103 protein-coding genes and 3 pseudogenes are annotated in these 115,343 nt (G+C 47.2%); 51 read left to right on the top strand and 55 right to left on the bottom strand.

All coding sequences use genetic code 11. The features are described 5' to 3' along the window. Window positions 1-108: 108 nt before the first annotated feature. The 11 genes from rplM to AAKU61_RS02960 all read left to right on the top strand — a co-directional run bounded on the left by rplM (window position 109) and on the right by AAKU61_RS02960 (window position 9,003). Window positions 109-537 (top strand): 50S ribosomal protein L13, encoded by a 429-nt coding sequence (rplM, locus tag AAKU61_RS03010; RefSeq protein WP_322119863.1) that lies wholly within the window; start codon window positions 109-111, stop codon window positions 535-537. 9 nt (window positions 538-546) lie between these two features. After that, window positions 547-939 carry a 30S ribosomal protein S9 gene (gene rpsI, locus AAKU61_RS03005; protein WP_322119862.1) on the top strand — a complete coding sequence of 131 codons (393 nt, stop codon included), beginning with the start codon at window positions 547-549 and terminating at the stop codon, window positions 937-939. Between the two features lie 160 nt (window positions 940-1,099). Further along, a complete protein-coding gene (argC, locus tag AAKU61_RS03000; protein ID WP_354329539.1) occupies window positions 1,100-2,137 on the top strand; it encodes an N-acetyl-gamma-glutamyl-phosphate reductase in 1,038 nt (345 codons plus the stop codon). Window positions 2,138-2,185: 48 nt separating this feature from the next. Then, window positions 2,186-2,866, top strand: coding sequence for a DUF6776 family protein (locus tag AAKU61_RS02995; protein ID WP_322119860.1), 681 nt, complete (start codon window positions 2,186-2,188; stop codon window positions 2,864-2,866). An 11-nt stretch (window positions 2,867-2,877) separates the two neighbouring features. Beyond that, window positions 2,878-3,267, top strand: coding sequence for a bactofilin family protein (locus AAKU61_RS02990; protein WP_322119859.1), 390 nt, complete (start codon window positions 2,878-2,880; stop codon window positions 3,265-3,267). A gap of 86 nt (window positions 3,268-3,353) precedes the next feature. Next, on the top strand, window positions 3,354-3,704 hold the full coding sequence (gene erpA, locus AAKU61_RS02985) for an iron-sulfur cluster insertion protein ErpA (RefSeq protein WP_322119858.1): 351 nt from the start codon (window positions 3,354-3,356) through the stop codon (window positions 3,702-3,704). 179 nt (window positions 3,705-3,883) lie between these two features. Next, a complete protein-coding gene (locus AAKU61_RS02980; protein ID WP_354329536.1) occupies window positions 3,884-5,431 on the top strand; it encodes an FAD-linked oxidase C-terminal domain-containing protein in 1,548 nt (515 codons plus the stop codon). A gap of 156 nt (window positions 5,432-5,587) precedes the next feature. Further along, window positions 5,588-6,652 carry a glycolate oxidase subunit GlcE gene (glcE, locus tag AAKU61_RS02975; RefSeq protein ID WP_354329534.1) on the top strand — a complete coding sequence of 355 codons (1,065 nt, stop codon included), beginning with the start codon at window positions 5,588-5,590 and terminating at the stop codon, window positions 6,650-6,652. 11 nt (window positions 6,653-6,663) lie between these two features. Further along, the gene (glcF, locus tag AAKU61_RS02970; RefSeq protein ID WP_354329532.1) at window positions 6,664-7,920 is read left to right on the top strand and encodes a glycolate oxidase subunit GlcF; all 1,257 of its coding nucleotides are present in this window, start codon (window positions 6,664-6,666) and stop codon (window positions 7,918-7,920) included. 10 nt (window positions 7,921-7,930) lie between these two features. Next, complete coding sequence (locus AAKU61_RS02965) at window positions 7,931-8,263, top strand: CidA/LrgA family protein (RefSeq protein WP_354329530.1); 333 nt, start codon at window positions 7,931-7,933, stop codon at window positions 8,261-8,263. Then, complete coding sequence (locus AAKU61_RS02960) at window positions 8,260-9,003, top strand: LrgB family protein (RefSeq protein WP_354329528.1); 744 nt, start codon at window positions 8,260-8,262, stop codon at window positions 9,001-9,003. Before AAKU61_RS02965 ends, AAKU61_RS02960 begins: the two co-directional genes overlap by 4 nt. 49 nt (window positions 9,004-9,052) lie before the next feature. Here AAKU61_RS02960 and AAKU61_RS02955 read toward each other — a convergent pair whose 3' ends face one another. From AAKU61_RS02955 to AAKU61_RS02945, 3 genes are read right to left on the bottom strand one after another with little or no spacing between them, the layout of a single operon-like run. Next, window positions 9,053-9,535, bottom strand: a complete 483-nt coding sequence (locus AAKU61_RS02955) for a glutathione peroxidase (protein WP_354329527.1) — start codon at window positions 9,533-9,535, stop codon at window positions 9,053-9,055. Beyond that, window positions 9,532-10,668 carry a PilT/PilU family type 4a pilus ATPase gene (locus AAKU61_RS02950; RefSeq protein WP_354329525.1) on the bottom strand — a complete coding sequence of 379 codons (1,137 nt, stop codon included), beginning with the start codon at window positions 10,666-10,668 and terminating at the stop codon, window positions 9,532-9,534. The genes AAKU61_RS02955 and AAKU61_RS02950 overlap by 4 nt, the downstream gene beginning before the upstream one ends. Before the next feature lie 34 nt (window positions 10,669-10,702). Next, entirely contained in the window at window positions 10,703-11,746 is a 1,044-nt protein-coding gene (locus AAKU61_RS02945; protein ID WP_354329523.1) for a type IV pilus twitching motility protein PilT, read from the bottom strand. A gap of 237 nt (window positions 11,747-11,983) precedes the next feature. Between AAKU61_RS02945 and AAKU61_RS02940 the strand changes: the two genes are divergently transcribed. Both AAKU61_RS02940 and proC read left to right on the top strand, forming a co-directional pair. Further along, complete coding sequence (locus AAKU61_RS02940; RefSeq protein WP_354329521.1) at window positions 11,984-12,688, top strand: YggS family pyridoxal phosphate-dependent enzyme; 705 nt, start codon at window positions 11,984-11,986, stop codon at window positions 12,686-12,688. Beyond that, window positions 12,678-13,538: a pyrroline-5-carboxylate reductase gene (gene proC / locus AAKU61_RS02935; protein ID WP_354329519.1), complete on the top strand. Its 861-nt coding sequence runs from the start codon at window positions 12,678-12,680 to the stop codon at window positions 13,536-13,538. Before AAKU61_RS02940 ends, proC begins: the two co-directional genes overlap by 11 nt. 89 nt (window positions 13,539-13,627) lie before the next feature. On the opposite strand, the gene AAKU61_RS02930 is transcribed toward proC, so the two are convergent. The 4 genes from AAKU61_RS02930 to ubiA form a co-directional block, all read right to left on the bottom strand. Next, entirely contained in the window at window positions 13,628-13,957 is a 330-nt protein-coding gene (locus AAKU61_RS02930) for a YqjK family protein (RefSeq protein ID WP_354329517.1), read from the bottom strand. A gap of 2 nt (window positions 13,958-13,959) precedes the next feature. Continuing rightward, the gene (locus AAKU61_RS02925) at window positions 13,960-14,361 is read right to left on the bottom strand and encodes a phage holin family protein (protein WP_354329515.1); all 402 of its coding nucleotides are present in this window, start codon (window positions 14,359-14,361) and stop codon (window positions 13,960-13,962) included. Window positions 14,362-14,365: 4 nt separating this feature from the next. Then, window positions 14,366-14,674, bottom strand: a complete 309-nt coding sequence (locus AAKU61_RS02920) for an ElaB/YgaM/YqjD family protein (protein WP_322119845.1) — start codon at window positions 14,672-14,674, stop codon at window positions 14,366-14,368. A 69-nt stretch (window positions 14,675-14,743) separates the two neighbouring features. After that, window positions 14,744-15,610, bottom strand: a complete 867-nt coding sequence (ubiA, locus tag AAKU61_RS02915) for a 4-hydroxybenzoate octaprenyltransferase (RefSeq protein ID WP_354329513.1) — start codon at window positions 15,608-15,610, stop codon at window positions 14,744-14,746. Between the two features lie 259 nt (window positions 15,611-15,869). On the opposite strand from ubiA, the gene ugpB reads away from it, so the two are divergent. The 4 genes from ugpB (at window position 15,870) to AAKU61_RS02895 (ending at window position 20,418) form a co-directional block, all read left to right on the top strand. Continuing rightward, entirely contained in the window at window positions 15,870-17,183 is a 1,314-nt protein-coding gene (gene ugpB, locus AAKU61_RS02910) for a sn-glycerol-3-phosphate ABC transporter substrate-binding protein UgpB (protein ID WP_322119843.1), read from the top strand. A gap of 80 nt (window positions 17,184-17,263) precedes the next feature. Beyond that, window positions 17,264-18,148, top strand: a complete 885-nt coding sequence (gene ugpA, locus AAKU61_RS02905) for a sn-glycerol-3-phosphate ABC transporter permease UgpA (protein ID WP_354329511.1) — start codon at window positions 17,264-17,266, stop codon at window positions 18,146-18,148. 220 nt (window positions 18,149-18,368) lie between these two features. After that, entirely contained in the window at window positions 18,369-19,220 is an 852-nt protein-coding gene (gene ugpE, locus AAKU61_RS02900; protein ID WP_322119841.1) for a sn-glycerol-3-phosphate ABC transporter permease UgpE, read from the top strand. Between the two features lie 118 nt (window positions 19,221-19,338). Beyond that, window positions 19,339-20,418: a sn-glycerol-3-phosphate import ATP-binding protein UgpC gene (locus AAKU61_RS02895; protein ID WP_354329509.1), complete on the top strand. Its 1,080-nt coding sequence runs from the start codon at window positions 19,339-19,341 to the stop codon at window positions 20,416-20,418. Between the two features lie 112 nt (window positions 20,419-20,530). On the opposite strand, the gene AAKU61_RS02890 is transcribed toward AAKU61_RS02895, so the two are convergent. Further along, window positions 20,531-20,761, bottom strand: coding sequence for a hypothetical protein (locus AAKU61_RS02890; RefSeq protein ID WP_354329508.1), 231 nt, complete (start codon window positions 20,759-20,761; stop codon window positions 20,531-20,533). Window positions 20,762-20,858: 97 nt separating this feature from the next. Next, window positions 20,859-21,479 carry an outer membrane beta-barrel protein gene (locus AAKU61_RS02885; RefSeq protein WP_354329506.1) on the bottom strand — a complete coding sequence of 207 codons (621 nt, stop codon included), beginning with the start codon at window positions 21,477-21,479 and terminating at the stop codon, window positions 20,859-20,861. Between the two features lie 349 nt (window positions 21,480-21,828). On the opposite strand from AAKU61_RS02885, the gene AAKU61_RS02880 reads away from it, so the two are divergent. After that, the gene (locus tag AAKU61_RS02880; protein WP_354329504.1) at window positions 21,829-22,620 is read left to right on the top strand and encodes a helix-turn-helix domain-containing protein; all 792 of its coding nucleotides are present in this window, start codon (window positions 21,829-21,831) and stop codon (window positions 22,618-22,620) included. On the opposite strand, the gene AAKU61_RS02875 is transcribed toward AAKU61_RS02880, so the two are convergent. The 6 genes from AAKU61_RS02875 to AAKU61_RS02850 all read right to left on the bottom strand — a co-directional run bounded on the left by AAKU61_RS02875 (window position 22,586) and on the right by AAKU61_RS02850 (window position 29,448). Then, window positions 22,586-24,901: a patatin-like phospholipase family protein gene (locus tag AAKU61_RS02875; protein ID WP_354329502.1), complete on the bottom strand. Its 2,316-nt coding sequence runs from the start codon at window positions 24,899-24,901 to the stop codon at window positions 22,586-22,588. The genes AAKU61_RS02880 and AAKU61_RS02875 overlap by 35 nt on opposite strands. A gap of 436 nt (window positions 24,902-25,337) precedes the next feature. Continuing rightward, entirely contained in the window at window positions 25,338-25,766 is a 429-nt protein-coding gene (locus AAKU61_RS02870; RefSeq protein WP_354329500.1) for a hypothetical protein, read from the bottom strand. Then, window positions 25,763-27,274 carry a S41 family peptidase gene (locus AAKU61_RS02865; protein ID WP_354329498.1) on the bottom strand — a complete coding sequence of 504 codons (1,512 nt, stop codon included), beginning with the start codon at window positions 27,272-27,274 and terminating at the stop codon, window positions 25,763-25,765. Before AAKU61_RS02865 ends, AAKU61_RS02870 begins: the two co-directional genes overlap by 4 nt. Before the next feature lie 192 nt (window positions 27,275-27,466). Beyond that, window positions 27,467-28,018, bottom strand: a complete 552-nt coding sequence (locus tag AAKU61_RS02860; RefSeq protein WP_354329496.1) for a GNAT family N-acetyltransferase — start codon at window positions 28,016-28,018, stop codon at window positions 27,467-27,469. Between the two features lie 15 nt (window positions 28,019-28,033). Continuing rightward, complete coding sequence (gene sugE, locus AAKU61_RS02855) at window positions 28,034-28,345, bottom strand: quaternary ammonium compound efflux SMR transporter SugE (RefSeq protein ID WP_354329494.1); 312 nt, start codon at window positions 28,343-28,345, stop codon at window positions 28,034-28,036. Window positions 28,346-28,503: 158 nt separating this feature from the next. Next, on the bottom strand, window positions 28,504-29,448 hold the full coding sequence (locus AAKU61_RS02850; RefSeq protein WP_354329492.1) for a hydrogen peroxide-inducible genes activator: 945 nt from the start codon (window positions 29,446-29,448) through the stop codon (window positions 28,504-28,506). Window positions 29,449-29,655: 207 nt separating this feature from the next. Here AAKU61_RS02850 and AAKU61_RS02845 point away from each other — a divergent pair, with 207 nt between their 5' ends. After that, window positions 29,656-29,862: a hypothetical protein gene (locus AAKU61_RS02845; RefSeq protein ID WP_354329490.1), complete on the top strand. Its 207-nt coding sequence runs from the start codon at window positions 29,656-29,658 to the stop codon at window positions 29,860-29,862. A gap of 146 nt (window positions 29,863-30,008) precedes the next feature. On the opposite strand, the gene AAKU61_RS02840 is transcribed toward AAKU61_RS02845, so the two are convergent. The 3 genes from AAKU61_RS02840 to recG all read right to left on the bottom strand — a co-directional run bounded on the left by AAKU61_RS02840 (window position 30,009) and on the right by recG (window position 33,729). After that, entirely contained in the window at window positions 30,009-30,917 is a 909-nt protein-coding gene (locus AAKU61_RS02840) for an SDR family NAD(P)-dependent oxidoreductase (protein WP_354329488.1), read from the bottom strand. 135 nt (window positions 30,918-31,052) lie between these two features. Then, the gene (locus AAKU61_RS02835; RefSeq protein ID WP_354329486.1) at window positions 31,053-31,538 is read right to left on the bottom strand and encodes a GNAT family N-acetyltransferase; all 486 of its coding nucleotides are present in this window, start codon (window positions 31,536-31,538) and stop codon (window positions 31,053-31,055) included. Window positions 31,539-31,632: 94 nt separating this feature from the next. Then, window positions 31,633-33,729 carry an ATP-dependent DNA helicase RecG gene (gene recG / locus AAKU61_RS02830; RefSeq protein WP_354329484.1) on the bottom strand — a complete coding sequence of 699 codons (2,097 nt, stop codon included), beginning with the start codon at window positions 33,727-33,729 and terminating at the stop codon, window positions 31,633-31,635. Window positions 33,730-34,095: 366 nt separating this feature from the next. Between recG and queA the strand changes: the two genes are divergently transcribed. From queA to AAKU61_RS02815, 3 genes are all read left to right on the top strand, one after another. Then, window positions 34,096-35,133 (top strand): tRNA preQ1(34) S-adenosylmethionine ribosyltransferase-isomerase QueA, encoded by a 1,038-nt coding sequence (queA, locus tag AAKU61_RS02825; RefSeq protein ID WP_354329482.1) that lies wholly within the window; start codon window positions 34,096-34,098, stop codon window positions 35,131-35,133. A 98-nt stretch (window positions 35,134-35,231) separates the two neighbouring features. Next, the gene (gene tgt / locus AAKU61_RS02820) at window positions 35,232-36,365 is read left to right on the top strand and encodes a tRNA guanosine(34) transglycosylase Tgt (RefSeq protein WP_354329480.1); all 1,134 of its coding nucleotides are present in this window, start codon (window positions 35,232-35,234) and stop codon (window positions 36,363-36,365) included. 69 nt (window positions 36,366-36,434) lie between these two features. Next, complete coding sequence (locus tag AAKU61_RS02815; protein ID WP_354329479.1) at window positions 36,435-37,340, top strand: TraB/GumN family protein; 906 nt, start codon at window positions 36,435-36,437, stop codon at window positions 37,338-37,340. A 117-nt stretch (window positions 37,341-37,457) separates the two neighbouring features. Here AAKU61_RS02815 and AAKU61_RS02810 read toward each other — a convergent pair whose 3' ends face one another. Then, entirely contained in the window at window positions 37,458-38,846 is a 1,389-nt protein-coding gene (locus AAKU61_RS02810; protein WP_354329477.1) for a DUF2867 domain-containing protein, read from the bottom strand. A 399-nt stretch (window positions 38,847-39,245) separates the two neighbouring features. On the opposite strand from AAKU61_RS02810, the gene yajC reads away from it, so the two are divergent. From yajC to AAKU61_RS02785, 5 genes are all read left to right on the top strand, one after another. Further along, window positions 39,246-39,569 carry a preprotein translocase subunit YajC gene (gene yajC / locus AAKU61_RS02805; RefSeq protein ID WP_322119823.1) on the top strand — a complete coding sequence of 108 codons (324 nt, stop codon included), beginning with the start codon at window positions 39,246-39,248 and terminating at the stop codon, window positions 39,567-39,569. 184 nt (window positions 39,570-39,753) lie between these two features. Next, on the top strand, window positions 39,754-41,619 hold the full coding sequence (gene secD / locus AAKU61_RS02800) for a protein translocase subunit SecD (protein WP_354329475.1): 1,866 nt from the start codon (window positions 39,754-39,756) through the stop codon (window positions 41,617-41,619). 38 nt (window positions 41,620-41,657) lie between these two features. Further along, window positions 41,658-42,596, top strand: a complete 939-nt coding sequence (secF, locus tag AAKU61_RS02795; RefSeq protein WP_354329473.1) for a protein translocase subunit SecF — start codon at window positions 41,658-41,660, stop codon at window positions 42,594-42,596. Between the two features lie 275 nt (window positions 42,597-42,871). Further along, a complete protein-coding gene (locus AAKU61_RS02790) occupies window positions 42,872-44,140 on the top strand; it encodes an efflux RND transporter periplasmic adaptor subunit (RefSeq protein WP_354329471.1) in 1,269 nt (422 codons plus the stop codon). After that, on the top strand, window positions 44,137-47,223 hold the full coding sequence (locus tag AAKU61_RS02785; RefSeq protein WP_354329469.1) for an efflux RND transporter permease subunit: 3,087 nt from the start codon (window positions 44,137-44,139) through the stop codon (window positions 47,221-47,223). The genes AAKU61_RS02790 and AAKU61_RS02785 overlap by 4 nt, the downstream gene beginning before the upstream one ends. 193 nt (window positions 47,224-47,416) lie before the next feature. Here AAKU61_RS02785 and AAKU61_RS02780 read toward each other — a convergent pair whose 3' ends face one another. From AAKU61_RS02780 to AAKU61_RS02765, 4 genes are all read right to left on the bottom strand, one after another. After that, window positions 47,417-47,896 (bottom strand): MarR family winged helix-turn-helix transcriptional regulator, encoded by a 480-nt coding sequence (locus AAKU61_RS02780; protein ID WP_354329467.1) that lies wholly within the window; start codon window positions 47,894-47,896, stop codon window positions 47,417-47,419. 109 nt (window positions 47,897-48,005) lie between these two features. Beyond that, complete coding sequence (locus AAKU61_RS02775) at window positions 48,006-48,575, bottom strand: YceI family protein (protein ID WP_354329465.1); 570 nt, start codon at window positions 48,573-48,575, stop codon at window positions 48,006-48,008. A 152-nt stretch (window positions 48,576-48,727) separates the two neighbouring features. Continuing rightward, a complete protein-coding gene (locus tag AAKU61_RS02770; protein WP_354329463.1) occupies window positions 48,728-49,294 on the bottom strand; it encodes a YceI family protein in 567 nt (188 codons plus the stop codon). Window positions 49,295-49,346: 52 nt separating this feature from the next. After that, complete coding sequence (locus tag AAKU61_RS02765; protein WP_354329461.1) at window positions 49,347-49,874, bottom strand: cytochrome b; 528 nt, start codon at window positions 49,872-49,874, stop codon at window positions 49,347-49,349. A 230-nt stretch (window positions 49,875-50,104) separates the two neighbouring features. Between AAKU61_RS02765 and AAKU61_RS02760 the strand changes: the two are divergent. Continuing rightward, window positions 50,105-51,297, top strand: a pseudogene (locus tag AAKU61_RS02760) (sterol desaturase family protein). A 74-nt stretch (window positions 51,298-51,371) separates the two neighbouring features. Here AAKU61_RS02760 and purB read toward each other — a convergent pair. After that, window positions 51,372-52,799 carry an adenylosuccinate lyase gene (gene purB / locus AAKU61_RS02755; protein WP_354329459.1) on the bottom strand — a complete coding sequence of 476 codons (1,428 nt, stop codon included), beginning with the start codon at window positions 52,797-52,799 and terminating at the stop codon, window positions 51,372-51,374. Window positions 52,800-53,108: 309 nt separating this feature from the next. Between purB and AAKU61_RS02750 the strand changes: the two genes are divergently transcribed. Further along, window positions 53,109-53,717: a glutathione S-transferase family protein gene (locus AAKU61_RS02750; protein ID WP_354329457.1), complete on the top strand. Its 609-nt coding sequence runs from the start codon at window positions 53,109-53,111 to the stop codon at window positions 53,715-53,717. A 147-nt stretch (window positions 53,718-53,864) separates the two neighbouring features. Here the strand turns inward: AAKU61_RS02750 and bfr are convergent, their stop codons facing one another. Together bfr and AAKU61_RS02740 are read right to left on the bottom strand one after the other, a co-directional pair. Then, the gene (gene bfr / locus AAKU61_RS02745) at window positions 53,865-54,341 is read right to left on the bottom strand and encodes a bacterioferritin (protein ID WP_322119811.1); all 477 of its coding nucleotides are present in this window, start codon (window positions 54,339-54,341) and stop codon (window positions 53,865-53,867) included. A gap of 365 nt (window positions 54,342-54,706) precedes the next feature. Continuing rightward, window positions 54,707-55,318 carry an energy transducer TonB gene (locus tag AAKU61_RS02740; RefSeq protein WP_354329585.1) on the bottom strand — a complete coding sequence of 204 codons (612 nt, stop codon included), beginning with the start codon at window positions 55,316-55,318 and terminating at the stop codon, window positions 54,707-54,709. A gap of 37 nt (window positions 55,319-55,355) precedes the next feature. Here AAKU61_RS02740 and AAKU61_RS22655 point away from each other — a divergent pair, with 37 nt between their 5' ends. Beyond that, complete coding sequence (locus AAKU61_RS22655) at window positions 55,356-55,577, top strand: hypothetical protein (RefSeq protein ID WP_503012572.1); 222 nt, start codon at window positions 55,356-55,358, stop codon at window positions 55,575-55,577. Here AAKU61_RS22655 and AAKU61_RS22650 read toward each other — a convergent pair. From AAKU61_RS22650 to hemP, 3 genes and pseudogenes are all read right to left on the bottom strand, one after another. Beyond that, window positions 55,578-55,670 (bottom strand): annotated as a pseudogene (locus AAKU61_RS22650) ((2Fe-2S)-binding protein); the annotation flags it as partial. Between the two features lie 104 nt (window positions 55,671-55,774). Beyond that, window positions 55,775-56,092 (bottom strand): hypothetical protein, encoded by a 318-nt coding sequence (locus AAKU61_RS02730; protein ID WP_354329453.1) that lies wholly within the window; start codon window positions 56,090-56,092, stop codon window positions 55,775-55,777. Window positions 56,093-56,209: 117 nt separating this feature from the next. Next, complete coding sequence (hemP, locus tag AAKU61_RS02725; protein ID WP_354329451.1) at window positions 56,210-56,419, bottom strand: hemin uptake protein HemP; 210 nt, start codon at window positions 56,417-56,419, stop codon at window positions 56,210-56,212. 373 nt (window positions 56,420-56,792) lie between these two features. On the opposite strand from hemP, the gene AAKU61_RS02720 reads away from it, so the two are divergent. Continuing rightward, window positions 56,793-57,446 (top strand): hypothetical protein, encoded by a 654-nt coding sequence (locus AAKU61_RS02720; RefSeq protein ID WP_354329449.1) that lies wholly within the window; start codon window positions 56,793-56,795, stop codon window positions 57,444-57,446. A gap of 283 nt (window positions 57,447-57,729) precedes the next feature. On the opposite strand, the gene asd is transcribed toward AAKU61_RS02720, so the two are convergent. Next, window positions 57,730-58,596: an archaetidylserine decarboxylase gene (asd, locus tag AAKU61_RS02715; RefSeq protein WP_354329447.1), complete on the bottom strand. Its 867-nt coding sequence runs from the start codon at window positions 58,594-58,596 to the stop codon at window positions 57,730-57,732. 332 nt (window positions 58,597-58,928) lie between these two features. On the opposite strand from asd, the gene AAKU61_RS02710 reads away from it, so the two are divergent. The 3 genes from AAKU61_RS02710 to dacB all read left to right on the top strand — a co-directional run bounded on the left by AAKU61_RS02710 (window position 58,929) and on the right by dacB (window position 61,941). Further along, window positions 58,929-59,477 carry a peroxiredoxin gene (locus AAKU61_RS02710; RefSeq protein WP_322119802.1) on the top strand — a complete coding sequence of 183 codons (549 nt, stop codon included), beginning with the start codon at window positions 58,929-58,931 and terminating at the stop codon, window positions 59,475-59,477. Between the two features lie 86 nt (window positions 59,478-59,563). Further along, on the top strand, window positions 59,564-60,082 hold the full coding sequence (locus AAKU61_RS02705) for a carboxymuconolactone decarboxylase family protein (protein ID WP_354329445.1): 519 nt from the start codon (window positions 59,564-59,566) through the stop codon (window positions 60,080-60,082). Window positions 60,083-60,447: 365 nt separating this feature from the next. After that, the gene (gene dacB, locus AAKU61_RS02700) at window positions 60,448-61,941 is read left to right on the top strand and encodes a D-alanyl-D-alanine carboxypeptidase/D-alanyl-D-alanine endopeptidase (protein ID WP_354329443.1); all 1,494 of its coding nucleotides are present in this window, start codon (window positions 60,448-60,450) and stop codon (window positions 61,939-61,941) included. Window positions 61,942-61,981: 40 nt separating this feature from the next. Here the strand turns inward: dacB and AAKU61_RS02695 are convergent, their stop codons facing one another. The 3 genes from AAKU61_RS02695 to AAKU61_RS02685 form a co-directional block, all read right to left on the bottom strand. After that, entirely contained in the window at window positions 61,982-62,563 is a 582-nt protein-coding gene (locus AAKU61_RS02695; RefSeq protein ID WP_354329441.1) for an FMN-binding protein, read from the bottom strand. Between the two features lie 107 nt (window positions 62,564-62,670). Further along, entirely contained in the window at window positions 62,671-63,651 is a 981-nt protein-coding gene (locus AAKU61_RS02690) for a DUF6662 family protein (protein WP_354329439.1), read from the bottom strand. Between the two features lie 25 nt (window positions 63,652-63,676). After that, entirely contained in the window at window positions 63,677-64,882 is a 1,206-nt protein-coding gene (locus tag AAKU61_RS02685; RefSeq protein WP_354329438.1) for a TIGR03118 family protein, read from the bottom strand. Window positions 64,883-65,011: 129 nt separating this feature from the next. On the opposite strand from AAKU61_RS02685, the gene AAKU61_RS02680 reads away from it, so the two are divergent. After that, on the top strand, window positions 65,012-67,198 hold the full coding sequence (locus AAKU61_RS02680) for a TonB-dependent siderophore receptor (RefSeq protein ID WP_354329436.1): 2,187 nt from the start codon (window positions 65,012-65,014) through the stop codon (window positions 67,196-67,198). A gap of 68 nt (window positions 67,199-67,266) precedes the next feature. Further along, entirely contained in the window at window positions 67,267-68,457 is a 1,191-nt protein-coding gene (locus tag AAKU61_RS02675) for a PepSY-associated TM helix domain-containing protein (RefSeq protein ID WP_354329434.1), read from the top strand. 44 nt (window positions 68,458-68,501) lie between these two features. On the opposite strand, the gene AAKU61_RS02670 is transcribed toward AAKU61_RS02675, so the two are convergent. Beyond that, a complete protein-coding gene (locus AAKU61_RS02670; RefSeq protein ID WP_354329432.1) occupies window positions 68,502-69,452 on the bottom strand; it encodes a MurR/RpiR family transcriptional regulator in 951 nt (316 codons plus the stop codon). A 365-nt stretch (window positions 69,453-69,817) separates the two neighbouring features. After that, on the bottom strand, window positions 69,818-71,437 hold the full coding sequence (locus AAKU61_RS02665; RefSeq protein WP_354329430.1) for an FMN-binding glutamate synthase family protein: 1,620 nt from the start codon (window positions 71,435-71,437) through the stop codon (window positions 69,818-69,820). A 355-nt stretch (window positions 71,438-71,792) separates the two neighbouring features. Here AAKU61_RS02665 and AAKU61_RS02660 point away from each other — a divergent pair, with 355 nt between their 5' ends. Continuing rightward, window positions 71,793-73,517, top strand: coding sequence for a methyl-accepting chemotaxis protein (locus AAKU61_RS02660; protein WP_354329428.1), 1,725 nt, complete (start codon window positions 71,793-71,795; stop codon window positions 73,515-73,517). Between the two features lie 259 nt (window positions 73,518-73,776). Here the strand turns inward: AAKU61_RS02660 and AAKU61_RS02655 are convergent, their stop codons facing one another. Then, window positions 73,777-76,017 carry a TonB-dependent receptor plug domain-containing protein gene (locus AAKU61_RS02655; RefSeq protein WP_354329426.1) on the bottom strand — a complete coding sequence of 747 codons (2,241 nt, stop codon included), beginning with the start codon at window positions 76,015-76,017 and terminating at the stop codon, window positions 73,777-73,779. A gap of 202 nt (window positions 76,018-76,219) precedes the next feature. On the opposite strand from AAKU61_RS02655, the gene AAKU61_RS02650 reads away from it, so the two are divergent. Together AAKU61_RS02650 and AAKU61_RS02645 are read left to right on the top strand one after the other, a co-directional pair. Continuing rightward, on the top strand, window positions 76,220-77,029 hold the full coding sequence (locus AAKU61_RS02650) for a substrate-binding periplasmic protein (protein ID WP_354329424.1): 810 nt from the start codon (window positions 76,220-76,222) through the stop codon (window positions 77,027-77,029). 717 nt (window positions 77,030-77,746) lie between these two features. Further along, window positions 77,747-81,001 carry an alpha-1,6-glucosidase domain-containing protein gene (locus tag AAKU61_RS02645; protein ID WP_354329422.1) on the top strand — a complete coding sequence of 1,085 codons (3,255 nt, stop codon included), beginning with the start codon at window positions 77,747-77,749 and terminating at the stop codon, window positions 80,999-81,001. 264 nt (window positions 81,002-81,265) lie between these two features. Here the strand turns inward: AAKU61_RS02645 and mnmA are convergent, their stop codons facing one another. Then, window positions 81,266-82,366 (bottom strand): tRNA 2-thiouridine(34) synthase MnmA, encoded by a 1,101-nt coding sequence (mnmA, locus tag AAKU61_RS02640; protein WP_354329420.1) that lies wholly within the window; start codon window positions 82,364-82,366, stop codon window positions 81,266-81,268. Window positions 82,367-82,422: 56 nt separating this feature from the next. Beyond that, a complete protein-coding gene (locus tag AAKU61_RS02635) occupies window positions 82,423-82,923 on the bottom strand; it encodes an NUDIX hydrolase (RefSeq protein ID WP_354329419.1) in 501 nt (166 codons plus the stop codon). 467 nt (window positions 82,924-83,390) lie between these two features. Here AAKU61_RS02635 and AAKU61_RS02630 point away from each other — a divergent pair, with 467 nt between their 5' ends. The 4 genes from AAKU61_RS02630 (at window position 83,391) to AAKU61_RS02615 (ending at window position 86,795) form a co-directional block, all read left to right on the top strand. After that, window positions 83,391-84,506 carry a Re/Si-specific NAD(P)(+) transhydrogenase subunit alpha gene (locus AAKU61_RS02630; RefSeq protein WP_354329417.1) on the top strand — a complete coding sequence of 372 codons (1,116 nt, stop codon included), beginning with the start codon at window positions 83,391-83,393 and terminating at the stop codon, window positions 84,504-84,506. Between the two features lie 63 nt (window positions 84,507-84,569). Beyond that, window positions 84,570-84,932, top strand: coding sequence for an aspartate 1-decarboxylase (gene panD / locus AAKU61_RS02625; RefSeq protein ID WP_354329415.1), 363 nt, complete (start codon window positions 84,570-84,572; stop codon window positions 84,930-84,932). A gap of 94 nt (window positions 84,933-85,026) precedes the next feature. Then, window positions 85,027-85,350 (top strand): NAD(P) transhydrogenase subunit alpha part 2, encoded by a 324-nt coding sequence (locus tag AAKU61_RS02620; protein WP_354329413.1) that lies wholly within the window; start codon window positions 85,027-85,029, stop codon window positions 85,348-85,350. After that, a complete protein-coding gene (locus tag AAKU61_RS02615) occupies window positions 85,350-86,795 on the top strand; it encodes an NAD(P)(+) transhydrogenase (Re/Si-specific) subunit beta (protein ID WP_354329411.1) in 1,446 nt (481 codons plus the stop codon). The genes AAKU61_RS02620 and AAKU61_RS02615 overlap by 1 nt, the downstream gene beginning before the upstream one ends. 101 nt (window positions 86,796-86,896) lie before the next feature. Here AAKU61_RS02615 and AAKU61_RS02610 read toward each other — a convergent pair whose 3' ends face one another. The 5 genes from AAKU61_RS02610 to ocd form a co-directional block, all read right to left on the bottom strand. Next, window positions 86,897-87,568 (bottom strand): hypothetical protein, encoded by a 672-nt coding sequence (locus AAKU61_RS02610; protein ID WP_354329409.1) that lies wholly within the window; start codon window positions 87,566-87,568, stop codon window positions 86,897-86,899. Window positions 87,569-87,736: 168 nt separating this feature from the next. After that, entirely contained in the window at window positions 87,737-88,198 is a 462-nt protein-coding gene (locus tag AAKU61_RS02605; protein ID WP_354329407.1) for a TssQ family T6SS-associated lipoprotein, read from the bottom strand. Continuing rightward, a complete protein-coding gene (locus tag AAKU61_RS02600; protein WP_354329405.1) occupies window positions 88,182-89,783 on the bottom strand; it encodes a serine/threonine protein kinase in 1,602 nt (533 codons plus the stop codon). The genes AAKU61_RS02605 and AAKU61_RS02600 overlap by 17 nt, the downstream gene beginning before the upstream one ends. A gap of 596 nt (window positions 89,784-90,379) precedes the next feature. Further along, the gene (rocF, locus tag AAKU61_RS02595) at window positions 90,380-91,291 is read right to left on the bottom strand and encodes an arginase (RefSeq protein WP_322119778.1); all 912 of its coding nucleotides are present in this window, start codon (window positions 91,289-91,291) and stop codon (window positions 90,380-90,382) included. A gap of 108 nt (window positions 91,292-91,399) precedes the next feature. Further along, window positions 91,400-92,464, bottom strand: coding sequence for an ornithine cyclodeaminase (ocd, locus tag AAKU61_RS02590; protein WP_354329403.1), 1,065 nt, complete (start codon window positions 92,462-92,464; stop codon window positions 91,400-91,402). A 245-nt stretch (window positions 92,465-92,709) separates the two neighbouring features. On the opposite strand from ocd, the gene AAKU61_RS02585 reads away from it, so the two are divergent. After that, window positions 92,710-93,165, top strand: coding sequence for an Lrp/AsnC family transcriptional regulator (locus AAKU61_RS02585; RefSeq protein WP_322119776.1), 456 nt, complete (start codon window positions 92,710-92,712; stop codon window positions 93,163-93,165). Window positions 93,166-93,358: 193 nt separating this feature from the next. Here AAKU61_RS02585 and AAKU61_RS02580 read toward each other — a convergent pair whose 3' ends face one another. Genes AAKU61_RS02580 through AAKU61_RS02565 form a run of 4 tightly spaced genes read right to left on the bottom strand, consistent with a single transcriptional unit; the run spans window position 93,359 to window position 97,691 of the window. After that, window positions 93,359-94,537, bottom strand: a complete 1,179-nt coding sequence (locus AAKU61_RS02580) for an FAD-dependent monooxygenase (RefSeq protein WP_354329401.1) — start codon at window positions 94,535-94,537, stop codon at window positions 93,359-93,361. Continuing rightward, a complete protein-coding gene (locus AAKU61_RS02575; protein ID WP_503012571.1) occupies window positions 94,534-95,868 on the bottom strand; it encodes an aminopeptidase P N-terminal domain-containing protein in 1,335 nt (444 codons plus the stop codon). Before AAKU61_RS02575 ends, AAKU61_RS02580 begins: the two co-directional genes overlap by 4 nt. Window positions 95,869-95,884: 16 nt before the next feature. Next, on the bottom strand, window positions 95,885-96,631 hold the full coding sequence (gene murU / locus AAKU61_RS02570) for an N-acetylmuramate alpha-1-phosphate uridylyltransferase MurU (RefSeq protein WP_354329397.1): 747 nt from the start codon (window positions 96,629-96,631) through the stop codon (window positions 95,885-95,887). A gap of 19 nt (window positions 96,632-96,650) precedes the next feature. Continuing rightward, window positions 96,651-97,691 carry an aminoglycoside phosphotransferase family protein gene (locus AAKU61_RS02565; RefSeq protein ID WP_354329395.1) on the bottom strand — a complete coding sequence of 347 codons (1,041 nt, stop codon included), beginning with the start codon at window positions 97,689-97,691 and terminating at the stop codon, window positions 96,651-96,653. A 292-nt stretch (window positions 97,692-97,983) separates the two neighbouring features. Between AAKU61_RS02565 and AAKU61_RS02560 the strand changes: the two genes are divergently transcribed. The 5 genes from AAKU61_RS02560 to pgi all read left to right on the top strand — a co-directional run bounded on the left by AAKU61_RS02560 (window position 97,984) and on the right by pgi (window position 105,465). Next, window positions 97,984-100,218 carry an LPS-assembly protein LptD gene (locus tag AAKU61_RS02560; protein ID WP_354329393.1) on the top strand — a complete coding sequence of 745 codons (2,235 nt, stop codon included), beginning with the start codon at window positions 97,984-97,986 and terminating at the stop codon, window positions 100,216-100,218. Between the two features lie 91 nt (window positions 100,219-100,309). Next, window positions 100,310-101,722 (top strand): peptidylprolyl isomerase, encoded by a 1,413-nt coding sequence (locus AAKU61_RS02555; RefSeq protein ID WP_503012569.1) that lies wholly within the window; start codon window positions 100,310-100,312, stop codon window positions 101,720-101,722. After that, window positions 101,722-102,750, top strand: coding sequence for a 4-hydroxythreonine-4-phosphate dehydrogenase PdxA (gene pdxA, locus AAKU61_RS02550; RefSeq protein WP_354329392.1), 1,029 nt, complete (start codon window positions 101,722-101,724; stop codon window positions 102,748-102,750). Before AAKU61_RS02555 ends, pdxA begins: the two co-directional genes overlap by 1 nt. 145 nt (window positions 102,751-102,895) lie before the next feature. Beyond that, on the top strand, window positions 102,896-103,693 hold the full coding sequence (rsmA, locus tag AAKU61_RS02545) for a 16S rRNA (adenine(1518)-N(6)/adenine(1519)-N(6))-dimethyltransferase RsmA (protein ID WP_354329390.1): 798 nt from the start codon (window positions 102,896-102,898) through the stop codon (window positions 103,691-103,693). 125 nt (window positions 103,694-103,818) lie between these two features. Next, window positions 103,819-105,465 (top strand): glucose-6-phosphate isomerase, encoded by a 1,647-nt coding sequence (gene pgi, locus AAKU61_RS02540; RefSeq protein WP_354329388.1) that lies wholly within the window; start codon window positions 103,819-103,821, stop codon window positions 105,463-105,465. 471 nt (window positions 105,466-105,936) lie between these two features. On the opposite strand, the gene gloA is transcribed toward pgi, so the two are convergent. The 8 genes from gloA to AAKU61_RS02500 form a co-directional block, all read right to left on the bottom strand. Beyond that, the gene (gene gloA / locus AAKU61_RS02535; RefSeq protein WP_354329386.1) at window positions 105,937-106,344 is read right to left on the bottom strand and encodes a lactoylglutathione lyase; all 408 of its coding nucleotides are present in this window, start codon (window positions 106,342-106,344) and stop codon (window positions 105,937-105,939) included. 101 nt (window positions 106,345-106,445) lie between these two features. Beyond that, window positions 106,446-107,279, bottom strand: coding sequence for a M48 family metallopeptidase (locus AAKU61_RS02530; RefSeq protein WP_503012570.1), 834 nt, complete (start codon window positions 107,277-107,279; stop codon window positions 106,446-106,448). A gap of 129 nt (window positions 107,280-107,408) precedes the next feature. Further along, window positions 107,409-108,149 (bottom strand): lysophospholipid acyltransferase family protein, encoded by a 741-nt coding sequence (locus AAKU61_RS02525; protein WP_354329383.1) that lies wholly within the window; start codon window positions 108,147-108,149, stop codon window positions 107,409-107,411. 127 nt (window positions 108,150-108,276) lie between these two features. Continuing rightward, a complete protein-coding gene (gene gmhB / locus AAKU61_RS02520; RefSeq protein WP_354329381.1) occupies window positions 108,277-108,840 on the bottom strand; it encodes a D-glycero-beta-D-manno-heptose 1,7-bisphosphate 7-phosphatase in 564 nt (187 codons plus the stop codon). A 68-nt stretch (window positions 108,841-108,908) separates the two neighbouring features. After that, window positions 108,909-110,993, bottom strand: coding sequence for a glycine--tRNA ligase subunit beta (gene glyS / locus AAKU61_RS02515; RefSeq protein ID WP_354329379.1), 2,085 nt, complete (start codon window positions 110,991-110,993; stop codon window positions 108,909-108,911). Window positions 110,994-111,069: 76 nt separating this feature from the next. Continuing rightward, window positions 111,070-112,035 (bottom strand): glycine--tRNA ligase subunit alpha, encoded by a 966-nt coding sequence (gene glyQ / locus AAKU61_RS02510; protein WP_354329378.1) that lies wholly within the window; start codon window positions 112,033-112,035, stop codon window positions 111,070-111,072. A gap of 200 nt (window positions 112,036-112,235) precedes the next feature. Then, window positions 112,236-112,739 carry a DUF805 domain-containing protein gene (locus tag AAKU61_RS02505; protein ID WP_354329376.1) on the bottom strand — a complete coding sequence of 168 codons (504 nt, stop codon included), beginning with the start codon at window positions 112,737-112,739 and terminating at the stop codon, window positions 112,236-112,238. A 115-nt stretch (window positions 112,740-112,854) separates the two neighbouring features. Continuing rightward, window positions 112,855-113,169 (bottom strand): TM2 domain-containing protein, encoded by a 315-nt coding sequence (locus AAKU61_RS02500; protein WP_354329374.1) that lies wholly within the window; start codon window positions 113,167-113,169, stop codon window positions 112,855-112,857. 395 nt (window positions 113,170-113,564) lie between these two features. Between AAKU61_RS02500 and AAKU61_RS02495 the strand changes: the two genes are divergently transcribed. Together AAKU61_RS02495 and AAKU61_RS02490 are read left to right on the top strand one after the other, a co-directional pair. Further along, the gene (locus AAKU61_RS02495) at window positions 113,565-114,350 is read left to right on the top strand and encodes a hypothetical protein (protein ID WP_354329372.1); all 786 of its coding nucleotides are present in this window, start codon (window positions 113,565-113,567) and stop codon (window positions 114,348-114,350) included. A 522-nt stretch (window positions 114,351-114,872) separates the two neighbouring features. Beyond that, a pseudogene (locus tag AAKU61_RS02490) lies at window positions 114,873-115,343 on the top strand (transposase); the annotation flags it as partial.

Here is a 115,343-nt window from a genome sequence, read left to right as displayed (position 1 = left end):
TGTTAGCCCAAGAGGGAAGTTACAAGGGAGAGTCTGCCAATTAATTGTCGGCAGAACCACCAAAGTACCAAGAACACAGGGCGTTTTTAACTCTTACTAGGATTCATCATGAAAACCTTTTCCGCAAAAGCACACGAAGTGCAGCGCGACTGGTTCGTGATTGACGCGACGGACAAAATACTCGGACGTGTTGCCAGCGAAGTGGCACTCCGTTTGCGCGGCAAACACAAACCTGAATTTACTCCCCACGTTGACACGGGCGATTTCATCGTCGTAATCAATGCAGGTAAACTGCGTGTTACAGGTACTAAAGCTCTGAATAAGACTTACTACCGTCACACTGGCTACCCAGGCGGTATCTACGAAACTAATTTCCAGAAAATGCAAGCGCGTTTTCCAGGCCGTGCACTCGAGAAGGCAGTTAAAGGCATGTTGCCTAAAGGCCCACTCGGTTACGCGATGATCAAGAAGCTGAAAGTGTACGCTGAGGCAACTCATCCGCACACTGCGCAGCAACCTCAAGTACTCGACATCTAAGGATTAGCCATGATCGGTAATTACAACTACGGTACTGGCCGTCGCAAGAGCGCAGTTGCTCGCGTCTTCCTGAAAACCGGCAGCGGCAAGATCGTTGTGAACGGCAAGCCAGCGAACGAATACTTCTCTCGTGAAACAGGTTTGATGGTTATTCGTCAGCCTTTGGAATTGACTAACCATCTCGAAACTTTCGATATCATGGTCAACGTTCACGGCGGCGGCGAGTCCGGCCAAGCTGGTGCGGTTCGTCACGGTATTACTCGTGCATTGATCGACTACGAAGCAACATTGAAGCCAGAGCTGTCAAAAGCTGGTTTCGTTACTCGTGATGCTCGTGAAGTTGAACGTAAAAAAGTCGGCTTGCGTAAAGCACGTCGCGCTAAGCAGTTCTCCAAGCGTTAATCTCGCGGACTCTGTTTCAAAAAGCCGTCAGGTTATCTACCTGGCGGCTTTTTTCATTTGGAACTGTATTAAGAGTCTAATTTATGTCAGAGTCTTATTTACAATTTTTTGTCAGTTCTACTGCTAAAATACGAACAAAATTTCTGTCGAGGAATATACGATGATCAAAATAGGTACAGTTGGCGGCACTGGTTACACAGGCGTGGAGCTGTTACGTTTGTTAGCTACTCACCCGCAGGCGCAAATCGTTGCAATCACTTCACGTAAGGAAGATGGATTGCCAGTGGCGGACATGTATCCGTCTCTGCGTGGACATCTTGATATCGCATTTTCTTCCCCTGATAAAGCAAAATTAACTGAATGCGATGTGGTGTTTTTCGCGACGCCACACGGTGTCGCCATGGCGCAAGCGCCTGAGTTGCTGGCTGCGGGTGTCAAAGTAATCGATCTGGCAGCGGATTTTCGTTTAAAAGATGTTAGTCAGTTTGAAAAATGGTACGGCATTCCCCATAGCTGCACAGACGTGTTGGCTGAGGCCGTGTATGGTTTGCCTGAGCTGAATCGTGCCGCGATCAAAACAGCACGTGTTATTGGTAATCCCGGCTGCTATCCAACAACCATGCAGCTCGGCTTTTATCCGCTGCTAAAGGCTGGTGTAATTGATGCAGGCAATCTGATTGCCGATTGCAAGTCCGGTGTCTCTGGAGCGGGTCGCAAAGCAGAAATCAGTTTGTTGTTTACTGAAGCGGGCGATAATTTCAAAGCGTATAGCGTGTCGGGTCATCGTCATCATCCAGAGACTGTCGAGCAACTGCAATATGTGACAGACGACAAAATTGGATTGCTATTTACGCCTCATCTGGTGCCAATGATACGTGGCATGCATTCGACTTTATATGGTCGCCTGAATAGGGAAATAAGTAATGAGGACTTACAGGCATTATTTGTTGACGCCTATAAAGATGAGCCTTTTGTGGATGTGATGCCATTTGCTAGCCATCCAGAGACCCGGTCTACTCGTGCATCAAATATGCTACGTTTGGCTTTGCATAGACCAAATAACGGGGACACAGTGATCGTTTTGGTGGTGCAAGATAATCTGGTCAAGGGCTCAGCTGGTCAAGCTGTGCAATGTATGAATATTATGTTTGATCTGGATGAACGCACGGGCTTACAGCACGTCGCTGTTCTGCCTTAAGGCATGGCTAAGTCACGTTCTTCGTTACGACGTCTTAGCGCGTCGAAAATGACGATACGCCAAGACCAGCCTTGGACGATCAAAGCGGCGCTGATCGTTTTGATTCTTGGTTTAGGCGGTGCCGTTGCGCTGTGGACTTACGATTTAGGTCGCAGTTTTGCGTTTGGGCCGAAAATTAAACCAGAGCAGGTTGAGCAACTACATGTACAGATAGAACAGATCACCGCCGAACGCGACAAACTGGCTGCACAAGTAAACACGGTAGATAGTCAGCAAAATATTGAGAAATCTACGCAAAAGCAATTAACCGATCAGGTCAAAAATCTGACGGCAGAAAATCTGAAGCTAAAAGATGATTTGGCTTTTTTTGAAAGTCTGATGCCATCAGCTACTGGCGCAGAAGGCATTACTGTGCAGCGAGTTAAAGCAGAAATGGTTGCGCCAAATCAAATGCGTTATCGTATTTTGATTATGCAAGGCGGTAAAGGCGGGCGCGATTTTGTTGGTGACGTGCAGTTATCGCTATCTTTAGTACAGGCTGGCAAACCTGTTATGATGCAATTCCCCGATCCTAAAATGGGCGATGCTGGCAAACTAAAATTATCGTTTAGATACTATCAGCGTTTAGAGGGTGTAGTTACTTTGCCAGAAGGCGCAACGGTAAAATCGCTACAAGCCAAAGTAATGGACAAAGGTCAAATACGCGCTCAGCAGTCGATTAATTTGTAAGGAATTTATTCATGTTTAATCGCAAAAATAAAAATACGATTGATAGCCTGATTGGCGTTTCCACGAGCATCCAAGGCGATTTGCATTTCAAAGGCGGCCTGCGGATTGATGGTCATGTTACCGGTAACGTCATCGCTAATCCTGAAGAATCCAGCATGCTGGTCATTTCTGAGCAAGCTAAAATTGATGGCGAAGTCCGCGCCGGTCATGTCGTTGTGAATGGCGAAATCAACGGGCCTGTTTTTTCTTCAGAATTGATTGAGTTGCAACCTAAAGCCAGAATTTCAGGCGATGTGCATTATAAGGCGCTAGAAATGATGAATGGCGCTTTAGTCACTGGTAAATTGACACATGAACAAGCTAGCGAGCCCGTATTGAAATTAGCTTCCTCGCACAGCTAAGCTTTATTACAAGCAACCGCGTCACTGAAACATCTAACACCATATAGGTCTATAATAAAGATCTGTCAGAACAGTAGGAGCACGAAATGAATGCAGTAGCCGAAATGCCAGCACCAATTATTTTTAGTGAGAGTGCCGCCGCTAAAGTAGCACAATTGATTGAAGAAGAAGGTAATCCTGATCTGAAACTACGCGTCTTTGTCCAAGGTGGCGGATGCTCGGGTTTTCAGTACGGTTTTACTTTTGATGAAATCATCAATGAAGACGACACCGCAATGACTAAAAATGGCGTGCAGTTGTTGATCGACTCAATGAGCTACCAGTATCTGGTTGGTGCAGAGATTGATTACAAAGATGATTTAGAGGGCGCGCAATTTGTGATTAAAAACCCAAATGCGACAACAACCTGTGGTTGTGGATCTTCTTTCTCTGCATAATATTTGCGAGAGTTGGGATAAAAAAGGATGCTGCGGCGTCCTTTTTTTACGCCTGAAAATTATTCAGCGTAGCGCTTTGCAACAATTCATCACAACGAAGACGACTTTGATTACACTGAATTAAAAACGGAATCACAAAAAGGCCATCGCTAAAAGCGAGTCGTTAAAAGGGAGCCACTATGACGCAGACAGCAATTGATGACGTGCAGCCAGAACAAATACTGCCACAAACACTGCCGCAAGTAGCATCGCAATCGACCCAGGCGCATCAGCAGCGCCAGCGTGCTGTGGTCGCTGCATTGCGAAAGGTATTGCCAGAGCGTAGCGTGCTGTATCAGGAAGAAGATACCCGACCGTATGAGTGCGATGGCTTGGCGGCTTATCGTCAATTACCTATGGTCGTCAGCTTGCCTGAAAATGAGCAGCAAGTGATTGCGGTCTTAAATATTTGCCGCGAACTCAACGTCCCTATCGTGCCGCGCGGTGCCGGTACTGGCTTATCCGGTGGCGCGATGCCTATCGTTGATGGTGTTGTGTTATCTACCGCCAGACTAAACAAAATTATCAAGGTGGATGCGTATTCTCGCACGGCGGTAGTCCAGCCTGGCGTACGCAATCTTGCCATCTCAGAAGCCGTATCTACTTTAGGCTTGTATTACGCACCTGATCCATCTTCCCAAATCGCCTGTACGATAGGTGGTAACGTTGCCGAAAATTCTGGCGGTGTGCACTGCCTCAAGTACGGCTTAACCGTTCACAACGTTTTACGGGTTCGTGCAATCACCATCGATGGCGAGGTAATTGAGCTGGGTGGCGAGTCATTAGATGCTTCAGGGCTTGATCTCCTCGCCGTATTCATAGGATCAGAAGGTATGCTCGGAGTTGTCACTGAGGTGACCGTTAAATTAGTGCCTAAACCACAAGCCGCGCGCGTAATCATGGCCTCGTTTGATGACGTGGTTAAAGGCGGTAACGCAGTAGCGAATGTGATTGCTGCCGGCATTATTCCTGCCGGATTAGAGATGATGGATAAGACCTCATCACGCATGGTAGAGCCGTTTGTAAAAGCAGGTTATGACGTCGATGCCGAGGCGATTTTATTATGCGAATCCGATGGCACCGATGATGAAGTAGAAGAAGAAATCCAGCGCATGTGCGAAGTGCTGGAAAACGCAGGTGCTACCGCCATCGCGGTCTCCCAAAGCGAAGCAGAGCGGCTTAAGTTCTGGTCGGGGCGTAAAAATGCCTTCCCTGCTGCTGGCCGGATTTCCCCTGATTATTACTGTATGGATGGCACGATTCCACGCAAAAATCTGTCCCAGGTATTACTCGGCATTGCTGCTATGGAACAAAAATATGGTTTGCGTTGCGCTAATGTATTCCATGCGGGTGATGGTAATTTGCATCCTTTGATTTTGTTCGATGCGAATAAGGAAGGGGAATTTCATCAGGCTGAATTATTCGGTGCGGAAATACTGGAATTATGCGTAGAAGTTGGCGGCACGATTACTGGTGAGCATGGTGTAGGCATAGAAAAAATCAACTCGATGTGCGTGCAGTTTTCCGCTGCAGAGTTAGATGCATTCCGTGCGGTAAAGCGCTCGTTTGATACTGCGTTTTTACTTAATCCGGACAAGGCCATTCCGACTTTGCGTCGCTGCGCTGAGTACGGGCGTATGCATGTCAAACGTGGACAATTGAAGTTCCCAGATTTGCCTCGATTTTAGATGTCCATATATTCTGAGCCTTCTGGCACGAAAATGGCTGGAGAGCCGCAGAACGTATGGACGACTGATTTTGGAAATTATTCTCTAAAAAAATCCGGTATTCATATAAGCAACAAAAATAAAACATGAAAAACACGACGAACCAATATCGCTGATATGGAAAAAATTTTACAAGACTTTCGTGAACGAATTCAGGCGGCATCTGCGCACAAGACCGCGCTACGCATTCAGGGCGGTGCGAGTAAAAGCTGGTATGGGCAGCAAAGCGTCGGCGAGTTGCTTGATACCCGCGCTTACGCTGGCATCGTAGCCTATGAACCAACTGAGCTGGTCATCACGGCGCGTTGCGGTACTCCGCTGGCGCAGATCGAAGCAGCTTTGGATCAGCATCATCAAATGCTGGCATTCGAGCCGCCACGCTTCAATCAGCATGCGACCTTAGGTGGTATGCTGGCCGCGGGTTTATCCGGTCCGCGGCGGGCGACGGTCGGTGCGGTAAGGGATTTTGTGTTGGGTGCCAGCCTGATGGATGGTCGTGGCGAATTACTGCATTTTGGTGGCCAGGTGATGAAGAATGTCGCTGGCTATGACGTCTCGCGGTTGCTGGCGGGGTCGATGGGAACCTTGGGTTTGATTACCGATATCTCGATTAAGGTATTACCTAAACCGTTTGCCGAGACCACGCTGGTATTTGCTTTATCAGAAGCCGAGGCACTGACTAGACTAAATCAATGGGGAGGACAGGCCTTGCCAATTTCCGCCAGCGCATGGCATGTTGGTCGTCTGATGTTACGTTTGTCTGGTGCTGAAGCGGCAATACGTTCCGCTAAAAAACAGCTTGGTGGTGAAGAGGTTAAGGACGCGGCAAGCTACTGGCATTCTTTACGAGAGCAGACACATGAATTTTTTGCACAGGATGATGAACATGGATTATGGCGCTTGTCTTTGCCAAGCAGTGCAGTACCTTCGCAGTTGACTGGCAAATCCATGATCGAATGGGGCGGCGCGCAACGCTGGTTATTCACTGATGAAAACCCGCAGCACATACGCGATGCTGCCAGTCGCGCTGGTGGTCATGCGAGCTTATTCCGCGCTGGCGACAAGTCGGTTGGCGTATTCGCACCACTAACACCTGCGGTTGCCAAAATTCATCGCAATTTAAAAGCGGCGTTTGATCCGGCGGGGATATTTAATCCCGGACGCATGTACCCTGATCTGTAATTAGAAAAACTATGCAAACTAATCTCGCTGATTTTATCAAGAACACTCGCGAAGGCCAGGAAGCCGAAGAGATTTTGCGCAAGTGCGTTCACTGCGGTTTTTGTACCGCTACTTGCCCCACTTATCAATTGCTGGGAGACGAATTAGATGGCCCACGTGGACGCATTTATCTAATTAAGCAAGTATTGGAAGGTAAGCCCGCTACGGTAAAAACCCAGCAGCATCTGGATCGTTGTTTAACCTGTCGCAATTGTGAATCGACTTGTCCATCTGGTGTGCAATACGGCCGGCTGATCGACATTGGTCGCAAGGTGGTTGAAGACCAAGTCCCGCGACCAGTGGCGCAACGCTTAATGCGTGCTGCACTCAAGCAGATACTGCCGCGACAATCTATTTTTAATCCAGCGATGAAGTTGGGGCAGGCGGTACGTCCCTTATTGCCAAAAGTCTTACAGAATAAAGTGCCGGTCGCGCAAGCTTCAGGCAACTGGCCGCAAACGCAACATGTGCGCAAGATGCTGCTGCTGGATGGTTGCGTACAACCTGCGATGTCGCCTAACATCAATGCCGCTACTGCGCGCGTACTGGATGCTTTAGGCGTACAACTGATCGTCGCAGCTAAGGCTGGCTGCTGCGGTGCCATTCGTTTTCACCTCAACGATCAGGATGGTGGTTTGGACGATATGCGTCGCAATATTGATGCATGGTGGACTTATGTAGAGCAGGGTGCAGAAGCTATTGTGATGACGGCATCGGGTTGTGGCGTCACCGTAAAGGACTACGGACATTTACTTGCACATGACAAGGCCTATGCAGAAAAAGCACGACGTATTTCAGCAATGACGCGAGACTTAAGCGAAATTCTGCCAGAATTTGAAATTGAACTAGCGCGCAAACTTCAAGGCAAAATCACTCAACGTATTGTCTGGCATCCGCCTTGTACTTTGCAACATGGCCAGCAAATTCGCGGCAAGGTAGAGGGCTTGTTACGCAGCGCCGGAGTGGATGTAAAGCTATGTGCAGATAGCCACTTATGCTGTGGCTCCGCCGGGACTTATTCTGTATTGCAGCCAGAATTGTCGTATCAGTTGCGTGACAATAAATTACGCAATTTACAGGCGACGGGTGCTGAGATCATTTTGTCGGCCAATATCGGCTGCCTCACGCATTTGCAATCCGGTACCAGTACACCCGTGCGGCATTGGGTCGAATTGCTGGACAGCGCTTTAAGCGATACTTTAAGCGACACTTTAAGCGAAATTAAGTAAGCGAATAATCATGATACAGACCTTCACTATTTTGCTGATTTTTCAGTGCTTAGGCGAAGGCTTGGTATATGTAACTGCGCTACCAATACCGGGGCCGGTGGTCGGTATGTTGTTGCTATTCTTTTTCCTGTTATTAAAAAAAGATTTGGCGCAAAAACTCGCACCTACGATTCAGGAATTCTTACGTCATCTTTCTCTATTATTTATCCCTGCCGGGGTTGGCATTATGGTGTACGGTCAGAGGGTGTTAGATGAATGGATGCCGCTGGTTTTGGCTCTGCTGATTAGTACGGCGCTCTCAATTATTGTGACGGCAGTTGTCGTGCGCTGGTTGCAAAAATGAGTACCCACTTTAGTGATTTTAGTGACTTCAGCAATCTGTGGGTATATCTCGCAGCGTCTCCGTTATTAGGGTTGACTGCCACGCTATTGGCGTACCAAGTTGCTTATAAATTGTATGAAAAAGCAAAGTTCAATCCGCTGGCTAATCCCGTTGCGATTGCGGTTATTTTATTGGTGTTTTTGCTGACGTTGACTCATACACCCTATAAGACGTATTTTAACGGCGCGCAATTTGTTCATTTTTTGCTGGGGCCAGCGACTGTCGCGTTAGCAATTCCTTTGTATCAGCAGTTGGGTAAACTCAAGCGTGACTGGTTTGCTTTCCTCGCGGGTGCTTTGCTGGGGAGTGCGGCTGCGATTGTCAGCGCGATGTGCATAGCCTGGTTATTTGGTGCGTCAGTAGTAACGATACTGTCTATCGCACCCAAATCGGTGACGATGGCAATCGCGATAGAGATTGCAGAAAAAGTCGGTGGTTTGCCCTCGCTAACTGCCGTATTAGTGATGATTACCGGCATTCTGGGAGCAACGATGGCGCGTGGTTTACTTAACCTACTAAAGATCAAGGACGAGAGCATTAGAGGATTCGCACTCGGCGTGAGTGCCCATGGCATCGGTACTGCCAGAGCGTTTCAGGTGAGTGAGCAAATGGGCGCATTTGCTGGTTTGGCGATGGGCATTTCCGGGCTACTTACTGCATTGATTTTGCCTTTTGCATTGCATCTCGCCAAACTCACCTGATCTGCTGTTTTACCTGCGCGGTTAGCGCTATTGGCGTCACTTGCGTCGCTTATTCCGCTAGCAGTTTTTCTATATCCGCCACCAGTTCGGCAGGCGTTGTCAGCGGCGCATATCGGTTGAATACTGTGCCGTCTTTTTTGATCAGAAATTTAGTGAAATTCCATTTGATCGCCTCACTACCCAGTAAGCCTGGTGCTTTCGATTTCAGGTATTGATATAGCGGATGAGCATCTTTGCCATTTACATCAATTTTGGCAAAAAGCGGAAAAGTCACGCCATAATTTTTTTCACAAAATGAACCAATCTCATCCGCTGTGCCAGGCTCCTGATGACCAAACTGGTTACATGGAAAACCTAATACTTCTACGCCTTTATCTCTAAATTGCTGGTATACCGCTTCCAAGCCTTGGTACTGCGGAGTAAAGCTGCAATTGCTGGCGGTATTTACAATAAGAAGAACTTTGCCTGCATATTGTTTTAGATCAACGGGTTGGCCTTGCAGATTATCTGCATTGAAGTCGAGTACGCTCATACGATTCCTAAATGTGAGGTTCCTGCAGTTAAATCGCGGTCTTTTGATTCTTTACCTCTCAACATAATCGCGAGACGTAGTTCATTGACCGAGTCAGCATTGCGCAAAGCATCTTCATACGTAATCAAATCTGCCTCATGTAAATCAAACAGAGATTGATCAAAGGTTTGCATGCCAAGCTCACGAGATTTTTTCATGATTTCTTTAATTTCATGCACGTTACCCTTGAAGATTAAGTCAGAAACCAGCGGTGAGTTCAGCATGATTTCGATCGCAGCAACACGGCCTTTTTTTCCGCGTAAAGGGATAAGTCGCTGAGAAATTACTGCTTTTAAGTTTAAGGACAAATCCATCAGCAATTGTGCACGACGTTCCTCCGGGAAGAAGTTGATGATACGGTCTAGCGCCTGATTCGAGCTATTGGCATGCAGAGTCGCAAGGCAAAGATGTCCAGTTTCTGCAAAAGCAATCGCAAAATCCATGGTCTCGCGATCACGGATCTCACCGATCTGTATCACGTCTGGTGCTTGACGCAATGAATTCTTCAGAGCAGCACCCCAGTCCTCGGTATCGATACCAATTTCACGCTGCGTAATAATGCAATTACCATGCGGGTGTACATATTCAATCGGATCTTCAATGGTAATGATATGGCCGTAGCTATTCGCATTGCGGTGCCCGAGCATAGCCGCCAGCGAAGTTGATTTACCTGAGCCAGTCGCACCAACCATGATGACCAAACCACGTTTGGTCATCGCCACATCTTTAAGATGTTCCGGCAAACCTAAGTCTTCTAACTTCGGAATTGCTGTCGTGATCGTACGTAAAACCAAGCCAACACGACCTTGTTGCATAAAAGCAGAAACGCGAAAACGACCCATGCCGGCAGGATTAATCGCGAAATTACATTCTTTGGTGGATTCAAATTCGGCAGCTTGCTTATCGTTCATGATCGAGCGTGCTAAATCAACCGTGTGGGCTGAAGTTAGTGGCTGATTTGATACCGGCGTCACTTTGCCATCGATTTTAAAGGCAGGTGGAAATTCTGCTGTGATAAATAAATCCGAGCCGTTCTTGCTTAGCATTAGCCTTAGCAAGTCGTGCATGAATTTGGTGGCCTGATCGCGTTCCATCTTGAGCGTCCTTATAGATACTTATTTGCTGCAATTAACCTGGGAAATTATCCGGCGTTTTAGCTGCCGCTCGCGCAGTTCCTACAGAGATGACATTCCGTCTGACTAAATCTGTCAGATTTTGATCCAGCGTTTGCATGCCTAAATTACTGCCAGTTTGGATCGATGAATACATCTGTGCAATTTTCGCTTCGCGTATTAAATTACGGATCGCGGGTGTACCCAACATGATTTCGTGTGCTGCTACGCGACCGGAGCCATCCTTCGTTTTAAGCAGAGTTTGCGAGATAACGGCTTGCAGAGACTCCGACAACATAGAACGCACCATCTCTTTTTCTTCTGCCGGAAAAACGTCAACAATACGATCAATGGTTTTGGCCGCAGAGGACGTATGCAGGGTTCCAAATACCAAGTGGCCGGTTTCAGCGGCGGTCAGTGCCAAACGGATAGTTTCCAAATCGCGCAACTCACCGACCAGAATCACGTCAGGATCTTCCCGCAAAGCAGAGCGCAAGGCGTTGGTAAATGATTTTGTGTGCGGTCCGACCTCACGTTGATTAATCAGACATTTTTTTGATTCATGCACAAATTCAATAGGATCTTCTACTGTCAGAATATGACCGTACTCATTTTCGTTGACATGATTCACCATTGCCGCCAGCGTCGTCGATTTGCCAGACCCGGTTGGGCCGGTGACTAAGACTAAACCACGCGGTTTTAAAGATAATTCTGTAAAAATACGCGGTGTATTTAACTGTTCCAGACTTAGAATTTTTGATGGAATAGTGCGCATTACTGCTGCTGCACCGCGTTCTTGATTAAACGCATTAACCCGGAAGCGTGCCAGACCTGGGATGGAAAAAGAGAAATCGCATTCCAGGGTCTCTTCATATATCTTACGCTGTGAGTCATTCATGATGTCATAGATCAAACCATGTACATCTTTATGATCAAGTGGTGGCAAATTAATACGCCTGACATCACCATGCACACGTATCATAGGTGGCAAGCCTGAAGAAAGGTGTAAATCGGATGCGTTATTCTTGACCGAGAATGCCAGTAGTTCTGAAATGTCCATTTATAATTCCGATAATTAAATGTGCGGTGAGACTTTGCTTGGGAGTGTACTAAGAATAATCTACTGAGAATAAATTAACCCTGAGTTGACAGAAAAACGCGTTCTAGTCTTGTCGGGGTTCCATTCAGAGTTCGAACGTTCAGAGTTTCAATTCAACGAGCCTAAACAATCGCAATAACGATAGCACTGAACAATCAGGAAAGTGCTATTTTCGTTGCAAAATCATGTATCCCGATTATGTCCTTAATATCTGACAACTTGCAAGCCGTGCGTGCTGATTTGGCGGCGGTGGCAACTGCCGCTGGTCGCGATCCACAACAGATCACACTATTAGCGGTATCTAAAACTTTTGGTGCCGATGCGGTGATTGAAGCAGCGCATGCCGATCAGCATGCATTTGGTGAGAATTACGTACAAGAAGCGATAGATAAAATTGAAACGGTACGCAAACTTGCGCCAGATTTATTGCTTGAATGGCATTTTATTGGGCCTATCCAAAGTAATAAAACCCGTCAGATCGCAGAGTCGTTTGCTTGGGTTCATTCTGTAGATAGAGAAAAAATTGCCACACGACTGTCCGAGCAGCGTCCTGTCGGTATGCCGGATTTAAATATTTGTCTGCAAGTGAATATCAGCGGGGAGGCGAGTAAAAGTGGCGTGTTGCCAGAACAGGCTCTGGCGCTGGCTTTACATATCGCTCAATTGCCTAGACTACGGTTGCGTGGCCTGATGGCGGTCCCAGAGCCGGCGACCACTGTAGAACAGCAAAGACAGCCTTTTTTGCAATTGCGCATGCTGCAAGACCAACTGAACACACATGGTCTGATGTTAGATACCCTCTCCATCGGGATGAGTGCAGATATGCATGCCGCAATCGCCGAAGGTAGCACCATGGTGCGGATAGGATCAGCTATTTTTGGGAATAGAAATTATGCAAAATAAATTAAAAATGATCTTTATTGGCGGCGGCAATATGGCAACCGCTTTAATTGGCGGCTTGTTACCTGATTTGACTACTCCCGCAAATGTGCATGTGATTGATACTCATCAGGCGTCCTTAGACAAATTGTCAGCGAGGTTCGGTGTAACGACAGGATTATCTCTTGAGGCTGGCAGTGCTATTGGTGCCATTGGTGATGCCAGTGCGCTGATTGAGCAAACGGATGTCATCATTTTGTCGGTTAAGCCACAACAATTACGTGAGGTCGCAGCTGCTCTCGCGCCGCATTTGTCGGGACAATTAGTCTTGTCAATCGCGGCTGGAATCCGTTCTAGCGATTTGTCACGCTGGCTTAACGATTATCCAAAAATCGTGCGCAGTATGCCCAATACCCCTGCACTGATTGGCAAAGGAATTACCGGTTTATTTGCAACTGCTGGCGTGTCTGACGAGCAAAAACAGGCGGCAGAAGACATTATGAGTGCAGTCGGCTCTACTATTTGGCTGGATCAGGAACCCTTAATTGATGCCGTCACTGCGATGTCTGGTAGTGGCCCTGCTTACGTATTTTATTTTATTGAGGCGATGCAACAAGCGGGTGTCGATCTGGGACTGACTAGTGTGCAAGCAACGCAATTGGCAATCTCCACCTTTGAGGGGGCGGCACTATTAGCGCTTAATTCCGATGAGCCAGTCTCGGTATTGCGCGAACGCGTGACCTCCAAAGGCGGTACAACGTACGCTGCTTTATCCAGCATGGAAAACAGTGGTGTGAAGGCGGCAATTATAGATGCGGTAAAAGCAGCCGCAACGCGTGGTAAAGAGTTAGGAGATGAGCTGGGGGCGGAGTGAACTGCAGTGAACCGCATTGAATTGTAGTGAATTTTCAATCAGTAAACAAATTCAAGCATTCATCAATTCAATACAAACGAGCTCATAGATTATTGCCTGTCAGCGGTTTGTGACGCAGAGTTTGGCTTAAGTCTTGACATCACCGTCGGTGCAATGCCTTGCCAGATTTCCCAAGCCATAAGCCCAGTTTTTAATAGCGACCAGATGCGCTTAGGCTTAATCAATAACGTCGTAGCAGTTAAACCTAAACTTATCAATGGATGTCGCTTGATTGTTTGACCAGCCTGAAATCCCAACTCAAGAAATTGCAGCGATTGTTTAAATTGGCGACTGTCCGCAATCAAAAGCTCGCGCTGGACTTGAGTTTTAGCCAGCAAAGCTAATCGTCGTTGAGTTAAAAGTTTGGCTGCGGATGCCATGATTATTGATCACCTGTCTTGTTTGCATCCCTATTGTCCGCCTGGTGTCCTTGCAGCGCAGACACATCCTTACGCAGCTCGGCTAAGGTATCTGCCAGCAAGCGGGGTCTATTACTCAGTGTGGTTTTTAACCACCAGCCAAGTCCAATCGCCGTGCCTGAAAATATGCCCAATAAAGATAGTAAAACGGTTAGGCGATAGCTGTCCCAGAACGACGCAATCAGCAATAAAATCAGCAATAAAACAGCGATCCCTGCACAAAATAATGCAACCAGTGACCACAGCAAATAGGAAGAAAAGCGCGTTAGCTCTTCTTCCACTTCTACTGAAATCAATTCTAGCCGTGTGTATAGAATGCCGATGACATTGGCTGATAGCCGCGCGATGGAATCAGTGATCGCCATAGCCTTACTTACGCGAGATCAATAGACCAATTAATAAACCAACGCCGGCGGCAATACCTGCTGACTGCCAGGGATTATCTTTGACATAGACGTCTGTCGCGTATGCCGCGTCTTTTGCTTTGGTGACGACCAGATCTTCGATACGCTCAATTTCTGCTTTCGCGTTTTTGATTGTATGTTCAATTTTGGCTTTAGCAGACTGGAAACCAGCGCTTCCTTGCTGCTCAGAATTTTTTAATAATTCTTCCGCGTCTTTAATAACTTGGGTCAGGTCATGCATCAATTTTTCTTTATGCTGTTCAGCTGAGCTCATGATATTTCCTCTCAAAAATAGTGAAATTGAAAAACAAGTAAAGCCTGCATAAACTATTTAATACAGCTTTCACTGTAGTGCATAGTCCAGTGCGACACCAGCAAAAATAGCAGCGCCTAACCAGTTATTGTGACGAAACGCCTTAAAACAAGCCAGTCTTTCTCGTCGGCGTATCAGAGTGTAATGGTACAGGGCACATGCCACTGCCAGCGCTATACCCGCGACAAACCAGGTACCCAAACCTTGCTGCCAGCCTACCCATAATATGAGTAAAAAACTCAAGCAATAGCATAGCATCACCGCCAGCACGTCAAACTGGCCAAAGGTAATGGCAGAAGTGCGTATGCCTATTCTCAGATCATCATCTCTATCGACCATCGCATATTCTGTATCGTAAGCGACAGCCCAAAAAATATTCGCCAATAACAAAATCCAGGCAGTCACAGGTACGGTATTTTGTATCGCTGCAAATGCCATCGGTATTCCAAACCCAAAGGCGATTCCTAAATATGCTTGAGGTATGGCAAAGAAGCGCTTGAAATAAGGATAACTGCCAGCGATTAATACCGCTATTACAGACAATTGTTTAGTCAGCGTGTTTAACGGCAATATCAATAAAAATGAGATTAATGCCAGTATCACTGCAATCACTATCGCCTCCCATGAGGCAATTTTCCCGCTAGTGATTGGCCGTTCGGCCGTACGTTTGACATGCTTATCAAAGTCCCTGTCTGCAAAGTCATTGATCGCGCAGCCAGCAGAACGCATCAGAGCGGTACCTAGACTAAATATCAATACCAGTTGCCAATTGGGTTTGCCATTGGAGGCGATCCACAAGGCGATTAAGGTTGGCCAAAGCAATAGCAAAATACCGATAGGTTTATCCAGGCGAACTAATTGGATGTACAGTAAAACTCGATTTGAAAGCAGGCGCATAAAATTGGATTTGGGGTAACCAACAAAAAAATTGGCATTTGATGGATAGATGATTTATTTCGTTTGATGGCAGAATTATAAGTGCTATCTGCGCACGCGATGGATGATAATGCTATCGTAGTACGGCTGTCACATTCCGGTCATAGAATGAGGGCATCTGACTAAAGAAAAGATTTGAGACAATCTGAGACAAATCCGGAGTTCACTTGCTTACAAAGCTGGCTCCAGATTTTTAAAAAAATTAAAAAGAAAGACAATGATGAAAATTAAATTCACATCCATTGTTCTCGCCATGCTCGCTATGGGGACAATATCCAATTCTGCTCACGCGCTGACTGAAATTAGCTGGTGGCATTCGATGACCGGCGCTCTGGGTGATCGGGTTAATGCGCTTTCGGAGCAATTCAATAAAAGCCAGTCAGATTATAAAGTCGTACCAGTCTACAAAGGTAGCTACGATGAGGCGATGGCTGCTGCTATTGCTGCATATCGCGCTGGCAACGCACCGAATATTTTGCAAGTATTTGAAGTCGGCACCGCTACCATGATGTATTCCAAAGGTGCGATCAAGCCGGTGACTGAGGTCATGAAATTAGCTGGCGAGCAATTTGACTCTTCTGTGTATATACCTGCGGTTGCCGGTTACTACACCACGCCAAAAGGTGAAATGGTGTCGTTCCCTTTCAATAGTTCGACGACAGTTTTTTACTACAACAAAGACATGTTCGCCAAAGCAGGGATGGATCCTAATAAAGCCCCGGCGACCTGGCAAGAAGTGGTTGCTGCTGCCGCCCGTTTAAAAGCAAATGGCGAAAAATGTGGGTTCACTACTGGCTGGCAAACTTGGGTACATCTGGAAAGTTTTTCTGCCTGGCACAACGTTGAGTTTGCTTCCAAGGGTAATGGTTTCGGTGGACTGGATGCCAGGCTGAAATTTAATGGTCCGTTACAGGTCAAGCATATTGAGAATATGGCGAACTGGGCCAAGCAAGGCTACTTTACTTACGCTGGTCGTAAGAACGAACCGGAGGCGAAGTTCTATTCAGGTGAGTGCGGCATGCTGACCTCATCTAGCTCGGCGTATGGCAATGTAGTCAAAAACGCTAAATTCAAATTTGCGGTTGCGCCACTTCCTTACTATTCTGATGCTGCGGGTGCGCCGCAAAATACCATTATTGGTGGCGCGTCCTTATGGACGATGAGCGGTAAAAAAATTGATGAATACAAAGCGGTTGCTAAGTTCTATAAATTTTTATCGCAGCCAGAAGTGCAAGCCAAATGGCATCAGGAAACGGGTTACTTACCGATTACTAATGCCGCTTATGAGCTGACGAAGAAGTCTGGTTTCTACGATAAAAATCCCGGCCCGAATATCGCCGTGCAACAGATGATCGTAAAAACCACAGACAAGTCACGCGGAATTCGCTTAGGTAACTTTGTGCAGATACGCACCATCATGGACGAGGAATTGGAATCCGTCTGGAGTGGGAAAAAGACGGCAAAAGAAGCCTTAGATAATGCCGTCGCGCGCGGCAATGAGTTGTTAGAGCGGTTTGAGAAGGCCAATAAATAAATGAGTGATCTATGGTCATAGATCGTAGATCACTAGCAATTTGATGCATTCTAGAAATTGATTTTACTTATAGGTTGATCTTGGAAAAACGCGCCCGATTCCGCTCTGCATGGCTGCCTTACGCATTGGTAGCGCCACAAATTATTGTGACGCTACTGTTTTTTTTCTGGCCTGCGGTACAAGCTTTATATCAATCGGTCTTGCTGCAAGATGCATTCGGCATGTCTACTCAATTTGTTTGGCTAGACAATTTTAAGACGCTGTTTGCTGATCCTAGTTATTTAGAGTCTTTCAAAACTACCGCACTGTTCTCGATTCTGGTCGCCGTTTCCGGTTTAAGCATCTCCTTAGTCTTCGCGGTATTCGCAGACCGGGTTGTCAAAGGTGCTGCGATTTACAAAACTTTTTTGATCTGGCCGTATGCCGTGTCACCGGTAGTCGTCGGCGTGTTATGGATGTTTTTACTGAACCCGACTTTAGGTATTGTTGCCCATGCTTTGCGGCATATTGGTATTGAGTGGAATAGTTTGCTGAACGGGCAACACGCGATGATTTTGATTGTGTTAGCCGCAGTCTGGAAGCAGATTAGTTATAACTTTTTATTTTTTCTGGCGGGTCTGCAATCGATCCCCAAATCTTTGATTGAAGCAGCGGCAATTGACGGTGCAGGACCGGTAAAACGTTTTACTACGATTGTCTTTCCTTTGCTATCACCAACCTCATTTTTTCTACTGGTGGTGAATATTGTCTACGCGTTTTTTGATACCTTTGCGATTGTCGAAGCGACTACGCAGGGCGGCCCGAGTAAGGAGACAGAAATCTTGGTCTACCGCGTTTTTAACGATGGTTTTAAAGGCGGCGATCTTGGCAGCGCGGCGGCACAATCGGTGATTTTGATGACAATTGTGATTGTGTTGACGATCGTCCAGTTTAAATATGTAGAGAAAAAAGTACAGTATTCATAAGCTTTGTACTTTTCAGGATAAATAGCATACTGTCAGTGAGTATATTTAGTCGTCCATATAGTCATTGGGCAATCAGTCATATTTCATAAAATAGTGGGGGAGTATATGAAAAATTCCTCTGCAATGCTTGAATTGAACCTTAATTACAACTGAAGTAAATCTGATTTGCCTCAACTATGTAGCGCGACCTGATTGCAGTCCCTTAAGTGAAAGTCAGTCCATGATAGAGCGTCGTCCAATATTGGATTTCATCAGTCACCTAGTTTTAATCATCGGTGTGCTGATTGTGGCTTTTCCCATCTATATTGCCGTAGTTGCCAGTACCCAGACCGCAGAACAAAGTGCGCTGGCACCGATGTCTTTGTTACCCGGTAATCAGTTCGTCCAGAATTTTTCTACGGTATTAAGTAGCGGCGCGTCCGGCAATGTTTCTACTAGTCCGGTGGCCAGAATGTTGTGGGTGAGCCTGGTATCTGCATTGATGATTGCCATCGGAAAAATAGCTATCTCTATGCTGTCAGCATTTGCGCTGGTGTATTTTCGTTTTCCTGGGAGAACCTGGTTTTTCTGGATGATTTTTGTAACCTTGATGTTGCCGGTAGAAGTAAGGATTTCTCCTACCTATAAAGTCGTCTCCGATTTATCCATGCTCAATTCTTACGCTGGTTTGACGATCCCTTTAATCGCTTCTGCTACGGCGACTTTTTTGTTTAGGCAATTCTTTCTGACGGTACCTGAAGAGTTGGCAGAGGCGGCGCGAATAGACGGCGCCGGGCCATTACGTTTCTTTAAAGATGTGCTCTGGCCCTTATCGCGGACCAATGTGATTGCACTTTTTGTCATCATGTTTATTTATGGCTGGAACCAATATTTATGGCCTTTGTTAATCTCAACCGAACAAGGTATGTATCCGATCGGTATTGGTATTAAACAGATGATCGCTGGTGGTGACGCTGCGGTGGAATGGAATCTGGTCATGGCGACTTTATTGCTGGCGATGTTGCCTCCGGGATTGCTGATCGTGATCATGCAAAAATGGTTTGTCAAAGGCCTGGTTGATTCTGAGAAGTAAGCGCAACTTAGCTACAACTGAGCTACAACTCCGCTAAAGACTGCGCCGCCGACTGTATGTACGCAAAGCAAAGATTGCTATTCACCACACTCTCTCAAAACGGGATAAAAGAATCATCATGGCTCAAGTCCATTTAAAGAATGTCAAAAAAACGTATGGCAAGGCTGATAAGGCCGTTGATGTGATTCATGGTGCGTCGATGGATATTGCTGATGGCGAATTCATTGTCATTGTCGGCCCATCAGGCTGCGGTAAATCGACTTTATTGCGCATGGTTGCCGGCTTAGAAGAGATTACTTCTGGCGAGGTAGTGATTGGGGATCGCGTCGTTAATCAGCTAGAACCCAAAGATAGAGATATCGCGATGGTGTTCCAAAACTATGCCTTGTATCCGCATATGACGGTGTACCAAAACATGGCGTATGGCTTGAAGATACGTCGGTTTTCTAAAGACGATATTGAGCTGCGGGTACAAAAGGCAGCAAAGATTTTGGAGTTGGGTGAGCTATTGCAGCGCACGCCGCGCCAGCTCTCTGGCGGCCAGCGTCAGCGCGTCGCTATGGGACGTGCAATTGTGCGTGAGCCAGCTGTTTTTTTGTTTGACGAGCCTTTATCCAATCTGGACGCCAAGCTACGGGTACAGATGCGCTTAGAAATCCAAAAGCTGCATCGCACGCTCGGTACGACCAGTTTGTATGTCACACATGATCAGGTCGAAGCAATGACTTTGGGGCAGCGCATGATAGTGATGAATGCTGGCAAGGCAGAGCAGATCGGCACGCCAGCCGAGGTCTATAGCAAACCGGCAACGACCTTTGTCGCCAGTTTTATCGGCTCGCCACCGATGAATTTATTGCGCGGCAAAGTTAGTGCGGATGGGCGGCAAATACAATTTGGCCAAGCCATTGTCAATTTGCCAGTCTTGAAGTCAGTTGCCGATCAGATCGCCAATCACGATCTGATCATGGGTGTACGTCCAGAGCATTTATTGATAGGCATGCCCGGTTTGCCGTTAGAAGTAGAACTGGTGGAATCCTTAGGCGCGGATTTGCTGGTACATGGCAATTGCGCCGGACAAGCGGTGGTGATTCGTACACCGACGGGGACGCCGGTGGAGGCGGGGCAGCGCACGACGGCAGGTTTTACCGCCGATGTACTGCATTGGTTTGATCCATTAACGAATCAACGCCTGAGTTAGTCTTAACTTATTAGGCTTAACTGAGTTGGCATAACTGATTAAACTTATTCGGTGAGTCTTAATGATTTAAGCGTAAATTGATAGCTTCAATATTTGGTACTTGTTTGAGAACTTAAGTCAAAACTACGAATTTACGCTTCGGCTTTTCATCGATATTTTTGTCTTTGATGATCGCAGCAGCGGCAGCGTCCACACCGGGTATTTGATGGATGCCAATCTGGCTAGTTTGTCGCTTCGCTCCTATTACCATCCCAGAAAAAAAGGCGATTGTGATCAACACACCGATGGCAATAACAGTGGCAACAGCGCTGGTAGCGAGAGAATATTTGGGCAGGGTATTCATCTGAGGATTCCTCCATTTTTACTCGTTAGATGAGAGGCTGCCGATGTCGCCCACCTCTCATCTATGACATCTTTAATGACTCATGAAGACTGCAGATTTAGAACTTGTAACCTACGCCGAGTGAGAACATATGAATAGGTCCCTTGGCGGCATTGTTTGCGTCGCTGACTAAGCGATCGTAATCGGCATTGAGGCTGATATTTTTCGTGAGTGAGTAACGTGCGCCTAAACCTATTACTGGAACAACGGAATGATTGGTGTTGCTGGTACCAAGAAATGACGAGCCATATTTGTCAGTAGTGTATGCAGCACCAGCCCGTCCGTTGAGCGAGAAGTTATTGAAATTTGCTTGTAAAACGTAAGAAGCTGCTAGTCCCTTCGTGTTGAATGAGTCACTAGAACCAATGAAAGTTCTAGTTGCGCTGCCTACTTTGTAGTACATCAACTCAATGCCCTGTGAAACATTAATGCCTTCGAATAGGCTTGGCGCCCCCATATAGCCAGCGTAAATTTTGCCGCTGGAATTTGCCTTGCGATTACAGCCAGTCTGACCATTAGAGCTGCAGTCGAGGTCGTATTTGGCTTGAGCTGCAATGTTGAGACCTGCATAAGCACCTGCTTCTGTTGTGGTCGTGTCAGCAGCCATTGCGCTGGTGGCGGCTGTACCTAACAGTAAGCTGGCGATGCTGGCGAAAAAAATGGATTTTGCTTTGAACATGATTGCCTCGATAAATGAGTTTTTAGAAGTTTCCTATTGAGTTGCTATCGGTATATTCGCTATCGCATCTCAGTCGGTCTTACTCCAAGCAGGTCTCGCGATGTTTGTCTTAAAACTCTCTTAAAACAGTGATGCTTGACCTCGGAGCGCAGTGTTGCAAACATTTCCCTGACGTACTAGCTAATTGTGCGAAGATGCAAAGTGCGATATCTTAGGTACTGTTTTGCGGTACTTTTTTAGTATTTTTGTTACCCTTTGAACTTTATAAGACTTACGCAAAATTGACCTGGCAAGGCCTAGCGATGCAGCCGGGCGGTTTTGCGTAAGTCCTACTTTAAAGAAGACATTTATGAGTTCTCCTGAATTGGTGTTGCAGGTTTTACGCCATGAACTGCGTGCAGCCGGCGTCACCTACAAAGTATTGGCTGAGCGTATAGGCATGAGCGAATCCAGTATGAAGCGGATGTTTGCGCAAAAAGATATGGCCTTGTCGCGTCTTGCCGCGATCTGTAAAGCGGCGGGGATTGCGCTGGAGGATGTGTTGCGTCAGGCCGCTGATGTGACGCCGCATTCTGATAATTTGACTCTCGCACAAGAGAAGTCCTTGATGTCTGATCCCAAGTTATTACTGGTAGCGATCTGTTGTCTGGGTCATTGGACGCTGGAGCAGATTGTGGAAACCTACAATCTGTCTGAATCGGAATGCATCTTGCAACTGGTGGCTTTGGATCGTCTGGAATTGATAGAACTACGACCGCATAACCGCTATCGCTTAAATGTCTCTAGCGCGTTTCACTGGCGGCCTGATGGCCCGGTACAGCAATATTTTCGGGAACATATTGTCAGCGATTTTTTTAATGGTCGCTTTGACGGACATGGTGAAACAGTGCTCTGTGTACCTGCCAGATTGTCTGTCGCCAGCGCGCAAGAAGTAGTACAAAAAATCCATCAGTTGGTGGCGGAAATGGCGCAATCGCATCAAGATGATCGTCGTTTGCCAGCAGCGGCACGTGATGGTTTTACGCTGCTGTTAGGGTTCCGCTCATGGGAATTTTCGGCATTGACAGTGCTGCGACGTCAGGAAACTACCGAGCATGTACCCAATATCACCAAACCGGCCCGAGGAAAAGATACAAACTAGAGCTGTCACCATGAGTTGCACCCGCACCAAAATACAAGGGACCAAAGCGGGTGTCCATTGCGATAAAAGCGCTACCTGCTCGTTTTAAATTACCAAAACGTAGTGGTTGTTCTGCCCCAAAACCGCCGCCTAATTCTGCCGAGAAGCCCAGTCGTATTGCACCACCCAACGTCGTTGGCATATTGCCTATGCGGCGTGCGATGACGGCGCGGCCTAGTAAAATCGTATTGCCGTCTAACGAATCAGCCGTGGTACCAGACAAGCGTAAAAATCCCCCCAATGAACTAGAGGCAAAGCCGCGTTGCGCATGCGACCATTCACCATACAGATGCCCCGCCCAATCACCGGTTTGGAACGCCGTCAGGCCTGTCAGTGATGATCGCGCCAAAGAGGATTCGCCTATATCCTTGCTTGGCGAGCGCTCCCACAGTGCTGTTAATAAATTCCCCTGTGTCGGAAATGCCAGCGAGTCTAACGTATCAATCCGTAGCTGAGCAAATTGGGTGGTGTCGTAACTACGTGCACCAGGCGCATTCACATCTTCCGGCAAAATTACATTGTATTTGCCAAAGCGACGACTCAGTCCAATTTGAATATCACCCCAATTATCTAATTCGCGGCCCAGCACCAGACTACTGCTGGTAGTGCGTGCGCTCACACGATAAATTTTGCGACCTTGCTGGAATAAATCGATGCCAGATGCGCCAAACTCCAGCGACGGTGCCACATACCATGGGGAGCCTGATGCCAGCGGTTGCCATAACTGTGTGCCGAACTGTCGCTGGCTACCGATTTTTGCCACGGTACGCAGTTCAGCACCGTAGCTATTGAGTGAGGAGGCAATGTGCATAAAGCTCAGCGCAAATTGATTATCGTCAGAAAAATCACTCGATAGTTCCAGCCCGACGCGCAGACGGTTGCGGCTAGAATTGGATTCAGTCGGCTTAATCACTACACTACGCTGCCCGTTATCGTCGGTGATTTCGGTCTCCACATTGTCGAGGTCGCCGCGACCATATAAGCGCGATGTTGCCTGACGAATCTGATCCGGAGTAAGCGATTGCCCCTCGCGCAGACCGGATTGCGTGACCAGAGCTTTGGGGTTGATATAGCCGTGACTTTCTACCTCAATTTTAGCGATAGGTAGGGCTTGGGTGACATCGTCTGGCGTGGCGGTGGCAGCCAGACGTTGTTGATCAAGCAGGGAATATTGTTCGGCGCTCACACTCAGATGTTGCAGCCGCGGCGCCATTTTGTTGGCAGCATCTTCCCCCACTTTGATGGTTTTTTCGAACTGAGCGAAATCTAAAAAACTAATCCCCGATAAATCCGGTGCGATCAATACATCCTTGCTGCCCAATTCTTTAATCGAACGTTGCACGTTTTGCTCGGTCAGAATTTGCAGCATCTGTTGCGCCACGCCGAAGGCACTACTGAGTTCGCTCTCTTTTGCCAGCGGAGTCCCGACATTGACTGCAATCACAATATCCGCACCCATGGCGCGAGCCAGTTCTACCGGAAGATTACGCACCAAACCGCCATCAACGACCAGCCTTTGGTTCAGTCGTACCGGTGCGAAAACACCAGGTAACGCCAGCGATGCCCGCATGCTTAAAAATAGCGGCGTATCGCTAAGCTCGACTAAATCCCCCGTCAATAAATCGGAGGCAACCGTGCGGAACGGCAAGCCCAACTGGTTGATCGGACGGTCGCGCATACCTTGCGGTAACAAGCGGGTCAACGCTTGTTCCAGCGCAGCATTGCCTGCGGCGGCTGGCGGTAAAGATACGCCAGCTTTAGTGATGGCAAGCTCGATACGGGATGGCAGTAACTGATCTTCTTCTTTGCGCCTGAAATCCAGATCGTAGCGCGCTGGCCGATCTGCCAGTACGCGGTCCCAGGCGGTTTCACGTACTAATTGTTCCAGCTCGCTGACCGATCGTCCCGCCGCATAGGCACCACCGACTACCGCACCCATGCTGGTACCTACCACAATATCCACCGGCACCCGTTGCGCCCGCAATGCGCGCAACACGCCAATATGCGCAAAGCCACGCGCGCCGCCACCGGATAAAACCAAGGCAACTTTGGGACGTGCAGGTATAGCGGGAATGCTGAGGGATAAATTTGTAGTTGCGCTCGTGTTCGTAGTTGCAGACACCGCAGTGGTTTGTGCCAAGACTACATGCGAGCCGGATGCCAGCGCAAAAGCAGTGCACAGCCAAAGCACAGTCGTCGAGGAACGATGGATGAAAGTAGCGACTACACGGGAGGGTGACATCATCAGTTTTACCTTTAGCAAATAACCTGGCGCAAGAATGCTGGGAGTATAGCTTCAGACCTGAGCTAAAACGAAGAACTGGCGGCGATCGGGTGTCAGTTTCGCTAGAAGCAAACGCAGTTCATTGGATTTTAGTCAGCTTGGGAATTAGAAAATGGATGACTTACGAACTAGAGAAAATGTCTCTGTTCAGATTGAATGTTGATGTTCAAACGAGATGGGGCGTCAGTCAGGCTAAACCCACGCCGGAATGACATGCAAAAGCAATACGCTACCAATACAACTCCATCAAAACCCAATCTGAACATAGTCCAAATAATATACTCATGGTGAGTATATTTAATCGTCCAGAGAATCATTGGACAATAAGGCTAAAAACTGAAAAATGGTGGGGAGTATATGACGGTGCCCTCTATTTTATAGCTTATCGTTGCCTTTACTCTGGCTTGCATTGCGCTTCGGCCAGACGCATTTTTTTTGCTGGATGTTGTGCCGTTCCCTGATAGTCCAGCCAGCATTGCTGGTCACGCAATACCAGCTTAAATACATTGACGGGTTCGACCACGCGGCCTTGCATCAGTTGGCCTGACGAGTCATAACGCGGAGTGCGCGCGAAAACAAACTGGCTGCTGTTGATCAAGGTATCGTCTGCTAAATTGACTACAGAGATATCCACGTTTAAGGAGCTTGCTACCATTTGTCGCAACTGCTGCTGCACGCTAGTTTGTGCTGCGGACGCTGATGTTAGATGAGCCGGTATCTCGGCAGAGGCGTTGATGGCCTGGCACGCCACCAACGATACGCCTGCCAGCAAGCCACAACTGAATTTGTTTAACAAACGGAAATTGTGGCGGTTGCTTTTCATTTTTTGCCTGCGGTGTAGATCGCGATTTCTTTCGATATCGGACGGACTAATAGCATTGGACTAGATAGAGCTTGTCCCGGCAATTGAACGCCGCTGCTGGCGGCAGGGCAGACACGGTTGTTGCGGTAGCTTAAGGCGGCTGCTAGTTGCCCTTCTGCTGGATCGCCGATGGCATGGGTGAAATCATCGGCAACGCTGCAAGTCGGCGGGATGCCGTCAGCATAGTCACCAAAGCCTTTGTTATTTACCCCTTTAAATTGAATCGCAAAATAAGTTGTGCCGCAATTCGGTGTCGGGTAAAAACCGTAAGGTTTGCCGCAAGTTTGCGCACCGATGACATCTACTTCAATATCAATCCCTTGCAGACTGTTGATTACCGATTCACTGGCGGAACAGGTCCCGGCTGTGGTCAATACGCTGACTTTTTTCAGACCCAGATACGGCAAAGCTTGTCCCGATGTGGCCGAAAATCCCTGGGTAGTGGAATAAAACGGTGTCGGTGTCCCTGGTAAGTATTTATCGTTAAATTGAGTTTGCTCAAAGGTTTTACCTGCGGTGGCGGTCGGGCCTGCAATCATATAAGCCAGTTCGCTGGCGATGTTTAAGTAGCCGCCGCCGTTATAGCGCAAGTCCAGCACCAGGTCGGTGATACCCGCAGACTTAAGTTGATTGATTGCATTGATCAACTGCAATTCTGATACGGCATTATGGCTGTTGAAGGTCAGATAGCCAACATTGCCAGTCGCGGTGGCGATGGTTTTAACATTCTGAACGGGCGTGGTCGTAACATTGCTTGCCGCGAGGGTGACACTGATATTGCTGGCGGCGCGGGTGACCACGAATTGATGTGTTTCACCCGCGGTTGCCGGGAATAAGCCAGCGTTTAATGCGGCCACGCTGGCACTGTCTGAGCTGTTCAAAAAGTCGACATTGTCGACAGAGAATAATTGATCGCCGCGGCGTAAGCCCGCATTGGCCGATGGTGAGCCTGACTCTACATAAGTAATAACCCATTTGCGTGGCTTAGTACCGCTAGGGCTGGTTGCCCAATTGATGCCATAACCCAGTTCTACGCTCTGCTGGGATAGCGCATCCCATTCCGCGGACGTATAGGTAAAATGGAACTGATCTTTGGGTTTGCCGGAAGCAGTAATTGCATTGGTTTTAAGATCATTAAAATAAGCAATCGCTGAACTGTAATTGTCTGGATTGAGCGTCGTTGGTACTTCTTTATACCAAAGATAAGTTTCATCAATCCAGGAACGCAACCAGGTTTTTTCGTTGGCGAGCGTTCCTTGTTTGTCGGGGTAGGGCGTGTTGCCGTTGAGTGGATCTAAACCGGTCCGCGGCGATTGGCACAGATTCTGAACAGTGCTCGATGCGACCAGCGTTGTCGTACCCGTTGTGGCAACTGCCGCAGTCGTAGCTGAGCCACCACCACCGTCACCGCAGGCGGATAACATTGAAGTTACAGCGATAGTGAGTGCAAATAAATAGCGTGATTTCATCAGCATAAAATATCAGGTCAAGATAAAAGGATGGACGGGGACAATATCAGATTAACGCTGATGACAAAAGCTCACCAGACAATTCAGATAATATCTTGCCCGATTCTACGGTAGAAAAACATCCCGGTTACAAATATTTATACTTCGCTGATAGCTATCCTGATTTGCGGCCATTTCGTATACTGAGGTGTCTCAGTCAGCCAGATTGACCAGAGAGTTGAGCACATGATCGCGCCAGACACCATTGATTTTTAGGTAGGATTTGGCCACGCCTTCCTGCTCAAAACCGAGTCTCTTCAGGAGGCTGGCACTGCGGATGTTTTCCGGCACATGATTTGCCATAATCCGGTGTAAGCCTTGCTGCTGAAACATGTGCTGAATACCTGCTTGCACGGCTTCCATCATGTAGCCTTGCCCTTCTGACTCTGCATCGACGGCATAGCCCAGATGACATGCCTGAAAAATGCCACGGACGATATTACTGAAGTTACAGGTGCCGATGATTTGTGATGAGTTTTTTAGAAAAACGGCCAGCGCCAATGACTGACCTGTTTCGATATTTAAGCAACTACTGAATAAGCGTTGCTGACATTGTTCCAGTTCAAAAAAACTGTCGTCACGTGCCGGCTCCCAAGGGGCCAGATGTATTCTATTTTTGAGCAGGTAGGTTTGTAACAGCGGCGCATCTTCGGGATTCAGAACGCGCAGTTGCAGCCGGGTTGTTGTGATAGCGGTGGTGAGCATGATCAGAGCCAAGACTTATAAAAATTTGAGTCCGGCGATTCCCGCTACGATCAACCCCATGCACATTAGTCGGGTTACCGTCGCAGCGTCGCCAAATAAAATAATGCCCATGATGACGGTACCGACTGCACCGATGCCAGTCCAGACCGCATAAGCAGTGCCTACTGGCAGCGTTTTCATTGCCAGAGAAAGCAGCCAGACGCTGGCAGCCATGGCGGTTACGGTGCCGACCGAAGGCCACAGCCGAGAAAAATTATCAGTGTATTTGAGGCCGATAGCCCATACAACTTCGAGTAAACCAGCGACGAATAAAATGAACCATGCCATAGGTAGTGTGTGATTAATGTATTGGGATTTTAATGGTGCTGCTGTACTGGTGGCGACGTTGTGAACGTCAGAATTACAACGTCAGACTTATAAAATCGCAGTTAATCAAGGGAAGACGACAAAACAATCAACGAAAAATCAGGCAAATACGCCAGATTTTATTGCGCGCTGGCGGCTTCGTCCAGCATCTTGACACCAGGCAAGTCGCAAGCCAATACCGCTTGGCGAATCGCTTCAATTGCCGCTTGACGGGTAAAGCTTTTGCGCCATGCAATCACGACGCGTCGTTCGGGGACCGGGTCACTAAATGGCAGATAGCGCAGCATGCCATCTTTGGTTTCCAGATCCGGTACCGATGCCATCGGCAAGACAGTGATGCCAATGCCAGAGGCGACCATATGGCGTATGGTTTCCAGCGACGAGCCTTCAAAACTACGGGCGATACCATCGCCAGCGGTAGAGAAGCGTGACATTTCAGGACAGACTTCCAGCACTTGATCGCGGAAGCAATGACCGTTGCCTAGCAACAGCATGGTTTCGGGTTTAAGTTCTGCAGTGGAGACTTCAGTGCGATCCGCCCAGATATGATCACGCGGTGTTGCGACTACAAATGGCTCGTCATATAGGGCTTGCACCATCATGCCTTGATCGGGCAAGGGCAATGCCATGATGGCGGCATCCAGTTCTCCCTGACGTAACAGCTCCATCAATTTAACAGTGAAATTTTCTTGCAGCACCAAGGGCATTTGCGGTACTTGCTTGATCATCGTTTTGACCAGCGTTGGCAACAAGTAAGGACCTACTGTGTAAATCACACCAAGGCGGAATGGGCCAGCTAGCGGATCTTTGTTCTGTTTGGCAATTTCTTTAATAGCGGCGGTTTGTTCTAACACCCGTTCAGCTTGCGCCACGATTTGTGCGCCCAGTGGTGTGGTCGACACTTCGGTGCCACCACGCTCAAAAATGGTAACGCCTAATTCTTCTTCGAGTTTTTTGATGGCAACTGACAAGGTCGGCTGCGCGACAAAACAGGCTTCAGCCGCGTGACCAAAGTGCTTTTGGCGGGCGACTGCGACGATGTATTTTAATTCTGTGAGTGTCATGGCGCGGGGTCTATTAGCAATTAAATCGGGAGTGCGAATGAGTCTAAACGGGTACAGGGCTAGGCGCAAAGAGAGCAATAGTGCAAGCACTATAAGCGATTTGCAACAACGCCATGTACCCGTTTAGGCCATTCCCGAAGGGTTCAGTCCAAAGCGCACGATGAACCGCGTTGCATATCTTGCTGAGGCTCCAGCCTCAGCAGCGACATGCGCCTTGCCATCCTGCGCTTTGGGCTGAACGCATCTCCCAATTTAATTGCTAGTAGACCCCAGTGTGGCACAGACTTTTGCCAGCGTCAGCAAGTGCTTATCTTTGTTGTCGATGAAAAGATAGAAATGAGGGGAGTATTTTTAATTGTCTATATTTTTATTGGACAATTAGGCATTATTCTGCCATACAGATGGGGAGTATAAATTTTTTTCGACTTGTGTAAAAGGCAAAAAAACTGTGGTTTTGGTGTGTATTTGCAAGCGATACGGCGGTATCGACAGAAAAGTGTTGCCTCGAGTCTTGCATCATTCACGCAGCACTTTTCCATCGTTAGACATTTATAGATCTGCTACGCCATTTTACTCATGGCTCGCGTTAGTTCATGGTGTCCTTGCGCGGTACCACTTTCCGGCACGATTTCGCCATCACGATTTTTGATATCGGCTAATTGTGCCGCCAGACGTTCTGGTGCATCGTCGCCGCGACCGATCCATGCACCTTGTGTCATGGTGATATGGGCTGCTTCAAAGCTGCCAGCACCGGCACATAAAATCGTGCGAGTCGGTGCACTTTCGGCTGCCAATACTAGCATCGCCGGCACAACATCAGACGGTTGCAGCGCTTGCAGCATGGCTTCAGGGAACAGGCTTTCTGTCATGCGGGTGGCTGCGGTTGGTGCCAGACTATTTACACGGATATCGTTTTTCGCTCCTTCCAGCGACAGGGTTTGCATCAAGCCAACCAGCGCCAGTTTAGCTGCGCTGTAATTGGATTGTCCAAAATTGCCGTACAAGCCAGAAGATGATGTGGTCATCACGATACGACCATATTTTTGTTCGGTCATGATAGGCCAGACCGCTTTGCAGCAGTTGACCGCGCCCATCAGATGCACATCCATTACCAGTTTAAAATCGTCCAGCTCCATTTTGGCAAAACTCTTATCGCGCAAGATCCCTGCGTTATTGATCAGGATATCGACCCGACCCCAGGTGACCATCGCCTGTTTGACCATCGCTTGCACGGCGACAAAGTCCGTGACGGACGCGCCATTGGCAATTGCTTCGCCACCAGCCTTAGTGATTTCTTCCACCACGGCTAAAGCCGCAGCAGACGACCCGCCAGAGCCATCACGCGCGCCGCCTAAATCGTTGACGACTACTTTGGCACCGCGCTTCGCCAGCGCCAACGCATGCTCACGTCCGAGTCCACCACCTGCACCAGTTACGATAGCCACGCGGCCTTTAAAATCGATCGTCATTGTTTTGCCTTTAAGAATAAGGGTATAAAAATACAGAACTTGAAAAAAGTACGACTATTCTATTTTAATTTACAGCCTTAATATATAAGACTGACGCAAAAGAGCAAAACAGCGGATGATTGCCCATCCTCGAGTTCACTTCGCCAATTTTTTCTGCATCATGATGGCACCGCCCATAGCGGGATCAAGTTCATAACCAGCGAAACCGATATCCTGATAAATACCCTTAGCCAGATGGTTGCCTTCCAATACTTCGAGTGTGATTTTGCAGCAGTGCAGTTCTTTGGCAATGTCTTCAATGTGGGCGAGTAATTTTTTGGCAATCCCCATACCTCGATAATCCGGCAACACAGCGATGTCATGAATATTGAGCAGAGGCTTGCAGGCGAACGTGGAGAAACCCTCAATGCAGATACTAAAGCCTGCTGGTTGATCATCAACATAGGCCAGAATCGCTCGGATCGTGCTCCGTTTTTGTAATTCTTGGATGAGGTTATTCTGAGTATATACAGATAGATGTTCGCCGCCGCCCATGGGATCTAGGGCATAGCTGTTGAGTAACATGACGAGGTCACCAGCGTGCTGTGGATTATTCAGATCGGCATTAATAATTGTGAGCATAGTCTTTGTCTTTTTGATGATGATTGAATGATGTTGCTGAGGACTTGCGCCTTTGGGGTGTGACTGAGAATGATCGCGGCAGAACAGGTCAGCTTTATACCCGTAAAAATTCTTCCTTGTATCCCAGCCAGCGCTGCAAATGCGCTTCGACTGTAGGCAAGTCGTTCGTAAGCAATTGGATCGCTAGTTCACGCGCTTTATCGACCAGCCATTGATCTGTCTCTAGGTTGGCAAAACGTAGCATGGCTTCGCCCGACTGCCTGGCACCGAGAAATTCGCCAGGGCCGCGTAATTCTAAATCCTTACGGGCGATTTCAAAGCCATCGGTGCTTTCGCGCATGGTCATTAATCGTTGTTTGGCTGTACCACCCAGCGGGCCAAGATACAGCAGCAGGCAAACACTGGCGGCAGCGCCGCGCCCAACCCGACCGCGCAACTGGTGTAATTGCGATAGGCCAAAACGTTCAGCATGTTCAATCACCATCAGGCTGGCATTGGGGACATCGACACCGACTTCAATCACCGTTGTCGCAACCAGTACTTGCACCTCGTTGCGGGTGAAGGCATCCATCACGAATTGCTTTTCTAATTGCTTCAGTCGCCCATGCACCAGACCTACGCGTAAATCAGGCAGTGCTGCGCTGAGCATCGCGTGGGTGTCGGTTGCCGTTTGTAATTGCAAGGTTTCTGATTCTTCAATCAGGGGACAAACCCAGTAAACCTGTTTGCCGTCTTGTGCCGCAGCATGCACCCTTTCTATCACTTCGTCACGACGGTTTTGGTCTACGACGCGGGTGACGATAGGAGTGCGTCCGGGCGGTAATTCATCAATCACTGATACTTCTAAATCGGCATAGTAAGTCATCGCCAGCGTACGCGGGATCGGCGTGGCCGACATCATCAATTGGTGCGGGACTTTGCCTGCCTCGCCTTTGTTGCGCAGGGTCAGTCGCTGTGCCACGCCAAAGCGGTGCTGCTCATCGACAATCACCAATCCCAGTTTAGAAAACTGCACCGCATCCTGAATCAGCGCATGTGTGCCGATCACTAATTGTGCCTCGCCAGAAGCGATCAGGGCTTGCGCTTTTTCTTTATCTTTCTTTTTCAGGCTGCCGGTGAGCCAGGCAGTTTTGACGCCCAGCGGTTCTAGCCAGGCGGCGATTTTTCTGAAATGCTGGTCCGCCAAAATCTCAGTCGGCGCCATCAGGGCGGCTTGATAACCGCTGTCAATCGCTTGTGCTGCTGCAAGTGCGGCGACGATGGTTTTACCGCTACCAACATCACCTTGCAATAAACGCTGCATAGGATAAGCTTGTTTTAAATCGGAGCGAATTTCTGCCAGTACGCGCTCTTGTGCCGCAGTCAATGTAAAGGGTAAGGTCATCACGAAGGCGTTACATAATTCACCCACGGTAGGCAGTACCGTTGCTCCTTTAGCGCGGCGTGCCAACTGGGCGCGTTTCAGCGAGAGTTGCTGCGCCAACAGTTCATCAAACTTCATTCGCTGCCAGGCGGGATGCTCGCGCTCGATCAGGCTGTGCTGGTCGACATCGGGCGGTGGATTGTGTAGCAGACGTACCGAGCTTTCAAAGCTCTCTAAATACAATTCCCTCAACAGTACGGGTGCTAGGGTATCTTGCCATTCCACTTTGGATAGAGCAGTCGCTATCCGTTTGCGCAGCATGGTTTGCGATACGCCTTCACCTGCCGGATACACCGGTGTCAACGCCGTTGGTAAGGGGGCGCCTTCATTTACCATTTTGTAGGCGGGATGTACCATCTCGGCACCAAAAAATCCATGCCGTAATTCGCCACGTGCCCGAATCCGCATACCGACCGCCATTTGTGAGATCTGGCTACCGTAAAAATTTAAAAAGCGCAGCACCACTTGCGACGTGTCATCGGCGATGGTCACAACCAGTTGCCGTCTTGGCCGGTATTGCACATCACAGGCGGTGACTAAACCTTCCACCTGCACCATACTGCCACCCCGGAAACCAGCGTCACGCATGGCGGTGACTTCGGTTTCATCCTCATAGCGCATGGGCAAATGCAGCACAAAATCCATCTCAGACCGCAGACCCAGCCTGGCGAACTTGTCCTCCAGCTTGTTAGCAGGCGTTTTTTCTGGCGAAGCTTGTTTGGGCGGCTTAGCTACTTTCGCTGCTTTTATTATTGGGGCAGGGGGCATAGGGTAAAATGCTGGGTTTTGCAGTTGGCGGTTGGGCTTAGATCACAAGTTGTCTGGCGCCATTCTACTGTTTTTTTATACAGTGTCTAGCAGCTTTTTTTGCAAGCGTACTATTTCGCTTATTAAGTGGTCTACTAAGTGGCCTGTATTGTTGCTGGTATCGTTTAACTAGATTGTCTTTAATGCCCAAAAGAGAGTCTCTAAATCCCTTTTTCAACTAAAGACCAAGTCTACGCATGTCATTCATGTCAATTTGGATGTCCAATGATTCTGAGCCTCGCGGGCCAATATCATGCCAGAAGCCGCAGAATCATTGGACATCCTGGTTTCATTTTATTATTAATTTTTTAGAAGCACCATTTCTCCATGTACTCTTTAAGTGATTTTGATTTTGATTTGCCAGAAAACCTGATCGCGCAGACAGCCTTGCCGAATCGTTCTGCCTCGCGCTTGTTGCATGTCGATGGTGATCAGTTGGTGGATCGCCATTTTGCTGACATTGTTGATCAATTATCTGCGGGTGATTTGCTCGTGTTTAACGATACCCGCGTACTAAAAGCCCGCTTCCACGGGGTAAAAGAAACCGGCGGTAAGGTCGAGATGCTGGTTGAGCGTGTGGTCAGCAATACCGCTGACGAACATATCGTTCATGTACAACTGCGTGCCTCCAAATCACCGCACGCTGGCGCCAAAATCCGCTTGGCAGATGCTTTTGATGTCGTCGTCGGCGAACGTGCGGGAGAATTTTTTACCCTGCATTTCCCGGGTGATGTGTTTGAGCTGATTGAGCAATACGGTCGTTTGCCGTTGCCGCCCTATATCAATCATGAAGCTGACGATTTTGATGAGCACCGTTACCAAACGGTGTATTCGCGTGTGCCCGGCGCAGTGGCTGCGCCTACCGCCGGCTTGCATTTTGATCAGGCCTTACTAGATGCGTGCAGCGCCAAAGGTATTAACTTTGCGTATGTGACTTTGCACGTCGGCGCCGGGACTTTTCAGCCAGTACGTACCGAGGTGCTAGCCAACCACGCAATGCATAGTGAGTGGTACACCGTGCCGCAAGCGACGGTTGATGCAATATGCGCTACTAAAGCGGCGGGTAAAGCTGTCGTCGCAGTGGGTACCACCAGCATGCGTGCATTGGAGTCCGCGTCGCAAACGGGCACTTTGTTGGCTGGTAGCGACGACACCAACTTGTTTATCACGCCTGGGTATGTGTTCAAAACAGTAGACAGGCTTATCACCAATTTCCATTTACCTAAATCAACCTTGCTGATGCTGGTATCTGCATTTGCAGGCTATGATCGTATTCGTGCCACCTACGCTCATGCGATTGCCAACGAGTATCGGTTTTTTAGTTATGGTGATGCGATGTTGCTGACTAATACCTCTGATCAGTAATAAGATACTTTACACATAGCGGCATCTAAATTACACCCAGGTTTCCGGTGCGCACGGCGCACCTTACAATTATTTTATATACAGGTCGGTAAATCCTTATGCTCGAATTCCAATTAATTAAAAAAGACAAAACCACCGCCGCCCGTCGTGGCCGTGTGACTGTCAACCACGGAGTGATCGAAACACCGATTTTTATGCCGGTGGGTACTTACGGTTCGGTCAAGGCGATGTCGCCGTTGGAATTGAAAGAAATCGATGCCCATATTATTCTGGGTAATACCTTCCATTTATGGCTGCGTCCTGGCCTGAGCGTTGTCAATAAATTTGGCGGTTTGCATGATTTTATGGGTTGGGATAAACCGATTTTGACCGACTCCGGCGGCTTTCAGGTCTTCTCGCTTGGCGCTATGCGCAAGATCACGGAAGAGGGCGTGAAGTTTGCCTCACCGATCAGCGGCGAACGCTTATTTTTATCGCCAGAAATCTCGATGCAAATTCAACGCGCACTCAATTCCGATATCGTGATGCAGTTTGATGAATGCACACCGTATGAAATCGATGGTCGCCCTGCGACAGTAGAAGAAGCCGCCAAGTCCATGCGCATGTCCTTGCGTTGGGCGCAGCGTTCCAAGAACGAATTCGATCAGGGTGAAAATCCTAATGCGCTGTTCGGTATCGTGCAGGGCGGCATGTTTGAGCATCTGCGCGACGAGTCTTTGGCTGCCTTAAATGAATTTAATTTTGATGGTATTGCCATCGGTGGCCTATCCGTCGGCGAGCCAAAAGAAGATATGTTGCGAGTCTTGGCGCACGTAGGGCCGCGCTTGCCAGAGAACAAACCGCATTACTTGATGGGCGTCGGCACACCAGAAGATCTGGTCGCTGGCGTGGCAAATGGTATTGATATGTTCGACTGCGTCATGCCAACCCGCAATGCCCGTAATGGCTGGATTTTTACCCGCTATGGCGACATCAAAATCAAGAACGCCCGCTATAAAGAAGAGAAAGCACCGCTGGACGAAACCTGTTCTTGCTATGCCTGTAAAAACTTCTCCCGCGCTTATTTGCATCACCTGCACCGCACAGGTGAAATCCTGGGTGCCCGTCTCAATACTATCCATAATTTGCATTACTACCTAGAACTGATGAAGGGTATTCGCCAGTCACTTGATGACGAGCGTTTTCCAGAGTTTGTTGCGCAGTTTCATGCAGACCGGGCACGCGGGGTTTAAGTCAATTCTATCAATTTAGGATTAGTGCGTTCCGATAACTTATCTCTTCATTTTTTAAAAAACAGACGTATGACGTTCAAACAATGGATTGCTCTTGGCCTCGCTTGTCTTGCCTTTTCGAATAGCGCCTATGCTGACACCAATAGCAGCGTTGCTGAGGGTGCCGAGAAAACTAAGGGCTTTCTATGGGAGATAAAGTCAGGCGCCAAGACGGGATATTTATTTGGTTCCATCCATCTGGCCAAGCCCGATTTTTATCCCATGTCGCCAGCAGTCGAGACTGCGTATAAAAATGCAAAAATACTTGCAGTGGAAACCGATGTCACCGACATGGCTGCGCTCAAAAAAGTCATGCCTTTAACCATGTATGTCGCTCCAGACAAGCTGGAAAAACATTTGTCTGCGCAGACCTGGGCACAGTTATCTACTAGCTTTGGTCCGGCGGCAGAACAGATGCAACAACTTAAGCCGGGCATCGTTGCAACTGGCTTAATGATCGGCATGATGACAAGCACCGGCTATACCCCAGATGCAGGGATTGATTTGCATTTTTTAAAGCGAGCCAAAGCGGACGGTAAGTCTGTCTACCAACTGGAGACACTGGCGTTTCAAATGAAAGTATTGACTGACTTCAGCGATGCTGAGGGCGATGAAATGTTGTCCTATACGATTGCGAGTATGAAAGATGGCGACGCGATAAAGGATTCCGAAGCAATGGTGGCCGCCTGGAAAAGTGGTGACCTGCCTGCCTTAGAAAAAATCATGCAGTCATCCGCCGATAAAGACGCCAGCACTGCCAAGCTCATGAAGCGATTGCTGGATGATCGCAATATTGGCATGAGCGACAAACTGATTAAGCTCATCAACGGCAATAAGCCAGTATTGATCGTCGTCGGCGCTGGTCATATGGTGGGTAAGAACAGCATTTTGGATTTATTGCAACAACGGGGTTTGCAGATACGCCGGTTGCAATGAACTAGTCAAATGAGCAAGTCAAATGAGTAAGTCAAATGAGTAAGTCAAATGAGTAAGTCAAATGAGTAAGTCAAATGAGTAAGTCAAATGAGTAAGTCAAATGAGTAAGTGCGACGATTAAGCAAGTGCATGCTCTACAGCGTAGCGCAGCATTGTTGGTGTTACATAAGAGCGATGAGTCCGGTCAATTATCGCCATATAAAAGCGTCCAAAAAGATTCTTGCAATGGACGCGAGTCCCTAGCGTGACGTCAATGCGATGAGCATTGACAATTTCTACTCCGACACACGAACGGAAGATCAAATGCTTATCGTTGGCCCCCAAAATCACTTGTGAGCGCATATTGTCGTCACTCGTCAACTGATCTATGACCGGAAAGCGATTCTCGAACAGGCCGTTACTACGAGAAGATAGCAACGACGATACAGGACAGCCTAAAGTCGAGGTGCGCAACCCCATTGGGCGTACCAGTATGTTTCTAAATGCCATCATGCGCGAGACACCTTTAGGGGGATTATTTAAAAATCCTTCTAATACTTTTCCTAGAAGAGCTGATGCACTGTCGTGCATCAGTTGCTTAAGATTCTCATTTTCGAGCGTTAAGCTAAACGTATCTTCATGGTGCAAGCTCGTCTTTGCCAATTGATTGGACAGTAAAGAGCCAGCGGGTGGATTTTTCAGTTCAACGACTTTATAGCCTTTCCCGTTATCAGAGAAAAATCCTTTTGATTGCTTCCATGTTGCCCACAAGCCGCGAGCTCGACCGAGGCCGCCACGTGTCGTATCGCACATTGCTCTTTGCAGAGTACCCGGAGGTGCATCTAGGGATAAGTCGATCGTTGGGATATGTATTTTTTCTAACGATGTTTGCTCGAGTATTGAAATGACGCTTTGAGGCAGTAGCTCGGTCAGAGCTGGGATACTCGCTTCGTTTGCCAGCACTTTTTCTCGCAGCGACTCTGATAGTGCACCGCCTAGTTCGTTGGTGTGACAGGACAATGCAAAAAATACGGGATGTTTTGAATCTTCTGTCAGTGGCGCGAATTGATGCCAGGTTTCTCCTCCAAAACGGACTGTGAACAAGCAATCGGGAGGGATGTTGATGTATTGAAGTGCCTTGATAAAACTATGCGGGTCTTCTGATAGCTGCTCTGGTGATGCGGTTGAAAACCGTAATTGCGCTCCGCCACTTCCCGCGATTGCAGTAAAAATTCTATGTCCCGCATGTCGATGAAAAGGATGTCCTTTTGCTCCCACCGCAAATGAATACAGCGAAGTGACATCTCCTTTGGCAAAATCGGTTCCGGCCAATTTAGCGGATGGCTCATCCAATTCATCAATAAAATCTGGATGTGAACTTTGGCGTGCCAATACACTGGCATATAAATGGTTACCAGAACCATGGCCAAGTTGCGCGATCAATGAGACTTCGACTGGTAAGCCGCCCGACTGCGATCGAATTTGTGCAGAAGGAAAGGCATTGATTACTTTTTTTAGTTCTAGCATGCCAAGTTCTTATTTAATGAGGCAGTTATGAAATTGTGTTGAATATGAAACTAGAAGCAAAGCGTAGAGCCACCTAACTCATGTTGTCAATCATATCGTCGCAATCAAAAACTCCGGTTTGACGAAGTGAATATCGGTATTAGTCATATTAATAAGTTAATGTCGCATGTTGTGCCAACGTTTAATATTAAATATTAGTCTCGAATCCCAACATCAAGCGACTAAATCACAGTAAGCCGCTGCTCCAATGCTAGAATGTGGCGCTTTGTGATTGATGGCGAGCTCTTTAGGTGTGGTCTTTTATTTGGTGGTTTTGGCACCATTTGAGACGCTTATGCTGATTCATTTCCAATTTTATTGTCTTGCAGATAATTATTAAAATCTTACTGGAGTCTTAACGTGTTTATTTCCAATGCTTATGCGCAATCTTCCATTTTTAGTGGTGGCGGTGATTTGATGAGTTTCCTGCCCATCATTTTGATGTTTGTGGTGCTGTATTTTTTGATGATACGTCCGCAAATGAAGCGTCAAAAAGAACAAAAATCGATGATGGACGCTTTGGCGAAAAATGATGAAGTGGTCACAGCTGGCGGCGTGTTAGGTAAAGTGGTTAAAGTCACTGAGGCTTATGTCACGATAGAAATCGCTAACGGCACTGAAGTTGTTGTGCAAAAAGTGGCTATCACTATGTTGTTGCCTAAAGGCACGATCAAAGCGATCTGATACCGTCATTACTCACGCAAAACCGCCCCAGCTGCGTTGTAACTCCTAGCAGTACAAACGTATTGTCTTCGTCGCTACGCCTTGCTGGATCAATTTTGTGTAAGTCCTGACCGATTCAACGCAGCCTTTAGTTTTGTGGCTGCGTTGCACATTCAGCCCAGTATTTAATTTAATCTGAACCGATATGAATCGCTATCCTCTCTGGAAATATCTTCTGATCATCGTCGCGCTGGTATTTGGCGCGTTGTACACAGTCCCCAATTTTTTTGGCAAGTCCCCGGCAATTCAAATCAATAGCGCCCGCGCAACTGTCAAGGTTGAAAGCGATATGCTGGGTCGCGTTGAGCAGGCGTTGAAAGCGCAGGACCTCACCGCAACTAGTTTGTCTTACGAGAACAACGGCACTCAAGGTTCTGTCCGTGCTCGTTTTAAGGATGCCGATATCCAGTTCAAAGCGAAGGCCGCATTAGAAAAAGCCTTGAATACTGATCCTGCCGATCCTTTGTATAGTATCAGCTTCAATCTGCTGAATGACACGCCAAAATGGCTGCAAAGTTTACATGCTTTGCCGATGTCGCTGGGGCTGGATTTGCAAGGCGGTGTCCATTTCTTGATGCAAGTCGATACCAAAGCATTATTAAATACCCGCTTACAAGGTCTGCAATCTACAGTGCGTAGCGTACTGCGGGATAAAGAAGTTCGCCACTCGGGTATTTCTCGTGACGGTCAGCAAATTACCGTGAAGTTCCGTGATGCTGATACCTTAGGTAAGGCGAAAAATGTTTTGTCTAGTCAGATCAACGATGTGCAGATGACTGATGTTAAAAACGCAGATAACACCGAGCTGAGCTTGCTGATCACTTTGAAGCCAGAGGCCTTGAAGGCAGCGGTGACAGAAGGCGTTAAACAAAACATTATTGCTTTGTCTAAACGGGTGAATGAACTTGGCGTTGCGGAGCCAATTATTCAGCAGCAAGGCGCTGATCGCATCGTGGTGGAATTACCAGGTGTGCAGGATGTCAACCGCGCGAAAGATATTATTGGACGCCAGGCTACATTAGAAGTGCGTCTAGTAGATGAAAGTGTAATTGGTCTGGTGGATGAAAATACTGCAGTTCCATTCGGTTCTGAATTATTTAAAGTTGGTCGCGGTGCACCTGCAATTTTGTATAAAGACCCTGTAATTACTGGTGATTATATTTCTGGTGCTTCTGCCAGTTTTGATCAGCATCAACAACCGTCTGTCAGTATCGATTTGAATGGCGATGGTGGCAGCAAAATGCGTGAAGGTACGCGCGGTAAGATCGGCAAAAAAATGGCGATCGTCTTGTTTGAAAAAGGTAAGGGCGAGTTGCTGACAGTAGCCACTATTCAGGATGAGTTGGGTTCCCGCTTTAATATTACTGGCATGGGTTCTACCGCCGCTTCAAGTGACTTGGCGTTGCTGTTGCGTGCTGGTTCGCTGGCTGCTCCAATGGACTTTATTGAGGAAAGCACGATAGGTCCGCAATTAGGTGCAGATAATATCCAAAAGGGTTTTAACTCCACGCTGTATGGTTTTATCGCGATTGCCGTTTTCATGATCGCTTACTACATGCTATTTGGTGTATTTAGTGTGATGGCACTGTCTGTTAACTTATTATTACTGGTAGCGATCCTCTCCTTATTGCAGGCTACATTAACGTTGCCAGGTATGGCGGCGATCGCGCTGGCACTGGGTATGGCGATTGACGCCAACGTCTTGATTAACGAGCGTATCCGTGAAGAGCTGCGTGCTGGTAATACACCTCAAGCTGCGATCTCGATTGGTTTTGATCGTGCCTGGGCGACGATTCTAGATTCCAACGTGACGACTTTGATTGTTGGTTTGGCGCTGCTGATTTTTGGATCGGGTCCGATTAAAGCGTTTGCGATTGTGCATTGTCTGGGGATTGCAACGTCGATGTTCTCAGCCGTGTTTGTTTCGCGTGGTGTGGTCAATCTGTGGTACGGACGTAAGAAGAAATTAACTTCTCTTGCGATCGGACAGATTTGGAAACCTGCAGACTAATCAATACCGTCGACACAATAAGAATTTAGGGATTTATCATGGAATTATTCCGTATTAAAAAAGACATTCCTTTCATGCGCAATGCGCTGATATTCAATGTCATTTCTGCTTTGACTTTTGTCGCAGCTGTATTTTTCTTGCTGCATAAAGGCTTGAATTTTTCAGTTGAATTTACTGGCGGTACCGTCATGGAGGTGATGTATTCCAAGGCCGCCAATGTTGATGAGGTCCGTAAGACCGTTGACAGCACTGGTTATCTGGATGCACCTGTTCAGACTTTTGGTCAGGCACAAACGATCGTAGTTCGTTTGCCTTTGCCAAAGAATGAAACTTTAGCTCAGCAAACAGATAAGGTATTTGGTGCTTTAAAAGCGCATGACGCTGACGTCAAGTTACAACGAGTTGAGTTAGTCGGCGCGCAGGTCGGTGATGAGTTGACGCACGATGGTTTGATGGCTTTGCTATTTGTTATTTTGGGCGTAGTCGCGTATCTGGCGATTCGTTTTGAATGGAAATTTGCGGTCGCGGCGATTATCGCCAACTTGCATGACGTGGTGATTATTTTGGGCTTCTTTGCCTTCTTTCAATGGGAATTTAATCTCTCTGTCTTGGCAGCGGTATTGGCGGTGTTGGGTTATTCGGTGAATGAATCAGTGGTTATTTTTGATCGTATTCGTGAGAATTTCCGGAAACAACGCAAGATGTCAGTGACAGAAGTGATTGACAATGCGATTACTAGCACGATCTCCCGCACCATTATTACTCACGGCTGTACGCAAATGATGGTGTTGTCCATGCTCTTCATCGGTGGTACGACGTTGCACTATTTTGCCATTGCATTAACGATTGGTATTTGCTTCGGTATTTACTCTTCGGTGTTTGTTGCAGCGGCGATTGCGATGTGGCTGGGGGTCAAACGTGAAGACTTGATTAAGCCGATCAAAGATAAAGACGACACGGACGGCGCAGTAGTCTGATGAACCGCGTTGCTTGTAACGAAAAGTATTAAATAGTAAAGCCAGCTCTTGAGCTGGCTTTTTCTTTGATAGCATTACCATCTTTAAAATCTGGTCAAATTGTTTCAATTTTTCATGTGATAAAAATAGTAAACGCTGATGAATTGATGAAAGCAATTTTGCACTAAATGTACTGAATGTACGAACCCACTAGACCCATAGACTAATTAATTAATTAATCAATCAACAAGCTGCTAAATTTTATTGGCTTTGTCCTACCCACCAGGTAAAAGAGTATGAGTAAATTAAAGACGATCGTTGCCGTGTTAGTTGTTGCTGGTTTGGCTGCCGGTGGCTACTACAAATGGAGTGCCGCTAAAACCGATGCAGGTGACAAAGCCAGCAAAGCAGGTGCCGATAATAATCGTCCTATCAGTGTCTCGACCACCCTGGCGATCAAGCGTGATTACCCCGTGCAGCTCTCTGCCAACGGCGTTGTTACGGCGCTAAGCACCGTCGATATTCGTCCTCAAATTACCAGTACCGTTACTAAAGTGCATATTAAGGAAGGGCAGTTTGTCAAAGCAGGCGACTTGCTATTTACTCTGGATAGCCGTGCTGATGAAGTCAATCTGGCAAAGGCGCAGGCGCAACTGGATAAAGACCTTGCAACTCAGGCTGACAATCAGCGACAACTGGCGCGTAGCAAAGATTTACTCGATAAAAAATTCGTGTCGCAAAGTGTGGTCGATACCAGTCAGACTCAAGTAGACGCACAAGCTGCGGTAATTGCTTCTGATCGTGCCGCGGTGAATGCGGCCATAGTAGCGCTGACCTATGATCGTATTGTTGCCCCAGCCGCAGGGCGTACGGGCGTGATCAGTGTCTATCCAGGTTCCTTAGTACAAGCTACCACCACGGTACCTGCACTGGTAACGATTACCCAGATGGACCCGATCACAATTAGCTTCCCGCTGCCACAAAGGAATTTGCAGGACGCACTGGATGCGATGAATCAAAAAGACGATCAGAAAAATCCGAATGCAGTCACTGCCCAATTGCCAGATCACCCGGAAAAATACCGTGGTCGTTTGCAGTTTGTTGATAACGTAGTGGATGCTTTATCCGGCACGATTAAAGCCAAAGCCGTGTTAGACAACCGTGATTTAAAGTTGTGGCCAGGCGCTTATGCGGATATCGGATTGAGTGTCCGCACGATGAAAGACGCTATCGTGATACCGATCGATGCCGTAATCAATAATGCGCAAGGCAGCGCGGTCTATGTGGTTGATGTTGATAATAAAGTGAGCTTGCGCCCGGTTAAAGTGGTGTACTCCGCAGCCCTGGATGCTGTCGTCACTGGAATCGAAGTCGGCGCTAAAGTAGTCTTGGATGGCAAACAAAATCTGCGTCCCGGCAATCTGATACGTGAGCGTGTAGCGGATAGCAAAACGACTAATCCTAAAATGGATACGAAGTCAGACACTAAGCCTGAAACTAAGTCTGAAACTAAGTTAGACGCCAAGTCAGAAAAATCCGCCTCTCAAGCAGCGAGCGCATCATGAATTTGTCGGAGTTATTTATCCGCCGTCCTGTGATGACGGTATTGCTGAACTTGTCTATCGTTGTTGCGGGTGTTTTGGCATATCGGTTTATTCCGATTGCCGCTTTGCCGAGTTATGACACGCCAGTGATTAGCGTCAATGCAGTCTTGCCCGGTGCTAGTCCAGAAACCATGGCGACCTCGGTTGCGCTGCCACTAGAAAAACAATTTGCCACGATCCCCGGTTTGTCTGTCATCAGTTCCAGCAACACTTTAGGCACGACCTCACTGACTTTAGAGTTTGATCAAAATCGGAACATTGACGCCGCCTCGGTAGACGTGCAAGCCGCCTTGTTGCGCGCCCAACGCTCATTACCGGTAGAAATGACGACGCTACCCTCTTACCGTAAAGTCAATCCTGCCGATGCACCGATTTTGATTTTGGCATTAACTTCGCCTTCGCTGAGTTTGTCGGAGTTAACCAACTATGCCGAGCATTTGATTTCTCCCAGCTTGTCCACGCTGGATGGTGTGGCGCAAGTGAATATTTTTGGTATCAAGCGTTACGCAGTACGGGTCAGGGTGATGCCTGATGCACTGGCTGCACGGAATATTTCGCTAGATGAGTTATCTGCCAGTATCAAGGCGGCAAACGCCAACACGCCCGTCGGCACTTTGGACGGCGATAAACAAACCTTAACCTTGTTAGCTAACCGCCAGTTACAAAGCGCAGCAGATTTTTCTAATCTAATCGTCAGCAATAAAGGTGGGCAAGTCGTTCGTTTGCATGATGTCGCCAAGATTGAAGACAGTTACGAAACCTTTAAATCATCGGCTAACTTTAATGGCGAAAGCTCCATCACTTTAGCGATTCAGCGCCAGACCGATGCCAATACCGTCAAAGTAGTTGATTCAATTAAAGCCGCGTTGCCGGGCTTTCAGGCGCAATTGCCAGCCTCAGTCAAAATCAATCAAGTGAATGATCGTTCGGTCTCTATCCGCGACGCATTGCATGATGTCAATCTGACTTTGATACTCACGATTTTTTTGGTCGTGATCGTGATTTTCTTGTTCTTACGTCGTTTAGTCGCGACGATTATTCCGACCCTGTCTTTGCCCGTTTCTTTGGTTGGCGCAATCAGTTTGCTGTGGGGTTTTGGCTATACGCTGGACAATATTTCTCTGTTGGGGCTGACCTTGGCAGTGGGGCTGGTAGTGGATGATGCGATTGTGATGTTGGAAAACATCATGCGCCATGTGGAGGCGGGTGAAGAACCTTTTAAAGCCGCATTGAAGGGATCGCGGGAAGTCGGTTTTACGATTATCTCGATTTCAACTTCACTGATTGCAGTCTTCATCCCTATCTTTTTTATGCCGGGCGTGATTGGTCAGTTGTTCCACGAGTTTGCGGTCATCGTATCGCTGGCAATCGTCGCTTCTGCGTTTGTCTCGTTAACGCTGGTGCCGATGCTGGCTAGTCGTTTTCTGAAAAGCGAACATGACATGAAAGAGCCGCCAAAACTGATCGGCGCTTTGCTGCATGTATTTGAAAACGGCTTTAACTCTTCTCTGAACGCATACTCGCGTGCTTTGGATGTGGCTTTGCGTCATCGCGGCCTGGTGCTGGTGGTTGCCTTAGTTACCTTTGCCGGAACCGCGTATTTGTTTGCGACGATCCCTAAAGGTTTTTTCCCGGAAGAAGATATCGGACAGATCAGCGTGCAAACCGAGGCCGCGGAGGATACGTCTTTTCCAGCGATGGTGATATTGCAGGACCGAGCCGCCAAAATTATACGAGATGACCCCAATGTGCTGACGGTGGCATCGTTTAATGGTGGTAGTGGCTCGCAGAATACCGGACGTATGTTCGTCAACTTAAAGCCGCGTGATCAGCGCAAACCGATGAAGCTCGTGGTGGAAGGTTTGCGCCGCAAGTTAAGTGAAGTCGCAGGTATCGCGACCTTCTTGCGGCCTACACAAAATTTGCAACTGGGTGGGCGTCAAAGTAAGAGCCAGTATCAATATATTTTGCAAAGCGTTACTGCCGGGGAGTTAAGCGACTGGTCCATTAAGTTGCAGGACAAATTGCGTGCCGATCCTGTTTTTAAGGATGTCACAACCGATTCGCAACTCAAGGGTTTGCAGGCAGAACTCAAGATCGACAGAGACAGGGCCAACGCGCTGGGTGTCAATATGGACAGCATCCGCTCCGGTTTATATAGTGCATTTGGTGAGCGCCAGGTATCGACCATGTACACCAGCGTGGATAGCTATCAGGTCATCATGGAGTTTGCCCCGGATCAGAAAAAAGATGAGAGTGCTTTAGACGGCATCTACATTCGTAGTAGTGGGGGCGGTCTGGTGCCTTTATCGAGTTTTGCGACGATCAAGCGCTCGGTCGGTCCGACCTCAATTAACCATGCCGGACAGTTGCAAGCGGTGACGATTTCTTTCAATCTTGCACCTGGCGCCGCTTTGGGTGTTGCCACGAAAAAAATTGAGCAATACCGTGATGAAATCAAATTACCAGCATCCATTATTGCCACCTACGGCGGTGATGCTGCGGTATTCAAAAATTCGCAATCAGGGCAGGTCGTATTGATCGTCGCCGCACTATTGGTGATCTATGTCTTGCTGGGCGTGTTGTACGAAAGTTATATCCATCCGCTGACAATTCTCGCTGGCTTGCCATCTGCTGCCGTCGGTGCGCTATTGACGCTGCAGTTGTTTGGACAAGATCTGACGCTGATTGCGATGATCGGTATTTTGCTGCTGATTGGTATCGTAAAAAAGAACGCGATTATGATGATTGACTTCGCGCTGGACGCGCAACGCCATCATGGTATGACGCCGCCAGAAGCGATTCGTGAAGCCTGCGTACAGCGTTTCCGCCCGATTATGATGACCACCTTGGCCGCGTTGGTTGGCGCATTGCCGATTGCATTGGGCTTGGGTGCCGGTGCGGAATTACGTCAACCTTTGGGCTTGGCGGTAGTCGGCGGTTTGATTTTTTCGCAAGCGATTACCTTATTCATCACGCCTGTGATTTATCTGGCCTTGGATCGGTTTAGCGGTACTGGGCCGATTGTTGGCGATCATATTTGAGCAGTTGCAGAGTCGAAAAAATTGGTGATTTTGGGGTGGATTTTCAGCACAATTCAGCACAAAAAATACATAGTAGTCACCGGTTTTTTTGACGGAAATAAGGTGTAAGGAAAATACTCCCCCTCATTTTTAAGAAATATGCCTTATTGTCCAATGATTACATGGACAATAAATTATACTATTGGGGAGTATATTATTTGACCTGATCGCTCAATGAGCAATCTTGGGGGATGGGCAGATCACTCAAACCGGCATGCAAGCTGGCTTTAAACTTCCGTAGTTCCGCCTCTAGCGTCACGAAATCCTGGTCGCTGTAAGCAGCAAAACTCCGCGCTCCGTTCTCCACCATTTGGGGAAATACTTCCTCAAATACGGCTTCTCCCGCTGGGCTCAATTTGACAAATAATTGACGCCGGTCCTGATCTCCACGCTCACGTATGACCAATCCCTTTTGCTCAAGGCGATCCAGCACACCTGTTAACGTGCCTTTAGTAATCAGAGTTTTGGTAGCGAGACTCTTGCAGCACATTCCAGGGGTATTGCCGAGGGTGGCAATGATGTCGAACTGAGAATGCGTTAATCCGAATTGACGTACGTAGTGGGTAGATATCTGTTCAAACGCCTGCATACACTCAGCGAGTAATCGTATGCTGCGTAGATAACGTTTTCCCATGGTGGCAAATTTTTGAGGTGAGATGTGGTCAGACAACATAGCCTGACCACATTAAAGCAATAGCATCAGATCAAATTTTTCAAACGTAATCTGATTTTTTTTGACCTAATTAGTCTTTGACTGCTTCAACCTGGATCGACAATTTAACTTCTGGTGCGAAGCCATAAGCGATACCATAGTTCAGACCGAAATCAGTACGCTTGAATTCTGCTGATGCATCAGCACCGCAGACTTCTTTTTTCAACATAGGATGCATGATGCATTTGAACTTATTGATCGTCAAAGTCAGTGGCTTAGTTACGCCCATCAATGTAAATTCACCTTGTACAGAGACTGGTGTATCGCCGTTGAATTTGATGGCATTGCCTTTGTATGTCGCTGTAGGGAATTTCTCTACATTAAACATCTCTGCAGATTTGGCATGAGTATTCATCTTATCGTGACCGAAATCGATGGATGTTGTGTCGATCGTGATATCCATTGCGCCTGTTTTTGCTGCTTTATCCAGAGTGATTTTGCCGCTGGATTTATTAAATTTGCCGCGCCATACTGACAGACCGCCGAAATGGTCTGCTTCAAAGCTTGGATAGGTATGATCTGGCATTACAGTGTAGGTATCTGCAAATGCAGGAGCGGCACAAACGACTAAGGCTGCGGCGACAAGTTGGCTTAATTTCATGGTGATGTCCTTAAAGAAAAATACTAGTTTGGGAGTGATAAGACTGCGTAAAACGTAAAACTTGTTCTAAAAAATACTAAGCGAAATGACAAACTTAGTGGTCAATATTAATTGTCAATATTAACGATCAATACAATAAGAATTTCGCAATTTTATTGCGTTACTACGTGAAACTTAATGACTACTTCATCGGCAACCATGCCGGTATCTTTCCATTCGCCTTCACCAATATTGTAGGTGAGGCGTTTGATCGGCAGACTGCCATCAAACACTTGATTAGCACCTTCTTTTTTTACCGTCAGAGGAAAGCTGATGTCGGTTGTTTTGCCTTTGATGGTGAGCTTGCCGCTGACGTTGAGCACGCCATTGGCACCAGCCTTCATACTGGTGGAGACAAAACTCGCTTTAGGAAATTGCGCGGTGTTAAACCATTCTTTTTTAAGCACTTCTGCGTTGTACTGCGGATCACCCAAATCAAAGCTGGCAACATCAATATCGACCGTAGCGGTAGAGGCTTCTGGTTTTGCCGTGTTGTAATCGATCGCCGCCGAGAATTTTTTAAATTGTGCATCGACCGGTACATTCATTTGCTTAAATACGATGGTGACTTTGCTCTTTGCATTGTCGAGTTTTGCAATCGCCGCCAAAGCGGGTAAGCTGGCGGCAAGCAAAAGACTTGCGGTAATGATTTTGGTCTTTTTAGAAAAAGAAATACTCATAGCAGTGTTACCTCTATATGTTTATTTGCTAAATTTTTAGATAAATTAAATATTATTTTCCAGGCAGCATGCGCTGGAAAATACCGTCTTTGTTAATGATCAAATGTTTAAACGCTGCAGCTACGTGTAAGCAAAATACGACGAATAAAATCTTCGTCAAAATCTCATGCAGATCTTTCAAAATCGGTTTGAGTTCAGGGTTAGGGCCAATAATCGTGGGGAGTTGGATTAAACCTAAATACACCACAGGGTAGCCCGCAGCGGATGTATAGAAGTAACCCGACAACGGAATGGCAAACATCAATATGTACAGCAGACCATGCAAGGCGCTGGCCGATTTTTTTTGCCAGCCTGGCATGCTGTCTGGGTAAGCTGGCACAGTGCTAAAGAGGCGCGTCAATAAACGTATTGCAACTAGACCTAAGATGGTGACACCCAACCATTTATGCCACGAGAAATATTTTAATTTGGTCGGACTGAACGACATGTCTGCCATCACATTGCCCAAAATAAAAGCCGCGATGATCAAAATGGCGACTAGCCAGTGTAAGAGAATGCTAGGACGGCTATAGCGTTGCATTTCTGTTCCCTGTTTAAAAAAGCAATTATGGTAGTGGAAATTAGTTCGGACTAGAACTAAATTGGAGCTAATATATCAAAAAAAACCGGAACGTGCAGAACGCTTCAATTATCTTGAGTAGATTAGTCGGCAAACCACTTTTTTTCTATAAATTTTTCTCCTCCTTACTTCTTAAGTCATTTATCATTCCGGCTATATTGTTAATTAAATAATTACTCGTAAATTTAAAGATGAAGCCAAAGACACTTGAAAAAGCAATCGTAGATCCTGCCAGAGCCGTTATTAGTAATCTGAGTGGTGCAGTGAATGAGACAACGGATTTGCTGCATCAAAGCGGCCCTCTAAAACCTGGCACAGGTCTAGCAAGCGGTGTCATCGCGCTGAGCATTGCGTTTTTAAGCTTGCTGGGAGTGATCGCTTTCCATTTCCCTCAATACCTGACGACGCCAGAATTGCGGCGTCAATATTCTCCCGATCTGATCCGGCATATTTTGTTTGCGGGGTTGATTATTTCTGGTGTCATTAGTTTGTTAAATGTCTTGTTCAAGCAGCGACGCGGCCTGAATGCGGTCGCCGGAATATTGGTTTTGATCGCAGTTGCGCTCGGTGGCTCGCATGTTCCTGTCGCTGATTTCCCAGATCACACACCGTATATTGGCTTGGATTGGTTTATCTTAGATTTGCTCGGATCAACTGTGATTTTTGTGGCGATTGAAAAGCTTTTCCCTTTATACAAGGGCAGATGATTTTCCGTCGTGAGTGGCAGACCGACATGGTGCATTTTGCGATGAATCACTTTATCGTTGGCCTGGCTTTGTTGACCGTTAACTTTGCGATTCATCGCTTGTTTGGCTGGATGGCGCATGATTCTGTGCGTGGATTTATTCGGTCGATTTACTTTATACCGCAACTATTACTATGTATTTTGGCAGCAGATTTTGTGCAATATTGGACGCATCGCGCCTATCATGAGATTCCATTTTTATGGCGCTTCCATGCAGTGCATCATTCAGCCAAAACCATGGATTGGTTAGCTGGTTCCCGTCAGCACATTCTGGAGCTGATTGTGACGCGTGTCGGTGTCTTGGGTGCGCTGTATGTACTTGGCTTTGAGAAGACCGTGATGGATGCCTACATTATCGTGGTAGGGTTTCAGGCGGTGTTCAATCATGCCAACGTGCATTTGCCTTGGGGGCCAATTAAATATCTGATCGTTACCCCAGACTTCCATCACTGGCATCACTCATCAGATGATGTGGCGATTGATCGAAATTACGCAGCGCACTATGCGTTTTTAGATCATATTTTTGGTACCGCGATTAAGGGGCAGAAGGGTTTCCCGGAGAAATACGGTGTGCAAGGTGACTACATGCCAGATGGCTATGTTAAGCAGTTGATGTTTCCGTTTAAATCTCAAAAATAGTTTTAGAAATTAAATGAAAAATGGCGCATTGCTTTTGCAAATGCGCCATTTTTTTTGCCGTTTGTCGTACCTGTCTAAATCGCTTTCGCCAGTTTCGAAGCAATACCGATGTAATTTGCTGGCGTCATTTCTAACAGCAAATCTTTAGCTTCTTGTGGAATTGCCAGACCAGCGACAAACGCTCGCAAAGCCTCTTTAGAAATCCCTTTGCCGCGTGTCAGTTCCTTCAATTGCTCGTAAGGATTCTCTACGCCATAACGACGCATCACCGTTTGCACTGGCTCTGCTAGAACTTCCCATGTTGCATCCAGATCGCTGGCTAAACGCTCGTGGTTGGTTTCTAGCTTGTTTAAGCCACGCAGGCAGCTATCGTAAGCGAGTAAGGTGTAACCAAGTGCCACGCCGATGTTGCGCAGGACGGTGGAATCCGTCAAGTCACGCTGCCAGCGCGAGACCGGGAGTTTTTCAGACAAATGTTTGAGTAGTGCATTCGCTAACCCCAAGTTACCCTCGGAATTTTCAAAATCAATCGGATTGACTTTGTGCGGCATGGTGGATGAGCCAATTTCACCCGCTTTAGTTTTTTGCTTGAAATAACCAACCGAAATATAGCCCCAGATATCACGATTTAAATCTAACAAAATCGTATTTGCGCGTGCAAAGGCATCAAACATTTCTGCCATGTAGTCATGCGGTTCGATCTGAATGGTGTAAGGGTTATAGACCAGACCCAGGCGTTGCTCAATTACGTTTTTTGAAAAATTTTCCCAGTCATGCTTGGGGTAGGCTGATAAATGTGCATTGTAGTTGCCGACCGCGCCATTCATTTTGCCAAGGATTTCTACCTGGGCGATACGTTGCGCAGCGCGTTGCAAGCGAGCTACGACGTTTGCCATTTCCTTGCCTAATGTGGTCGGGCTGGCAGATTGGCCGTGGGTGCGAGATAACATCGGCACGTCGGCGTTGGTGTGTGCTAACTCTGTTAATCGTGTGATCAGATTTTGCAAGGCCGGTAGCATGACGCCGTCACGCGCACTCTTGAGCATCATGCCGTGCGAGGTATTGTTGATATCTTCTGAAGTACAGGCAAAATGGATAAATTCTGCTGCCGCTTTTAATTCTTGTGTGATTGCCGCATCAATGGCTAGCGCGCGTACTGGCAGATGGCCGTAGCTGTCTGGTAATGGCAGTCCTACCGATTCTTTCAGCCAATATTCCACTGCTTTCACGTCATGATTGGTAATCGCTTCAATCGCCTTGATGCGTGCTGCATCTGCTTCAGAGAAATCGCTGACGATTTTTTCCAACAATGTATTGGCTGCGGTCGAAAATGGTTTAATTTCTGCAAAGCCTGCTTGTGACAAAGCTTGTAGCCAGGACACCTCAACTTTGACACGATGATGCATGAAACCCGATTCGGACAAAGTAGCGCGTAGCGCATTGACCTTGCTTGCATAACGGCCATCAAGCGGGGAAAGGGCAGAGAGTGTGGAAAGAGACATGATTTTGGGAGTGAAGTAACGGATTAAGTGAAAAAGCGAAGAATAGGAGGTTGAATCGTCAAAAATAGATAATTGCATTGCGCAAAAAACAACAAAATGACGCGCTGGGCGATATAATCCAATTTTGTCATTCGGGTGCCGAAACAGCAGATTTCTTAAGGATTTTTGCTATTTTTTGCGCAGAATGCCCGATTTTACCACTAGCCCGCACTCATTACACTGGTCTTGCCCTCACTGTCTGTCTGCATCCTTGGAGGTGTGGACAGACGGCAATGCTATAATTTAGCCTAATAAATTCACAAAGTGCCTATGAAACTGATTGGTTCCCTCGGAAGTCCCTATGTAAGAAAAGTCCGCGTAGTGATGGCGGAAAAAAAGCTCGACTACACGTTGGTATTGGAAAATGTCTGGGCAGCAGACACCACAATCCAGCAATCTAATCCCCTGGGCAAAGTACCTTGCCTGTTGATGGAAGATGGCGGCGCTATGTTTGATTCGCGCGTCATTGTTGAATATCTCGATACCCTGACGCCTGTCGGCAAGCTGATTCCGGTCAATGGACGTGAGCGCGCTGAAGTCAAATGCTGGGAGGCTGTGGCGGATGGCATTGCCGATGCAGCGATTTTGGTTCGTCTTGAAAAAACGCAGCGGGCAGAAGCCTTGCAAAGCGCCGATTGGATTGCACGCCAGATGAGCAAAGTGACAGAAGGTTTAAAATCAATGTCCACGGGCTTGGGTGATGCACCTTTTTGTCTTGGTACGCATTTGACCCTGGCGGATATCAGCGTTGCATGCACCTTGGGTTGGTTAAGTTTCCGCTTCCCAGAGATTGACTGGCGCGGTGATTATCCCAACTTAGCGAAATTATTTGATAAGTTGTCGGAGCGTCCGTCATTTAAAGAGTCACTGCCGCAGTAAGCTAGTTTCTAACTTACGTTAAAAAAACACGTATAAAAAAGGAGGTAAAAGCGTTTAAGCTTCTACCTCCTTTTTTTATAGTTTTAAAAATGTCTGCCGTCGACAAATTTCGATAAGACATCCTAAAAATAACCTATTAAAACTAACTTACTCTGCGTCCAGCATTTGCGCTTGCAGATAGTTTTGCAGGCCAATTTTTTCGATCAATTCTTGTTGAGTCTCCAGCCAATCGATGTGTTCCTCGGTGTCGTCGAGTATCATTTGAAATAAGTCGCGCGACACATAATCGCCAACTAATTCGCAAGTTGCAATCCCTTCTTTAACCGTCTTTTGTGCTGCAGTTTCTAGCTTCAGATCACATTGAAGCATCTCTGGCGTGTCCTCGCCTATCATCAGCTTGTGCAAGGCTTGTAAGTTTGGCAGGCCACCTAACATCAGGATACGGTCTATCAATTTATCGGCATGTTTCATTTCGCCAATTGATTCTTGATATTCCTTCTTGGCGATTTTTTCAAAACCCCAATGCTTGTACATACGCGCATGCAAAAAATATTGATTAATTGCGCTGAGTTCATTGGTTAGCTGCGCATTGAGCAGCTTAATAACCTTGGCGTCACCTTTCATTGGGACCTCGAAATAGTTTGTTTGCGGGAGTTTGCAGTATAAGCGTATGTACAACATTTGTACGCTAGTTATGATTTTTTTAACCCAGATTTTTCATTGTGACAGTAATAAGTATAGCTTTGAACGATGCATGTCATTTATGTTGCTACGAAGTGATAGCGGTCTAATAGAAAATTTGAATTTTATTGTACTCATGGTGAGTATATTTTAATTGTCCATATATTATTTGGACGATAAGATGTTTTTATAAAAAACAATGGGGAGTATATGGATATGTAGGAGATTGCGCTGGCGGATATTGGCATGAATATCGGCATTAAACAGATTTGCCGTGATGCAAACCCGACGCGAGGCGACGGCGCAAATTAACTGTTTAGTGAGAAGCTAATCACGGCTGTTGCCAGCATCATTAATGGTTTGCCGTCTTCTACATAGGGTTTAAACAAGGCGCGCGAGATAGCGACGCGTGCTGCTTCGTCAAGGCGATTGGAGCCTGACGATTTTTGAATCTCCACTTTTTCTGCACGCCCTTTTTCGTTCACTAAAACACGTAGAACGACTTTGCCTTCTTCTCCCATTCTTCTGGACAGTGGCGGGTAATCGGCTTGCGGCGCTTGTATATATTCCACCCCGGTGACTACTTTAGGTAATGCAGGGGTCGTCGGAGCGACCGGTGTGCTGGTCTCCACCGCGACTTGGGTATGTTCTTGCGCCGGAGGAATGTTGGTGGTCTGAACTGATGGTGCCGTACTCGTCGCTACCACCACTTCAGGCGTAGGCGCGAAAACAGCTTGATAGGGCATGAGTTTAGGCATGCTTACTTTAGGTTTGGGCTGCTCCGGTGCTGGCTCATTCGTCGCCACTAGGCTTACCATCAGTTCTTTTGGCAGAATCTGCACCGCGTTATTGAGCAAACCTGCATTCAACGCATAGATTAATCCGAGGTGCGCCAATACGATGCCAAGGATTGGCAACATACGATGGAGTGGTCGTTGACTTGGATTGGAATAGTCCATGGAAACCATTGTTGAGGTATTGCTAAACATTCATATCTCGTTTAATTGTGAATTACGCACTACCGTAGAAATGTTAAGCCGCCAGCGCTTGCGGCTGAAAGCGTACTGGATGAAGCTGTTGCGCTTTGTTGATCGAAGAAACCACGCCAGAGGATTGGCATTCACGCAGAATACTGCGCGCGCAACTGGCGCATTTGCCGCAGCATGTGCCAACATCTAAATGCGTGCGCAGCTCAGACATCGTAGTTAAACCCGCTGCCACTGCATTGCGTACTTTCTTTTCAGAGACGTTATTGCAAACACAAACGATCATGAAAACCTCTGGTAATAAAAATGGTAAAAATGAATCTACTAAGTTCAAACTGTGGCACTAAATCTAAATCTGACTCTCTACGAATAAGTCGGTAAAAAGTTCTTTTATCTGCTACCGGCCACCAGACGCGTGAACAAATTCAGTCGTCCTTGCGGTGGCAAACTTCTTTCAACCAAGCCCGCCCATTGCTCTGACAATTGCTGGCAAGTGGCTTTTAATACCGGTGCCAGATCAGGTAATTCTGCCAGCGCCTTTAAATGTCGTTCTATTACTGATGCCAACTTCAGGCACGCACCGCCATCTTTATTTTGTGCTGAACTCACCGTGTAATGCGACATCAGGTGCAACACGGCAGAGACTAATAATTCTGGCTGGGCCGGTTTGCTGGCAATCTCAAAAAAATCTGGATTTATGCTGGACATCAAACGCTCCTCGTAAGGTTTGCTTGGCTTGCTTTGCATGTCATCCGGCATCGCTGGCTAAAATCGAATTAATCTTGAAATGCTGAGTTAGCTATCTACTACTGCCTGATAACTAAATTACGCCGTCAAGATCAATTTGTTCAACTGCGTTACACGTAAGCGATAAATTCTGCCTTCGTGATCAATTTCGACTTCACGCATCTGATGCATGAGTTCCCGACTTTTCAGGCGGACGATTTGTTTGCCATCTGTGCCGATGTTGCCATTGGCGGGGGCAGATGCAAGTCTGTTGTTTTCAGCTTGGTCAGCATAAGAGAATTCAGCCATTTTTCCTCCGCAAATATTAATGAGAACAATTCTTGTTTAGATTATTGTCCAGCCATTGAGAATTTGCAAGCTTTTTTAAAGAGATTGCCTATCTCAAGCATTGTATTTATTGAAGGCTTACACAAAATCGTCCCAGCAAGGGCGTAGCGATGACGACAGTACTTTGGTACGACTATTCGCTGTAATGCTTTAGGGGGGGCGTAAGTCCTATGTTGATCAATAACTCGATGTTTTGCCGTTCTATACCTCACATTCCGCACTTTATCGGATGCTGCTCCGATCAATTTTGATGGCTTGTTACTATGTGTTCAACAACTAGCTAGTCTTATTCACATCCTTAGTTTCAACAATAATTTCATTCTCAGGAGCCATCATGCGCCGCCAGTTACTTAGTATTGCCGCACTTACTTTCAGCTTATGTGCTTACTCTAATGCGACCTGGGCTGCATCGAGCGAGTCTTCTAGTAGCCCTTCAGTCAACATCACGATTAGTAAAGAATTGCTTTCTAAGCATGTCCATATAGAGCATAGAAAAAGCGATTTAAATTTTGCTTTGGTGCGCAACGCAGCTGGGGTTGATTCGATCTTTTATTGCGATTCCAGCGACGTTAGAATAGTAGAAAAATTGAAGTCATCGAAGAAAATCGACTTCCTCTGGTTTAAACAAGCAGGCAAAACTTATCTGGTACAAGACCCCGCCATATTGACCGCCGCTAATAATGCGCTTAGAGACGTTTATCTATATAGCGGCCAGATGACGCAGTTAGGTCTGGAGATGGGCGCGCAAGGCGCAAGCATGGGTGCTTTGGGCATCAAAATGGCGGCTTCTGTGTTTATGACTGACTCGGGCAAAAAAATGGATGCCATTGGCAAGCAGATGGACGACATGGGTAAGCAAATGGATGCGTTTGGGAAAAAGATGGAGAGCTTAAATAGCCAGGAAGAAGCTGCCGCCAACGCTGCCGTACCTGGCATGCTCAGTATTATTCAGGATGCACTGGCATCCGGCAAAGCAACTGCGCTTTAAGCTCTTGTGATGACGGTTGAATGCGTTTAACGAGTTTTGAGTAGCTTAGCGTTAGCAGGATAGTCTGGAGTTTTACATGTTGATAAATATACTCTTAGTGAGTATATTTAATCGTCCATAGAATCATTGGGCTATAAGGCATTTTATTGAAAATAGCAGGGGAGTATATTGATTTTATTGTTTTACTGCTCGATTTTAACCACTACAAATAAAAAACTCGTTCTGGGCTGACCCCATGAACGAGTTTTTTATTTACATCCTTTAGCTTGTAGTCCTTGTCGTTCTATGAGGGATCGATTGATGCTCTGATCTTAATCCCCATCATTTCTCCCATATTCACCGCGCCGGCAGATTGCCAGCCAGAATTAAATTCAATCGCATTTTCCGGGAACAATAAGACCACAGTAGAGCCGAGCAAGAAGCGCCCCATCTCTTCGCCTTTTTTGAATTGAATATTTTTATCTGTATAAGTCCACTCACGCACTTGTTTGGTTCGCGGCGGATTCACCACACCATGCCAGACGGTGGACATGCTGCCTGTGATCGCTGCACCGACTAAGGTCAGGATAAACGTGCCGTGGGCTGACTCGAATACGCAGACGACCCGCTCGTTCCGCGCAAACAGGCCAGGCACACCCGCTGCCATCACCGGATTAACAGAGAACAAATCACCCGGCACATAAATCATGCGTGTCAGGCGACCGTCGCAAGGCATATGAATCCGGTGATAGTCGCGCGGACTAAGATAAATCGTTGCGAAGCTCCCTTTGTTGAAAGCTGCCGCTAATTGACCATCGCCGCCGACCAGCGCCGTCGCAGAATAGCTGTGACCTTTCGCTTGAAAGATTTGCCCCTGTGCAATTGGCCCAAACTGACTAATTGTGCCATCCACCGGACAAACCCAGGCAGCGTCGGCGATAGGGCGCACGCCATCGCGCAGCGGGCGGGTAAAAAACTGATTAAAGCTAGCGTAGCTGCTGATATCGGGATTAACGGCCTCGCTCATATTCACTTTGTACTTACCGACAAACCAGCGAATGATACCTGTCGTGATGCGACCCGCTTTTGCATTGGCAACATGGCTGCCAAACTCGGTAATCGCCTTTTTAGGCAGTAAATATTGTAACAAGACGGCGAGACGATCAGGCACGATAAATCAACCATAGCAAATAAGATGGGGGATTATAGCGGTGACTGCGCTGCAAGTGAGCATAAAGTGAGCACAACTTAATCTAAAGTCAGCTTCGCGTAAACCGTCATCGGTATGATTTTCGTTTTTAAGTGCCTGGAGAATGATTCCTCTGATGCCAAGAGATTGTCACGCGCATGTCTTGTGGCGTGCCTAACATTGCATACGTTTTAGCTAATTGATGTTTAGTTAAAATCTATTGGATCTTTAAAATTCATAGTGATATGCTGCGACGCACCATGACTAAATCATTTCGTTTAGACATTTTTTACACTACCAATCAGGAGAAAGTTATGAAAACTGTAGGTCAAAAACTCGACGCATTCAGCGTACCAGCAGCTAAGCCAGGTTTTAACCATCATGAAGAAAACGGCGTATCCGCTTTCGAAACAATTACTGAAGCTTCCTTCCCAGGTAAATGGAAAATCATCTACTTCTACCCAAAAGATTTCACATTTGTCTGCCCGACAGAAATCGTTGAATTCGGCAAACTGACAAATGACTTCGCTGATCGTGATGCGATTTTGCTGGGCGGTTCTACTGATAACGAATTTTGCAAATTGGCATGGCGTCGTGAGCACAAAGATCTGGACAAATTGAATCACTACTCTTTCGGTGATTCCACAGGTTCTTTGGTAGACATGCTGGGTGTACGTGATGTCAACGCTGGCGTTGCTTTGCGCGCTACTTTCATCGTTGATCCAGATAATGTCATTCAACACGTTTCTGTCAATAATCTGAACGTTGGCCGTAACCCGACAGAAATCCTGCGTATTCTGGATGGTCTGCAAACAGACGAGCTGTGCCCATGCAATCGCACAGTTGGCGGTTCTACACTGTAAATTGAACGAGGACATCTCTGCGTCCACGATCATCAATAAAACCCGCTGCGGCGGGTTTTAAAATCATTGAATAATAGGAAAATACTATGGAATTTCTTAATCTAATTAAAAATGCCATTCCTGATTATGCGAAAGACATTCGTCTGAACATTGATGGAACAATCGCCCGCTCCAGTTTGGAAGGTAATGATGCAGTCGGCGTTGCTCTGGCCGCTGCATTTGCTGCAAAAAGCAAGTTCATCATCGATGCAATCAAAGGCAGTGGCGCGATTACGCCAGAAGAACTCAATGCAGCGCTGACTGCATCTGCCTTGATGGGTATGAACAACATCTGGTATCCCTACCTGGAGATGGCCGATGATGCAGATTTGAAGACGCAACCGGCGCAACTCCGCATGAATGCTTACGCCACCAATGGCGGCGTGGATAAGCGCCGTTTCGAAATGTACGCACTGGCAGCCTCAATCGTCGGCAAATGTCATTTCTGTGTGAAATCACATTTTGAATTGCTGAAAAAAGAAGGCATGTCCGCCGCACAGTTGCGTGATGTTGGTCGCATTGCCGCCGTCATTAATGCCGCTGCTTTGGTGATTGCAGCTGAGTAATTAGTTGGTTTTATAAATAAAAATGGCAGCCGATATGGCTGCCATTTTTATTTGGCACAGGAATTCTACATACGTGTTATCCCAATACATCTGGACAATTGCTCAGCCTTGTTACAAGCAGAATCAAAAAATCTCCATGATTGGACGGAGCCGTCAGATTTGTATAGGTAGAATCTGTCTCTCGGCATTTCTGCTAAACACAGGAGAAATCTGCCTTACCACGTATGTTGATGTTTGAGTGTAATCACCCGATGCAGTTTGTTTTATTTTTTTGAAAAATAAGCTAATCCGATAGGTGAGTCCAATAAGCAAGTCCACGAAGTTAGTCCAATAAGTTAGTCCAACACAGTTCACCACTACCGCCAATGCCAAAGTCTTTTAGTTTTTCGATGCCACGATTATTTAGCCCTGATGCGATCTCCAAGTTAGTAGCAGCGTCACTCGCTTTTTTCTGTCTTTCTGCAGCGGCGCAAAGTCCCTTGCCTACGGCGGTGGAGCTTGCTTTAAAAAAAGCAGGAATACCGTCGACTGCGCTAAGTATTGTCGTAATGCCTGCCAGCGGCGGCCCGGCGACGATGGCGCAATTTGCTGATACGCCTGTCAGTCCGGCGTCTACCATCAAATTGGTGACGACACTTGTCGCACTGGAAGAATTGGGGCCGACGTTTCGCTGGAAAACACAAATTCTTAGTGAGACGCCGATCAAACAAAGTGGATTGCCAGGCGATTTAAATGGTGGATTATTTGGTGATATTTATCTGCGAGGCGGAGGTGATCCCAACTTTACCTGGGATAAATTAGCATTTATGTTGCGTAGTTTGCGGTCGCAGGGCGTGCGCAATATCGTCGGTGATATTGTGCTGGATCGCCATTATTTTCAGCCAAGCCGTATGGATACCGATGCAGTGCAATTCGATGAAAAACCGGATACCTATTACAACGTGATACCGGATGCGTTACTGGTGAATGGTAATTTGTCCACCTTCGATATTGAGTCCAGTGCAGACACCATCAAACTACAAAGCTCACCTCCGATGGCTCAAGTAGTGATTAAAAATCAGCTACGTCTGGACAACAAGCCATGCGCTAGTTGGGACAATACCTGGATGCCGCCTACGGTAGAAACCGATAGTAACTATACGACTAGCATCACGTTTTCTGGAAGTTTTCCACGTAATTGCAAAGCGACCAAATACACCAATCTGCTTGATCGCAATCGCTATATCGAACATCTGATCCGGCAATTGTGGCAAGAACTGGACGGCACCTGGATTGGCCACGCCAAAGAGGGTATAACGCCAGCCACTGCGAATGTGTTGGTTGAGCGTCAATCAGAAACGCTCGCCGATACCATCAAGATCGTCAACAAACAATCAGATAATTTAATGGCACGTCTGCTATATCTGACTTTGGGGGTAGAGTTTTCTGATGCTAAAAATTATGCAACCAGTGCGCAGGCGGCAGATGCACATATACGCCGGTGGTTTGTAAGACAGGGTATTGGTACGGAGGATCTGATTCTTGACAATGGTTCTGGCTTATCCCGGGCAGAAAAAATAAGTCCAAAACAGTTAGCTGACTTATTGCAAGTAGCGGCGCGTAGCAATTGGTTCCCGGAATTTGCGAGCAGTTTCCCCATCGTCGCCGTTGACGGCACCATGCGCAAACGTCTGAGAGACAGCGCGTTAGACGGTAGGGCGCGTATTAAAACAGGTAGTTTAAAAGATGCGGTAGCGATTGCTGGCTATGTCAAAGACAGGCAAGACAAACTGTGGATTATTGTTGCCATTATTAACGATAAAAAAGCCGACAGGGCGCGTCCCGTTCTGGATGAATTGATTTTGTCGATTGCGCTGTAAGTCCAAGGTTACGCGAGTGTAAAGTAATTTTGTCGCATCCCTATCCTGCGTGATCGTTTGTTTTAATCGCCACTTCAAACGTTGCTACCAAGCGGCGCACGCCATCTGTCACATGACTGCATGATAGGGTTGCCCCGCTGATATTTTTAATATCCTCGTCTAATTTAATGGGGTCTGCGACGCTTTTTCCAACAAACTGGGCGCGCCAACGTTGATCACGAACGTGTTCGCCGTACAGTTCGCGATAGTCCATAATTTCGACACCGAGTAATTTCCCTTGAGTAGAAATGGCAACTGCATAGGTAATTGCATCATGCTTGCCGGTGACTTCATCAATCAGAATGTAGCCTTGTAAGCCTTGCGCAGAATGCGCCTCCCACAAACGTATTTGTGAATCCCGCACTCGCACATTGGCATTGTTTGCGATTGCTTTACGTTGCGCCTGTGTCAGTAAAAACCCTTTTTCTTTGTACTCAGTGGCGAGTGGAAATAACACATGCTGTACTCGCTCTTGAGTGTGATATTGCACCGCATGTGCAGGCTGAGCAATCGAGGTTATTGCTAGGGTTGGTAGCAGTATCCATCGCTTGGGCGACCGGACTGGCTTCACTATTGTGTTCATTGTTTATTCCGCGCGCCAGCGTTCTAAGATTCACAAACGCTGACGCTTAGATACGTTTTGAAAGTCCGTAAACTTTAAAAATCAGTGAAAATTAAAAATCAGTAAAATTAAAAAGATAGCCCGCCCATAATGCGAACTATATGACGTTCGCTAGATTTATAAACGCGACCATCAACCAATTCATCCTTGGCGGCGAGGGAATAAGCTGTTGCCCAAGGCATTTGTTGCATGTAGCCAGCCGTGACAAAGAATTTCTTTCCTGCGTAGTGAATACTGGGGCCTGCAAACCAGGCGGAATAATCACGTTTACTTTTGCTGAATGTATGGTCACCTTCCCATACTCTTTCATTCCGGATCTCTAGTCCCGCGCGCCAGCCAGGTGCAAATCGATACGACGCTCCTCCACTGATTTCGAGCTTAGTTTCTTTATCTACGTTCACTCCGGACCATTTTTCGCGCTCCAACTCGACTGCCACGTTGGCGGCAAGAATCAGATCGTCTTCCATCAGATTTTTTTGTAGCAGCAGTTTTAATTCCAGCTCTTCCGTCTTCTCGCCTAATGTTGCTTCTACATAGCCGGCCAAACCAATTCGATCTTTGTAAGGACTTAAAAATTGGTAGATGGACTCTACAGACACACTTTCAAAATCAGATTTTTTGTATAAGGAGGAGGGCAGCGGCAATAACTCGGCAAAAGGTACATAGGGGCCAGCGGTTACGGGCCCACCACCGGAGACTTCATCGCCATCACCTACCGTCGTATAGTTATTGCGCGAAGCCGTCGAGTTATTATTTTGTGCCTTGACTGAGTAAGCATTGGCGTATAACGACACAGTCCACCGGTCAGTCACGCCGTATTCAAATTCAGTACGAGTCTGGGTGAGTTGATAGGTACCTTGTGAGCGTTTAGTGCGGAATGTGACCCATTGTTCTACTTCTTTTGCACCCGCTGGCAAAGTTTCGGCCAAATAAGTGTTAGTGAAGATTGCTTCACCAGCGTGAACGGCTGGAGTGACTAAAAAACTGCCTGCGAGGAATGCCACCAGTGTGAATGACGAGGATCGCAAATTATGTTGGAGATTTTTCATATGGGAATTTAAAAGGAGTGTGGGATCAGCCAGCAAAGCGTAAGGAGCCGAATAGGCCGTCGGTTTCATCCGCGGGGCCCGCAGAGAAATACAGTGCATTACTGTCCCCCAGGCTCTGCCCGTTACCGAACAAGATATTCCACAAGCCTTGTATTTTGATGACATTGCCCTTGGTATCTCGCATGTATTCAGTGGCGCGCTTAGTCGTCGTATTAAAGCCAACCAATGTCCCGTCGGAAAAATTACCGACGATGAGTTGATTGGAGAACGGACCAAAATTTGCTGGTGCTGCAACCACCGCCCAAGGGCCGTTCAGCACGCCGCGGTCATCCCAGATTGCAATTTGTTGCCCTGTGACGCTGTACTCCACTAGCCGTCCACGTCCGCGTCCCGAGCTCTCTACAGCAGGCAATAACGCACCTTTATTATCGGGATCTTCTTGGGTGTTGACATACGCGATGAATACCGAGGTCTTGCCTGCATATGTCACCGTTTGAATATTAAACGGCACCAGATCGCCGACCTTAAAACCACTTGTTGCAATAAACGGATTGGCAAAACGACCGCCCAATGCTTCTTCCTGGAAGCTGGTGTTGAAAATACGGATTGTCGGGGTGGGATTGGCACCAAAATCGACGACGAACAATTGATCTTCTGCTGGATTGATCGCCAAACCAAAGAAAGAACTACCTTGATCGCCGTAGTCAACCATAGACTGCGCGTCACCTGAGCGATCAAAGCTGCCATCTGCTAATTTGCGCTCTGTCCAGGCAGATAAGACACCGTTGTCGGACACAAAAATGAATTTGGCCGGGCCTGTAATTGCGCCATTGGGATGATCTTGGGTAATCACAAAATTGTTGCCACCATTGAAGACGACGCCATTACCTGCGCCACCATTTTCGCCTGATGCGGGCAGGGCAACTTTTTTTAAGCTATCCGTCATTAGGGGTTTGCCGCCTACATCACCTAGATATTCGAAGGAGTTACCCATGCCAGTAACCCAGAAATGGCCACCCGCACCCGCCGGGCGAATAGCCAGACCCCAGGCGCCAACCAGCTCTGGCTCGACAATTTGCGGCGCGTATTTAGCCGAGTTGGCAACCAGATTAGTTTGCTTATAGGAGTTTGCGACCGATACGGTTTCGCCGCTGCTACCGCCACCACAACCACTTAACCAGAGTGAAGAACTCACTATTGCACTGGTTTTTAAGAATGTCCTACGTTGCATGTTGTTCCCTTGTCGTTTTGTAATATTAATATCATTAATAAATAATAATCGTTCTCATTATCGTTTGCAATTAATATTTGATCTACGTACAATGCGGAACATATTTTTTTACTTTTGTGGGAATTTCTTATGTTTGATAAAGCACGTAAAGTTCGCTATTTGTCTTCTTTTGCACATCAAAACTTATTTAGCTTGAAACCACTATCACTTGCGCTATCGACGGCGATGGCGCTGACTTACCCGGCGATCGCCTTTTCCGGTGAGATAGCAGATGCTGGTAATCCAGTAACGGAATTGCCCGAAGTTGTGGTTAAAGGGGTTTCAGGCAACGAGCAAAGTACAGAGAAAACCGGTGCGTACACAGCACGTAAAAGTAATTCGGCGACCAGACTTGATTTAACTTTGCGCGAAACTCCGCAATCCGTCTCCGTTGTTACACGCGCCAAAATGGATGACTTTAAGCAAGTCAATATCAACGATGTGCTTGGCAACACGACTGGTGTGTCAGTAGAAAAAGTAGAAACCGATCGCACCTATTACATGGCGCGTGGTTTTGATATCACCAATTTCCAATACGATGGAATAGGCGTGCCATTCACTTCCGGCAATGTGACGGGGGACATCGATACTGCGATCTATGATCGTATCGATATTGTGCGTGGCGCAAATGGTTTGATGTCGGCAACAGGTAATCCATCTGCGACGGTCAACTTTATTCGTAAGCATCCGACATACCAGTTCCAGGCATCGACGGGTTTAACGCTGGGATCGTGGAATACGCGCCGTGTGGATGCAGATATTTCCGGTGCGTTGAATGCCGCTGGTACAGTGGCTGGTCGCTTTGTTGTGGCAAAGCAGGCGGGTGATTCTTACCTGGATCGTTACTCGCCGGAGAAGACGGTTTTTTATGGCATCGTTGAGGCAAATCTGGGCGATACGACGGTATTAAGTATCGGCCATTCTTATCAAAAGAGTGATACAAAAGGCGGCATGTGGGGTGCATTGCCTTTGTATTACACCGATGGCAGCCCGACGAATTACCGGATTTCTACCAGCACCGCGGCAGACTGGTCGCGTTGGGTGACACAGGACGACCGCAGCTTTGTCGAGCTCAGTCATCAGTTGAATAATGACTGGCAAATTAAGGCGGCATTCAGCCGTAATAAATCGACCGCAGATTCTAAGCTGTTCTACGTTTATGGCACGCCGGATCGCAGCACCGGATTGGGTTTGTATAGCTACCCATCTTTGTATAACTCGGACAATACGCAGACATTGTTTGATGTGGCAGCGTCGGGCAAGTTCAATTTTGCGGGACGTCAGCATGACCTCAGTTTTGGTGTCAACTGGTCTAAATCGAAGATGGATGATATATCGCATTATGGGGTAGGGATTGGAACGGCCTTACCTGATATCAGCAACTGGACTGGCAATTATCCTGAGCCTGCTTTTAATGCCTCGATTGAGGGCAGTGCTTATGAAGATAAGCAGCAAACGGTATTCATTGCGTCGCGCATCAATCTGGCGGATCAATTTAAGCTCATAGCCGGTGTCAATGTCACCAAAGCCGATAGCACGGGATTTGCTTATGGCGTCAGCAGTCAAAAATCTGCCCGTAACACGACGCCTTATTTTGGCGTGGTGTATGACATCGCGCCGAATGCATCGATCTATGCCAGCGATACAGAAATTTTTAATCCACAAAGCGAAATTGATATCAATGGTAAGACCCTCGATCCAGTCAAGGGCAAGAGTGATGAGCTTGGATTTAAAACCGAGTTGTTTGATCGCAAACTTAATCTATCTGCCGCGCTCTTCAAGACGCAGCAAAACAATGCAGCGGAGCAGGCGGGCTATATCGGTACTAAAGCCTACTACAAAGGGATTGATGCCGAGTCACAAGGGCTGGAGCTGGATGCGTCTGGTGAGATTGCCAAGGGATGGCAAGTCAGTGCAGGCTACACACAATTGACGCTCAAGGGTAGCGATGGGCAGGATGTCAAAACCTATGTGCCGAGAAAATTATTCCGTGTATCAAGCACCTATCAACTGCCTTTCCTGACACAGGCAAAAATTGGTACCAGCATGAATTGGCAAGCAGATACTTTCCGGGATGAAGGTGCAGGCATTGTGATTCGTCAGTCCAGCTATGCCGTTGTCAATCTGATGGCGCGTTACGACGTGAGCCCTAAGCTGAGCATTTCTGCCAACTTGAACAATATCGGCAATCAACAATATCTGACCAGTTTGTACTGGAGTCAGGGTTATTACGCCGCGCCGCGCAACGGCAGTGTAGCGATTAACTGGAAATATTGAGTCATATCGGGACTCATATAGTTACTCATATAGTTACTCATATAGCGACTCATACTAACGCCATGTTCATGCGACCTTTGTTTGTACTACTGCACCGCTGGTTTGGACTGGCGGTGGCAATTTTTTTATTTATTTCTGGCATGACGGGTGCTTTTATCTCATGGGATCATGAGCTGGATGCCTTGCTCAATCCGCAGTTATTTCACGCCCGTAGTGCGGAGAAAAACGACGGTGCAAAGATGTTGTCGGGATTGGAACTGGCGAATAGGTTAGAGGCTGGCGATCCTGCAATCTGGGTGACGTATGTATTGAATGAGGCAGAGCCAGGACATACCGTACAGATGTCGGTAGAAGGCAAAATTAATCCTGTCACTAGCAAGCCGTATGAACTCGGTTTTAATCAGATTGCGGTTGATCCAGTCAGCGGCGAAATACAAGGCAAGCGTCAATGGGGAGAGATTTCGCTGAGCCGGGAAAACCTCCTGCCATTTTTATACAAACTGCACTACACCATGCACATTCCCAATGTCGGAGGTATCGAGCTAGGTATCTGGCTGATGGGCATCATAGGCATGGTGTGGGTGCTGGATTGTTTTATTGCGCTTTACTTGTCTTTTCCAAACTGGGGCAGCTGGCGCAAATCACTGGCGTTTCGCTGGCGGCAAGGCGGACACAAACTGAATTTTGATTTACACCGCTCTGGCGGCGTTTGGGTCTGGTTGCTGTTACTGGTGCTCGCGATTACCTCGGTATCGATGAATCTCAACAGCCAGGTGGTTCGTCCGCTTGTACAATTGTGTTCACCCCTGAGTGCAGATGTTTTTGCGACGCGTGTACCACAAGCGCCAGATCGCCCCGTGTTGCCAGTGCTCAGCCGCGAACAAGTCATGCAACTAGCCCAAACCGAGGCGCAACAGCGAGGCTGGACTTTGCCAGCGGGTGGTGTATTTTATTCGCCTGCTTTTGGCGTTTATGGGGTTGGATTTTTTGAAGCCGGAAACGATCATGGCGACGGCGGCCTGGGTAATGCCTGGCTGTATTTTGATGGCAGCGATGGTCATTCAGCCGGAGCGAGAATCCCCGGTAGCGGCAGTGCGGGAGACATCTTCCTGCAAGCGCAATTCCCATTACATTCCGGTCGCATCTTGGGCCTGAGTGGACGCATTTTTATCTCGATCATGGGGCTGGTCGTAGCGATGCTAAGCGTCACCGGCGTATTGATCTGGATTAAAAAGCGACGAGCCAGAAACATCCGGTAGTCATATCCTTCAGTTGATGCAAGGACCCAATATATTTACTTAAATTAAGCCAGGTGTTTAGTCGCATCTTTGGCTGGCTCGTCCGCACTAATACTAGGCTTGCGTACCGATGCTTGTGGTTCTTGATACATCCACGGCAGCATAAATTTAGTCATCTCCGATGCGGCATGCACTGGGGATTTTGATTGGTGTGCGACGGCGCTGCAAATTGCTTCGATCAGACAGAGGGCGGCACCTTCGGAGTTGGGTGATAGCTGGCGGGTAGTTTGCGCAAACAATGTCAGGTTGGCGATAGATGCCAGCGGCGAGCGTGGTGCATCGGTTAATCCTAAAATCGGAACACCCTTTTCGCGCACTTGTTGTAGCAGCGTAATGACGTCTTCTGCATAGCGCGGGAAGGTGATGCCGATCACCAGATCGCGCTCAGTGTATTTAAATAGTTGGCGTGCCACGTGGGATGGGCCGCCAGAGCCAATCGTGCATTGGATCGTTTTACAAAATGGTTCTAGTCCATGTGCCATCAAGCCGCCGAGGAAGGCGCTGGCGCCGTAACCGACGATGTAAATACGCTCGGCATTGGTAATCATTTTGACTGCCTGATTACACATTTCAGGCACTAAAGCGCGGCGCGTGGTTTCCAGATTGCTGATGTCTTCATTGAGCGATCTGGCGATGACTTCGGTGCTGGTGGCTGCGCGCTGTACTTCGTTACGCAGATTATCAATCGGTGCCAGCATGGCTTCAAAACCGTATACCAGTTCCGAGCGAAATTGCGGATAACCATCAAACCCCAAAGCACGTGCAAAACGGTTGGCTGTTGCTACCGAAATCCCAACCGCGTTAGCCAGTTCATCAATCGACATCGTCGCTGAGCGAAACACATTGGACAATACATAATCAGCGGTTTTTCTATGCGATTTAGATAAATGCATATACACCTTGCCGATGCGGGTATTAACAGTACCACCTAGTGCTTGAGTGTCAGGACGGTTCATAGTCGGCGGTTATATTTTTAGGGAGTGGAAGATCAATGTAATTTCGTCGATTTAAATTGTAAAGAGATAGATTCGGTCAAATTTGTGTTTCTCTAGTTCAGAGATCAAACAAAGCCCAAATTTTGGTCTTAATCAAATTTAAAGCAAATAAAATTTAGCTACTAACGATTCTAACTAAACTTAGCAGAATTTTATTCTTAGATTTTTAATATATGAAAAATAATATTAATTATTTGCTTGATCGACGAGCTTTGTTTTCATCGCATTAATCGGACATCCTAAATATACTGTCATATGTATATTTAGGATGTTCATAGAATATATGGAGAATAAGCCATATTTTCTATAAAAACAGGGGAGTATATTTATTTAATAGGATGAAACGACTCCGCCTGCGCCAGTGGCCAGTAGGTGGCAAAGACTTCTGGACGCTCGCTCAGACGGGATTCATCCAGCAGATCGCCTGGGTTTAAGTAAGGCAGTAGCGCTGATACCAGTTTGACCTGATCGGACGACACCCTGCGTACCAAATGATACGGACGTAATTCGGAGGGATGATTTAATCCCGTTGCCGCGATCAGTTCTGCCAAGGCTTTTAGAGTATTTTGATGGAAATGCATTACACGTTCTGCCTTGTCCGGTACAAACAAGGCACGTTGGCGCAGAGGATCTTGGGTTGCCACACCCGTAGGGCAGCGGTCGGTATGACAGCTTTGTGATTGAATGCAACCTAGCGCAAACATAAAGCCGCGGGCAGAATTGCACCAGTCAGCGCCCAGCGCCAAAGTCCGCGCAATATCAAATGCGGTGATGATTTTGCCGGAGGCACCGATTTTAATTTTGTCGCGCAAGTTGGTGCCGACCAGCGTGTTATGCACCAACAGCAGTGCCTCTTGTAAAGGTACGCCGACATGATCGGTGAACTCTATCGGCGCTGCGCCTGTCCCGCCTTCACCGCCATCTACTACAATAAAGTCTGGTGTGATGCCAGTTGCCAGCATCGCCTTCACAATCCCAAAAAATTCCCAAGGATGGCCGACGGCAAATTTAAAACCAGTCGGTTTTCCGCCAGATAAGCTGCGCAACTTATCGATGAAATACAGCATCTCGGTCGGCGTAGAAAAAGCGGAATGCGAGGCTGGCGATACGCAATCCGTACCGGCAGGCACACCGCGTGCCTCGGCAATTTCTATCGTTACTTTAGCACCGGGAAGCAAGCCGCCATGCCCGGGCTTGGCACCTTGCGACAATTTCAGCTCTATCATTTTGACTTGCGGCAGCGTGGCACTGGCCACAAAGCGTTCTTCTGAAAAACTACCATGCTCGTTGCGACAGCCAAAATAACCCGAGCCAATTTCCCACACTAAATCGCCGCCCGGATCTTTTTCATCCGCCGGGCGATGATAGCGGCTGATACTACCTTCACCTGTGTCATGCATAAATCCACCTTTTTGCGCACCTTGATTTAAAGCGCGGATTGCATTGGCAGACAAGGCACCAAAACTCATGGCCGAGATATTAAAGACGCTAGCCGAATACGGCTGCAAGCGATCGGCACCGATGGTGATACGAAAATCGTAAGAGCCGACTTTGCTCGGTGCGATGGAGTGATTGATCCATTCATAACCAGCCTGATACAGATCAAGCTGCGTACCAAAAGGGCGCTTATCTAAATCTTGTTTTGCCCGTTGATAAACGATAGAACGCTGGTTACGTGAAAACGGATTGGCAGCGCTGTCTTCTTCCAAAAAATACTGACGTATTTCCGGACGTATCGCCTCGAAGATAAAACGAAAGTGCGCAATGATCGGATAGTTGCGCAAGATCGAGCGTTTGGTTTGTACCAGATCGGCAATCCCAACCGCAGTCAGTGCGCCGGACAATATCAGCAGCCACCAACCGGTATGGAACAAATCGATCAACAAGATCGACAACAAAAATACAAAGCTGACAGTAATCAGGGTGAGGTAGCGCGCAAGGTGCATCTTTGTCTCCAGAATAAACTCGGTGGAATTGCACGGGAGTGTACAACGGAGCTTGTGCATCATGTACTTGTGTTCTTCTTACCGTTGCTAAAAAATCTCAAACGATCTGATTTTAGAGATTATTAGAAGGGTATGGCAAATCATTATTTTTTTGGTCGATCGTCTAAGGCAGCGTTCTATTTTTGCCTCAGATTTGGAATGAATTGCAACAAAATGTAATAGCTCCTGCCTTTGTGTCAATTAACCAAAAAACGCGCAGATAATTAGTTTTGGAATAAAACAATCCCAGGCAACGATAACTAAAGCGGGCAAAAAAACTAATTCTGATACTCAGCGAAACTAAAGGAGAAGCAAAATGACGATTGCGCAAAGATTATACATATTGTTTTTTTCTGCGTTTATAGGACTTGTTGGCCTTGCTAGTTTTGGTATGTATCAAATGAATAAAGTTCACACGGCTGCCAACTATGCCAACATTAATACAGTTCCAAGTATCGTTGATATTAACTCTGCAGTTGCTAATACAGATCATTTGCGCTTACAAGTCTGGCAGTACTTAGCCACAAATGATCCCGGTCAAAAACAAGAACTAAAGAGAACGATGACTGTAACCGTAAGCAACGTCATCAGTGCTTTCCAGCTTTACGAAAAAAATGATGTTTCTGACGCTAAAGACAAAGAATTGCTGGAGGCAGACCGTCGTGTTTTCAACGAATACAATTTGTTCCGGAGCAAAGTGCTGGCTATAGCCAAAGAAGGAAAAAATGACGAAGCCAGAGATCTTTTGATTTCAAACGAGGAAATTCGTAAAAAACTGAGCACTAGCTTTGAGGCGCATTCAAAATATAACGAAGAACTTGGTAAAAAAGGGGCAGATGACGCAGTATCGTCCTTACAAAATGCGAATACGGTCTCTATCATTATTGCAGTCTTAGCGACGATTGCGATAACCGTAATGGGACTTTTAATTACAAAGAAAATTGTTAATTCCCTCAATGAAGCGATCAATATTTCAGAAACCGTCGCCGCCGGCGATCTGACGACCGACATCCAAGTTACCTCTAATGATGAGGCTGGCAAGCTGCTGCAGGCGCTTAAAAATATGAGTGACAGTTTAAAAAATATCGTAGGCGAGGTGCGTAGCGGCACTGATATGATTACCGCTGCCTCGACCGAAATTGCGACTGGCAACCTTGATCTGTCCTCCCGCACGGAACAGCAAGCCAGCTCACTAGAAGAAACCGCCTCCTCAATGGAGGAGTTGACCAGTACCGTCAAACAAAATGCCGACAACGCCCGTCAGGCAAACCAGCTTGCCGTCTCCGCCTCTGAGGTCGCGATTCAGGGCGGCAATGTGGTATCACAAGTCATCCACACCATGAGCGACATCAACGACTCTTCTAAAAAAATCGTCGACATCATCGGCGTGATAGACAGCATCGCTTTCCAAACCAATATCCTGGCACTCAACGCAGCGGTAGAAGCTGACAGAGCAGGCGAGCAAGGTCGTGGATTTGCGGTAGTAGCGTCAGAAGTACGCAATCTCGCACAGCGCAGCGCCTCTGCCGCCAAAGAGATTAAATCCCTGATTGACAACTCTGTAGAAAAAGTCGAGGCAGGCTCTAAACTAGTGGATCAAGCCGGTAAAACTATTCAAGAAATCGTAGAGAGCGTCAAGCGTGTGAGCGACGTTGTGAGCGAAATCAGCGCCGCCACCCAAGAGCAAACCGCTGGCATTGATCAGATCAATATTGCCATTACCGAGATTGATGAGACCACACAACAAAACGCCGCATTGGTAGAGCAAGCCGCCGCCGCAGCCGCGTCTATGCAAGATCAAGCGCAGAATCTTTTACAGGTTGTGAGTGTGTTTAAAATCAATGGCATCGGCGCTGGTTCCGCTAGCTTGAATGTCCCAGTCAAGTCAGCACCCAAGCCAGTAGCCCGAACTGTCAGCCCCGCCAGCCCAAATGTCGCCAAAGTAAATCCTGCACTGAAGCGTCCTGCCTTAAGCGGAAAGAAAGCCAGTGAGCAGAAGAATACAGAGACTGCTAAGACCGACGAATGGGAAGAATTTTAAGAAAACCTATATCTTGAAAAAATATACTGGTGATATGTATATTTAAGTTGTCCATATAAAGCTTGGTCTATAAGCCATATTGCGTAAAAATAATGGGGAGTATATTGATTTGAGGCGCATTTTACGGATGCGGCGCCAAATCAATATCTCCCCAATTTTTTATCAGCTTATGACCAGCTTATGACCAGCTTATGACCAGCGTATTATCAACGCACTCCCGTTCCGATTCCAATTCCAATTCTAGGCAAGCGTACGCATCTTAAAACGCCTGTTCTAAGGTCAGCTTCACGCTGCTTAAGCCCGATGTCGTCGTCGATAACTGGCGTCCACTTTGGCTGTCCTGATAGTTTTCGACATCGAGTTTATTTTGCGGGAATAAGTTGGTCAGCGAGAGTCGTAGTTGCGTCTGTTTTGCCAGACTCCAGACCGCATAACAATCCAGCGTGCGCAAGTTGCCGGTAAAGCCGCTCAGGGTTTGCGAGGTGCGGATGTGGCCGCCACGTTGATAGCCCAGATTACCACCTAAGGTGAGTTGCTGATCCCACTTGTAATCCATCGCCAGATTGGCGCTGAGCGGGGTTTGCTGATCTAGCCGGTTGTCTGGACCGGGAATTTGATCAACGCTAGACCAGTTACGGTTTACATTGGCGCGCAGTTCAATCGCGGGCGCCTTGCTCATCACACTTTGTAATGGCAATTTAAGTTCCAGTTCTATGCCATGCACCTGGGCTTTGCCGCTATTGGTGGGGATGCTGGTCCAGACGCCATTTTGTTGCGATACTTTGTCCAGAATCACATCATCAATCTTGCGTGCAAACACATTGGCACTGAACAAACCGCCTTGCCCAAAATACTGTTCAAACGTCGCATCCAGTCCCCATGCCAGTTCAGGACGCAGTTGCGGATTGCCTTGATTATCTGGATTGACTGCGCTGTTGTTGTTATCGACGGTGTAGCGACGTGGAATCAGATTGGTGGTGGTCGGTGCTTTATACGTGCGCGTGAGTGCCAGCCTGAATTGCTGTGTTTGCTTAGGATTAGTAGGGTCGCCATCGAGCTTCCATACGCTTTGCAATAGAGGGCTTAAGACGCTGGATTGGTTGTGCACTGGACTCAACACATTGCCATCAGTGGTCGTTTGCAAACCTTCCCAGCGCAAGCCCAGTGAAGCACTGAGTTGATTACTGATATCCCATTCATCTTGCGCAAACAAGGCAAGTCGTTTGACCTTGGATTGGTAGGCTTCGTTACTATCGGCAGCATCATTGCCTAGCCCGTCGCTGATATGTTCAATCCGATTTTCATCGCGGCGTATCAGACTGCCATCCCAGCCCAGCACCAACGCATGTTTGTCGATGTAGGGCGCGGTATATTTGCCGCTAAAAGTCGCAATCTGATCGTTAACGCCAGACACCACTTGATGGCGTTCTAACAAAGTCTGCGCTAAGGACATGCCTTCAAAGTCAAAATAAGTGTGGCGATGGCTCAGGTTAACGCCTAAGGTCATTTCTATCTTGGCGCTATCCGATAACTTGCGTCGCCAGTTCAGATCACTGCGTAAGGCATTGGTATAAGCATCCCAGCTGCCGACGTTGTTGGGGAAATCGGATAGCGTATTGAGTACGCTGGTCTCATGCCGCTCTTTGACATTGTTGATGCGGCTACTGGTCAAAAAGCTTTGTGATGTGAGTGTATCGTCGTCAGAAAACGTCCAGATCAGCCTTGGAGCAAAGCTAAATTCATCTTTCGTAAAACGTTCTTCCAGCTGGGCATGTCGCAATAAATTGATGTTACCGTTTTGATCGGTACCGACCTCATCCTGGGTGGAAGGCGTAATTCGCTGTTGACGTTGCAACGCACCTGCGATGGTGTACGCCAGCGAACCATTACGATCGGCGATTTGCAATGAAATGTTCGGTGAGATTTTGCCATTACTCTTACTGCCAGTATCAGCAACGCCAATCTTTAGATCATGCTGTGGCTTTTTGACATTGTTTTTCAGGATGATATTAATCGTCCCCGCAATCGCCTGCGTGCTGTATTCCGCCGTCGCGCTGCGCAAGACCTCGATCCGTTCAATCAAATCCGGTGCAATACTATCCACCAGAAAACCTTGCGGCGTTGGCTCGCCATTGAGCAAAATTTGGGTGTAGCCATTGCCTAAGCCGCGCATTTGTAGCGCGCCAGTATTGCTAAAGCCCAAGCCGGGCACCCGTTTTAAGACATCACTCAGGTTGCTGTCACCATAGCGAGCGATGTCTTCCTGATTGATGATGGCTTTGCTGGCGGTTGCCTGTTTGCGTTCGTCCAATACGGTGTTGACGCCGCGCACCTCGACACTTTGTACCGGATCTTTGTTGGTGACGGTGGGAGCAACCGTATTTTCAGCCGCCTGAGCTGCAACAATTGCTGAGGACGTCAGCGCGCAAAGCGTCAGACTAGAAATAGTGAGCTTAGAAGCGGTCAGCTTAGAAGTAGTGAACGAAAATATAGGAGACATGCGCAGGAAAATATGATTGACGAGAGATGCGGCACTATAGCTAAAAAGCGGGGGCTAGTGTCAAAAGAAAACCGTGATGCAGATGGTTTTGCGTGATTTCGGCGTAGAATAAAATTACATTTAAGAGGCGTGGGTAGCGCCGATTCTGTACTGCAGCGCCAGGTTCGGTTTTTAGCAGGAACAGCCAAGCGGAAGAATGACTATGACCAGACTGTTGAGTTTGCAGGCCAATATGAGACGAAAATTGCTCTCGTTTGTATTACTCTCGCTGCCGACTTTGGCATGGGCTGCAGCAAGCACCGAGAAGCGCAAAGTTATCATTCTATTGGCCGAGTCGAATGTTGAAAAAAATGCGCAGGTGCCGCTCAACGAACCCTTTATCAACACCCTCAATTATGTCGAACAAGATTTAAATATCAACTTCGATCCGCACCGTTATCCCTGGAACCGCTTACTTCAAAGACTGGCTGAAGGAGAGGGCCTGGCTTTTGGATTATCCAAGACAAAAGAGCGTATGCAGACCTTGCATTTTTCTATCCCTGCTTTTGGCAACTATATCTGGATGGTGACCCGAAGCGATATGACTTTTCCGTATGCGAGTATCGCTGATTTAAAATCCAAAACGGTTGGCATTTTGCGTGGCTCTAGCTACGGCGAAGAATTTGATAGTTATAAAAGTAAGCTAGCCGGAATAGATGAAGACCTTTTCTCGCTGCCTTCGCGCTTAAAAAAGTTATTGAGCAAGAGGACGGATGTCATGTTGATCGGTCATCGTAGTCCTGATCCGGCCAAGGTGGAGGCGCTGATCAACTCCACCATGGCAGAGGTGGCGCCCGATACACCCATGCCAGCAGGGATCACGTTTAAAGTGCTCAGCAAGCCGCTCGCAATCGACTATATCCATTTCGCCATCCTGGCAGAAAAAGACGACGGCATCATCGATAAAATCAATACGGCATTAAGGCGAGGCAAACGCATAGGTGAATTGCCTTTTGTCGAGCCAGATAAATAGCTGAATACCTCAGATATCTCTCTTAAGACACAGTGCGCTGCTATTGCTAACGACAATAATGATGGCGGATTATTTGTAGTCTCTTAATTTATTTCTCTTTATCTTTAGCACTGATCTTTGCTTGCTATCAATGCTTTGAGTAGATGCAATCCCTCATCTCTCCCTCATTACTAATTTCCAATCCTCGGTTCGATGGATTGCCCCATTGTCTGGCTTTGATCAGATATTTCTCTGTTTCTAATTTTGCGCTCAAAAGTCCATCAATTTGGTCTGAATACGATACTCATAAAATTGCTGGTTGCTTTGGATAAAATTCGTATGTAGTATTAATACAAATAAAACATAGTAAATTAAAAATAGTAGGAGACAAGGTAATCCAGCGTTCGCGCCATGGCTGTTTTTACCTCGCAGGCCACAACTAGACATCCTCTATTGCATCGTCGTATTTCTTTTCCTGCTGAAATTTTCTATCAGGCTGGAATTGGACTAGCATTGCTCAGCTGTCATAGCTTTTATCAAATGTTGTTTATTTCATTACGCATAAGGCACTTACTCGCTTGGGGGGTGATGCTTTATTTCATTTTTAAGTAGTAATGTTACTTTTTTGTGGCGACTTTATTGTCATTGTTTTTACCAACGCGCTTGCCAATGCTGTTGCCAATGCACCGTATCTTTATCCGTATCTTTCTCTGTTTTTTGTTGATTAAGGAGTCTGTCATGCAGTTGCAAAACAGCGTTATTGATCGTCTGAACTGCCGTCTTAACGGTCGTCTGAGCTATCGTCTGAAGATGGTGTTTATTACTTTGATTGGTCTGGGATTAATGAGTGCGTGCGGTGGTAGCAATGAGCCTTCTGCCAACACTACGTCTAATCAAAATACGGTTGTTAGCGCGGCTACTCTTTCTGTTAATGCCGCAAACGGCAATCCAGCTTTATCGATACAGGCGACCGCAAAATTGGGTCAGCCTGCAGCGTCCGCCCCCGCGCCAGTAGCGGGCATCATGCGTATGCATTACCACCGCGCCGAGCACGACACTGTGCAATGGGGCGTGTATTCATGGGATGGTCCGCTGGTGCCTAGCCAGACGTGGATTACAGATCGTTTTATGATGACAAACGCGGATTCGTTTGGTGGTTATGTTGATATTCCAGTCAACACTACAAAGACGGCAATCTGGTTTCTGGTAACCGATGGCTCTGGTAATAAAAATTGTGGCAACGACCAGCATGCCGATTTCTATCCGACGATTGCCAGTACCGGCCAGGAAATCTGGATGCTGGAAGGTGATTGCACGGTTTATGCGTCGCCGCCACCGATCAGCTTTGGTAATCTGAACAATGCCACTGCGCTCTGGTTAGCGCCCGACACAATTGCCTGGCCTGGTGCCGGCAACAGCAATGGCAATGGCAATAGCGGCAGTAGCTATAAATTATTTTATGCCGCAAACGGTGGACTTGGTTCCAATGCCAGCGGCGTTACCGGAGCAGATGGCAGCATCTCGTTGATGCTCAACAGCACAGGTTTGTCGTCGAGCTTGAGGGCAAAATTCCCTTACGTGAGCAGTGCGACTGCGCTCAATTTGTCTGCTGGTGATGCGGCGAATGTTATCGATAAGATGACAGCTCAATTCGCGATTGCACAATACGATAGTAGCGGCAATCTGGTACAGGTCACGTCCTTACAAATGGCGGGTATGCTGGATGCTTTGTATGCAGCAAAAGCAAGCAATGCTGAATTAGGCTTGAGCTTTAATCGTTTTGGTACGGCGACTTTCCGTCTCTGGGCACCGACCGCCAAAAGCGTTAAGCTCAATCTGTATCCAGATGCAGATATGAATCATGCTGCCGCGATTCAGGTAGATTTGACAAAAGATGCCGCCAGCGGCGTCTGGACTTATGTTGCGCGTGATCCGCGCTGGACTAACCGCTGGTATTACACCTATACCGTGAATGTTTTGTCGCGCTGGGCGAGTAATACCGTGGTCAGTAATGTCGTTACCGATCCATATTCGTTAAGTCTTAACGCTAATGGTCAGCGCAGCTTTATTGTCAATCTTGATAGTCCAGAGATGAAGCCGCATGATTGGGATTATCAGCGGATTCCGGAGCTGGAAAGCGTCACCGATATTGCATTGTATGAGTTGCATATCCGGGATTTCAGCGCCAATGATGCTACCGTTCCTGCCGCGCATCGGGGTAAATTTTTGGCCTTCACTGATACCCGGTCAAATGGCATGCGCCATCTGAAATCCTTGCAACGTGCTGGGATGACGCATATCCATTTATTGCCGAGTTTCGATATTGCCAGCGTGTCTGAAACTGGTTGCACCAACACCGTGATTCCTAATGCGCCAGCTGATTCCACAGCCCAGCAAGCCGCTGTTGCAGCGAATCAGGATGGCGACTGTTTTAACTGGGGTTATGACCCCGTGCATTACAGCGCGCCAGACGGTAGCTATGCCACCAACGCCAACGATGGCGCGGTTAGGGTAAAAGAATTCCGTGCCATGGTCAGAGCCTTGCATGAAGAGGGACTGCGAGTCACGATGGATGTCGTCTATAACCATACCAGCCAGGCGCAGCAGGGGCCTTTATCGGTGCTCGATAAAATTGTACCGGCTTACTATTATCGATTGAATGCAAACGGCGGTATTACCAACGATAGTTGCTGCTCTGATACCGCAGCAGAAAACGCGATGATGGGCAAACTGATGATCGATTCAGTCATCAGTTGGGCAAAACATTACAAAGTAGACAGCTTCCGCTTTGACATCATGGGCATGCATCCTTTGCCATTGATTTCCAAACTCCAGACTGAAGTAAATCAGGCGGCACATCGTACTATTTATCTGTATGGTGAAGCGTGGAATTTTGGCGTGATTGCCAATGACGCCCGATTTGTCCAGGCACGTCAGGCGAATTTATTTGGCAGCGGGATTGGATCTTTTAATGATCGTCTGCGCGATGCGGTGCGTGGCGGTGGTTGCTGTGATAGCGGGAATAACCTGATCAGCCAGCAAGGCTTTATCAATGGCGCTTTTTATGATCCGAATGCTCAAAGCACCCAGACCAAAGACGATCTTCTCAGAGTCACCGATCTGGTTCGTGTGGGATTGTCTGGCACATTGCGCGATTATCGCTTTACAGACCGGACCGGTATTAATCGCAAAAACTCAGAGATGGATTATTTTGGGATGCCAGCCGGATACACCGCCAACCCGGGCGAAAGTATCAACTATATTGAAGCGCATGATAATCAAACTTTATTTGATTTAAATGCGTATAAATTGCCAGTGACGACTAATATAAGTGATCGGGTAAGAGTGCAAAATCTTGGTGCTGCGATTACGCTCTTGTCGCAGGGGGTTCCCTTCATTCACGCTGGACAGGACCTGTTGCGCTCGAAGTCGCTGGATCAAAATAGCTATAACGCGGGGGATTGGTTTAACCAGCTCGATTTTACTTATCAGAGCAATCATTTCGGCATTGGCTTGCCAATGGCTGCGAGCAATCAGGCCAACTGGCCGTTGATGTCACCTATCCTGACCAATCCTTTGATCAATCCTGGTCCGGCGGCGATCAAAACTGCGCGTGATTATTTTGCCGATATGCTGGCGATCCGCAACGATACGTCGCTGTTCCGCCTGCGTACCGGACAAGACGTGATTGATCGCCTTAGTTTCTACAACGTCGGACCACAGCAGCAAACGGGCTTAATTGCGATGGGGATTGATGGCCAATATCCACGTCGTTATTCGGGAGCAAAATACAAACAGGTCGTGGTGTTATTCAACGTCGATAAAGTCGCAAAAAATCTGACGATCGAGGCGATGCGCGGCAGATCTTTAACGCTACATCCGATTCAACGCCAGTCTGACAGTGATGCAGTGGCAAGGACAGCGACTTTTGATCGTGGCAGTGGTGCTTTCAGTGTCCCGCCGCGCACTACTGTGGTGTTCGTCGAATATTGATTTTTTTAATGCAAAAAAGCCGCATCGCGCGGCTTTTTTGCATTTGTGTAGTTGCTCAGCATCGTTGTTGTTTGATGTCGCTCTACATGCTGCCTTTAACATACTCCAGGTAAGTATTTTTAATTGTCCAATGAATCATTGGACAATAAGGGTTTTTTCATAAAAATTGGGGGGAGTATATAAATAGTTTGAATGTAATCCCTACGCGCTGAGTACAAATTTCTATGCCTCAGCGTCAGGCACCGCTTTGCCGTAGAGACTGAATTACCCCGCCGTCGCACCGCTAATAATCCCGCCGCCCAGACAGACGTCGCCGTCGTATAACACGGCTGATTGTCCCGGCGTGACTGCCCATTGCGCCACATCAAAATGCAAGGCAAAACGATCGCTGTCTGCTTGCAGCGTACAGGCGATATCGGCCTGACGATAACGCGTTTTGGCAGATAACTGAGTTTGCGCCGGTGCGTGTCCGGCGATCCAGCTATTTTGTCCTGCCTCTAACGCCGACGATAACAGCCATGGATGATCATGACCCTGCACGACGTACAAAGTATTGGCAACGATATCTTTCTTTGCAACATACCAGGCATCGCTACTACCATCCGCATTTTGATGTGACTTGATGCCACCGATGCCGATGCCTTTGCGTTGTCCCAAGGTATAAAAACTCAGACCGACGTGTTTGCCGACAAGCTCGCCTTCTGGTGTTTTCATATCGCCTGGTTGATATGACAAATAGCGGTTTAAAAATTCGCGGAAAGGCCGTTCACCGATAAAACAGATACCGGTGGAATCTTTTTTCTTGGCGTTGGGTAGCTGGATTTGCTCGGCGATTTTGCGAACTTCAGTCTTTTGAATTTCGCCTAGCGGGAACAAGGTTTTGCACAATTGCGCTTGATTCAAACGATGTAAAAAATAGCTTTGATCTTTGCTGGCATCGAGTGCTTTGAGTAATTGAAATTCACCATTCACCTCACGCACACGGGCGTAATGGCCGGTGGCGATGTAGTCCGCCCCTAGCTTCATCGCGTGATCGAGAAAGGCTTTGAATTTGATCTCGGCATTGCAGAGTACGTCCGGGTTGGGTGTACGGCCAGCCTGGTATTCACGTAAAAATTCTGCGAAGACGCGGTCTTTGTATTCGGCCGCAAAATTTACCGCCTCAATATCAACGCCCACGACATCGGCGACGCTGACGGCATCAATCCAATCCTCGCGGGTGGAGCAGTATTCGGAGTCGTCATCGTCTTCCCAGTTTTTCATAAACAGGCCGATGACTTCGTAGCCTTGCTGTTTGAGCAGCCAAGCGGACACCGATGAATCTACACCGCCGGACATACCTATTACTACGCGTTTCTTTGCCATACTTGTTCTTCTTTCTTATTCCTGACCAAACTTATTTTGTGCTGCGCTTACTTTTTTTAATTGAGTTGGCTGGTCACTAATGCAGACGGATGCGTAAACAACAGTGACAGCGGCGCGCTTTGGCCTGCCAGATAGTCATTTACGCATTGCAACACCAGGGGACTGCGGTGGCGCTCTTGTGATGCCAGCAGCTCAGCATGTGTCATCCACACAGTACGCAAAATACCGTGATCAAGGGCACGCTGGTGTACTTGTCCCAGCTCACCACTAAAGGCAAATCGCAGATAAGTTACTTGCTCTCCGTTGACTGGCGATACATAGCGCGACAGATAAGATCCGATCAAGGCTGTGGGCGTGAAATCGTGGGCGGTTTCTTCCAGTGTTTCGCGTGTGACTGCCTGTTGTAGAGTTTCGTCAGGATCAAGGTGACCGGCAGGCTGATTGATCTGCACGCCTTCGTCAGTCTCTTCTTCGATCATCAAAAATTGCAGATGTTGGTCGTGCTGGCGAGTGATAACGGCCGCAACGGTGACCGAGGGTTTCCAGACTGTTGACATAGCGCCTCTTTCTATAAGTTCGCTATTTTACTTTGCCATCAGATATTGTGTGGCAAACCAGCAAATCTGAAGGTGAATTAGCTAATACGAATTTTGTCTATAGAGCAGTGATGTAGCTGAATTTAGGGTTCTGTTTTTGCTAGAAATCTTTCATTTATTTTCAGTTATTCTCCCGCAAAGGCTTATAGCGCTTGGTTTTTCATGCTAGTGTATCGGACGCAATTTGCACGGCAATGGTGCAGCCACAAGCAGCATTTTTAGCGAAAAGACAAAAAAAGAACGGTAATGCCACACAACATTTTGCGTGTAAGATCGTTGTCGAATACGAAAGAATACTAAATTCGGGTGACGGCGCTGACGATGCTTCCAGCTTTCTTAAGGAGTTTTCTTAAGTAGCAAACTGGCGCCATCGTTTCATCAGCGTGTGCCCGGTCAGAATTTAAAACAAGCAAATCAAGGAGTAACCTATGAGAATCGGCATCCCCGCCGAATCACGGCCGGGTGAGACGCGTGTAGCGGCGACCCCAGAGACCATCAAAAAATATGTAGCTGCAAAACATCAGGTCATCGTGCAATCTGGCGCTGGTATCGCCGCCAGTATTACTGACGAGGCGTATCAGGCAGCAGGTGCGCAAATCGGCACTGCGTCTGAGGCATTTGGTGCAGAGCTGGTGTTAAAAGTCAGAGCACCAGATGCAGATGAGCGTGCATTGATCAAATCGGGCACGACGCTAGTTGGCATGCTCAATCCATTTGATGCAGAGAACATTGTCGCCATGGCAGCGCATGGTATTTCCGCATTCGCATTAGAGGCCGCGCCACGTATTACTCGTGCGCAGTCGCTGGACGTATTGTCGTCGCAAGCGAATATTGCTGGCTACAAAGCGGTGATGCTGGCGGCAAACACTTACCAGCGCTTTATGCCGATGTTGATGACCGCTGCCGGCACAGTCAAAGCTGCCCGCGTCCTGATCATGGGTGTGGGCGTAGCCGGTTTGCAAGCGATTGCAACAGCCAAGCGTCTGGGTGCAGTGATTGAAGCATCTGATGTACGGCCGCCAGTGAAAGAGCAAGTCGAATCCTTGGGGGCGAAATTTATCGACGTCCCTTACGAGACAGATGAAGAGCGAGAAATCGCCAGAGGCGTTGGTGGCTATGCTCGTCCGATGCCCGCCTCATGGATGGAACGTCAGGCGGCGCTGGTGCACGAACGTGCCAAACAAGCCGACATCATCATCACTACGGCACTCATCCCTGGTCGCAAAGCACCGACGCTGATTTCAGAAGAAACTGTTAAGGCGATGAAGCCGGGTTCCGTAATCGTGGATATGGCGGTCGAGCAGGGTGGTAATTGCCCTCTGTCTGAGCTAAACAAGACAGTCACCAAATACGGCGTGCATATTATTGGCGAACCAAATTTGGCAACGCTGGTGGCTGCAGACGCCTCTGCTTTGTATGCGCGCAACGTATTGGATTTTCTGAAATTGATTATCGATAAAGACGCTGCTTTAGCGATTAATAAAGAAGACGAGATTGTAGTCGCTACGCTGATGTGTGCTGGCGGTGAAGTTTTAAGGAAATAAGGATAAATAATCCTAAGCTAGTAGCCAGGATTTTTAGTCAATGTAATTGAAAGAAGAATGACAATGCAAAGAAACATGCTCCGCGCCAAAATTCATCGCGCATCTGTGACCCAGTGCGATCTCCACTACGAAGGTTCGTGTGGTATCGATGAAAATCTGCTCGACGCTGCTGATATCAAAGAGCACGAACAGATAGAACTCTACAACGTCAACAATGGTGAACGGTTCTCCACATATGTGATTAAAGGCAAACGTGGTAGCGGCGAAATCTCCTTGAATGGCGCGGCAGCGCGTCGGGTACAACTGGGCGACTTGATGATTATCTGTACCTATGCACCGATGACGGACGAGGAATCCAGTAGCTTTAAACCGAAAGTGGTTTTTGTCGACGGGAAGAATCAAATTACCAGTCTTAAGGCGTATTAAGAAAGTTATTTAAATAAGACGGTATTAACTATATCAAGTTTTTTTCGACAGTTTGCTTTGCATGTCTCACCCTAAATAAAGAAGAGAGGACATCATGGAAGTTAGTCACACCCTTACCAACCTGATCATTTTTGTACTGGCAATTTATGTCGGTTACCACGTGGTCTGGACAGTTACGCCTGCTTTGCATACGCCTTTGATGGCAGTCACGAATGCAATCTCAGCCATCATCATCGTCGGTGCCATGTTGGCAGCCGGTTTGACGGAAGGTCTATTAGCCCAGGTCATGGGCACGGTCGCAGTTGCCCTTGCCGCGGTCAATGTGTTCGGTGGCTTTTTGGTCACCCAGCGCATGCTGGAAATGTTCAAGAAAAAAGAGCCCAAAGTGATTCCTGATGCAGCTAAGGAGCACAAATAATGAGTATGAATCTGGTCACGATGTTGTACCTGATCGCCTCGGTATGCTTTATTCAGGCGCTTAAAGGTTTGTCGCATCCATCGACTGCAAGACGCGGTAACAGCTTCGGCATGATTGGTATGGCAATTGCGGTAGTGACGACGATTGCTTTGATCGTAAAGCTGAAAAATGAGGCCGCTGGCTCGGGTCTTGGCTATGGATTGGTGATATTCGGTGTCGTCGTTGGCGGCGGTATTGGCGCCACGCTGGCTAAGCGAGTAGAGATGACCAAGATGCCAGAGCTGGTAGCAGCGATGCATTCATTGATCGGTCTTGCGGCAGTGTGTATCGCCGTATCTGTAGTTGCTGAGCCCTGGATTTTTAATGTCACGGCACGCTATGAGGCGATCCCTTTCGGTAATCGTCTGGAATTATTTATCGGTACTTTTGTGGGTGCAATTACCTTCTCGGGTTCTGTGATTGCGTTTGGTAAATTGTCTGGTAAATATAAATTCCGTTTATTCCAGGGTGCGCCTGTCAGCTTTCAGGGGCAACATTTTCTAAACCTGATACTGGCAATTTTTATGGTCGGTCTAGGTTTGATTTTTTGCTTCGCACCGGGCACTGCGCCTGCTTGGATTCCCTTTGTTTTGATGACGGCGATTGCTTTTATTTTGGGTGTGTTGATCATCATCCCTATCGGTGGCGCGGATATGCCAGTTGTGGTGTCTATGCTGAATAGCTATTCTGGCTGGGCCGCGGCGGGTATTGGTTTTTCACTCAATAACTCGATGCTGATTATTGCTGGTTCGCTGGTCGGATCTTCCGGCGCGATCTTGTCTTATATTATGTGTAAAGCGATGAATCGCTCTTTCTTCAATGTGCTGTTAGGCGGCTTTGGTGGTGCACCGACCGAGGCTGCGGTTGGCGGCCAGGCGCAGCGTAATGTGAAGTCCGGCTCTGCTGATGACGTCGCTTTTCTGCTAGGTAATGCAGAGACAGTGATCATTGTGCCTGGTTACGGTTTAGCAGTTGCCCGCGCTCAGCATTCATTAAAAGAGCTGACCGAGAAGCTCACGCATAAAGGTATTTCTGTCAAATACGCGATTCATCCTGTAGCTGGTCGTATGCCAGGACATATGAACGTGTTACTGGCAGAAGCCGAAGTGCCTTACGACCAAGTGTTTGAGATGGAAGACATCAATAATGAATTCAGCCAGGCGGATGTAGTCTTGGTCTTAGGGGCAAATGACGTTGTTAATCCAGCGGCCAAAGACCCTAAATCACCGATCGCCGGAATGCCAATTCTGGAAGCCTATAAAGCTAAAACAGTCATCGTGAATAAGCGTTCAATGGCATCGGGTTATGCCGGTCTGGATAATGAATTGTTCTACATGGATAAGACGATGATGGTGTTTGGCGATGCGAAGAAAGTGATTGAAGATATGGTCAAGGCAATCGAGTAATTTAGATTGAATTGATTGGTGCTTAAAATAAAAAACCACATATTTTTATGTGGTTTTTTTATGACTTGAGCATGCTTAATGACAAGACTTGACGAGTATCTCTAATCATTGAACCGGATTGGTTGTACGAACCAAGCGATGATCCCAAACAGCAGCATCATGCCAGACAGCCATACTAATTGGCGCCATGGCTTTCCGCCGCTTTTAATAATCTCAAAACTGTCTACAAATACGGTTTCGCATGCGCCGTTACCGGTGTCAGTGCGGGTAATGCTTGTACCGCGTTTAAACGCAAATCCGTGATGATGTGAATACTCGGCTAAGCTACCGCGAAAATGAATTTGATCGCCGACTTGCACGCTACGCATAATTTTTGTTAGCTTGGGGTTGTCGCTCAGTAAGTGATTATTAGAGATTGCAGTTTGATCGAAAGCAGCAAATGCAGTATCTGATGATGTACTGAAATTACAGGTGAACTGACCACTTGAAAAGTTAATTTCGTTGTAGATATTAGTCTTTACATTGTTGCCCCAGACTACGCATAGATCAACGATATTCAGGCTGTCATTCCATTCGCGATGAATGTAATCCCACCATGTATCGGCATCATGCTTGCTCACGACTAATCCGACCAGATCGTAGTGATACAGCGGTTGGACGGTATATGTCACACCATTACTAATCGTTTCAAACTTGGCTTCCTGTATTGCTTCTTGCTTGGGCTCATCAAGCAATGAGATGGACAGCTCAGAGGGGTTGGGTAAGCTATGCATTCGCCATAATGACGTCAGCAAAATAAGGAGACTAAGTATCAGTAACCACTGAATGAATTTTCTGATCATTGTTAATCGTCAATCTTTAAGAGTTAAGCATGGCGATTAATACAGACAGATCAAACTCAGATTAGGGCCTGTTAAATAAAAAAATGAGCCGGAGCCAGATTACTCAGCAATCACTTGTTTATAAACCGGGCCCCAGACAGGATGACCGATTTCACTTTTGCTCAGTTCAAAGGCTGGGTCGGCCAGGCGCGCCGAGCGAAAGGATTGTTTGCAGGCGTCAATTCTCTCAGTCGTGCAATAAATAAATGCCAGATATTTATGCGCAAGCGCTGCATCTTTCTTTACTGTGAATCCTGTTGATAAAGCGAGACTGAGAGATTTTTCTGCATCGGCATATTGTGCTTCCTCGTATGAACGTATGCCTGTAAGCAATGCTTTTTCTCCAGGTCGCGCAGACAAGTCGGATAGGCCAACCTGCTGTTCTGGTGCTGCGCAGCCACCAAGTAAAATAGCGGTGCTTAGCACGCCCGAGGCACCCAAGCCGACAAAAGCTGACAATACTTTACGTGTTTTGGATGCCGCCAAAGACATACCTGATCGCTGATTAAAATTGGTGGCCAACTTTGTTCTCCTTGTCTGCACTGACTTCTATGGTGACGGCATAACTATCATCGCCGTTACGAATTTCTATTTTATGTTTGCCCGTGGCCAGGCTCAGACGAGCCAGCGGTGGTGTTACACCTTTCGCTTGTCCGTCGACAAATACTTCACCCCATGGCGACACCGCCAATTGCACGGAACCCATCACGATTGGGCTAGCGACCGGACCAACTACTGCATTGGAGGCCTTATTTTTTGACGACGCTTTAGCCGCATCTATTTTTTTATTGGCGGGTACGGTGGCTGACGTTGGATTCGCTTCTGTTTTAGTGGAAGTTAATGGCAGGTTAATGATTTCTTCTGAGTCATTATTAATAGCAGCACTGGCAGCTACAGGTGCAGTATTTATTGCTGGAAGAGTTGCAGCTACTTTTGGCGCGTTGCTTTCTGTTTGTGGCAAAGTTGGCAGCACGGTCGGGGCTATTGGCTCTGCTGATTGCTTAGATTTATTCCAGACCCAACCCGCGATAATGACGATTAATAAGGCTGCCGCAGCGATCAATAACTGCGTCGTCCCTAACTTCACTGAATCTGATTTTCTGCGACGATCGGTTTTAGCGGCCATACTTTTGTTTGTGCTGGCACTTGCAGCTGCAGTATCTTTTTCTGTTGACGGTTGCTGTATCTGGGCGATGATGCGGTCGGTTCTCTCTTTGGATAAAAACCGATTTAAATCGCTCGCCATATCTGATGCGCGGGCATAACGATCGGCTGGTTTTTTGGCGAGAGCCTTGGCCGCGATACGAGCTAAACGCAATGGCACATCTGGGCGAATTTCTTGTGGCGGAATTGCCGGATCGCGGGCGATTGCATCAAGTAATTGCTTGATACTGTCACCCTTGAACGGCAACTCTCCGCACAATAATTGGTAGAGTACGACGCCTAATGAAAAAATATCCGTACGTGCATCAATGGTCTCGCCCCGGGTCTGTTCTGGCGACATGTAATTGGGCGTACCTAATAGTCTTTGCTCAGACACATAGTCATGTCCCAGGGTTGCATCGGCATCTGATATTTGTCGTGATGCGCTTGCTATACCAAAATCCAGTACTTTAGGCGTGGAATTATTGTTCGTGATGAAAATATTCGCTGGCTTGATGTCACGATGTATCACGCCGTGTTCATGCGCGTAGTCCAGCGCGTTGGCAGTGCGCGCAATCAACTCTGCAATTTGTTTATAACTAAATTGGTGACCGCTTGCCAGCACGTCGCGCAGCTCTTTGCCTTCCAGATATTCCATCACGATATACAGCAGATCACCTTCTTTGTCCGCGTCATATACCGTGACAATATTCGGATGGTTTAGGCGTCCCGCCGCACGGGCTTCTTGGATAAAGTGCTTTTCAAATAGCTGTCGCTGGTTAGCTGGCAGCTGTGGATTGAGAATCTTGATGGCGACTTTACGTCCAATTAATGGATCGCGAAACAGGTAGACGATGCCAACCGATCCTTGCCCAATTTCACTTTCATAGACAAAACGACCGATCCGCCCTTTGGGCACAGGATTGGCATTTGGAAGGGGCGTGCGCAGGGTGTCAGCAGTCATGTTACTAGCATAACGCTAAAACCTGATAGTTTCTAGCTGGCAGGTGATTTATGCTGTGTTTGTGTGGCATAAATAATAAGTCCTTGAAATTGTCCGTCAATTACATCTATATATTCAATTATCGCTATCGCGTTTGCAGTCAAATCGAGACGATATTATTTCTTGGGGCACTGCACATAATCGGTGTCGATACAAGGAGATGGCGACCTAATGTAAAACTTGGATGAAAGCCTGATGAAACATTTTTTCCGTTTATTTGAAAGGGAAACCAGCAGTTCACGATAGGCTTCTCAAGTATGCAGTTTGCTCACAATTCATAGAGCAGGTTTCATTGTTTATTCATATACTCCAGATAAGTATATTTAGTCGTCCAGGTTAATACTGGCCGTTAGGCCATATTATTAAAAATAGAGGGGGAGTATATTTAAATTGTCTATGCTAAGTGCTTGCGCGGTATGCGGGAAAAAAGCTTCAGCATGCCAGCATAGAGATTAGTAAAATCTTCTTTAGTTTGCTTTTAACTTTGGTTGCCGCGTATAAAAAAAGCCACATGAATAATCATGCGGCTTTTTTTACAATTCAATTGCTTTAAAAAATTACATCCGTACTAAAGTCGATTTACCAAACAAGCTCTCAATCAAATCTACTGCCAGAACTGCAGTCTGATTGCGGATATCGAGTGCCGGATTGAGTTCTACTAAATCGAGTGAGGCGAGGCGACCGCTGTCTGCGATCATTTCCATACAGAGCTGGGCTTCGCGGTAAGTCGGGCCGCCTAATACGGCTGTCCCTACGCCCGGTGCGATATCTGGATCTAAGCAATCCATGTCGAAACTGACGTGCAAATGCGTGTTGTCATCCAATCCTTCCAGCGCACTTTTCATAACGCTGCGCATGCCATGCTCGTCGATATAGCGCATGTCAAACACTTGCATGCCCATCTCGTGAATGAATTTTTTCTCACCTGCATCAACGCTGCGGATACCGATCAGACGGATTTCGTCAGGACTCATTGCTGGTGAGTGATCTGCATAGTGTGTTAGCGATTCCGGGCCATGTCCCATCAGGCATGCGACTGGCATGCCGTGGATATTTCCTGTCGGGCTGATGGTGGAGAGATTGCTGTCAGCATGGGCATCAAACCACAATACACGCAATTTTTTACCATTCTTTTTGCAATGATTGGCAATCGCGCTGATGGAGCCGATGGCAAGGCAATGATCGCCGCCCAACATCATGGGCATCTGACCATCAGTCAATGCCTGGCTGACTGCGTCATAGACTGCCTGATTCCAGTCAATCGCTTCTTTCAAATGACGTAAGCCGTTTACCGGTGCCTGCCAAGGATTGGCTGGCCCATGCAAATTGCCGTGATCAATTACCTTTAATTGGCGCGCCTCCAACGCTTCTACCAAGCCTGCAACGCGCAGCGCGTCTGGCCCCATGCCAGCACCTTTGACGCTTGCTCCGACATCTGTCGGAGCACCAATTAAGGAAATAGTTTTCATTCGTTTGAGTGATTTGATTTAATATAAATTAGTGAATCGTATTTAGTGCATCTGCCATGTACTTCAGCAAGACCTGAGCAGTGGTATTTACTGAAATCAGGCAATGACTTAAGCACTGATCGACACGACATTTTCTGCCATGGAGCGCTGTTGTGCAACTGGTGTTACAGCCATCCCGAACAAGTCTTTTGGATTCAGCAGTTCTGGGATTAAATCCAAAATCCGCGTGTCCTTTTGCACCACATATTTTTCTAGATAACGCATGGCAGAAAAATCTTCTAACGCAAAACCGACAGAGTCAAATACGGTCACTTGCTTTTCATTATGGCGACCAGCAATCTGGCCTTCCAGAATCTGCCACAACTCCGTTACCGCGAAATCAGCTGGCATTTGTTGCAGTTCACCTTCGATGCGGGATTGAGGTTCGTATTCCACGACGACGTTGGCGTTTTTCAAAATATCGCCATGCAATTCGGTCTTGCCAGGGCAATCGCCGCCAACGGCATTAATGTGAGTGCCTTCGCTGATCATTTCCGGCAATAAAATCAATGCATTGGTTTTGTCTGCGGTCACGGTAGTAATGATGTCTGCGCCTTTGACTGCTTCTGCCGTCGATGCAGCCCGAATGATACGCAAATTAGGATAGGCGCGCAGATTGTTGATGAGTTTGTCAGTCGCTGCCGGGTCTACGTCGTAGACACGCAATTCCTGTATGCCCAAGATGCAATGGAAAGCGATCGCCTGGAATTCGCTTTGTGCGCCATTGCCTATCAAGGCCATGCTGCAGCTTACTGGGCGCGCCATATATTTGGCGGCTAATACCGAGGTCGCCGCCGTGCGGATCGCGGTAGTCAATGTTAATTCAGACAACAACTTAGGATAACCCGTATCGACATCGGCTAGCAAACCAAAAGCGGTAACTGTTAGCAAACCCTCTTGAGTATTTTTTGGATGACCGTTCACGTATTTAAATGAATATTGCTTGCCGTCGGAAATCGGCATTAATTCAATCACGCCCACATCTGAGTGGCTGGCGACGCGGGCGCATTTGTCAAACTGGCTCCAGCGTAAATAATCCTCCTTGATCATGTCAGCTAAACGCGCAATCGCGTCTTCTACACTGACTTTTTTCAAGTGGGTTTGCATTTCCTGTGTACCGATGAAGGTAACCATGGTGATCTCCGTTGATTTTTGGGTCTTGCTAATTGGTATTGAATATTGCTGAAATGTTTGCCGCCAATGGCGCCGATATTGCTTTTGTTCTGCTATAAATTGTAGCGGTTTCGGCTGGAAATTAGATTTCTAAATGCTATGAATAAAACGCTATTAATGAAATATAATTTCTATTTAGTCTCAATTTGGCATTTATATTTCGTAATATACTAAATACATAAAATATTTAAATTTTTGGAGATGGCGTGGATAACTATGATCGCAGTATTTTGAAACATCTGCAGGACGATGGACGGATGAGTAATTTGCAGTTGGCAGAGAACATCCATTTATCCGCCCCGCAGACCCTGCGACGGGTGCGGGCGTTAGAGGAAAAACGCGTGATTCGCGGTTATGTCGCCCAGGTTTCTGCTGAGGCAATCGGTTTGGGTGTGATCGCGTTTGTGAGTTTGTCGCTGGACAGGGAGCAGTTTCGCAATGTGCGTGAGGTCGAGCGCAATATCATGGCCTTCCCTGACATTATTGAATGCCATACGATTACGGGCGATTTTGATTACATTTTGAAAGTCGTCGCACCGGATCTAAAAAGCCTGTCGCAGTTTTTAACCGACAGATTGATGCAAGTACCGGGCGTTGCATCCCTGCGCTCCATGATTTGTATGGAAGAGATTAAGCCGGTCAGTAGCTTGCCGATTGCCTAGCTCGGTGAATAAATCAGCGAATAAGCCAGTGAATAAGCCAGTGAATAAGCCAGTGAATTTATTACTTTAATAAAAAATATACTGCTATAGGTATATTTTAACGTCCATACAATACTTGGACATTAGGCACTATTTCTTCGCATACTCCCTTTATTTTTGTTTTTTTTAGATATATTTAAATGCGTTGGAGAGTTTAGCGCCAGCCAAACATCATTTGTTCTGCAAGCAATTTTTTTGCTGGCTGGAAAATATCTAGTAGTCCCAAGCCCAAGCCAAATATGGATTGTGTGAGTGCGCCATCGGGTGCGCTGGCAAATATTCTTGCCATACTATCGGTTAGCCGTATGGTGGTATTGCGGTCAGTTTGTCGTTGTTTTAAGAAAAACTGCAATTGTTCGGCGACTTGCTGAGCAACAGGCTGCTGATTGGATTCATCTTGCAGTGGTATCTCCGCCAGCGTACTTGCCAAGATTTTGGCGTCGCGCAAACCAAGATTTAAACCTTGTCCTGCAACCGGGTGCAGAGTTTGTGCCGCGTTGCCAATGGTAACGATCCGCTTAGTTGCTTGTGCCTGCGCATTCAAGCCTAAGGGGTAGGAGTGGCGTGGCGATGCGGTCAAAATCTGTCCCAGTCGCTGACCAAATGCTTGCTGTAAAGCAGCTTTAAAAGCGTTATCGTCCAAGCCTAAAAGCTGCTCTGCGCTTGGGGGGCGAACACACCATACCAGCGCATAACCATCCTCTTGCGGCAGCAGCGCTAGCGGGCCTTGTTCGGTAAAGCGTTCAAACGCCCGCTGTGCAACCGACTGGCTGACCGTGATGTGCGAAATGATTGCCGTTTGCTGATAGTCGACACTGCGCGCTTTTTGCGTCTGATTACCAAAGGTGCCGCCTTCTGCCTGCACCACGATGGTCGCGGTGATCTTCTCACCATCTTGTAAAGTCAGCGTGACCGCATCGTCGCTTTCTTCTAACGCGGACACTGTTGCCGGACGTTTGATCTGTACGCCACGCTGTTCTGTTGCCCTTTGTAAAGGCGCAATGATATCGCCGTAACGAGCGACATATCCTAGCGCCGGAATGGCGTAATCCTTGCAGTCAATCAAGCTACGGCCAAAATGTCCGCGGCGCGATACGTGTATCTGCCGGATGCTGGTCGCCTTGATCGGCCATGCACCTGCATTCGTGAGAATTTGCTGACTGCCATAGGACAGCGCGATTGAGCGCACGTCTTGTTCGGCTTGCGCACTGGTTTTGGCATCCAGCAAAAGGATGCGATCAGCGGCAATCCCCTGCTTGCAAAGCAACAGGGCTAGGCATTGTCCAACCGGACCTGCGCCGCAGATGGCGATATGGAAATCAGCAAGTTTCATCGTTTCATGACACTTTCGATTTCCGCCACGGTTTTTGGCGTGTCGCGGCTCAGATTGAGATGGCCTTCTGGTGTGATCAGGATGTCGTCTTCGATACGGATACCAATATTCCAAAATTCTTCGGGAACGCCTTCTGCCGGACGTACATAGATCCCGGGTTCTATGGTAATAACCATGCCAGGTTCCAGCTGACGATAAGGCCTTTCATCTCCTACCTTGTCTGCTTCACGATAGGAGCCTACATCATGTACATCGAGTCCTAGCCAGTGCCCAGTGCCATGCATATAAAACTGCCGGAATGCTAGATTGCTGATGGCATCTTCGACATTGCCAAGCTTATTTTTATCCAGCAAACCGGTATCGAGCATACCTTGCGTTAATACTTTTACTGCGGCGCTGTGACCGTCCATATAGCGCGATCCCGGACGGGCACAGTCCAGTGCTGCCTGCTGGGATGCGAGGACGATTTCATACAAGGTTTTTTGTGCTGAACTGAATTTGCCATTGGCAGGAAAGGTGCGTGTGATGTCGGAGGCGTAGCTATCAAATTCACAGCCAGCATCAATCAAAATCAAATCACCGTCTTTAATTAATGCATTGTTACTGCTGTAGTGCAAGACACACGCATTGGCACCAGTCGCAACGATGGAGCCGTAAGCCGGTGCTTGCGACCCTTGGCGGCGAAATTCATGATGTAGCTCCGCTTCAAGCTCATATTCATAACGACCTGTACCTGCGATCTGCATGGCTCTTGTGTGAGCAATACCAGATATATTGGCCGCTTTTTGCATCAAAGCTACTTCAGAGGCATCTTTACGCAATCGCATTTCATTCAGCAAGACGCGCACGTCGATAGTAGTGTCTGGCGCGCTGATGCCGCTACGAGATTTTACACGTACCGCTTCTATCCAGCTATGCAGGCGTGAGTCGAGTTGAGTGTCGTTGCCCGTGCTGTAAAAAAGTGTAGGGGTATTCGCTAGCAGATGCGGCATTTCTGTATCTAGCGCATCTATCGCAAAGCTTGCGTCAAAACCAAAATGCGCTTTGGCAGCAGCGGGACCGAATCGATAGCCATCCCAGATTTCGCGTTCCAGATTTTTTTCGCGGCAGAATAAGATACTGCGTTGCTCATGGCCGTTGGCGATGAGGACGATGAGCGCTTCTGGCTCTGTAAATCCTGATAGATAATAAAAATAACTATCGTGCCGGAACGGGAAAAAATTATCGCTGTTACGCACCATCTCATAAGCAGTCGGGATGATCGCAATACCGCCACCACGTGCTTGCATTTGTGCAAGCAGTTGCTGGCGACGACGCAGATAAGATGGCATGCTCATACGGATATCCTTATGATTTTTTTACTGTGTTAGCCGTAGCGAAGGGCTCATTTAGTTGGGCTAGTTGCTCTGGCGTACCGACATTGTGCCAGTCGCCACGATACAGCTCACCACCGAGCTGACCACGATCAGCAATCTCGCGCAGTAAGGGACCGAGTTTGGCGTAACTGCCTGGTTCTATATGAGCAAAAATTTCTGGGCGGTACACACCGATATTACCGAAGGTCATGCGCGGCGATCCATCTGCACTCTCGTTGACCAAGCCCATCAAGTTCATCGCAAAATCACCATCGGGATGGAAGGACGGATTTTTTACCATATATAACCAGGCTAAATCGCGTTTATCTAACGGATGCGGATTACCCCACATATCATTGTCTTCCAGCGTATTTTTACATTCTTCAAAATTGAAATGAGGGATGTAAATATCGGACGATATAACGATAAACGGTTCATCCCCGTTCTCGGTCAACAAGGGCAGGGCTTTTGCAATCCCGCCCGCGGTTTCCAGCGCAGTTGCTTCTGCCGAATAACGGATATGCGCTCCAAATTTGCTGCCATCACCCAGCGCATCAACGATCATCTGACCAAGATGCGCATGGTTAATGACGATATCGGTGATGCCGGCTTTAACCAGATTCAAAATATGCCAGACGATCAGTGGACGACCGCGCACTTTCAGTAAAGGCTTTGGGCAAGTATCCGTGAGTGGTCGCATACGCTCGCCGCGACCTGCTGCTAATAACATGGCTTTCATTGGAGTGCGTTCAATCTGATTAAAACGTGTAGCCGATTTGCGGTGCCGTATCTTCCAGTACATCCAACAAGCGCAATAAGGGAATCAAGATGTTGTAACGCTGCGCAGTCTTGCGCACATATGTCATCACCAGTGGCATATCTTGCAGATAGGCGTCTTTGCCGTCGCGATGAGCAAGACGGGCAAAAATACCGAGAATCTTTAAATGCCGTTGCAAGCCCATAAATTCAAAATCACGATAGAAGCTATCGACGTCAGGACTAACGGGCAGTCCGGCAGCACGGGCTTTTTCCCAATAACGGATGGCCCAGTCGATTACCATTTCTTCATCCCATTGCACATAAGCGTCGCGCAACAAAGAGACCAAATCGTAAGTTAATGGACCATACAAGGCGCCCTGAAAATCCAGAATGCCGGGATTGCTTTTATCCAGCACCATTAAGTTGCGAGAATGGTAATCGCGGTGCACATACACTTGTGGCTGCGCCACAATATTGGCGAGCAAGGCTTCGAATACATTATTCAGGCTGGTACTTTGCTCTGCAGTTAATGTTAAGCCCAGATGTTTGCCGATATACCATTCGGGGAAGATCATCAGTTCGCGCAGTAAAAATTCTCTGTCGTATTCTGGCAATATATCCGCCTGACTTTGTGCTTGCATCAGAATCAAACTATCGATCGCATCCAGATAAAGTTTGTGAGCTGTATCGTTATTCAGCGCATTGAAATAGGTTGTCGTACCTAAATCAGCCAGCAGCAAAAAACCTTGTTCAACATCTTGCGCAAGAATATCCGGTACAGATAAATTTATTTTTGTAAATAATTCTGCAATCTTGATGAATGGACGTACATCTTCTGCTGGTTGTGGTGCATCCATCACGATATAAGTTTTACCATCCTCACCGTCAATACGGAAATAACGACGAAAACTGGCATCTGCCGAGGCCGCGCGCAAGCTCGCCACTTTTAAGCTTGGACTAACAATACTTGTAAGCCAGGTATGAATAGCGGACATGCGCAGATCTTCTGTAACTGAGTTGGACGAAACGGGTTGGGACATAGATCAATTCTCTTGGGTAGCGAGTTAATTTTGGATGGATTACTTGTGAATTACTTAATACTTATCTGGCGATCGGCTCACACATCAGCCATGAGACGCAACACAGAGTAGTTTTGCAGGCAATTTTGGGAGATATTTCCCCTATAATAGGCGCTTGATTTCTGGTGGGGTGTCAAAAAAGCTAAGAAATAGGCTTCTCAAATGACATCTGAACCAATAGCTATAGCAGCTAATTGCAACAGCTTAATACCGAACAAAACGCCTAAAACGCCAACTACTGAAATTACACTACATGCGCCGGAAACCCGTATTATCTCATCCGCAGCCTTTGTTTCCCACTATCTTGGCGATTCTCATTTCTGCATTATTCCCAGCGCAGATTTTTGCTCAAGTAGCACCATTCAATCCAGTTAGTTCAGCCACACCTGCCAGTGCTGCCAAGCCATCAGAAGTAGTCATTAAAGGCGAGAAAGAACAGCCAACAGTGATCCGTGCGGAGACCATATCTGGCCGCCCCGAGCGCTACGTCAATTTTGACAATGATGTTGAAGTCACCAAAGGTGACACCAAGGTTAATGCGGATAAGGCAACTTATACTAATCTTGAGGATGAAATAAAGGCGAGTGGCGACATCCGTATGTTGCGTGCGGGTGATAGTTATTTCGGCGATTCAATGCGCTTGCAGATGGATACGGGCATTGGGTTTATTGTTAATCCGATTTATCAGCTCGTTAGAAACAATGCTCATGGCAAAGGCGAGCGTATTGATTTTGAAAGTGACGAACAATCCACCATTGTTAATGGCACTTACACGACCTGCGTCAGTGATGATCCCGACTGGTTTTTAAAATCAGACTCTCTGTATTTAGACACGGAGTTAGATCGAGGTGTCGCGGGTAAAACGATCGTCTACTTTAAAGGGGTTCCGATTCTGGCGACACCTTCGTTGACTTTCCCCCTTTCAGGTGCCCGCCATTCAGGATTTTTACCGCCCATCTGGGGTGGTTCGTCTAGAGGCGGTCCAGAGTTTTCGGTGCCGTATTATGTCAATATTGCACCGAATCGCGATTTAACCCTATATCCTAAAATTATTACCAGACGTGGCGTGCAATTGGGTGCCGAAGCTCGATATATGGGTGATGGTTACTCCGGCATCACTAATATTGAGGTGCTGCCAGATGACAGGCAAACTAATACAACCCGCTACGCTATTTCTTCCATACACCAGCAAAAGCTCTTGCCACAATTAGACTTTGCATGGAACGTGAATGCCGCGTCGGATGATAATTATCCTAGTGATTTTGCTAGCTCAATCACTAAAACAGCCGAACGATTGTTATTGCGTGACACCAGTTTGACTTACTCCGGTTGGCTGGGAACAGCCACTTTAAGAGCATCGAATTATCAGGTGCTGCAAGATATTAATGCGCCGATTGGCCGTCCTTATGACCGCTTGCCGCAATTGGATTTGCACTCAGAGCGTCATGATGTCTATGGCTTTGACTGGTCCGTAGATACGCAACTTACCCGATTCTGGCATCCCACTTTAGTTCGTGGCGACCGTGCGGTTTTTAATCCTCAGATCTCTTATCCGATTGTTCAGCCGGGTTACTTTATTATTCCTAAAGTTTCTCTTAATGTCGCAAGCTATCATCTGACTAATGTCGATCCGACACAGGAAAGCGATTTTCATCGTTCTGTGCCAACTTTTTCTTTAGATAGCGGGCTTATCTTTGAGCGCCCATCAACATTGTTTGGCAGGGCAGTGACGCAGACATTAGAGCCGCGGGTTTTTTACGTCAATACACCTTATCGCGATCAAAGTCAGTTCCCTAATTTTGACAGCGGCCTTGCCGATTTCAATTTCGCTCAGATTTTTAGCGAAAACCGGTTCACCGGTTCCGACAGGATAGGCGACTCCAATCAAATTACCGCTGCATTGATTTCTCGCTATATCGAAACTAATGGCGAGGAGCGTTTTAAACTAGCGGTAGGGCAACGCTTCTACTTCAATACACAAAAAGTTACCTTAGATAACACTACGACAACTCAAAGCCGTTCTGATTTATTGCTAAGTGGTTCCGGTAAATTTTCTGACAAACTTAGCGCAGATGCTACTTTGCAGGTAAGTCAGTCAGACCGGCGTGCGGTGACATCTAATTACGGCGTCCGTTGGCAACCTGCGCCACAAACCGTATTTAATGCTGAATATCGCTACCAAAGAGACACCTTGGAACAGGTAGATTTGTCTACCCAATTGCCAATTAACAAGCGTTGGTTTGTCGTTGCCAGAAGTAACTATTCTCTTCAGGACAAAAAACTGGTAGATGGTCTTGCTGGATTTGAATATAAAGATCCTTGTAATTGCTGGTCATTCAGAATGGTCGCGCAGCGATTCGCTACCTCATCAATAACAAGTAACACCTCCTTTTTTATACAACTGGAATTGAACGGTCTGTCTAAAATAGGATCGAACCCGTTGGATGCTTTAAAAAAGAATATTTCGGGTTATCAGCCGATAAACTAGCGTATATTTCAGCTTTTGCTAAAAGTTAGCCATGGTAACGATGGAGATTGTTAGTCTCTTCTTGCCATTTTTAATATGAATTTGGATCACTATGCGACACAACTTGCACATGAATCAACGTAATCTCTTTTCGATGTTGGCTATTTCAGCTTCGTTATTAGCAGTTTCTCCAGTGTGGGCACAGGCTAAAGCGGGCTCCGGTATGGCTCCCATCGTACCAATGCGTCCCGCTAGCTCCGCTGCTAATGCCAATCCCAATGAAAAAGGGCAGTTGGTAAATAAAATTGTGGTGGTGGTGAATGACGATGTCATTACCAGCCAAGAATTGAATGATCGTTTGAAGGCAGTAGAAAAGCGGCTAACAGCGCAAGGTACAGCCTTGCCAAGCAGAGCTGATCTGCAAAAGCAATTACTAGAGCGGATGATTGTTGATCGCGCTCAACTACAACTGGCCAAAGAGAACGGTATGCGTGTCGATGACATCATGCTGGATCGCTCAATGCAGCGTCTTGCAGAGCAAAACAAAATGTCTCTGCAAGAGTTTCGTAATCAGGTTGAGCGCGAAGGAACGCCTTATGTACGTTTCCGCGAAGAAGTTCGCGACGACATCATGATGCAGCGTATTCGTGACCGCGAAGTTGATAGCAAGATTCAGGTCTCAGAATCTGAGGTGGATAACTATATCGCGCAAGAGGCTGCACCAGGTAAGGTTGCGCAAGAATTGAATCTGTCGCACATTTTAGTAGTCATTCCAGAGAATGCATCTGCGGAGCAAATTGCGCAACGCAAAGCCCGTGCAGAAGAAGTCTTGAAAAAAATAAAAGCAGGCGAAGATTTTGCCAAACTGGCGGTCACTTATTCTGACGCCAGCGAAGGTATCAAAGGCGGTGACATCGGTTGGCGTGAGCAAGATCGTTTGCCGCAATTATTTTTGGATTCAATCAATAAGATCAAGGTAGGCGAAGTTACTGAAATTATTCGCAGCTCTAACGGCTTCCATATTTTAAAGTTGACGGGCAAACGTGATGTCGGCAAGAGTAAAGCGGATAGCACTGTCGTTCAACAGACGCATGTACGTCATATTTTGATCAAGCCAAGTCAAATCGTGACAACGGCGGAAGCACGTCGTAAATTGGTTGAATTAAAACAACGTCTGGATAATAAGGCGGCTACCTTTGAAGAATTAGCAAAGTCCTTCTCTAACGATGGCTCTGCTGCTAAAGGTGGTGATCTGGGTTGGATTTATCCCGGTGATACCGTACCTGAATTTGAACAAGCGATGAATAAATTGGCGATTGGCGAGGTGAGTGAGCCAGTCGAAACACAATTCGGTTTGCATCTGATTCAGGTAACTGAACGCAAATCAGACGACGTTTCTAAAGAGCGTCAACGTTTGCTTGCTCGCCAGGCCGTGCGTGAGCGCAAGTCGGACGAGGCTTTGCAAGACTGGCTGCGTCAGTTACGTGACCGCGCTTATGTTGAGTTCCGTCTGGACGATAATTAATGACAAAAATTGCCATCACAGTAGGTGAACCGGCGGGCATTGGCCCAGAAGTTTCTCTACTGGCAGCATGGCAATTACGGTCAGAAATTCGTCCTGTCCTGATTGGTGACGCTGCTTATTTATCCATGCTGGCAGGAGAAATTGATCCTGCTATGCAGTTGATGGGCGTGTCATTAGAGGCTCTTCGTTACACCGGTTTGCCAGCTTGCGGCGTAAATCAAATTACCGTAATTGATTGTCCTCTAGCAGCGCATGTGATAGCTGGACAATTAGATCCTCGTAATGGCCGTTCGGTATTGCATACGCTGGATGTTGCTATAGAAAGCGTACAGCAAGCCTGGTGCGATGCGATCGTTACAGCACCCCTACAAAAAAGTACGATCAATGATGCCGGTGTTGCTTTTAGCGGACACACCGAATACTTCGCTGAAAAAACAAATACTGCGCAAGTTGTCATGATGTTGGCATGTGAAGCATCCGATCATTTGCCACAAGCTTTGCGAGTCGCTTTGGCGACCACGCATCTTGCATTAAAAGATGTGCCTGCCGCGATTACTTTTGATCATTTACTTAAAACGCTGCAGATTATTCATCAAGACTTACAAGTCAAATTTGGTTTACAACAACCGCGTATTTTCGTTACTGGCTTAAATCCCCACGCCGGTGAAAACGGTTATCTTGGGCGTGAAGAGATTGACATCATCACTCCTGTGATTTTGCATGCACAAGGTTTAGGGATGGATGTGCGCGGTCCATATCCAGCAGACACGCTATTCCAGCAAAAATATTTGCAAGAAGCTGATTGCGTGCTGGCGATGTACCACGATCAAGGTTTGCCTGTACTAAAGCACGCTAGTTTTGGTTTAGGGGTAAATATCACTTTAGGATTGCCGCTGATACGAACCTCAGTAGACCATGGCACTGCGCTTGATTTAGCTGCGCAAGGCGTAGGTAAAGCAGACGTCAGCAGTATGCTGGTAGCGATACGAGTCGCAGCTGGTATGGTGAAGGCGCAATCTGAGCACTAGCTTGCCAGAAGTATTAAGCGTCAATAAAAAACTCAGACAACGAAAGCATTTCGCTGGCAGTCATTGATGATTGCTTACGATCACAGCTTCTATCTTACTTGTCACACATGTTCTACAATCGTGACATTCAGAATACCCAAAAATCATGAAACACATACCTCGTAAACGCTTCGGCCAAAACTTTTTGACTGATCAATTGGTGCTCAGTCACATCACCAGTGCCATCAATCCTCAGCCTGATCAAACTATGGTTGAAATCGGCCCAGGTTTGGCTGCTATGACTAAACTCTTGTTAGAAGGATTAAGTCAACTGCATGTAGTTGAGCTGGATCGTGATTTGGTAGCGCGTCTGAAAAAGAATTTTGATCCTGCTAAATTGATCGTCCATGAAGGTGATGCTTTGCGGTTTGATTTTTCGACGATCCCAGTGCCGCCGGATAAAAAGCTCCGTGTCGTTGGTAACCTGCCTTACAACATTTCTAGCCCTTTATTATTTCATCTGGCCGAGATTGCGCATCTGGTTGAAGATCAGCATTTTATGCTACAAAAAGAGGTTGTGGAACGTATGGTTGCAGAGCCCGGTGGCAAAGCATATGGTCGCCTGTCCGTCATGCTGCAATGGCGCTATCACATGGATTTATTGTTTATCGTACCGCCGACAGCGTTTGATCCACCACCTAAAGTAGAGTCTGCGATTGTCCGTATGATCCCGAAGGCGGAACGTCTGGAATGCAATATTCATAAATTGGAACAAGTAGTGACTAAGGCGTTCTCACAACGCCGTAAAGTGGTACGTAATTGTGTCGCCGGAATGTTCACTGAGCAGCAATTGATTGATGTTGGTATCAATCCGCAAATGCGACCAGAAACAATCCCGCTCGAACAGTATGTCAGTCTGGCGAGGTTACTCGCAGAACTGAAGCCCGATTTACCTGCAGATTGATTTGTAATAAATAGGGCTTACGCAAAACCAGCCCTATAAATAAGCTTAGTTGCTTTAGCCGAGCAATACCGTTTGCCTGGATACTGATTTTTCTTATCTCTATCGATTTTTCTCCGATTGCAAATATGAACATTACTACTACGCCAGAATGGCAAACCTTGCTAGCGCATCAAGCTCGTTTAGAACACGTGCATTTGCGCGATTTGTTTGCTGCAGACCCACAGCGTTTTCAACATTTTTCTCAAGAGCTGGATGGCTTGCTGGTAGATTATTCCAAGCAAAGGATAGATGCCGAAACATTGCAAAGTCTAGTCGCCTTAGCCAGATTATCGAAGGTAGAAGACTGGCGTGACCGCATGTTTTCGGGTGAGAAAATTAACATCAGCGAAGACCGCGCTGTACTTCATACTGCTTTGCGGCACTCGGCTTTTACACCGTTCCCAAATCCAGAAGCCGACGTGATGCCTTTGGTACGCGCTGTGCGTAAACAAATGCGCGATATCGTCGAACGGGTGCGCAGCGGATTATGGCGCGGCTTTAAAGGTGATGCGATTCAAAATGTAGTGAATATCGGGATTGGTGGTTCTGATCTCGGCCCTAAATTGGCGACGCGTGCATTGTCGGCAATGCAGCATCCTAGCCTGAGTTTTTATTATGTCTCTAATTTAGACAGCGCCCATCTCGCACCTTTGTTGGAGACCTTAGATCCGCGTACGACCTTGTTTATTGTCGCCTCCAAGACGTTTACCACGCAAGAGACCAGTATTAACGCCAACACTGCACGTACCTGGCTGATGGCTGCGGCGATGGAGGAATGGGCGGTCGCTAAGCACTTTATTGCCGTCACTTCCAGCCCCGATAAAGCGCATGAGTTTGGTATTCCTGATGCCAATATTTTACAAATCTGGGACTGGGTCGGCGGGCGATATTCTTTGTGGTCGGCGGTAGGTTTATCCGTTGCACTCGCAATCGGGATGAATGGCTTTGAGCGCTTGCTAGATGGTGCCGAGGCGATGGACAAGCATTTTTGTAAAGCGCCGCTAGAGCATAATTTGCCGGTTTTGCTGGCGTTGATCTCCGTGTGGAACACTAATTTTCTTGGTGCTGAAACGACCGCAATTTTGCCTTATAACGAGTCCTTGCGTCACTTGCCAGCCTTCTTGCAGCAATTAGAAATGGAATCGAATGGCAAAACGGTAGGACGTGACGGTGAGCCTTTGACTTGTCGCGCTAATCCGATTGTGTGGGGCGAAATTGGCGTCAATGGCCAACATGCTTTTTTCCAGCTTTTGCATCAGGGCGGCTGGTTGATTCCATGTGATTTCGTAGTGGCTGCTTCCAGTGATTATCCTTTGCCAGGGCATCAGGCGCCATTATTAGCCAACTGTCTGGCGCAAAGTGCTGCTTTGGCTTTCGGCAAAACTGAAGAACAAGCGCGCATAGAATTGTCTGCCGCAGGTTTGAGTGAGAGCAAGATCGCCGCGCTATTGCCGCATAAAGTATTTGCAGGCAATCAGCCATCCACGAGTATTCTCATCCCTAGCCTTGATCCTTATCAGCTCGGCATGTTGCTCGCTTTGTATGAGCATAAGGTGTTTGTCCAAGGCGTGATCTGGGGTATTAACTCTTTCGATCAGTGGGGCGTTGAGTTGGGTAAGCAGCTTGCCAATCGCTTATTGCCAGCAATTAAAGGCGATCAGGCCTACGACGTTCAACTGGACACTTCGACCACGGGTTTAATCGCTTATTTCCGTCGGCATGGGCATGTATAAGGAAAATCAACGGTTTTAATTTTGATAGGACTTACGCAAAAACTGCCCTAACTGCGTTGCAGCTCCTAGCTGTACCGAGACAAATCAAAGGTTTTATTTCGGATCATGTAATGGAGATAAGCTTTAACAAAAGTTGACACAAATTGACCGTCGGGTTGAAGCAAACTGAATATAATTGATCCCAGGCAATAAATTAATTGACTTGCAGAGATATAAATCACAACACTACACAATTGGCGGATCTATCATGTTGACAGGAATTATCAGTGTTCTCACCTTCGCCCTCATTGTTGGTGTGATCGGCTTGATTAAAGTAATGAACAAGATTGCAGAGCAATCTGATCAGCCACAATAAAAAAAGCTGTCTCTAATCTAAACAGATCACAGACAGCTTTTTTATTTAAACCTTCATTTGATTTGATCTGGTTCGTCCAGACCACAATTCCCTTCGTTTTTAACTGCCAAAGAGTCTTACAGACTGGTCGCTTGTTCGGCAGTTTTCCGCTCTATCAATTCTATTTTGTAGCCATCAGGATCTTGTACAAAAGCGATAACGGTCTTGCCGCCTTTCACTGGGCCTGATTCACGCGTTACGTTGCCGCCTCTGGCTTTTACTGCATCACACGCCTTGTACGCATCTGGCACTGCAATCGCGATATGTCCATACGCGCTACCCAAATCGTATTTTTCGACGCCATAGTTGTAGGTCAACTCTAGTTCTGCGTGATCAGGGTTATTGCCATAGCCGACAAAGGCGAGGGTATATTTGTACTCGGGATTATCCGATGTTCTGAGCAATTTCATACCCAACACTTCAGTATAAAAATCAATCGAGCTTTGTAAATTACCGACGCGTAACATGGTGTGTAATAGACGCATAATAAAATTCCTTTAAATATACTGGATATGAGTATGATAATTGAAGCACAGATTGTCCATAGAATGATTGGACAATCTTCTAAAAACTTTAGATATTCCCCTTAAAATATGGGGAGGTCGTGTGCTGCATGCTGTTTTAACGCATGCTTGGCATGTTCAAATTCTGGGAAAACCGATTGTACTGTTGCCCAAAAGCGGGGGCTGTGATTCATCTCTCGCAAATGCGAGAGTTCATGCGCAATCACATAGTCAATCACCGTCAGAGAGAAATGAATCAGCCGCCAGTTCAGGCGAATTTTGCCTTGCGAGGTACAAGAACCCCAGCGCGTAGTCGCAGCAGACAGTGCCATTGAATGATAACTAACATCCAATTTTTCCGCATAGACAGGCAAGCGCTCTAAAAATACCCGGCGGGCTTCTTGCTGCAACCAAGCCTGTACCCGGTCTTTGAGTTGTTGCTCCCCCGAGTCCGCAGGCAGACAAATTCTCAGTTCGTTACTATCGCTGTCTAAATGAATGCCCAGCGATTGCGTGGCAAGAATTCGCAAAGTCAGTTGCTTGCCCAGATAAGGTAATTGAGCACCATCTGCCCATACCATTTTAGGTTGAACCTGATGCGTAGCCCGTTCACGGCGCTCGGTAATTTTAGCGACGATCCAGCGCTGCTTCTCGTGAATTGCCTGCTCAATATCGCCAATTGTTACCCAGCGTGGCGCAGTGATTCTCAGTCCATCGTCATTGATTAAAAAGCCAATGGTACGTCGCTTGGAGCGCAGCAGACTATATTCCAGCCATTGCTCTTGCAGGCGGATCTGACGTTTATTCGGAGATTTTTCTGGCGGCGTCGATGATGTCTTTGGTGGTACCGGAAGACTGGACGGCGTTACTTTTTTCGGCGCAGGATCTTGCATTTTACGGCGGGGCGATTGGAACATCCCGCCGTCGTCAGTCCGGCTATCTGAAAACAAATCCAGTTGCAGTAAAAACTGCAAAGGCTTGGTCAATAATGAGAAACGTGATTTCAAAAAACTCTCTTGTTCCTGATTGATCAAGAGTCGCTCTGATCAATCCTTTTTGTATATATGCGGTGAGATCACACGCATTTCGCCTTCTATCCAAGCCTCTACTTTTTGCATCATTTCAGCCGCACTCAAACCATCAGGTGGTATTGGTTTGCCGATTGATACCGTGATCAGACCTGGCATTTTGATGAAAGAATTTTTAGCCCAGCATTCACCGGAATTCATCGCGATCGGTACAACAGGAGTATTGGTTTCTGTCGCCAGGCGAGTACCGCCCATTTTGTAATTACCTTTTTGCCCTACCGGAATACGCGTGCCTTCCGGGAACATAATAACCCATTGTCCGTCAGCGAGCCGGCGACGACCATGCACCACGACTTGGGCGAATGCATCCTTACCTTTGCTACGATCAATCGGGATCATGCGCATCAAAGAAATGCCCCAACCGAAGAAAGGGATGTAGGTAATTTCTTTCTTAAATACGAAGACTAAAGGTCTTGGCATGCAGGTCAAATAGAAAATGGTTTCCCATGCCGATTGGTGTTTGGACAGTAATATAACCGGTGCATCTGGCAGGTTTTCCATTCCTTTGATTTGGTAGCGGATGCCGCAAATAACTTTGGCTAGCCAGATCACAAAAACGTTCCAGCGCGCCGTCCAGTAGTAGCGCTTGTTATACGGTAGTGGTGCAAACAGCAAGCAAGCCATAGACCAGATCACTGTCGCAACAGCCATCAGGCTAAAGAATAAAACCGAGCGTAAAAAATAATTAAAACGAAGCATTGCTTATCCTAATAAGGTCACAGCTAATAAGATCACAGCTAATAAGGTCACAATAAATTACAGAAAATTCTAGCAAATTTAAAAAGCGATGAGGTTTTGTGTTTGTTTGCTACGTTGTCAGAGTACGTCAAACCGCCACAAAAAATTCCGCAGGTACGGTTTTTAAGAGAATATCCACCATCGAGGCGAGGTCAGGATAAATCTGTGTCCCCGGCGGTAGTCCTCCTTTTTCAAAAGTCTTTTTACCTTTGCCTGTCAGTACCAGATGCGGCAAGCAGCCGCATACAAATCCTGCCTGCAGATCACGCAGCGAATCGCCCACACAATGGATGCCCTTTAAGCTGACATCATAACGACTGGCGATTTCTTGCAGCATGCCTGGTTTGGGTTTGCGACAATCACAATTATCTTCAGAGACATGCGGGCAAAAAAACACGGCATCAATTTCAGCACCGACTTGCTGTGCTGCTGAATGCATTTTTTGGTGAATCGCATTCAGCGTCGCCATCTCAAACAGCTTACGTCCAATACCAGACTGATTGGTAGCAACGACGACCAAATAACCAGCCTGATTCAGTTTAGCAATCGCTTGCAATGAACCCGGTATCGCCTTCCACTCATCAGGAGATTTGATGAACGCGTCTGAGTCCTGATTGATTACGCCATCACGATCAAGGATGATGAGCTTCATCGTTTTCTCCATGATTTCTCCTTTTGAGTGATACGGTTTCTTATCGGTTCTTACGGCTTCTGTTTCTATTAGGATGCGAGTTTAGAAATATCCGCAACCTGATTTAACATACCATGCAACTCGCTGAGTAAGGCCAGACGATTATTACGTAAAGCCAGATCATCGGCATTGACCATCACATCGTTAAAAAAGTTATCCACTTCAGTACGCAATGCTGCCAAGGTTTTCAGTGCACCCGCAAAATCACCTTTGCCGAAAGCAGTATCAACTTCTGGCTTTACCTTATTCATTGCAGCATACAGAGCATGCTCGGCAGCTTCTTGCAATAATCCAGTTTGTACAACGCCTGGAGTACCTTCAGCTTTTTTCAGAATATTAGTAATGCGTTTGTTAGCGGCAGCTAGGGATGTTGATTCTGGTAAAGCGGCGAACGCTTGTACAGCTTGCAGACGTTCCAGAATGTTATCTAAGGTATCGGGATTTTGTGCAACCACTGCTTCGACCTCGTTTTGCGCGAAGCCTTTGTCACGCAATTGGCCACGTAAGCGGTCATACATAAAGTTCAAAACATCAGCACTAGGATCTTTAAAGTTGGCGTTGCCAGTAAATTGTGTCAGCGCATCACCAAGTAATTTGTTGAGTGAGAGTGGCAGACGTTTTTCTACCAACATGCGCAATACACCCAAAGCATGGCGACGCAGCGCAAACGGATCACGGTCCCCCGTTGGTTGCAAACCTATGCCCCAAATGCCGACCAGTGTTTCTAATTTGTCAGCGAGCGCCACGGCTGTGCCTGTCGCGGTCGCAGGTAGTGCATCGCCCGCAAAACGTGGTTGATAATGTTCGGATGCGGCAGCAGCAACCTCTGGATTTTCATTATCATGTAAGGCGTAATACGTACCCATAATGCCTTGCAGTTCTGGGAACTCGCCTACCATATCGGTCAATAAATCAGCCTTTGCCAGCATCGCACCGCGCTCTGCCAACGCAACATCGTAGCCCAGACTTTGTGCGATTTTTCCAGCGAGTGATTTTACGCGCTGCATACGTTCAGCCTGGCTACCTAATTTGTTGTGGTACACCACATTTGCCAGCATAGGCAGGCGCGCCTCCAGAGTTTTTTTCTTATCTTGCTCAAAGAAGAATTTGGCGTCAGACAGGCGAGGGCGGACCACACGTTCGTTACCTTGAATGATATGTTCTGGCGTCGCTGTTTCCAGATTAGATACGATCAAAAAGCGTGAGCGCAATTTGCCTGCGGCATCGGTCAGTGCAAAATATTTTTGATTCGTCTGCATCGTCAGTATCAGACATTCTTGCGGTACTGCTAAGAATTCATCCTCAAACTTGCACTCATACACAACTGGCCACTCGACCAATGCTGTGACTTCATCTAGCAATGATTCTGGCATCAAAACCTGATCGTCCCCCGCTTTTGCGAGCAAGGCAGTGCGGATTTTTTCTTTGCGTTCAGTGACATTGGCAATGACTTTACCCTGGCCCAGCAGATCCGCAGCATAGTCATTTGCATGCGCTATATTGATTTGGCCGCTAGTCAAAAAGCGATGTCCTAAAGTGATGCGGTCACTGGTCAGCCCCAGTAGTGCCAGCGGTACCACGTCTGCACCGTGCAGGGCGATGATGCGATGTACTGGGCGCACAAAATGGACTGTCGCCCCATCGTGACGTTGATAGCTCATGACTTTAGGAATCGGCAATTTATTAATCGATTCTTCGACCGTTGCTTGCAAGCTATCGGCTAGCGCAGTGCCTGCCGCCGTATAGTTATAGAAAAAACTCTCAGCCTTGCCATCGACCGCACGTTCTAACTGGCTGATTTGCAAATCTGGGACTCCCAGTGCCGCTAACTTCTTCGCCAGCGGTGCGGTTGCATTACCTGCCGCGTCAAGCGCCACAGAAACCGGCAAGATTTTTTCGCGGAGTATTTTGTCCGGCGAGGTCGGACGCACATTGGTAATACTCACGGCCAGCCGGCGCGGTGACGCATAACTTGTTGTGGCAGAATCGCTCTCTAAAAAATCGCGTGACTTTAAGCCGTTGACGATACCCGCAGCAAATGCTTCGCCCAGCTTGGCGAGTGCTTTGGGTGGTAATTCTTCCGTGAGCAGTTCTACTAATAATGTTTGGTTCATTTCTTTTATTCCAGAATGGAGATCGCTTGCGAGCAGATGTATTGTCGTTTTTGTGATCGCTAAGATGTCACTAAATTTAAGCGGCTTTCAGTTCCGCATTTGAGGCAGTCTCTAAAGCGGCTTTTTTATGCTGGCAATCTGGAGCACAAATCGGGAAGCCCAATGCCGCCCGCGAAGCCAAATAAGCCGCCGCGACCTTGCGTGATAAGTTGCGGATACGACCAATATAGGCAGCACGTTCCGTCACCGAGATCGCACCCCGAGCATCTAGCAAATTAAACGTATGGCCAGCTTTTAAGATCATTTCATAAGCTGGTAAAGCGAGTGATTTTTCTTCTACTGCCAGCAATTTTGCCGCCTCAGCCTCGTAGCTGTTAAACAGCGAGAACAAAAAATCGGTATTCGAGTACTCAAAGTTAAATGTCGATTGCTCGACTTCGTTTTGGTGGAATACATCGCCATAGGATAAGCGCACTGTTTTGCCGTTTTCTTCGCGCTCAGTCCACACCAGGTCATACACGTTTTCTACGCCTTGCAAATACATCGCCAGCCGCTCAATACCGTAAGTGATTTCGCCCAGAATCGGTTTGCAATCAATCCCGCCAACTTGCTGGAAATAAGTGAACTGGGTAACTTCCATTCCGTTCAACCAGACCTCCCAACCCAAACCCCATGCACCTAAAGTCGGATTTTCCCAATCATCTTCTACAAAGCGCACATCGTTTTGCTGCAAATCCAGACCGAGCGCTTTTAAAGAACCAAGGTAGATATCCAGAATATTTTCTGGTGCTGGTTTTAGTACCACCTGATATTGGTAGTAATGCTGTAAGCGATTAGGATTTTCACCATAGCGACCATCCTTAGGGCGGCGTGACGGTTGCACATAGGCGGCGCGCCAAGGTTCTGGTCCAATCGCTCTTAAAAACGTGCCCGTGTGTGATGTACCTGCACCGACTTCCATGTCATAAGGTTGCAACAAGGCGCAACCTTGCGCAGCCCAGTATTCTTGCAGTTTGAGGATGATTTGTTGAAATGTAAGCATTATGATGTTCCGCTTTGATGAATGGCACAGACTGAAGTTTGCTAAACCTTGGATTTTAGCGGGTTTTGCCCTAGATAGGCGAATTTGCTTGCAGCATTGACCGCTCAGGTGCTTGCTGAAATCGGCGTCACGGGCGCAAATAAAAAGAGGCAGTCACCGGTTGGTGCTGCCTCATTTGCTGCATGAGCGATCTCAGCGTCTTACATCTCTTTTGGACAAATACCGAATTGATTTTCTGAGCGTTGGCTATCAGTTGCCCAAAACACGATCAGTACGATGAAGCCAACTACTGGTAACAGTCCGATCAACAACCACCATGCACTGCGGCCAGTATCGTGTAGCCGCCTTACTGAAACTGCCAATCCGGGGATCAGAGTTGCTAACGCATACAAACTGCTGAGCAGCCCAGAGTCGGCTCCGAAGTGCGATGTCCCGGTTACGCGATCGACGATCGATAATCCTATGCTAATTAATATGGTGAACAGAGTAAAAAACCAAAATTCTTTACGGCGTGATCGACCGCTAAACTGGATATATTTTTTTAATACCAACACATACCAGTCGAAGGCTTGTGAAATATCTTCCGACTCCACTGGCAGCGCTGATGATGTTGACGATACTGTCTGTGACGCGCCGCAATGCGGACAGATTGGGGCGGTTTCGTGAATTTCTTTACCGCAGCCGCGACAAAATACCATACTCATTTTGTACCCTCTATAAAGTTGTATTGTGTAGTCTTATGTCTTGTATTTTTAAAAATCTCATTTTTTGAGAACGCATTTTGTAGTTGAAACCGCCAAGCGTTTTGTTCTCTAAAATTTATGTCCAGAGATTAATTCTATTACCTTGTTTGTCCGTAAAACTACCGACCACAATCATAATAAAATCAATCAGCGCCCAAATCCCCAGGCCACCGAGTGTGAGCAATTGCAAAATACCTGTTCCGATTTTTCCAACATAAAATCGATGTACGCCAAACATGCCTAAAAAGAAGCAAAACAGCGCAGCCGGAAGTATTCTTTTATCTGATTGGGTTTGCTGTTGCAACGTACCCTGTGGCGCACCGCAATGTGGACATGTGACAGCAGTTACATGGATTTCTTTTCCGCAGCCGCGGCAAAATACCATACTCATTTTTTTCTCCTTGTCGTGTTGGTAGTGCGTGATGACAGTGAATATCGATTACCAGCACTTGTTTTAAATAGGGTACTACCCGGGACCACCCTGTAACACTATGCAGCAAAAAATTACCAATAAATCTATTAACACTGATAATTTCATGAGAGTACTTGTTTTATTGAAACGACAAAACAAAAATGTCAAAAACTTGTAGAAACTGTTGGATTGATACCCTAAGCTCGTGCATAGATAGAGTTAAGAAATCGCTTCCCGCATCCCGCCGGATAGGGCAATCAGACTGCAGATCGTTGGACGGAACTATTGTCGCTATTGCCACTCTGACAGAAGTTATTTTTAGCACGTCGATTTTGTCGCATCTTATTCAACCCCAATTTTTATCCGAGGTAAAAATGTATTCCACTCGATCGACGATGTTGTCTCGTCTCTATTCAGTTGCTTTGATCAGTGCCCTGTCAATTGGATCGCAATTTGCTTATGCCGACGGCTTAAGTGATTTAAAGACTGCTTTGGTCAGGTTGCAAGGCGCGACACCGGTGAAGGCAAATTTGGAAGCCAAGACTTGGAGTCGTCAGGGGGATGGTAAAGACGCAGATGAACGCAGTGGTATCGCCAGTGTGCAGATAGAAGAGGGGCCGCGCGGCTTGCAGGTGTATTACAGCAGGGACTTGTTGAGTCGACTGGAAACCGAAGAGCGCGCCCGTGAAAAAGATCCAAAGGCCAAAACCCCAACGCTTTCTGCACTCAACGATATTAATTCCAGCGAGTTACGTCCGCTCATTTATGCCGCCAACAGTTTGTCTCGTGCAGTCGAGAAGGCGGTATTCAGAAATGAAAAAGCGGACACCTACAACGGTAAGCCCGCACGTCTGTTGAGTTTTGAAATGACTATCGACAAGATGACCGAAAAGGACCGTAAGTACATTAAAAAGTATGAGGGTAACCTGGATATCTGGATCGCTGCCGGCGGCACACCGCTGGCCAGTCGCATGCATGAAACCGCATCCGGGCGGGCTTTTATTGTGATTAGTTTTGAAACCAGCAATGACAACGATCAGGTCTACGGTTTAGTCGGCGACCGTCTGGTGATAACACGCAAAGAGACCAAAAGCAGCGGCGCAGGCGCAGGTGAGAAGGGGGAAATGCGTAGCATTAAAACGTTGCAGTTGCAGTCCTGATGCTGGACAAGCGTTACTTTTGCAACCGCCTTTATTCTGTTATCTGTTCTACGATCTCGCAGTATAGATAAATATATACTCCTATCCTGTATATTTAATTGTCCATAGATTAATTGGTCTATAAGCCAATTTTAATAAAAAATGGGGGGAGTATATTGAATTTTATCTATTTTTTGCCATGTATTTGCATTGGCTAATGTTCCATCTGTGGCTCGACAGTTTCTTGGCCTCGTCCTGAATTCGTCTGGATTTTTACTCTGTAGTTGCCCTATTAATGCCTTCCTATTATTTCCGACCTGTTTTTTTAACTTATTCCAGTAAATACTACGCTCCAAATTGCATCTGAATTGATTTTCTGATGTGTTAACAGAGTGCGCTCTGGCTGTCTTTGACCAAACGCTGCCATTCTTTCTTCAATGTAAGTCCTGAAAAGAACTTAACAATAAAACAAATGGTAATCCCCCCAGCAAATAATCGGACTTATAAGTAGAATTTTCTAAATATGATTTTTAGAGGTTTTACATGAAGACATCCCGTTACACCGACAGCCAGATTATCGCAATCCTGAAGCAGGCAGAAGCTGGCTCTCCTATCCCAGAACTTTGTCGTGAACATGGCATGAGTTCCGCTTCGTTCTATAAGTGGCGAGCCAAGTATGGCGGCATGGATGCCTCATTAATGGCGCGTATGAAAGAGTTGGAGGAAGAGAATAAACGTCTCAAGAAGATGTATGCAGAGGAACGACTCAAGGCAGAAATAGTGGCTGAGGCACTCGCAAAAAAGTGGTAGCGCCATCTCAGCGTCGAGAGATGGCGCGCTGGGTGGTTGACCAACGGCGAGCAACAATCAAAGTAGCTTGTTTAGCATTCGGCATTAGCGAAACCTGCTATCGTTACCAAGCTAAGCTTAACATTGAGAATGATGTCATAGCGGACTGGCTAATTCGTCTCACAACAAGTCAGCGTAACTGGGGCTTTGGGCTGTGTTTTTTAC

The organism is Undibacterium sp. GrIS 1.2, assembly GCF_040544435.1.
Classification (GTDB): Bacteria; Pseudomonadota; Gammaproteobacteria; order Burkholderiales; family Burkholderiaceae_D; genus Undibacterium.
The sequence above is the reverse complement of the archived record's forward strand: the minus strand, read 5'-3'. Positions and strand labels throughout refer to the sequence as shown.

Excerpts from the sequence above, each read along its gene's own strand:
- rplM (WP_322119863.1), top strand. The coding sequence starts at position 109 with ATGAAAACCTTTTCCGCAAAAGCACACGAAGTGCAGCGCGACTGGTTC.
- rpsI (WP_322119862.1), top strand. The coding sequence starts at position 547 with ATGATCGGTAATTACAACTACGGTACTGGCCGTCGCAAGAGCGCAGTT.
- argC (WP_354329539.1), top strand. The coding sequence starts at position 1,100 with ATGATCAAAATAGGTACAGTTGGCGGCACTGGTTACACAGGCGTGGAG.
- AAKU61_RS02995 (WP_322119860.1), top strand. The coding sequence starts at position 2,186 with ATGACGATACGCCAAGACCAGCCTTGGACGATCAAAGCGGCGCTGATC.
- AAKU61_RS02990 (WP_322119859.1), top strand. The coding sequence starts at position 2,878 with ATGTTTAATCGCAAAAATAAAAATACGATTGATAGCCTGATTGGCGTT.
- erpA (WP_322119858.1), top strand. The coding sequence starts at position 3,354 with ATGAATGCAGTAGCCGAAATGCCAGCACCAATTATTTTTAGTGAGAGT.
- AAKU61_RS02980 (WP_354329536.1), top strand. The coding sequence starts at position 3,884 with ATGACGCAGACAGCAATTGATGACGTGCAGCCAGAACAAATACTGCCA.
- glcE (WP_354329534.1), top strand. The coding sequence starts at position 5,588 with ATGGAAAAAATTTTACAAGACTTTCGTGAACGAATTCAGGCGGCATCT.
- glcF (WP_354329532.1), top strand. The coding sequence starts at position 6,664 with ATGCAAACTAATCTCGCTGATTTTATCAAGAACACTCGCGAAGGCCAG.
- AAKU61_RS02965 (WP_354329530.1), top strand. The coding sequence starts at position 7,931 with ATGATACAGACCTTCACTATTTTGCTGATTTTTCAGTGCTTAGGCGAA.
- AAKU61_RS02960 (WP_354329528.1), top strand. The coding sequence starts at position 8,260 with ATGAGTACCCACTTTAGTGATTTTAGTGACTTCAGCAATCTGTGGGTA.
- AAKU61_RS02955 (WP_354329527.1), bottom strand. The coding sequence starts at position 9,535 with ATGAGCGTACTCGACTTCAATGCAGATAATCTGCAAGGCCAACCCGTT.
- AAKU61_RS02950 (WP_354329525.1), bottom strand. The coding sequence starts at position 10,668 with ATGGAACGCGATCAGGCCACCAAATTCATGCACGACTTGCTAAGGCTA.
- AAKU61_RS02945 (WP_354329523.1), bottom strand. The coding sequence starts at position 11,746 with ATGGACATTTCAGAACTACTGGCATTCTCGGTCAAGAATAACGCATCC.
- AAKU61_RS02940 (WP_354329521.1), top strand. The coding sequence starts at position 11,984 with ATGTCCTTAATATCTGACAACTTGCAAGCCGTGCGTGCTGATTTGGCG.
- proC (WP_354329519.1), top strand. The coding sequence starts at position 12,678 with ATGCAAAATAAATTAAAAATGATCTTTATTGGCGGCGGCAATATGGCA.
- AAKU61_RS02930 (WP_354329517.1), bottom strand. The coding sequence starts at position 13,957 with ATGGCATCCGCAGCCAAACTTTTAACTCAACGACGATTAGCTTTGCTG.
- AAKU61_RS02925 (WP_354329515.1), bottom strand. The coding sequence starts at position 14,361 with ATGGCGATCACTGATTCCATCGCGCGGCTATCAGCCAATGTCATCGGC.
- AAKU61_RS02920 (WP_322119845.1), bottom strand. The coding sequence starts at position 14,674 with ATGAGCTCAGCTGAACAGCATAAAGAAAAATTGATGCATGACCTGACC.
- ubiA (WP_354329513.1), bottom strand. The coding sequence starts at position 15,610 with ATGCGCCTGCTTTCAAATCGAGTTTTACTGTACATCCAATTAGTTCGC.
- ugpB (WP_322119843.1), top strand. The coding sequence starts at position 15,870 with ATGAAAATTAAATTCACATCCATTGTTCTCGCCATGCTCGCTATGGGG.
- ugpE (WP_322119841.1), top strand. The coding sequence starts at position 18,369 with ATGATAGAGCGTCGTCCAATATTGGATTTCATCAGTCACCTAGTTTTA.
- AAKU61_RS02895 (WP_354329509.1), top strand. The coding sequence starts at position 19,339 with ATGGCTCAAGTCCATTTAAAGAATGTCAAAAAAACGTATGGCAAGGCT.
- AAKU61_RS02890 (WP_354329508.1), bottom strand. The coding sequence starts at position 20,761 with ATGAATACCCTGCCCAAATATTCTCTCGCTACCAGCGCTGTTGCCACT.
- AAKU61_RS02885 (WP_354329506.1), bottom strand. The coding sequence starts at position 21,479 with ATGTTCAAAGCAAAATCCATTTTTTTCGCCAGCATCGCCAGCTTACTG.
- AAKU61_RS02880 (WP_354329504.1), top strand. The coding sequence starts at position 21,829 with ATGAGTTCTCCTGAATTGGTGTTGCAGGTTTTACGCCATGAACTGCGT.
- AAKU61_RS02875 (WP_354329502.1), bottom strand. The coding sequence starts at position 24,901 with ATGTCACCCTCCCGTGTAGTCGCTACTTTCATCCATCGTTCCTCGACG.
- AAKU61_RS02870 (WP_354329500.1), bottom strand. The coding sequence starts at position 25,766 with ATGAAAAGCAACCGCCACAATTTCCGTTTGTTAAACAAATTCAGTTGT.
- AAKU61_RS02865 (WP_354329498.1), bottom strand. The coding sequence starts at position 27,274 with ATGAAATCACGCTATTTATTTGCACTCACTATCGCTGTAACTTCAATG.
- AAKU61_RS02860 (WP_354329496.1), bottom strand. The coding sequence starts at position 28,018 with ATGCTCACCACCGCTATCACAACAACCCGGCTGCAACTGCGCGTTCTG.
- sugE (WP_354329494.1), bottom strand. The coding sequence starts at position 28,345 with ATGGCATGGTTCATTTTATTCGTCGCTGGTTTACTCGAAGTTGTATGG.
- AAKU61_RS02850 (WP_354329492.1), bottom strand. The coding sequence starts at position 29,448 with ATGACACTCACAGAATTAAAATACATCGTCGCAGTCGCCCGCCAAAAG.
- AAKU61_RS02845 (WP_354329490.1), top strand. The coding sequence starts at position 29,656 with ATGCGCCTTGCCATCCTGCGCTTTGGGCTGAACGCATCTCCCAATTTA.
- AAKU61_RS02840 (WP_354329488.1), bottom strand. The coding sequence starts at position 30,917 with ATGACGATCGATTTTAAAGGCCGCGTGGCTATCGTAACTGGTGCAGGT.
- AAKU61_RS02835 (WP_354329486.1), bottom strand. The coding sequence starts at position 31,538 with ATGCTCACAATTATTAATGCCGATCTGAATAATCCACAGCACGCTGGT.
- recG (WP_354329484.1), bottom strand. The coding sequence starts at position 33,729 with ATGCCCCCTGCCCCAATAATAAAAGCAGCGAAAGTAGCTAAGCCGCCC.
- queA (WP_354329482.1), top strand. The coding sequence starts at position 34,096 with ATGTACTCTTTAAGTGATTTTGATTTTGATTTGCCAGAAAACCTGATC.
- tgt (WP_354329480.1), top strand. The coding sequence starts at position 35,232 with ATGCTCGAATTCCAATTAATTAAAAAAGACAAAACCACCGCCGCCCGT.
- AAKU61_RS02815 (WP_354329479.1), top strand. The coding sequence starts at position 36,435 with ATGACGTTCAAACAATGGATTGCTCTTGGCCTCGCTTGTCTTGCCTTT.
- AAKU61_RS02810 (WP_354329477.1), bottom strand. The coding sequence starts at position 38,846 with ATGCTAGAACTAAAAAAAGTAATCAATGCCTTTCCTTCTGCACAAATT.
- secD (WP_354329475.1), top strand. The coding sequence starts at position 39,754 with ATGAATCGCTATCCTCTCTGGAAATATCTTCTGATCATCGTCGCGCTG.
- secF (WP_354329473.1), top strand. The coding sequence starts at position 41,658 with ATGGAATTATTCCGTATTAAAAAAGACATTCCTTTCATGCGCAATGCG.
- AAKU61_RS02790 (WP_354329471.1), top strand. The coding sequence starts at position 42,872 with ATGAGTAAATTAAAGACGATCGTTGCCGTGTTAGTTGTTGCTGGTTTG.
- AAKU61_RS02785 (WP_354329469.1), top strand. The coding sequence starts at position 44,137 with ATGAATTTGTCGGAGTTATTTATCCGCCGTCCTGTGATGACGGTATTG.
- AAKU61_RS02780 (WP_354329467.1), bottom strand. The coding sequence starts at position 47,896 with ATGGGAAAACGTTATCTACGCAGCATACGATTACTCGCTGAGTGTATG.
- AAKU61_RS02775 (WP_354329465.1), bottom strand. The coding sequence starts at position 48,575 with ATGAAATTAAGCCAACTTGTCGCCGCAGCCTTAGTCGTTTGTGCCGCT.
- AAKU61_RS02770 (WP_354329463.1), bottom strand. The coding sequence starts at position 49,294 with ATGAGTATTTCTTTTTCTAAAAAGACCAAAATCATTACCGCAAGTCTT.
- AAKU61_RS02765 (WP_354329461.1), bottom strand. The coding sequence starts at position 49,874 with ATGCAACGCTATAGCCGTCCTAGCATTCTCTTACACTGGCTAGTCGCC.
- purB (WP_354329459.1), bottom strand. The coding sequence starts at position 52,799 with ATGTCTCTTTCCACACTCTCTGCCCTTTCCCCGCTTGATGGCCGTTAT.
- AAKU61_RS02750 (WP_354329457.1), top strand. The coding sequence starts at position 53,109 with ATGAAACTGATTGGTTCCCTCGGAAGTCCCTATGTAAGAAAAGTCCGC.
- bfr (WP_322119811.1), bottom strand. The coding sequence starts at position 54,341 with ATGAAAGGTGACGCCAAGGTTATTAAGCTGCTCAATGCGCAGCTAACC.
- AAKU61_RS02740 (WP_354329585.1), bottom strand. The coding sequence starts at position 55,318 with ATGTTGCCAATCCTTGGCATCGTATTGGCGCACCTCGGATTAATCTAT.
- AAKU61_RS22655 (WP_503012572.1), top strand. The coding sequence starts at position 55,356 with ATGGAAACCATTGTTGAGGTATTGCTAAACATTCATATCTCGTTTAAT.
- AAKU61_RS02730 (WP_354329453.1), bottom strand. The coding sequence starts at position 56,092 with ATGTCCAGCATAAATCCAGATTTTTTTGAGATTGCCAGCAAACCGGCC.
- hemP (WP_354329451.1), bottom strand. The coding sequence starts at position 56,419 with ATGGCTGAATTCTCTTATGCTGACCAAGCTGAAAACAACAGACTTGCA.
- AAKU61_RS02720 (WP_354329449.1), top strand. The coding sequence starts at position 56,793 with ATGCGCCGCCAGTTACTTAGTATTGCCGCACTTACTTTCAGCTTATGT.
- AAKU61_RS02710 (WP_322119802.1), top strand. The coding sequence starts at position 58,929 with ATGAAAACTGTAGGTCAAAAACTCGACGCATTCAGCGTACCAGCAGCT.
- AAKU61_RS02705 (WP_354329445.1), top strand. The coding sequence starts at position 59,564 with ATGGAATTTCTTAATCTAATTAAAAATGCCATTCCTGATTATGCGAAA.
- dacB (WP_354329443.1), top strand. The coding sequence starts at position 60,448 with ATGCCAAAGTCTTTTAGTTTTTCGATGCCACGATTATTTAGCCCTGAT.
- AAKU61_RS02695 (WP_354329441.1), bottom strand. The coding sequence starts at position 62,563 with ATGAACACAATAGTGAAGCCAGTCCGGTCGCCCAAGCGATGGATACTG.
- AAKU61_RS02690 (WP_354329439.1), bottom strand. The coding sequence starts at position 63,651 with ATGAAAAATCTCCAACATAATTTGCGATCCTCGTCATTCACACTGGTG.
- AAKU61_RS02685 (WP_354329438.1), bottom strand. The coding sequence starts at position 64,882 with ATGCAACGTAGGACATTCTTAAAAACCAGTGCAATAGTGAGTTCTTCA.
- AAKU61_RS02680 (WP_354329436.1), top strand. The coding sequence starts at position 65,012 with ATGTTTGATAAAGCACGTAAAGTTCGCTATTTGTCTTCTTTTGCACAT.
- AAKU61_RS02675 (WP_354329434.1), top strand. The coding sequence starts at position 67,267 with ATGCGACCTTTGTTTGTACTACTGCACCGCTGGTTTGGACTGGCGGTG.
- AAKU61_RS02670 (WP_354329432.1), bottom strand. The coding sequence starts at position 69,452 with ATGAACCGTCCTGACACTCAAGCACTAGGTGGTACTGTTAATACCCGC.
- AAKU61_RS02665 (WP_354329430.1), bottom strand. The coding sequence starts at position 71,437 with ATGCACCTTGCGCGCTACCTCACCCTGATTACTGTCAGCTTTGTATTT.
- AAKU61_RS02660 (WP_354329428.1), top strand. The coding sequence starts at position 71,793 with ATGACGATTGCGCAAAGATTATACATATTGTTTTTTTCTGCGTTTATA.
- AAKU61_RS02655 (WP_354329426.1), bottom strand. The coding sequence starts at position 76,017 with ATGTCTCCTATATTTTCGTTCACTACTTCTAAGCTGACCGCTTCTAAG.
- AAKU61_RS02650 (WP_354329424.1), top strand. The coding sequence starts at position 76,220 with ATGACCAGACTGTTGAGTTTGCAGGCCAATATGAGACGAAAATTGCTC.
- AAKU61_RS02645 (WP_354329422.1), top strand. The coding sequence starts at position 77,747 with ATGCAGTTGCAAAACAGCGTTATTGATCGTCTGAACTGCCGTCTTAAC.
- mnmA (WP_354329420.1), bottom strand. The coding sequence starts at position 82,366 with ATGGCAAAGAAACGCGTAGTAATAGGTATGTCCGGCGGTGTAGATTCA.
- AAKU61_RS02635 (WP_354329419.1), bottom strand. The coding sequence starts at position 82,923 with ATGTCAACAGTCTGGAAACCCTCGGTCACCGTTGCGGCCGTTATCACT.
- AAKU61_RS02630 (WP_354329417.1), top strand. The coding sequence starts at position 83,391 with ATGAGAATCGGCATCCCCGCCGAATCACGGCCGGGTGAGACGCGTGTA.
- panD (WP_354329415.1), top strand. The coding sequence starts at position 84,570 with ATGCAAAGAAACATGCTCCGCGCCAAAATTCATCGCGCATCTGTGACC.
- AAKU61_RS02620 (WP_354329413.1), top strand. The coding sequence starts at position 85,027 with ATGGAAGTTAGTCACACCCTTACCAACCTGATCATTTTTGTACTGGCA.
- AAKU61_RS02615 (WP_354329411.1), top strand. The coding sequence starts at position 85,350 with ATGAGTATGAATCTGGTCACGATGTTGTACCTGATCGCCTCGGTATGC.
- AAKU61_RS02610 (WP_354329409.1), bottom strand. The coding sequence starts at position 87,568 with ATGCATAGCTTACCCAACCCCTCTGAGCTGTCCATCTCATTGCTTGAT.
- AAKU61_RS02600 (WP_354329405.1), bottom strand. The coding sequence starts at position 89,783 with ATGACTGCTGACACCCTGCGCACGCCCCTTCCAAATGCCAATCCTGTG.
- rocF (WP_322119778.1), bottom strand. The coding sequence starts at position 91,291 with ATGAAAACTATTTCCTTAATTGGTGCTCCGACAGATGTCGGAGCAAGC.
- ocd (WP_354329403.1), bottom strand. The coding sequence starts at position 92,464 with ATGGTTACCTTCATCGGTACACAGGAAATGCAAACCCACTTGAAAAAA.
- AAKU61_RS02580 (WP_354329401.1), bottom strand. The coding sequence starts at position 94,537 with ATGAAACTTGCTGATTTCCATATCGCCATCTGCGGCGCAGGTCCGGTT.
- AAKU61_RS02575 (WP_503012571.1), bottom strand. The coding sequence starts at position 95,868 with ATGCCATCTTATCTGCGTCGTCGCCAGCAACTGCTTGCACAAATGCAA.
- murU (WP_354329397.1), bottom strand. The coding sequence starts at position 96,631 with ATGAAAGCCATGTTATTAGCAGCAGGTCGCGGCGAGCGTATGCGACCA.
- AAKU61_RS02565 (WP_354329395.1), bottom strand. The coding sequence starts at position 97,691 with ATGTCCCAACCCGTTTCGTCCAACTCAGTTACAGAAGATCTGCGCATG.
- AAKU61_RS02560 (WP_354329393.1), top strand. The coding sequence starts at position 97,984 with ATGCGCCGGAAACCCGTATTATCTCATCCGCAGCCTTTGTTTCCCACT.
- AAKU61_RS02555 (WP_503012569.1), top strand. The coding sequence starts at position 100,310 with ATGCGACACAACTTGCACATGAATCAACGTAATCTCTTTTCGATGTTG.
- pdxA (WP_354329392.1), top strand. The coding sequence starts at position 101,722 with ATGACAAAAATTGCCATCACAGTAGGTGAACCGGCGGGCATTGGCCCA.
- rsmA (WP_354329390.1), top strand. The coding sequence starts at position 102,896 with ATGAAACACATACCTCGTAAACGCTTCGGCCAAAACTTTTTGACTGAT.
- pgi (WP_354329388.1), top strand. The coding sequence starts at position 103,819 with ATGAACATTACTACTACGCCAGAATGGCAAACCTTGCTAGCGCATCAA.
- gloA (WP_354329386.1), bottom strand. The coding sequence starts at position 106,344 with ATGCGTCTATTACACACCATGTTACGCGTCGGTAATTTACAAAGCTCG.
- AAKU61_RS02530 (WP_503012570.1), bottom strand. The coding sequence starts at position 107,279 with ATGTTCCAATCGCCCCGCCGTAAAATGCAAGATCCTGCGCCGAAAAAA.
- AAKU61_RS02525 (WP_354329383.1), bottom strand. The coding sequence starts at position 108,149 with ATGCTTCGTTTTAATTATTTTTTACGCTCGGTTTTATTCTTTAGCCTG.
- gmhB (WP_354329381.1), bottom strand. The coding sequence starts at position 108,840 with ATGAAGCTCATCATCCTTGATCGTGATGGCGTAATCAATCAGGACTCA.
- glyS (WP_354329379.1), bottom strand. The coding sequence starts at position 110,993 with ATGAACCAAACATTATTAGTAGAACTGCTCACGGAAGAATTACCACCC.
- glyQ (WP_354329378.1), bottom strand. The coding sequence starts at position 112,035 with ATGCTTACATTTCAACAAATCATCCTCAAACTGCAAGAATACTGGGCT.
- AAKU61_RS02505 (WP_354329376.1), bottom strand. The coding sequence starts at position 112,739 with ATGAGTATGGTATTTTGTCGCGGCTGCGGTAAAGAAATTCACGAAACC.
- AAKU61_RS02500 (WP_354329374.1), bottom strand. The coding sequence starts at position 113,169 with ATGAGTATGGTATTTTGCCGCGGCTGCGGAAAAGAAATCCATGTAACT.
- AAKU61_RS02495 (WP_354329372.1), top strand. The coding sequence starts at position 113,565 with ATGTATTCCACTCGATCGACGATGTTGTCTCGTCTCTATTCAGTTGCT.